We start from the raw sequence: 112266 nt of genomic DNA, 5'->3' as shown, positions 1-112266 counted from the left end.
GCAGCTGGAAGCGCTCCCTTGCACCCGCTCTTGGACTCCTGGGGCTGCTGGGGATCCTGGGCCTGATCCTGCAGAACCTCCCGACCCTGGTCGGCAACAGTGTGCCGCTGGCGATCGCCGTCGTCGTGCTGATTTTGGCCTGCTTTGGCGCCGGAGCAGTGGTGGCATCCAAGCGGCCGAAGGCCGCAGCCGGCGCCGCACCGACGTCGTAATTTCTTACCCCGCGTGACGCGGGGCATTTCCCTCCGCGGCGCCTCCGGGTGTCCAATGGAGGGGTACCCATCCAGAGCGGCCGAGAGACCTGGCTTGTTGACGCCGCAGCAACCCCCTCGATTCGAGGAAGGTGCTACCGCCAGGACCGATGGAGAAGCTCGATCTCTCGTTGGTTCCTCTAGGGCCACTGCATGCCCGCCGGGGATCGGCGCGGGCTCTTCTCATCAGTAAAGGAGCCTGACATGACCGTAAAAGACCCGCAGCGCCACGTCCGCCTCAACGCGTTCGACATGAACTGCGTTGTCCACCAGTCCCCGGGGCTGTGGCGTCATCCGCAGGACCAGGCGGACCGCTACAACGATCTGGAGTACTGGACGCACCTGGCCCAGGTGCTGGAGAAGGGCAAGTTCGACAGCCTTTTCATCGCCGACGTGCTGGGCACCTACGACGTGTTCGGCAGCACGAACGAAATCCCGCTGTCCGCCGGCGCGCAGGTGCCGGTGAACGACCCGATCCTGCTGGTGTCCGCGATGGCCGCCGTGACCAAGAACCTGGGCTTCGGGATCACCGCCGGCACGGCCTATGAGCACCCGTACCCGTTCGCCCGCCGGCTGGCCACGCTGGACCACCTCACCAAGGGCCGCGTGGGCTGGAACGTGGTGACCGGCTACCTGCCCTCCGCCGCTCGGAACATGGGCCAGGAAGACCAGCTGGAACACGACGAGCGTTACAACCACGCGGACGAATACCTCGAGGTGGTCTACAAGCTGCTGGAGGGCTCGTGGGAGGACGACGCCGTGGTCAAGGACCGCGAATCCGGCGTGTACACCGACCCGAGCAAGGTGCACGAAATCCGGCACGAGGGCCAACACTTCAAGGTCCCCGGCATCGCCATCACCGAGCCCAGCCCGCAGCGCACCCCGGTGATCTTCCAGGCCGGCGCCTCGGCCCGCGGCATGCGCTTCGCCGCCGAGAACGCCGAGGCCGTCTTCGTGAGCTCCCCGACCAAGGAGATCCTCACGTCCACCGTGGCCAAGATCCGCGACGCCGCCGAGGCTGCCGGCCGGGGCCGCTACGACATCCGGATCTACGCCATGCAGACGGTCATCACGGCAGCCACTACCGAGGAGGCGCAGGCCAAGTACCGGGACTACGCCTCCTACACGGACATCAACGGCTCGCTGGCGCTGCTCTCCGGCTGGACCGGCATCGACATGTCCCAGTTCGACCTGGACGACGTGATCGGCGAAGACGTGAAGTCCAACGCCATCCAGTCCTCGGTGGAGAACTTCAAGAAGGCCTCCGGCGACGCGGACAAGCCGTGGACCATCCGCCAGATGGCGCAGTGGATCGGCGTCGGCGGCTTCGGCCCGGTCACCGTCGGCTCCGGCGCCGAGGTGGCGGACAAGCTGATCGAATGGGTGGACGACACCGACGTGGACGGCTTCAACCTGGCCTACGCCATCACCCCCGGCACGTTCGAGGACGTCGTGGAGTTCGTGGTGCCCCAGCTGCAGGCCCGCGGTTCCTACCCCACGGACTACGAGCCGGGCACGCTGCGCAACAAGCTCTTTGGCCGCGGCGACAAGCTGCCGGAGAACCACAAGGCTGCCGGCTTCCGGCTGCACAACTCCTTGGTCCGCTGACCTCGGCCGGTTGCTGATAGCCGCTGAACCGCGGTCACCAGCTGAACCACGACGGCGGTGCGCCGCCCCTTATCGGGGGCAGCGCACCGCCGTCGGGCTTTCAGCCTTACATCTTCGCGTAGCGCGCCCGGGCACCCAGATAGAGCCCGTAGCAAATCAGGCCGACGGCCACCACCGCCAAGGCGGCAGGCCCGAGCGGCTGCTCGCGCAGCGCCTTGAGCGCACCATCCAGGCCCTTCACGTCCTGCGGGTCGTTCTGCACGGCGGCGACCGCCAACAGCAGCCCGAGCACAAACAAGGCCAGTCCCTTGCCGACAAAGCCGACGATGCCCACCCAGGTCACGGCGGTGCGGACTCCGCCGGCGGGCAGCGGTTTGAGGTCGGCGAAGAAGTTCCGGAACAAGCCCTTGATCACGTAGTAAATTCCGGCTCCGATGATCACCGCGCCGATCAGGAAGAGCACCACGGCGCCGCCCGGCCACTGCATCAGCTTGGTACTGGCATCCTGCGATTTCTCGCTGCTGTTGCTGCCGGAGCCCAGGGCAAAGCTGCCGAAGGTCACCGCTATGGCGCCGTACACGATGGCCAGGCCCACGGCCTTGGCACGGTAGCCCCACTTTTTCTTCTGCTCCAGGTTGCGGCCGCCGAATACCGCGTCGCTGACCTGCCACAGGGCCAGGGCCGCGGCACCCAGCATGCCCGCCCAGAGCAGGAACAGCCCGCCCGGGTTCTGCGCCAGACTGGAGGCTGCTCCCGACTGGTCCGCCTCGCCGCCTCCGCCGAAGGCCAGTCGCAGCGCGATCGCGCCGATCAGCACGTGCAGCAGCCCGCTGGCCGCATACCCGGTGCGTGCCACCCACTCAAAAGTCTTGGAGTCGGCGGCCTCCTCGGTCTTGTCCACAGCCTTGCCGGCCGCCCGCTTGGCCTCCCTGCCGGTGTCTGCCATGGCTCTCCTCTCATTGGGCCGGCCGCGCCCGGCACCTCGTGGCGCCCCCTGAGGAGCTGGTGCCGGCGCGCAAGCACCGCCGTTGTTCCCCGTGAAACATCCGTGAAACCATCCTGCCACCGAAGCCGCCGCCGCGCACCGGGGCGTGGCCAGGCTGACCGTCGCTCCAGCCCGCGCGGATCCTCGGCCTGGCCTGCGCAGCCCGTGACCGGTTGGGCAGGTAGCAGTAGGCTCGTGCCTATGGACGCCACCGCGCTGCGTGAATTCTGCCTCTCCCTGCCCGGGACGTTCGAGGACTTCCCGTTCGGCCCGGAGGCATCGGTGTTCAAAGTCCGTGCGCCCGGGCGGACCGCGAAAATGTTCGCGTTGTCGGACCTGCAGTCGCCGCGGTTGAGCATCAGTCTCAAGTGCGAACCGGTGCTCGCCCAACAGTTGCGCACGGCGCATCCGGAGATCACCGGGGCCTACCACATGAACAAAACGCACTGGAACGGGGTGCGCTGCGACGGCGCGCTGCCCGATGACATGCTGCGCGACATGATCGAGGACTCGTACGATCTGGTGGTGGCGTCGCTGCCGCGCCGGGACCGCGAGTCGCTGGGCTGGATGGGCCTGGCCCGCGGCGACGACGTGCGGCAGGGCTGAGCGGTGCTGGCCAAGGATCTCAGCGGTGCCGAGCTGACGTACGACGACGAGGGGCTCACCCGCGTGCGCCGCACGCCGCCGGGATATCGGACCACCGCCGTGCGCACGGCGGTTGGCGTCGGGGAGGACGCGTTCCGCCGACTGGCCGAGGGCCTGATGGGCTGGGAACTGCACCGGCTGGCTGGCCTGCGCGTAGATGCGTCTACGCCCGCGGCCGCGGCAGGCGTGGACGTGGTACCCGGATTCGGGGTCGGACCGCTGCGGCTGTCGGCGCCCTGCCGCGTGGTGTGGACGGAGCGTAGCCCAACCCGGACGGGGTTTGGCTACGGCACGCTGCCGGGACATCCGGAGTCAGGAGAAGAGGGCTTTGTGGCGTTGCTGGAGGAGAACGGGCTGGTGGTCTTCGACCTGTTTGCGTTCAGCCGGCACTCCAACTGGTTTTACCGGGTAGGCGGCCCGGTGGCGGAAGCCGCCCAGCGGCTGGTCACGCGGCGGTATGTTGCCGCCGCCAAAGCGCTGGCCGGCGGCCTGGCCGGATGATCGCATGACAGGATTGAAGGACACCTAGAGAAAGGCTGAATCCGCGTGATTTTCATTGTGGTCAAGTTCAAGGTCAAGAACGAGCACGCCGATAACTTCCCGGAGCTGGTCCGCGAGTTTACCGAAGCCACCCGCGCCGAGCCCGGCAATCTGTGGTTCGACTGGTCCCGCAGCGTGGAGGACCCGAACGAGTATGTCCTGGTGGAAGCCTTCAAGGATGACGCCGCCGAAGCGCACGTGAAGAGCGAGCACTTCAAGAAGGCCATGCAGGAGCAGCCGCAGTACCTGCAGGAGACTCCGCGCATCATCAGCCGCCAGATCGAGGGCGAGGGCTGGGACGAGATGGGCGAAATGAGCGTCGCCTAGCAGTTTTCAGCTGGTGGGGCAGGCAGCGCCTGCCCCACCAGCGTTTAAACAGGCCGCCCCAGCGACGCGTACCGCGGTAGGGTATGGCCCATGAACGACGGCGAGGTGCTGGCTGGCGGTGTCGCCAACGCCGGGTCGATCATCAGAATTGGCGATGAGGTTCGCCGCCCCGCCTCGGCCCAGACGGAACTGGTTTTTAGCCTGCTTGAACATGTCAGGTCCAAGGGCTTCACTGGAGTTCCGGAGCCCTTGGGACGTGATGCACAAGGCAGGGAGCGGCTGCGCTTCATTCCGGGAGAGGTGGCCATTCCACCGTTTCCTCGGTGGTCGCTTTCCCCCGGCCTGCTGGCGTCGGTCGCACGCCTGTTGCGCGCATTCCATGACGCCGTTGCCGACTTCGTTCCACCTGCGAACGCCAGATGGAACACCGAGCTGGCACATCCCGCGGGCGGGCAGATCATCGGGCACAACGATGCGTGTGTGGAGAACGTCATTGTGCGCGGGGGACGAGCAGCCGCGCTGATCGACTTTGAATTCGCCGCCCCGACCCACCCGCTGCACGATCTCGCGGTCCTGGCGCGGCACTGGGTCCCCCTTGAAACCCCAGAGGACGCGGCGCGCGACGGCCGCTCGGGCCTTGACGTTGCCGCCCGGTTTCGGATCGTGGCGGACGTCTACGGGATTCCCTTCGGCGCGAAGCGCGAAGAGTTCTTGGATCACGTCGTCGCGGGTATCCACCGTTCCGGTCCCTTCGTTCTGGCTCGCATCGCGCGCGGAGAGCAAGCCTTCATCGACATGTGGGAACGCAGCGGTGGACATGATCGGATTGCACGGCGCATAGCCTGGATCGACTCGATCCGATCCGAGCTGTCCATGGCGCTCAACACCGCCTAGAACCTGCCGTCGGCTGCCCGGCCCGGTCCACATCCGCCGCCGTTAGTTAGCTGGCGGCGGTCCGCTCCGTGGAGCCGCGCACAATCAGAGAGCTCTCCAAAGTGAGCTGGGGCTGCTCAAGGTCGCGGCCTTCGATCAGGCCGCGCAGCTGTTCTCCGGCCTTGAGGCCCAGGCGGGTGGCGGGAAGGTGGACGCTGGTGAGGCCGGGGTTACTGGTGGCGGAGTAGGGCAGGTCGTCAAAGCCGGCGACGGCGAGTTCGTCCGGAATCCGCAGGCCGGCAACGCGCGCTTGCTGCAGCACGCCGTACGCATGGGTGTCGGTGGCGCAGACGACGGCGGTGACACCCGCTTGCTGCCACTGGGGCCAAGCGGCGGCAAACGCGTCGGCTGACGCGCCGACGTCGATCGTGGTGCTGATCAGGTGGGCCGGGTCCACGGTCATTCCGCGCCCGGCCGCCTCCGCCAGGAAGGTTGTTCGGCGGATGGTGAAGGTGGCTGTGCCGGTAACGCTGTCCAGGTAGGCCACTCGCTGGTGGCCGGAGGCGGCCAGATGCGCCGCGAGTTCGCGGGCGCCGTGGGCCACGTCGAGGTTGACGGACGGCGCATAAGCCTCCAGCCCGGGCGCGTCGAGCAGCACCATGGGGCCGGTGGTGGAGAGGTCCTCGAGGAACGCGGCATCGGGGGCATCCACCAGCAGACCTGCCGGGCGCAGGGCGAGGAGTCGGCGGATGTCATCGGCGCGGGGAAACTCGCCAGCCTCGGTGACGGAGAGCAGCAGCTGGAAGTCCGCGCCGAGGGACTCTCGGACGCCGGCAACGACCTTGGCGAAGAACGGGTTGGAAATGTCCGGCGCCACCAGAACCACAATGGAGCTGACTCCCTTGGCCAGCGAACTGCCCACGCTGTCCACCACGTATCCGAGTTCGGCGATGGCCTGGCTGACTCGGGAGATGTTGTCCGCGGACACCCGCCCGCGCGTCTTGCCGTTGGCCACCAGGGAAACCGTCGCCGTGGAGACGCCGGCGTGTGCCGCCACCATCGCCGCGGTCACCCGCCCACCGGTGTGCGGCGGGCGCTGGGGAGGGCGGGCGGAATCCATGAGCCCATGATAAGCACCTTCAGGGACCACAAGGCATCAAGCGCTTGACTCACGTTCACGTCAAGCGTTTGACGTGAATCGGGGAGGGGTGTCACACTTCCTGTGACTGAATCCCGCTGCGGCGGACCCCCAATGACGTGGAGAGAAAACATGGACGCCACTTCCGCGACGCCTGGACCGAAGAAGATCATCCTGGACTGCGATCCAGGGCACGACGACGCCGTGGCGCTGCTCCTGGCCCACGGCAACCCGGACATCGAGCTGCTCGCCGTCACCACCGTTGTCGGCAACCAGACCCTGGCAAAGGTCACCAAGAACGCTCTGGCCGTAGGGACCATCGCAGGCATCACCGGTGTCCCGTTCGCCGCCGGCTGCGACCGCCCGCTCGTGCGCACCATCGAAACCGCGCCGGACATCCACGGCGAGTCCGGCATGGACGGCCCCGCGCAGCCGGAGTCCACCATTGAACTGGACCCGCGCCACGCCGTTGATCTCATCATCGACACGATCATGGCGCACGAACCCGGCACCGTGACCCTGGTCCCGACCGGCGGCCTGACCAACATCGCGATGGCCGCCCGCAAGGAGCCGCGCATCGTCGAGCGGGTCAAGGAAGTCGTGCTGATGGGCGGCGGCTACCACGTGGGCAACTGGTCCGCCGTGGCCGAATTCAACATCATGATCGACCCCGAGGCCGCCCACATCGTCTTCAACGAGAAGTGGCCCGTGGTCATGGTGGGACTGGACCTCACACACCAGGCGCTGGCCACCCCCGAAGTTGTCGAGCAGATCGAGGCCGTCGGCACCGGTCCGGCCCGCTTTGTCCGCGAACTGATGGACTTCTTCGCCCAAACCTACAAGGACGCACAGGGCTTCGACTACCCGCCGGTCCACGATCCGTGCGCCGTCGCCTACGTCATCGACCCCACCGTCATGACAACCCGCAAGGTCCCGGTCGACATCGAATTGCAGGGCAAGCTGACCCTCGGCATGACCGTCGCTGACTTCCGCATGCCCGCACCGGACGACTGCCACACCTCTGTGGCCGTGGATCTTGACCGCACCAAGTTTTGGAACCTGGTTACCGATGCGCTGGTCCGGATCGGCGAGGTAGACCTTGGAACCGCCGCCACCACCAAAACGACGGCGGCACCCACCTCCGCGGCGCCCGGCACCACTGGGGTGGCAGCGAAATGAGCGCCGTTCTCCACGAAGCCAAGGCGACCCGCAGCGGCACCACCGCCCTGATGGTCGCCCTGCTGACGGCCTGCGTGGCCTTCCAGCTCAATGCCTCCATGCTCAGCCCTGCTCTGGTCACCATGGGGGAGGAACTGCAGACCGACCAGGCCGCGATCGGCCTGTCCCAGACCTGGTTCTTCACCACAGCCGCGCTGTTCTCCCTGTTCCTGCCCCGGCTGAGCGATATTGTCGGCCGCAAGCGGATCCTCGTCGGGATGATGCTGCTGACGGCCGCCGGCTCCGTGATCGCCGCGCTTGCCCCGGACGTTACGTGGCTCTTCGTGGGCCGGATCATCCAGGGCGCCAGCGGCCCCACCGTGCCGCTGTGCCTGATCATGCTGCGCACCGCCGTGCCCAACCTGCGCACCTACGGCACGCTAATGGGCGTCATCCTCGCGGTCAACGGCGGCGTGGCCGGCGTCGATTCCTTCCTCGGCGGTTACATGGCCGAGCACTACGGCTTCCGCAGCATCTTCTGGTTCATGGTGGTCCTCGGCGTGATCGCCGCGGTCCTCGTCGCTCTCCTGACGCCCGAGAGCAAACCGCAGGCCGGGACGCGGATGGACTGGACCGGCGTCGTCTATATTGTTGTCGCAGTCGGTGCCCTGCTCACCGCGCTGAACGAGGCGGCCAAGCTGGTCGGCGGGTTCTCCAGGGGGACCCTGGTCCTCTCGCTGGTGCTGATCGCCGTGGCCGCCGCCGCGTTCGCCGCCTTCTGGGCCACAGAAAAGCGCGCGAAGCAGCCGATGGTCGAGATTGTCCATCTGCGCCAGCGCTCCACGTGGGCGCCGCTGCTGACCACGGTCCTGACCATGACCGGAATCTTCGCCGTCATCAATGGGATTGTCCCCGCCTACGTACAGGCCGCCGCACCCGGCTTCGGCATCGGCGCCACCGAAACGGCGCTGCTCATCCTGACCCCCTACGCGCTGCTGGGCTGGGTCTTCGGCCCGATCAGCGGACGGCTCGCCCCGGTACTGGGCTACACCAATGTGCTGCGCATCGGCATGATCGGCAGCATCGTCTCCTTGGTCATCATTGTGCTGTTCGGCCTGAACAGCCTGCCGCTGATGGTCGCCGGCACTGCGCTGCTCGGCATCACGTACGCCGGCACCGCGAACATCATGCTCAACGGGCTCGGCGTGGTGCTCTCGCCCCCGGGCAACCCCGGTTTCCTACCGGGAATGAACGCCGGAGCCTTCAACCTCGGCGCCGGGCTGAGCTTCCTGGTGCTGCCGGCGGTGCTCGTGGGCACCTCGGCGCTGGGCGACCGCGCCTCTTACCTTACGGTGGTGGTGGTCGGCCTGGTCATCACGGTCGCGGCCTTCGCCGCCTCGCTGCTGATCCCCAAGCCCGTCGATGCCGAGGTGGAAAAGTGAATCCGCAGGCCGGACGCATCGTCGTCGTTGGTTCGCTGAACGCGGACCTGACCATCTACACCGAGCGGCTGCCCAACCCCGGCGAAACCCTTCACGGCGAAGGCTTCGCCGTGAACCCGGGCGGCAAGAGCGCCAACCAGGCCGTGGCCGCTGGCCGGCTGGGCGGCAACGTCGCCCTGATCGGCGCCGTGGGCGAGGACTCCAACGGGGACATGCTGCTGGCCTCCGTTGCAGGGGCCGGCGTGGACGTTTCCCGCGTGCGCCGCGCCGCCGACGTCGAGACCGGCGTCGCCGTCATTACCGTTGACGCAGCGGGGGAGAACAGCATCGTCATTTCCCCTGGCGCTAACGGCACCGTAGTTCCGGATGACGTAGTCGCAGCCAGGGACGTGTTCGATGGCGCCGCCGTGGTTTGCCTCTGCCTCGAGGTCGGCCTGGACGCCGTGGAGGCGGCAGCAAGATTGGGGCACGACGCCGGAGCAACAGTGCTGCTCAACCTCTCGCCTTACGCGCCCGTGCTGCAAAGCCTGGCCGAACTCATTGACGTCCTGCTGGTCAACGCGCACGAGGCTTCGCAGTTCCTCGGCGGCGCCGAAATGCCCGGCGCCAATGCCGACGTTGCCGACTGGGAGCAGGTGCGCTTGAAGTTTGCGGCTCAGGGGCTGGACCGCGCCGTGGTCACCCTGGGCGTCAACGGCTCCATCGTGCTGGATTCGCATGCCGAGGAGGGGCGTCGAATCACCCGGATCGCCCCCACCAAGGTTGACGCCGTGGACACCACCGGCGCCGGCGACGCCTTCACCGGGGCCCTCGCGGCAGGGCTTGCCGCAGGGGAGGCCCTGGCCGAGGCGGCGGCGTTCGCTTCGGTCGCTGCTGCTCTAGCTGCCACGAAGAGGGGAACCCAGGCCGCCTATCCGCGACTGGCAGACGTGGATCGTCTGCGGCCTGGCGCCTGACGTCCAGAGGCCGAACGCGACGTACAAACGAACGGCGCGGTGCACCGGAAGGTGCGCCGCGCCGTCGTCGTTGGTGAGATCTTCTCATCCTGCCGGGTCTCCATGCGGCCGCAAGCGGCCTTAGTCGACCACCGGGACGCGGGGCGGCCTAGCCTTACCCGACTACCGGGACGCGGGGCGGCCTAGCCTTACCCGACTACCGGGACGCAGGGCGGCCTAGCCTTACCCGACTGCCGGGACGCAGCCTCAGGTCAGGAACTTGTCTGCGGTCAGCGGCAGATCACGGACGCGGATGCCGGTGGCGTTGTAGGCCGCATTGGCCACTGCCGCGGCCGCCCCGACGATGCCGATCTCGCCGATCCCGCGTGCCCCCAGCGGGCCGGCGTGCTCGTCGACTTCCTCCAGCCAGAACGCTTCCAGCTGTCGGATGTCCGCATGGGACGGCACGTGGTACTCGGCGAAGTCGTGATTCACGATCATCCCGAACCGCTCGTCCATCACGCTCTGCTCGTGCAGCGCCATGCCGATGCCCATGGTCATGCCTCCCAAAAACTGGGACCGGGCGGTGCGCGGGTTGATGATCCGGCCGGCGGAATAGACCCCCAGCATCCGCGACACCCGGATCTCGCCGCTGTCCGCGTGCACCTGGACCTCGGCGAACTGGGCGCCGAAGGAATGCAGCGCGTAGTTTTTGCCGGCCGGGTTCCTCTCGCCGTCGCCCTCCGAGGTGTCCTCGGCGGAGGGGAACCCGCCGTGTTCCTTGCGGAACATTTGGGCCGCGCCGATGATCGCCGAGCCCCAGCTGGCCGTCCCGGTGGAGCCGCCCGCAACGGTGGCCACCGGCAGGTCAGTGTCGCCGATCTGCAGCCGGACCTGTTCCGGGCCGCATTCCAGCGCCTCCGCGGCAATCTGGGTCAGTGCCGTCCAGGCACCGGTGCCCAGGTCCACGGCGCCGATCTGCACCTCGTAGAAGCCTTCCCCCGTGAAGCGGATCCGTGCGGTGTTCGCCGGCTGCCGCCGCGCCGGATAGGTGGAGGCAGCCACGCCGATCCCGGTCCGCCAGCCGTCCACCAGCACCGTTCCCGGTTGCGCATTGCGCCGCTCCCAGCCGAACCGGCGGGCACCCTCGCGCAGGCAGGCCAACAGGTGCCTGCTGGCGAACGGCTTGCCGGTTTCCGGATCGATGGCCGGTTCGTTCCGCACACGCAGCTCGATCGGGTCGATCCCGCATGCCTCGGCGAGTTCGTCCATGGCCACTTCCAAGCCGAACGAGCCCGGGCACTCGCCCGGCGCCCGCATCCAGGACGGCACCGGGACATCCAGGGACGCCAGCCGGTGGGTGGTGCGGCGGTGGTCGGCCGAGTACATCATCCGCGATATCCCCGCGGTCTGCTCGGCGAATTCCTTGATCGCCGACGTCTGCTCCACCACGTCGTGCGTCAGCACGGAAATCCGCCCGTCCGGACTGGCGCCCAGCTGCAGCCGCTGGATGGTCGGCGTGCGGTAGCCGGCCAGGAAGAACATCTGTTGCCGGGTCAGCGCGTACTTCACCGGCCGGCCGCCGGTGACCTTCGCGGCCAGCGCGGTCAGCACCACGTGCGCATGCGGCAGCCCCTTGGAGCCGAAGCCACCGCCCACATGCGGCGCAACCACACGGATCTGCTCCACCTCCACGTCGAAGAGCGGCGCCAGCGTCTTGCGCGCGTTGTGCACCGCCTGCGTCGAGTCGAACACCAGCAGCCGGTCGCCTTCCCACTGCGCCACGGTGGTGTGCGGTTCCATCGGATTGTTGTGCTCGGCCGGGGTTGTGTAGGTGCGGTCAACAACGACGGCGGCGCTCGCCAAGGCGGCGTCCGGGTCTCCCGCCTGGGTGTCGGTCTCGAGCCCGGCGTTAATCTGCTCCGGTTTGTAGAGGTCCTCGTGGTCCGCACGCAGCGCCGCGTGGTGCGGTTCTTGGTGGTACTGCACGCGGACCCGGGCTGCTGCTTCGCGGGCGGCCTCGGGCGAATCGGCCACCACGGCCGCAACGAACTGCCCGCGGAAGCCTACTTCGTCCGACTGCAGCACGGCCAGTTCCTTGTCCGCGGCGTTGGCCAGCCGCGGAGCGTTCAGATGTGTGAGTACCGCGACCACGCCGTCCATCGTTTCGGCCGCGGCCGTGTCGATGGCGGTGATCCGGCCGCGGGCAATCGTGGATTGGACGGGGTACAGGTAGGTGGGGTTCTCCGCCGGGTGCTCGTAGGCGTACGGGGCTAGGCCGAGGACCTTGGCCCGGCCGTCGACCCGCTCCAGATCCAGTCCGGTGGCTGCGGGCTGCACGCTCATGGCCGGTCCTCTCCGCCGGAAGCCGGAGCCCCCACCCCGCCGCCGCTCTGGTCCTCTCCGCACAGTTCCCGCAGCACGGACACCACGGTGTTGCGGACCATCGTCACCTTGAACGCGTTGTCCGGCAGCGGGACCGCATGCTGCAGTTCCGCGTCGATGGCCCGCCGGAACTTTTCCTCGGTGGCCGGCTGCCCACGCAGCGCCTCCTCGGCGAACGTGGCGCGCCAAGGCTTGTGCGCCACGCCGCCCAAGGCAAGCCGCACTTCAGCGATTTTCGGAGGGGAAGCCGGACCATCGCCGTCGTCGGTTTCAGTGGGCTCTTCGAGCCGCAGCACGGCAGCCACGGACACCAGGGCGAAGGCGTAGGACGCCCGGTCGCGCACCTTCCGGTAGGCCGATCGTGTCCCCTCCGGCAGCGGAGGCAGCACCACCGCGGTGATCAGCTCACCGTGTTCCAGCACCGTGTCGCGCTGCGGCTGATCGTGGGGGAGCCGGTGGAAGGAGTGCAGGCCCACGCTGCGGTCGCCGGACGGCCCCAGGATCTCCACCCGGGCATTCAGCGCCGCCATCGCCACCGCCATGTCCGAGGGATGCACGGCCACACAGTCCATCGAGGCGCCGAGGATGGCGTGGTAGCGGGTGTAGCCCTCCAGCGCGGAGCAGCCGGAGCCGGGGGTGCGCTTGTTGCACGGAGTAGTGACGTCCTGGAAGTAGACGCAGCGGGTGCGCTGGAGCAGGTTGCCGCCGGTGGTGGCCGCGTTGCGCAGCTGCCCGGAGGCGCCGGAGAGCAGCGCCTGCGAGAGCACCGGGTAGCGCTGGCGGACCAAGGGGTGGGCGGCGAGGTCGCTGTTCGGGACGGTCGAGCCCAGGCGCAGGCCGCCGTCGTCGGTGCCTTCGATCTTGTCCAGCGGCAGGTGCGAAATGTCCACCAGTTGCTCGGGCGCGGCGATGCCCAGCTTCATGTGGTCCACCAGGTTGGTGCCGCCGGCCAGGAAGGCGGCGGCTGGATTGCCGGCGACGGCGGCGACCGCCTCCGGCGGGCTGGCGGCGCGGGCGTAGTCGAAGGGCTTCATCCGGGCTGCCCCGTTTCGCCGGAGGGACGGTTCATTCCGGACTGGCTCTCTCCACCAGCGATCTGGCCGGTTCCGGACCCGGCGGGCTGGTTCATTCCGTTCGCGGGCTGTGAAATGGCCGAGTCGGTCGCAGGACGGCCGGTGTGTCCACTGACCTGATCGCCCTCAAGGGCCTGGCGGATGGCGGCCACGATGTTCACGTAAGCCCCGCAGCGGCACAGGTTCCCGCTCATCCGCTCGCGGATCTCGTCGTCGGGCAGTTCAGGGGATTGCGTGGCCCTGGAACCGCTCGTTGTCCCTTCCGGGCTGCCACCCGCGGTCCCGGGTGGGGATCCATCGGCGCGGTTGCCGGTGACGTAGCTGGGGTCGCCGCGGGCGGCTTCGTCCAGCATGCCGACGGCGGAGCAGATCTGCCCCGGGGTGCAGTAGCCGCACTGGAAGCCGTCCTGGTCCAGGAACGCCTGCTGAACCGGATGCAACTCGCCCTCGGAGGCCAGACCAGCGGCCGTGACAATGCTGGCCCCGTCCTGGGCCACTGCGAAGACCAAGCAAGAGTTGATCCGCCGGCCGTTGAGCAGCACCGTGCAGGCACCGCATTGGCCGTGATCGCAGCCCTTCTTCGGCGAGTAGATGCCCAGCCGGTCGCGCAGCGTGTCGAGCAGCGTGGTGCGCGTGTCCAAGATGACGGTGGTGGCGCGGCCGTCCACCTGCAGCGAGATTTCGGCGTCCATCGGTTACCTCCGGCGTCCGAGTCCTCCATCAGGATCCTGCTGTCCACCAATATCGACTCTTCAGCAGACGGGGTTTCCAACTCCGAGAAGGCCGCCTGTTGAATGGTCGTTGGGGAAGCAGGCTTTGCTTTGCTCGCAACTTATAAGAGTCCATCCCGGGCCACAACCCCTCGCAGCTCCGTCGGTGGCACCTGTGGGCCAAACAGGGATGTTGCCGGGTAGTGTCCATCTCACCGGCCTAGCCCCCCAACGACTGTACTGATATGGCCCATTTGTACGCGGCCACTGGGCCTTATCGGTACAGTCGTTTGGCTGTGGAAAACCCGTTGAGTCCTGTCCCGATGGGCCATGATGAAATATGCCCGGTCCATCCCAACTGCCGCGCGGCATGACCGCATCGTCTTTCCTCAAGGGTGTCGCTTTGGCGGCGGGCATGAGCCCGAAACAACTGCGCGGGGCCAGATTCAGTACTCCTAGCCGCGGCATCCGCATCCCGCGGCGGGAGGACCTGACCTTGGCCGCCCGGGTCAGGGCAGCTTCGTGGATCACCGAAAAGGCAGCGATCTCGCACAGCACCGCAGCGAGGCTGTGGGGCTTTCCCCTGCCGGCATGGATGGAGGAGGGCGAATCGGTCCACGTGACTCGTCCGGCCGGTGCGGGGGCCATTCGGCGCAAGGGGATCACAGGGCACCGGGCGGAACTGCGTTCGGCCGAAGTGGTCGTTGAGCGGGGAGTCAGAGTCACCTCGCGAGTCAAGACCTGGTTGGACCTCGCCGCTGAGCTCCCGGTCGACGAACTGGTGGTGATTGGAGACTATCTGGTTCGGGCTCCCCGGCCTCGGCTGGAGTCGCGTAGGAAGGCGTACGCCGACATCGGCGACTTGCGGATGATCATCCTGGAGCACAAAGGCAAACGCGGGATCGCGCGGGCAAGTGAGGCGGTTGAACTGATACGGGTTGGCGCGGATTCGGCACCGGAAACCCGGTTGCGTTTGGCGCTTCTGCGAGCCGGACTGCCCGAACCCGAACTGAACCTGCCATTGATCGATGACTGATATGGGGTCGCCTGGCACGAGCCAGACATGCAGTACCGCCTGGACAAGATCGCCATTGAGTACGAGGGCGCCCACCACAGGTCGGCCGAACAACTGGAACGGGACATCGTGCGCGGCGAGAACACGGCAGCAGCGGGATGGTTGGAACGCCGCATCAGCAGGGCTGACATGCGCGACGGCGCCATCGGAGCTGTCACCAAGATTCGCAAGGTTTTGCTGGAGCGGGGATGGCGGCCCAGCTAAACCCAGTGGCCCATCCAAGAAACGACTGTACCGATGGGGCCCACCTTCCGCGGGGAAAGGGGCCACATCGGTACAGTCGATGCGGAGAGCGCTGTGGCTACTCGGTGGAAGCAGCTCGGGAATCTACGCGAAGTACTTCGGCAGTGTTGCTTCGTGAGCTTCCTTCAGTTCGGCCAGCGGCACGGAGAATTCGCTCTGGAAGTCCAATGCGCCGTTCTCGGTATCCACCACGCCGATGCGCATGAACGGGAAGCCCCGCGCGCCGCACATGTCCTTGAAGCGCACTTCTTCGCTGCGGGCCACCGACACGACGGCGCGTGCCTGGGACTCGCTGAACAGCAGCGTGAACAGGTCCACCCCGTCGCGCTCGCAGACCTCGCCCAGGCCGATCCGGGCACCGACGCCGAAGCGCAGGGCCATCTCGGACAGCGCGGCGGCCAGTCCGCCTTCGGAGATGTCATGCGCCGCGTCGATCATGCCGTCGCGGGAGGCATTGATCAGCAGCTCGCCCAACAGCTTCTCCGCGGCCAGGTCCACTGCCGGGGGCTTGCCGCCCAGGTGTCCGCGCAGGTTGGCCCATTCGGAGCCGTCCAGCTCGTCGCGGGTGGTGCCCATCAGGTAAATCGCCTGACCGTCCTCGCGCCAGCCCGACGGCGTGCGGCGTGCGACGTCGTCGAACCTGCCGAGCATGGCCACGACCGGAGTCGGGTGGATCGGGGTGGAGCCGGTCTGGTTGTAGAGCGAGACGTTGCCGCCGGTGACCGGGACGCCCAGTTCCATGCAGCCGTCGGAGAGGCCGCGGATGGCTTCGGCCAGCTGCCACATGACATCCGAGTCTTCGGGGGAGCCGAAGTTCAGGCAGTCGGACACGGCCATCGGCACCGCACCCGTGGTGGCCACGTTCCGGTAGGACTCCGCCAAGGCCAGCTGCGCGCCCCGATACGGATCCAGGTAGGTGTAGCGGCCGTTCGCGTCGGTGGCCAGTGCCACGCCGAGGCCGGTCTGCTCGTCCACCCGGACCACGCCGGCGTCGTCGGGCATGGCCAGTGCGGTGTTGCCGCCCACATAGCGGTCGTACTGGTTGGTCACCCAGTCCTTCGAGCACATGTTCGGCGAGGCCATCAGTTCCAGCACCGCCGCCTTCAGGTCCTCGGCGCTGGCCGGGAGGTCGGCGCCGGCCGCGGAGGCGCGGAAGCTGGCTGCCTGGAGCTTGTCCTGCCATTCCGGACGCGCGTAGGGGCGGTTGTAGACCGGACCCTCGTGCGCGACGGTGCGCGGGTCGACGTCGACAATGGTTTCGCCGTCCCACTTGATGACCAGGCGGCCGGTGTCGGTCACCTCGCCGAGCCAGGAGTATTCCACGGCCCACTTGGCCATAACCGCCTCAAAGGCTTCGACGTTCTCCGGCGAGACCACGGCCATCATGCGTTCCTGCGACTCGGACATCAGGATTTCGCCCGGGGTCAGGGTCGGGTCGCGCAGCAGCACCGAGGTCAGCTCAACGTCCATGCCGCCGTCGCCGTTGGAGGCCAGTTCCGAGGTGGCGCAGGAAATGCCGGCCGCACCTAGGTCCTGGATGCCCTCGACCAGGGAGCCCTTGAACAGTTCCAGGCAGCACTCGATCAGCACCTTCTCCGCGAACGGGTCGCCGACCTGGACTGCGGGACGCTTGGAGGGCTTGGTGTCGTCGAAGGACTCCGAGGACAGGATGGAGGCGCCGCCGATGCCGTCGCCACCGGTGCGTGCGCCGAACAGCACCACCTTGTTGCCCTTGCCGGAGGCGTTGGCCAGCCGGATGTCCTCGTGGCGCATGATGCCCACGGCCAGTGCGTTCACCAGCGGGTTGCCCTGATAGACCGAGTCGAAGACCACCTCGCCGCCGATGTTCGGCAGGCCCAGGGAGTTGCCGTAGCCGCCGATGCCGGCGACCGCGCCGTGGACCACACGGGCGGTGTCCGGGTGGTCGATCGCGCCGAAGCGCAGCGGGTCCATCACAGCCACGGGGCGGGCGCCCATGGAAATGATGTCGCGCACAATCCCGCCGATACCGGTCGCGGCGCCCTGGTAGGGCTCCACCATGGTCGGGGAGTTGTGCGATTCGATCTTGAAGGTCACGGCCCAGCCGTCACCCAGGTCGGTCACGCCGGCGTTCTCGCCGATGCCCACCAGCATGTGCTTCTTCATGTCCTCGGTGACCTTGTCGCCGAACTGGCGAAGGTGGACCTTCGAAGACTTGTAGGAGCAGTGCTCGGACCACATCACCGAGTACATGGCCAGCTCGGCGGCGGTCGGACGGCGGCCCAGCACCTTGACCACCTCGTCGAACTCGTTGCGCTTCAGGCCCAGCTCGGCCCAAGGCATCTCCGTGTCAGGGGTCTGCGCGGCGTGCTCCACGGTATCGATGTTGAACTGGCGTCCCTCGACGCGCTCGACCGCGTCGGCCGCCTGGCCGAAGCTCTGGACGTGTTCATTGCGGACCTCGGCCGGAGTCTCCAGCCGGGTGGCGGCGCTGGTCGGATTCATTTCGGTCATTACTTGGCACCTGCAACAATCTTCGTCAAAACTGAGGTGAAAATGCCCAGGCCGTCGGTGCCGCCGCGCAGTGCGACGTCGCCGAAAGCGGAGGAATCGGGGCCGAAGCCGGCTTCTACGGCGTGCTCGGGGTGCGGCATCAGGCCCACCACGTTTCCGGCAGCATTGCTGATGCCGGCAATATCGCGCCGCGAGCCGTTCGGGTTCACGTCCACGTAGCGGAACACCACGCGGTTCTCCGCTTCCAGTTCGTCCAGTGTCTTCTCGTCCGCGACGTACTGGCCGTCCTGGTTCTTCAGCGGGACCACAATCTCGGCGCCGGCTTCATACTGGCTGGTCCAGGCGGTGGCGTTGTTCTCCACCCGCAGCCGCTGGTCGCGGCAGAGGAAGTGCAGGTGGTTGTTCTTGATCATCGAGCCCGGCAGCAGGTGCGCCTCGGTCAGTACCTGGAAGCCGTTGCAGATGCCCAGCACGGGCAGCGGATAGTGCTTCGCCTTCGCGCCCTCGCTGATCTGGTCCATCAGCGGCGCGAAGCGGGAGATGGCGCCGGCCCGCAGGTAGTCGCCGTAGGAGAAGCCGCCGGGGACGATCACGCCGTCCACGCCCTGCAGGTCGTGGTCGCCGTGCCACAGGCTGACCGCCGTGCCGCCGGCAATCCGGACCGCGCGGGCCGCATCGCGGTCGTCCAACGTGCCGGGGAAAGTGACGACGCCGATGCGCGCACCGGAGAGGCCGGCGTCGGGCGCTGGGGAGAAGTCGCCGATCAGGGGAGTCTCGGTCATTATTCGCCGGCCCCGATGGTCGCCTCGGTGATGACCTCCACCCGCGTGACGTCTTCGATCACCGGGTTGGAGAGCAGCGTGGTGGCGGCATGGCGGGCTTGGTCCAGGATGTCCTGGGTGACCTCGCCGTCGACCACTAGTTCGAAGCGCTTGCCCTGGCGGACCTCGCTGAACCCGGTCTGGCCCAGGCGGTTCAATGCGCCGAGAATGGCTTTGCCCTGCGGATCAAGGATTTCGGGCTTGGGCATGACATCAACAACGATCCGGGGCATCCGGTCACTCCTGTGCTTGGATTGTGCTCTTCAAACGAAGCGAGGCGCGCGGAATCCAGTGCAGTATCAGTCCAACAATCGGTGCCGTCTCACGCTGACCAGCGCTCCGCGAGCTTGCGGGATCCATTCTACCGGCATCCGGAGGCGCGGATTTTACGGGACAACGACGGCGAAAGCGGCCACCACCGTGCCGTTGTTCCGCCGGACTCGTAGCATGAATGTCATGAAGGACAAGCCGCAGTCCATGCTGTTGCCCATCCTGGCCGCCGTCGTGCTGGCCGGTCTCGGGCGGATGGTGATCCAGAAGATCCGGGACGACCGGCGGGCGGCGGGCGCCGCGCGTGAGGACCTCGGTAAAAAGGTGAGCGAAGTCATGCGCGGCCGCCATTGACCGGCACCTTAGGTCGAGTCGGCAACCCCAGGGGCCTAGTCGACCACCCAGATGTCCAGCCGGACCTGGGCGGGGAGTCTGGTGCCGCTGCCCACGAGGATCCGGGACGACAGCCAGCTCCACTCCGGTCCGCCGGCCAGCGCCCGCGGTGAGCAGCGGAAGTAGATGCGCTCCGGCGGAACCGGCTCATTGCGCACCAGGGCGGCGATGTCTTCGGGCGAACCGGTGCGGATGCCGAAGTTGTTGATGTAAATGCGTTCGCCGGAGTCGGTCTCGATGGCGTATTTTGCTTCGAGCTCGGTCATGGTGGATGACCGCAGCAGCTGGAAGTCGGCGCCGCCAGCCAGCACCCGGCCGTTGAGCTGAGGGCCGGAAACGGTGCCGCCGGTGATCGGGATGATGCGCCGTGTGCCCTCGGCGGTTTCGCCGACTTCGATCGGCTCGGCCACTTCTACGGCAATGCTGGCCAGGAACGTCAAGCCCGGGGCGGAGGGTGCTGCCGGCGGGACCTCGGCAGCAGGGGCTGAGGGTGCTTGAGGCCGGACATCGGCTGCCGCGGCGACTGAAGCGGCGGCAGCTCCGGACGGTTGCGTGATCATGACCCGAGACTACCCGCCCACTATTCAGCACCCGCCATTTTCAGCGCTGAGAGGGGCGACTGCTGGATAGTGCATGCAGGTGAATGGACGGGCTGCTGCGGGATAGTGCATGCAGGTGAATGGGACGGGCTGCTGCGGGATAGCGGATCGCCCGTGGATTAGGCCTCCCCGGCTCGGCTGCCGAGCAGGGCTTGCATGCTGTTCCACTCCGAGATCTGGCAGCCGTCGGTCAAGGCGAATTGCTTGTCAACCTCGCGGCCGCTGATCGTGCCGGTGACCCGGGCCTGTTGCGGGCCGCCGTATTGCTGGGTGCAAATGCGGTTGCGGTCGGGCAGTTCGAAGAAGACCTTCTCTCCGTGCTTGGTTAGTGCAGCGCACGCAGCGTCGGCGTCGCGGACGGTGGACCCGTCGGCGGGCTGGTTGTCTTTGCAGACCAACTTCCGCTCGACCCGGGCATCGCTGCCGGCGGAGGTCAGCACGACGGTCAGATCGGCATCCATGGCTGTTCCTTCCTGGGTGTTCGGCGGGGTGGGCTCTGAGGGGGCGGGCTCCGAGGTGCCGGGGGCACCGGGGGAACCTGTCCCGGGGGAGGCTGGAGCCGTGATCCCGGGCGAGGGGGCCGGCTCGTTGCCCGGGCCGCAGGCCGCGAGCGACGGCACGGCGAGCAGGCCGAGGATGAGCGCCGCGGTCCGAAGCCCTCTGGCCCGACGCGGGGCCGAACGTCTTGCTGTGACCGCCATGATCAATCCTCCGCTCTGATGTTCCGAGTGCAGCCGGCCCCATCAAGGTGCTTCTCAAAGCTAACGTCTGCCACGTCGAGGTGGTGCCCGACGCCCACATCTGCCCCGCCGACGAGCAGGTCCAGCGCCTCCAGCAGTCGGCGGCGCAGCACCTGTGCCTCGGCGGCAAAGGCCCGCTGGGCGGCCACATACTGCGCCCGGCCTTCGGTGGTCTCGATCCGCACCGGCTCGTAGCCCCATCCGGACAGGTCGTACGGGGAGGCCTTCATGTCCAGTTCGCGGATCCGCCAGGACAACTCGAAGCAGTCCATCACCAGCTCGCTGGGCAGTGCGGGGGACAGCTTGTACGCCCACTTGTACAGGTCCATGTTGGCGTGCAGGCAGCCGGGCTGTTCCAGCTGCCGCTGGTTCTCGCGGGTGGGCCGCAGCGTGTTCAGCGGAACGGCCTGCGGCGTATAGAAGCGGAAGGCGTCGAAGTGCGAGCAGTTGATCCGGCTGCCCTCCACCACCTGGTCCGTTCCCTCTGCGCCGAGCCGCAGCGCCAGATAGTCATGCCGGACGCCGTTGAGCCGCGACTTGTACGCCATGGCCCACTCGTGCAACCCGAAGCAGCCGAACCGTGCCGGCCGCGCCGCGGCACCGGCCAGGATCTCCCGCGAGAACGCCACCGCGGTTCCCCGCGCCGCAAGGAATGCCTCCGCGTCGACGGTGACGGCACCGCCGTCGTGCTCCAAACCTGCCGAGCGGCCCTCGGCGGCAGTCAGCTCGCGGTAGAACTTCCAGCCCCGGCGCTTGCCGGCTTCGGTGCCGGCCAACACCACGCCCGCTCCCGGGTGCCAGCGCAGCAGCTGGCCCGGCTTCAGGCTGTAGTAGGTGAACAGGAAGTCTTCCACGGGGTGCTTAAGCCCGGCGGAGCGGCGCTGCAGGTACGGTTCGGTGAAACGCCCGGCCCGCTCGGCGTGGGCGCGGGCGCGCGGCAGCCACAGCTCCGGTCCAAGAACCTGGGGCCGGTCAAGGAGGACCTGCTGCGCCATGGCTCCATTGTCCCAGCAGCGGCGGCACTTTGGCACGGGCAAAAGGGCGGCCGCTTATAGCACTGCCGGCCGAAGCCGGAAAGCCCCGGCAGGACTATCGGCCAAGGCGCACCCAAAAAAGGTGAAACAGTTCTTTCAGATCAATCGTTGCGGTATTTTGGTTGCACAGGTGCACCAATGTGGCTGTCGTCACAGTTGGGGGAGGGGGCCGGCTTCGCACGCCGGTACGTCCAATATCCTGCGCGGCCGTTCACTGCGCGGGGTACGGCATTCGGTTGCGCCTGGGGTCGGACCAAAGCGGTCGGGCTCACCGGATGAAAGGCTATACCTCTCATGACCAAGCAAAGCAGCAGCTTTGTGCACAGGCAGGGAATGCGATCTGCCGCAGCACTCGCACTGGGGATACCGTTAATTCTCTCCGGGCTGGCCGGCCCGGCGGCGGCCGCACCCGCCAGTCTCCCGACCACCATCACGTCTAACCCGGATGGACAGCAGGCCATCTATGAGGACGGCCGCTACATTGTGATGCTGGATTCCGCTCCGCTGGCGACCTACGAAGGCGGTGTGGCCGGCATTGGGGCCACCAAGCCCGCCAAAGGCGAGAAGCTGAACGACGGCTCCGCCCATGCCAAGAAGTACCGCGCGCACCTGACCAACAAGCAGGGCGACGTCGCTGCCTCCGAGGGCGTGAAAATCCAGAAGAGCTTCACGACGGCGGTGAACGGCTTCGTGGCCGAGCTGACCGGACTGCAGGCGGCGGAGCTGGCCAAGAAGCCTGGCGTCGTGGCGGTGGCTCCGGACGAGCAGCACCACCCCGACTACTCCAGCACCGGCTACCTGGACCTGCCCGGCCGCGACGGCGTCTGGGCCGAGCAGTACGGCGGCGCGAAGAACGCCGGCAAGGGCACAGTGGTCGGCGTGATCGACACAGGCTACTACCCGGAGAGCGATTTCCTGGCCGGCGAAGAGGTCAAGCCCCTGCGCGGCAAGGCCAAAGTCGGCGAACCGTACCTGACCGCCGATGGCAAGATCGCCATGCTCAAAGCAGACGGCAGCACGTTCCTGGGCGAATGCCAGCCGGGCCAGGAGGGCTCCGGCTTCGACGGCACCGAATGCAACTCCAAGGTGCTCAGCGCCCGCTACTACGCGGACGACTTCCTGCGTACGGTGCCGGCACAGAACCGGAACCCGAAGGAGTCCATCTCCCCGCTGGACATCGCCAGCCACGGCACCCACACCGCCAGCACCGCCGCCGGCAACAGCGGCGTGACGCAGACGGTGGCCGGCCGCGACTTCGGCACCGGCAACGGCGTGGCCCCGGCCGCCAAGGTGTCCGTCTACAAGATCTGCTGGGAGGACAACGACGAGGCCACCGGCGGCTGCTACAGCTCCGCCTCGGTGGACGCGATCGAGCAGGCCATCCTGGACGGCGTCGACGTGCTCAACTACTCCATCTCCGGCAACAACAACTCGGTGCTGGACCCGGTGTCCGTGGCGTTCCTGAGCGCCGCCGAGGTGGGCATCTTCGTTTCCGCCTCCGCCGGCAACGCCGGCCCGGGCCCCACCACCGTCAACCACAGCGCGCCGTGGGTGACCACAGTAGCCGCCAGCACGTTCTCCAACGAACTGCAGGGCACGGTGGAACTCTCCGACGGCACCAAGTACCGCGGCACATCCATCATGAACCGCGAGGTTCCGCAGACCACCCTGGTCCTGTCCGCCGAGGCCGGCGCGGCAGGCGCCACCGCCGACGAGGCGAAGCTCTGCTACCCGGGCAAGCTCGATCAGGCCAAGGTTGAAGGCAAGATCGTGGTCTGCGACCGCGGCGTGAACCCCCGCGCGGACAAGTCCGTGGCGGTGAAGCAGGCCGGCGGCGTCGGCATGGTGTTGGTCAACGTGGTGCCCGGATCGCTCGATCTGGACCTGCACGCCGTGCCCACCGTCCACATCGCCGACCCGTCCATCAAGGACAAGGTGGCCGCGGATCCGACGCTGACCGCTGCGCTGCGCAACAAGGACACCACCGGCCTGGCCCAGAGCCCGGTCCCGCAGATCGCCGCGTTCTCCTCCCGTGGTCCGTCTACAGCGGTCGATTCGAACCTGCTCAAGCCGGACGTAGCCGCCCCGGGCGTTAACGTCCTGGCCGGAGTCTCCCCCGTCCTCGGCGGCGAAACCAACGGCTTCATGTCGGGCACCTCGATGGCCGCCCCGCACGTGGCCGGCCTCGGCGCGCTGCTGCTGGCCGAAAACCCGCGGTGGTCCCCGGCCACGGTGAAGTCGGCGATGATGACCACCGCCGGCGAACTGGTCAACGAGGACGGCTCGGTGAACGAAGATCGCTTCGCCACCGGCGCCGGCCACGTGGACACCGCACGGATGGGCGACCCGGGCCTTGCCTACGACGCCAACGTCGAGGACTGGCTGGGCTTCATCCAGGGCACCGGCCTGGACCTGGGGCTGAAGAAAAAGGACGTCATCCAGTCCAAGGACCTGAACGTTCCGTCCTTCGCGCTCGGGAAGCTGGCCGGCAAGGTCACCGTGGAGCGGACGCTCACCGCATTGGAACCCGGTTCCTACACGGTGGACGTGGACCTGCCCGGTGTGGCCGTCAAGGTCTCGCCCCGGAAGCTGAACTTCACGAAGCCCGGCCAGGAACGCAAGTTCAAGGTCACCTTCCAGAACGTGAACGCACCGCTGGATGAGTTCGCCATGGGCGAGCTGGTCTGGACGGAAGAGGGCAAGCGCGGCAACGGGAAGGGCAGCGGCCGGAGCCAGCACACGGTTGCTTCACCCATCGCCGTCCGGCCGGTCACTGCCGTGGCCCCGGCCAGCGTGGCCTTTACTTCCGACGCCGGCAACGGCACCGGCTCGTTCAAGGTCACCTCGGGCACCAACTCGCCCATCGATCTGGCGGTCGAGGGCCTGGCTAAGGCCAAGGCCGCCGACGTGGAGAAGGCCCCCGGCCAGCCGGCCGTGATCGGTTCCAACGGCAGCACCGGCTTTGCCCCGCAGGAGGTGCCGGAAGGCGCCACCTTGGCGCAGTTCGCCATCAACGCGGCGGATGCTGGAGCGGACTGGGACCTGCACGTGCTCACGCCCGCCGGCACGGTGATCTCTGCCGCCACGGCGTCGGCCAGCGAGTCACTGGTGATCAACAATCCGACGCCGGGCACCTACTATGCCATCGCGCACCTGTTCTCCAGCCCGGACGCCAAGGCCAGCAAGGGAACCATCAACACGGTGGCGCTCAGCGGTGATTCCGGAAACCTCACCGTCAGCCCGGACCCGCTGAACCTGCGCAACGGCAAGACCAGTACGGTGAAGGCAGCCTGGTCCGGCCTGGAGGCCGGCAACTGGGTGGGTCTGGTGCGGTTCAGCGAGGGCATCTCCACGCCGGTGACCGTCAACGTCTCCGGCGACGGCACCGCGGCACAGGAAGTGGCGGCTGAAGGCAGCGCGGTGGTTGTCGAAGGCGGCGCCTCCCCGCAGCCGGGGCAGCGCTCCGGACTGTAGCTAGTTGGTCCCGGGCAACGGGACCTGTAGGAAGGAAGAAGGCGGCCGGTGGATTGAACCACCGGCCGCCTTCGCCGTCCGCACGCGGACCCAACCAGACCTAGCCAGAGCCAGCCAGGCGTTCTGGCGCCTCCGGTCCTCAGCCCGCGTTCTGGTCTCCGGCCTCCCGCGCCGCCGAGATCAGGGCATGCATCGCGGCGTTCAGTTCCCGCAGCTGCTCGCGTTCCAGACCCAGTCGCGCGAGCATGGTTCCCGGCACGGCCAGCGCCTGCTCGCGCAGCGCAACGCCGGCATCCGTCAGGCCAACGGCCAGCGCCCGCTCGTTGCCTTCCATCCGCTCCCGGGTCACCAGACCGGCATGCTCCAGCCGCTTGAGCATGGGGGAGAGCGTAGCCGGTTCCTGCTGCAGCGCCTCGGACAGATCCTTGACCATCCGTGGACTCTGCTCCCACAGCGCCAGCATCACCAGGTACTGCGGGTGGGTGATGCCCAGCTTCTCCAGCACGGGCTTGTAGGAAGCCACCACGCTCCGCGAGGCCAACGACAGCGCGAAACACAGCTGGTGCTCCAGCAGCAGGTCTTCCGTTGTTCCCGCTGTCACGGTCATCACCCCGGTCAGTTAGTGCACTAATTGTTCGTCCCCTATTATGGATACGAACGCCCGCGGAGTCCACCGGGCACCGGAAGAAGGATCACGCACATGACCGAGAAGAAGTCCCGCGTCAACGCGTTCATGCGGGCGACCGGAAAGTTCCGCTGGGTCTTCGGCCCGGCCCAGAAGAGCGGCGTCGACCATCCCATGACCGAGGAAAACAAGGCCCTGCTCAAGCAGCGCGAGGCCGAGGCATCTCAGTGGGAAACGGTCACCCGGGCCGACGGCAGCACCTACATCGTGCCGAAGAAGCGGTCCTAGGGGGCCCGACCGCCCAACGCGCGCCCGGGCAGGCCGTTCTTCTCTCCGGCCCCCGTAGTGCCTCACGTCAATATGCTCGCGAAACGTTCTCTGCGTGCCTCACCTAATCTGCTCACGAAACGCGGTTCCTGAAGGCGAGTGTTTTGGTTTTGGCTGCCTTGATGAGTTCTTGCTGGAGTCTAACGATGTTCCGCGTCAGCCCGGCAGGATTGGTGTTCCTGCGCAGGTCTTCGATCTGTGCGATCTTCTGCGCGGAGAGGACGCCGCTGTCGATGACGCGTTGGAAGGGTGTCTTCGGGGCATCGTAAGTGCGCGTGCTCCGCCCGGATCTGGTGGTGCGCCAGCCGTTGGCCTTCTTGGTCGGCAGGAACAGGTTCTTGCGCAGGTTCACGTAGCCCCAGAGCTCGTTGAGCAGGCTCAGTTCCGCCGGGGTGTCGTAGCGGTAGCGGAAGGCGCTCTTGCGGACGATGTCGCCGTTCTTCTGCTCGACGTGGGCGTTGTCGTTGGACTCATGCGGGCGGGACCGGGTCATGAACAAGGTCCGTTCGGCAGCCCAGCCGACCAGGGCGTGGTTGATGAACTCGCCGCCGTTGTCGCAGTCCAGTCCGGCCATTGGGTACGGCAACCGCTTCGCGACGGTGGTCATGGCCTGAACGACCCATTTATGCGCCCGGTTCTTGATCGCGATGTTCTCGGTCCAGCCGGTGAACACATCGGTCGCGGTCAGGGTGTAGGCGAACTCGCCTTCCAGCGAATGCCCGCAGTGGGCCACCAGATCGATTTCCAGGAAACCGGGGCGCTGTTCCATCTCGTCCAGAGCCTGGCGCACAGGTATCTCCGAACGCAGGAGCGGACCGGGCCTGGTTGATGAAACAGCGTCGGGATACCGGGCGTCCTTGGCCGGCTTCAGCAACCGGTCGATGGTCGCCGCGCTCATGGCCACCAGCTGTCCACGCACATGATCGTTCAGGCGGTCTTCGACCGGTTTCAGCTCGCCGAAACGTTCCAAGGACTCGAGCATGTCAGCCATGATCGGCGCCAGGTATTTGCCGCACGGCTCGCCGGAGAGCGTCCAGACCAGCTGCAGGACTTTCAGGGTGTCGTAGCCGTAGGTCCGCGGTCTGGGCTTCCGCTTCACCGCCGAAGCAGGTCCTTTCCGTTTCCCGGCCGCTTTCAGCTGGCGCCTGGCGTTGGCGCGGGACCAGCCCATCGTCGCGGCGAGCTCGTCAAGGATCCGTCCCTTCTCCTTTTTCGACGCCCGGTCATACTCCCGGGCCTTCTGCTTCGTGATCTCCCGCTTCGTCGCCATCGACAATCCCTGACCCATCCGCCATGGTCCCAGCCGCCCGCCGCTCGGCCCCAGACTTTCGCGAGCATTTCCCAAATGAGGCACGCGCCCCGTTTCGCGAGCACATTAGATGAGTCTCGTCGGCCCCCGTAGTGCCTCACGTCAATATGCTCGCGAAACGTTCTCTGCGTGCCTCACCTAATCTGCTCACGAAACGCGGTTCCTGAAGGCGAGTGTTTTGGTTTTGGCTGCCTTGATGAGTTCTTGCTGGAGTCTAACGATGTTCCGCGTCAGCCCGGCAGGATTGGTGTTCCTGCGCAGGTCTTCGATCTGTGCGATCTTCTGCGCGGAGAGGACGCCGCTGTCGATGACGCGTTGGAAGGGTGTCTTCGGGGCATCGTAAGTGCGCGTGCTCCGCCCGGATCTGGTGGTGCGCCAGCCGTTGGCCTTCTTGGTCGGCAGGAACAGGTTCTTGCGCAGGTTCACGTAGCCCCAGAGCTCGTTGAGCAGGCTCAGTTCCGCCGGGGTGTCGTAGCGGTAGCGGAAGGCGCTCTTGCGGACGATGTCGCCGTTCTTCTGCTCGACGTGGGCGTTGTCGTTGGACTCATGCGGGCGGGACCGGGTCATGAACAAGGTCCGTTCGGCAGCCCAGCCGACCAGGGCGTGGTTGATGAACTCGCCGCCGTTGTCGCAGTCCAGTCCGGCCATTGGGTACGGCAACCGCTTCGCGACGGTGGTCATGGCCTGAACGACCCATTTATGCGCCCGGTTCTTGATCGCGATGTTCTCGGTCCAGCCGGTGAACACATCGGTCGCGGTCAGGGTGTAGGCGAACTCGCCTTCCAGCGAATGCCCGCAGTGGGCCACCAGATCGATTTCCAGGAAACCGGGGCGCTGTTCCATCTCGTCCAGAGCCTGGCGCACAGGTATCTCCGAACGCAGGAGCGGACCGGGCCTGGTTGATGAAACAGCGTCGGGATACCGGGCGTCCTTGGCCGGCTTCAGCAACCGGTCGATGGTCGCCGCGCTCATGGCCACCAGCTGTCCACGCACATGATCGTTCAGGCGGTCTTCGACCGGTTTCAGCTCGCCGAAACGTTCCAAGGACTCGAGCATGTCAGCCATGATCGGCGCCAGGTATTTGCCGCACGGCTCGCCGGAGAGCGTCCAGACCAGCTGCAGGACTTTCAGGGTGTCGTAGCCGTAGGTCCGCGGTCTGGGCTTCCGCTTCACCGCCGAAGCAGGTCCTTTCCGTTTCCCGGCCGCTTTCAGCTGGCGCCTGGCGTTGGCGCGGGACCAGCCCATCGTCGCGGCGAGCTCGTCAAGGATCCGTCCCTTCTCCTTTTTCGACGCCCGGTCATACTCCCGGGCCTTCTGCTTCGTGATCTCCCGCTTCGTCGCCATCGACAATCCCTGACCCATCCGCCATGGTCCCAGCCGCCCGCCGCTCGGCCCCAGACTTTCGCGAGCATTTCCCAAATGAGGCACGCGCCCCGTTTCGCGAGCACATTAGATGAGTCTCGTCGGCCCCTGTTATTCCGTACCGCCCCTCGTTACACTGATGCCACGGATTCTTCTGAGCAAGAGGTGAGTCAGATGGCTGGGAATTCGCGTTTCATGAACCGATTCATGCGTGCCACGGAGAAGGCGGCAAAGGTGTGGGGCCCGGCGGACCGGATCGATGCGGATTCCCCGGTGGTCCACCGGCACGACGCCTCCGAGAAGGCGTCGGAGGAACAATTGTCGCAAATCGAAGTGGAGCGGGAAGCCGGTCACAGCTACGCGTACCGCAGGCCGCACAAGGACTGACGCCGGACTCGGTGCCGCCCGTGCGCGGCACCCCCACACCAATCGAGAAACCAACAGGCGCCCTTCCCAAGGCTGGGAACGGCGCCTGTTGATCAGTTGCTCCGGGTGTCAGGTGAGCCCGGCGGTTAGCTGGCGGGAGGCCGCAGGTCAGCGGCCGGTGCCGCCGTACACGGTGGCTTCTTCATCGGTGTCCAAACCGAACGCGGCGTGCACCGCGCGGACGGCGGTATCCAGCAGATCGGCGTGCGTGACAATCGAGATGCGGATCTCGGAGGTGGAGATCATGTCCACGTTCACGCCGGCCTTGTGCAGCGCTTCGAAGAACTTGTAGGAGACGCCCGGGTTGGAGCGCATGCCGGCGCCAATCAGTGAAAGCTTGCCGACGTTCTCGTTGTAGAGGATGCCCTCGAAGCCCACCACGTCCTGGGCCGCATTGAGCGCGTCCAGGGCCTCTTTGCCTTCCACCATGGGCAGCGTGAAGGAGATGTCCGTCTTACCGGTGCCGCGGGTGGAGATGTTCTGCACGATCATGTCGATGTTCGAGTGCGCGCCGGCGACGATGCCGAAGATTTCCGCGGCCTTGCCGGGGATATCCGGCACGCCCAGGATGGTGACCTTGGCTTCGGAGCGGTCGTGGGCAACGCCGGAGATGATGGGCTGTTCCAAGGGTTCTCCCTCTTGAATCTTGATCTTGTCGTCGGGGCTGGGCAGCACCCAGGTTCCTTCGTTAGTGCTGAAGGATGAGCGCACATGCAGCTTCACACCGAAGCGGCGGGCGTACTCGACGCAGCGCAGGTGCAGGATCTTGGAGCCGGAGGCAGCCATCTCCAGCATCTCTTCGCTGGAGATGGTGTCGATCTTCTTGGCACTGTGCACTACCCGCGGATCAGCGGTATAGATGCCGTCCACGTCCGTGTAGATCTCGCAGACATCGGCGCCCAGGGCAGCCGCCAGCGCCACCGCGGTGGTGTCGGAGCCGCCGCGCCCCAGCGTGGTGATGTCGTTGCTCTCCTGGCTGATGCCCTGGAAGCCGGCCACAATGGCAATGTCGCCTCGTTCAATGGTAGTCAGCACCCGGTGCGGCGAGACGTCAATGATCCGCGCCTTGCCGTGGATGGCATCGGTGACCATGCCGGCCTGGCTGCCGGTGAAGGACTGCGCCCTGGAGCCGAATTCTTGGATCGCCATGGCCAGCAGGGACATGGAGATGCGTTCGCCGGCGGAGAGCAGCATGTCCATTTCACGGGCGCTGCGGTCCGAGGAGATTTGGTTGGCCAGGTCAAGCAGTTCGTCGGTGGTATCCCCCATGGCGGACACGACGACAACCACTTGGTTGCCGGCGGCCTGGGTATCGACCACGCGTTGGGCCACGCGCTTGATCCCCTCGGCGTCCGAGACTGAGGAACCGCCAAACTTCTGCACTATCAGGCTCATGTGGGCTCTAAACAACTCCTGGGTTGGGGCCCGGATCGTGCCACGCGAGGCGGCGACCGGACTCATGGAATGCTGCCGCGGGCCCTGGCTGCGGACACGGCGCGGCAAGGGCAATTCTAACGCCGCATCAGCTATGGCGGAGAATGCGGCCAATCAGTGTGACTGGCCATGGTCATAACGACGCCGGTGCCTCACCGAAGTGCCGCACATCACCGGCGCCGCTGTCTCGCCACAGTGCCGCACATCACCGGCGCCGCTGTCTCGCCACCATCGGCTGCGCAGATACGGCCCATTTCAGCTCTCAAAAGGGGCAGTATCTGCGCAGTCGATCAGGGAACGTCGTTCCGACTGGGCGGCTTAGCGGGTGCCGGTCTGGTCTTCCCCGTTGCCGAGCACGGCCTGCAGGAACGACTGCGTCCGTTCGTGCTGCGGGTTGGTGAACATGACCTCGGGCGTGGCCTCTTCAACCACCTTGCCGCCGTCGAACATCATCACGCGGTTGGACACGTCGCGGGCGAACTGCATCTCGTGGGTGACGATGAGCATGGTGATGTCCGTGGTGTCGGCGATGTGCCGCAGGATCCCCAGCACTTCGCCCACAATCTCCGGGTCCAGCGCGGAGGTGACTTCGTCCAGCAGCAGGATCTCGGGATCCATGGCCAGCGCGCGGGCAATCGCCACACGCTGCTGCTGGCCGCCGGAGAGCTCCAGCGGGTGGGCGTCGGCCTTATCCGGCAGACCCACGCTCTCCAGCAGCTCCATAGCGCGGGCGGTGGCCTGCTCCTTGGACTGGCCCAGCACGTGCACGGGCGCTTCAATGATGTTCTCCAGCACGCTCATGTTGGGGAACAGATTGAACTGCTGGAACACCATGCCGATCCGCTTGCGGATCTGCTTCTGCGCCTTTTCGCCGAGCTCAACCCGCTTGCCGTTGCGCACCTCGTGGGTGAGCGGCTCACCGTCGACGTAGATGTAGCCACCGCTAAGCTCCTCCAGTGTCATCACCAGGCGCAGGATGGTGGTCTTGCCGGAGCCGCTGGGGCCGATCAGCGTGACGCGGTCCCCCTTGGCGACCTCGAAGTTGAGGTCCTTCAGGACCACATTGTCGCCGAACCGCTTCTCCACATTCTCGAACTTGATGGCGGGAACGCTGGCGGCGGGGCCGGGGACGGGCGCGGTTTCGGGATCAGTAATTGTAGGCAAGGCGCTTTTCCAATCTGGAGATGAGCAGGGAGGTCGGGTAGCTGGCCAGCAGGAAGATCACGCCGGCCAGGGTAATGGCCTCCATATATCTGAAGTGGTTGCCGCCGAAGGTCAGGCCCGCGCGGACCATTTCCACCACGCCGATGGACAGCAGGAACGGCGTGTCCTTGAACATCGAGATGGCGTAGTTGCCCAGCGCCGGAACGGTGGCACGCAGCGCCTGCGGAATGACCACGGCAATCCAGGTCCGGGACTTGGACATGGACAGCGCCTTGGTGGCCTCCCACTGGCCCTTCGGCACGGACTCGATGCCGGCCCGGTAAACCTCCGCCATGTAGGTGGAGTAGTGGATGCCGAAGACCGCAATGCCGATGACGATCGCATCAACGCTCAGGAACGTCCAGTAGGCGAACAGCAGCTGCACCACGATCGGCGTCATGCGGATGAAGTCGACGATGAAGTTGATGACCACCGCAACCGGCTTGGGTACCGACATCCGCAGGATCGAGATGACCAGCCCCAGCACGGCCGCAATCGCGGTACTGACAACCGTTACCAGCAGCGTCACTTGAAGAAAGGCCAGCAAGAGCTCCGGGAGGACAGCCCAAGCGGCGTCCCAATCCCATAATTCGTTCATCAGCCCTTACCTCCTTGCGCCGCAACGGGGGTGTCCGGCGTCTTCAAGCTCAGGGTTTCGCGCAGCGATTCACCGCGGCCCAACTTGTGCTTGGCCTGGACCTCAAGGCCGTTCATCATCAACGTCAGGACGTAGGCCAGCACAAAGTAGATGACCAGGCTGACGCCGTAGGCGAAGAAGGTGTCGGTGTCCTTGCGCAACTGCTCGGTGTGGTAGGTCAGATCTGCCAGCGTTATGAAGCTGACGATCGCCGTGCCCTTGAGCATGTGGATCAGGTAATTGGTCAACGACGGGATCATCAGCGCCCAGGCCTGCGGGAAGATGATCCGGCGCATCCGCTGTGCCTTGGACAGGCTGAGCGCCGTTGTCGCCTCCCACTGACCGGTAGGCACGGAGTTGATGGAACCGCGCACCACTTCAGCGCAGTAGGCGCCGTAGTTCAGCCCCAGTCCCAGGATGCCGCAGACCAGGGCCGGAAGATCCACGCCTAGCTGCGGCAGCACAAAGAAGAAGAAGAACAGCTGCACCACCAGCGAAGTGCCGCGGAAGAACTCGATGAAGACCCGGCAGAGGCCGCGCAAGAACACGTTGTTCAGGCGGGCACCCAGTCCCAGGACCACCGCAATGACGATCGCCAGCAGGGCGCCGCCGAGGGTCAGGAGGAGCGTGATGCCCAAGCCTTCCCAGATCCTCGGCGCCGCCTCAGCCAGCGCTGCAAAATTTTCCTCCATGGGGATGGACTAGCCCGCTGCTCCGGAGCAGAGCTGCTCGGTGGTCAGGTCCTTCGGCGGCAGGTTCTCCTCGGTGAAGCCGAAATCACCCAGTACGTCCACGTAGGTTTCCGGGCTCTCGGTGATCTTGCCCAACTCCTGGTTGTAGGCCTCGATCAGTTTGGTGTCGCCCTTGCGGAACACGGTGCCGCCGGCGCCGATCTGCTCCTGGCCGTCGATGGTGGCGACGAACGCGTCGGTTACCTCAACTCCGGCCTTCGGATTGTTATCGGCAAGCCAGTTCAGCGAGATCGCGGTCATCGCGAATGCATCGGCGCGGCCGGCTGCCACGGTGTCCATGCCGTCCTGGGCGTTGCCCACCGACTGCACGTTGTCGATGCCGAGCTTATCGGCGTAACCGGCTTCGATGCCGCCGGAGAGCACGGCCAGCTTGACGTCATCGGCCTTCGCTACAGAATCCATGTCGGTCAGGCCCTTGGGGTTGCCCTCCTTGACCATCAGTGCGGTGGTGTACATGATTTCCGGATCGCTGAAGGCGGCCTGTTCGCAGCGCTCGGGCAGGATGGACATGCCTGCGCTGACCAGATCGAACCGCCCCGCTTTCAGCCCGGGAATCAGGGCGTCCCAGTCCACCAGCTTCGCTTCGACGTTCTCCACGCCCAGGTTCTTGAAAATTTCCTTGTGCATGGCGATGGTGCCGCCGGTGGGCTCCCCGCCTTCCTGGAAGGAGTAGGGGGCTTCGCCGGCAATGCCGACTGTCACGGTGCCTTCATCCTGGATCTTCGCCAACGTGTTTCCTGTTGCGGCAGCTTCGCCGCCCTCGGCAGAGTCGATTTGGCCGTCGCCGCATCCCGCCAGCAGCAGCATGCCCAGGATGCTGGCGCCCGCCAAAGCGGTCCGTGACTTCGTCAGTCGCGCGTTCATCAATTCCTCTTTCGGTCGTGTAATGGGGCGAACCACCCAGCCCGCGCCTATGCAGCGCAACCCAGCCGACCCGACCCGAATTCGGTAGTGACTGTTGACAACGGTAATGAACTTCTGGTCAACATACAATTAGAGAGTCAGAGTGTATGTTTGTCGACAATCCGACATAACCCAGTGTTTACAAGGGCTGCAGGGGCCTCGGCCGCTGCGGTTACAATTTGGCTACGGAACGGGCTGCAGAGGCCGAACCGAACGTTCACGCGGCGAACGCCTGTGTTCGAAGTGCCGGAAGAAAAAAGGATCCAGATGCCGCACAACTCCGCACCGGCCGGCGCGCCGGCTTTCCTGCGAGTGCACCGTCCGTCCACGGTGGACCTGATCGCCACCGAGCTGCGGAACGCCATCTACTCCGGCGGTCTTCCCGTCGGTTCCCCCTTGCGCGAGGTGGAGATCTCCCGCCAGCTCGGCGTCAGCCGCAGCCCGCTGCGCGAGGCCGCGCAACGTTTGGTCCAGGAAGGCCTGCTGACCGCCATCCCGGGGCAGGGCCTGCGGGTCGCGACCGTTTCCGAGGACCGCCTTCCCGACCTGTTTGAAGCGCGCATTGCCGTGGAGACGCACGCTGCCCGGATCCTCATTCGACACAACGACGCCGGTGCCCTCGCCAAGGTGACGGCGGCCTTCGACCACTTAACCGAGGCGGTCAAGGGAACGGACGCCCGGACTATCGGCGACGCCGACCTGGACTTCCACTTCGCCTTGGTGGAGGCCGCCGGCAACACCCGGCTGACCCGGTACATGTCCACGTTGGTGGTGGAAACCCGGTTGGCGAGTTTCAGCAGCAAGCAGGGCTATGTGGTCCGCCGGGACGTGACGCCCTCCCACCAGGCCATAATGGCGGCGTTGAAATCCGGCAACGCAGAGGCTGCGGCGGCCGCCATCGCCGAGCACCTCACCGAGGCCACGGCCCGGATGACCGGCGAGCTGGCCGAGCGAGGCATCGAAGTGGAGACCGTCGCGGGAGCGCCCGAGCCCGGCGCCGTCTACGAACTCGGCCCCATCGACCACACCCCGAACCCGGCCGACTGATATGTAGGTTTGGCTGTCAAGAGTCGTAGGTGAGCGGCTCCCGGGTGTTCGGTTCCGGGGCCGCTCACTTTTGTGCCCAATACGGTTGATCGACGGCAGCGGGGCGAGTCATTTTCGACTGGCATGGTCAGACTGATATTCGCGGGTTGGGTACCGCATGACGATTATTCGGCCGGAGCGTTCGGGTGTCTAAAATCGAGCGTCGGAGCGTGTCAGGCGCCTGCTCATAGTCGCGTCTCCGGTTGGCTCCGCGTGCTTGCCACGTCGCTGCCGCGGTCGGCCGGTGGGCACGTTGTTGGGGGGGGTCAGGCCGCGTTCATGGGTTCTCCTAGTTGGAGCGGGACTGCCAGCGACCAGCACCAGCCTGCGAGTTCGCGGGCAATCGCGGTGTTGGCTTTGACGGACTTCTTCTTCCGGGCATCGAAATGCTCCCATTTGCGGTGCAGCCGGTGGTTCCCTTCCAGCGCGCGGATCCGGGTTGCCGGGTCGACCAGATCCAGTTGGTGCAGCATCCTGAGGCCGGGGCGGGAGAACGGTCGGCGGTGATGCCAGGCGGCTTCGATCAGGAGTTTACGGGCATAGGTGCTGCCGGCTTTAGTGATCGGGCCCTGACTTCGGGACTGGCCGGAAGACTGTTCGCTGGGAACAAGGCCCAGGTAGGAGCCGATGGAGGATCCGGTGAAACGGGTCCAGTCACCGATCTCGACCGCGAGGCCGAACGCGGTGGTTACCTGGATGCCGCGAAGACACATCAACGCGTTGATGACGGGGGCATACCTGCAGCGTGACGCCGTGGCCATGAGCTGCTTATCGATGCGTTTGAGATGAACGGCGAGCAGTTCGGCCTGTTCCAGGTCGGCGTCGTAGGTGAACTGATCAACGGGGTCGGTAAAGCGCTGTCGGTGCAGCCAGGCATGATGCTCCAGGGTCCACTTGGTGTCTTTGGGGTAGCGGATGCCATGGCGGAGCAGGAAGGCGTTGACGTGTTGGCGGGCGTGGGCAAGGTCCTTGGCCGCTGCCGCACGCAGTCGGGAGAGATCGCGGAGAGCTTCGGTCTCGGCATCGGGTATGCGGACTTCGGTGACACTGCCGACGGCCAGCATCTCGGCCAAAACGCGTGCATCCCGGCGATCGGTTTTCACATGGTCGCCCGGGGCTCGCAGAAGCTTGGACGATGCCGCGACCACGCAATCGATGCCTGCTTCTTGCAGGAACCGAGCCAGGACATAGCCGGTCGGCCCTGATTCGTACACTGCCTTGACTGGCGGTTTAAAACGCCGCACCCATTGAAGGACCACCGCCGGGTCAGGCGGCAGCGTCTTCCGGACGAGTTCCCCGGTTTCCGGGTTGAGGGCGCAGCCAACGACGTCGACGGCGTGAACGTCAAGACCGATGAAAGTATGCTCGAACATAGCCGGGACCTCCCAAGCTTCACATGCGGCACTACCATTGCACCCCCGGCAGCCCCTCGGGCAAAGGGGATAGCCGATGGCAACCCGCGGACCTGTGACAAGGAAGGCCCCGGTTCCAGCGAACGGACATACCTGCTGTCCGTCCGGATACAGGACATCACCGACCGCCGGGCAGCAGGCCGCGGGGGCGCCGCCTGCTGCTGTACTGGACGGACGCTGCCAAGCCGGCGCTACGCGGCCGACCGGCGATAATGGCCATCCGGGCCGACAGCGAGCCAATCACCCGTCCCGTTCATATTGTCTAAAGACCCGGTGGTCGACCAAAGGCGCGATCCCCGGTGGTCGACCAAAGGCGCTTGCGCCTGCGTGGAGACCGGGTATCCCTCGGTGGTCGACCAAAGGCGCTTGCGCCTGCGTGGAGGCCTGGCAGTGACCGGGCATCCCCTCGGTGGTCGACCAAAGGCGCTTGCGCCTGCGTGGAGACCAATCGGCCGTGGCCAGGCCTTGCTACATTCACCACATGGTGAATCTGCGCGGCAAGCTCGAACTGTCTGGAGTGACACTTCGCTACACGGACATCCCCGGCATTGAACCCGCGGTTGTTTTCCTTCATGGCGCCGGCGCCGACCACGTCATGTTCGAGGCGCAGGCAGCCGCGCTCGCTGAGCGTGGACAGCGGGTGGTCTTGCTTGACCTGCGCGGGCAGGGGCAGTCTCAACCCAATACGATGCGGCTGACCGCGGAGCTGTTGGTTCAGGACGTGGAAGCGCTCATCGCCGAGCTGGGACTTGAGCTCCCCGTACTGGCGGGCCACTCGCTCGGCGGCAATATCGCGCAGGAACTGGTCCGGAGGAGTCCCGGCAAGTATGCGGGTCTGATCGTGCTGGACTCCACCTGGAACGCCGGGCCGCTCACGTCCAGCGAACGGTTCCTGCTGCGGCTGGCGGGCCCCGCGCTCGCGCTTGTTCCGGCTCGGTCTCTGCCGAAGGTCATGGCGAAGGCATCAGCCGTGACCGACGCCGGGAGAGCCGATGCGGTACGCGCGTTCGCGCAGGTCACCAAACGCGGGTTCATCGACGTGTGGCGGGCAACCGTGCAGTTCGTCGCCCCCGATGCCGGATACCGTACGCCTATTCCCTTGCTCTTAATACGCGGCGCGGAGGACAAGACCGGCAATATCGCCACGGCGATGCCAGCGTGGGCAGCAGCCGAGAACGTGGCCGAGCACGTCATCCAAGAAGCCGGACATCTCGTGACCCAGGATGCACCGACCGCCGTCACGGAGGCCATCATCAAGTTCTTGGCCGGCGAGACTCGTTGAGCCCCGGCGCCGAACCAGATCAGTGCCGAGGACCCGTGGCATTAGGTCAGGATGCGGCGGCCTTCGAACGCGCGGCCTAGGGTGACTTCGTCCGCGTACTCCAAGTCCCCGCCCACGGGCAGTCCGGAGGCCAGTCGGCTCACGGGGATGCCAATGGCCTTGAGCATGCGCGCCAAATAGGTGGCGGTGGCTTCGCCTTCCAGGTTGGGGTCGGTGGCGATAATGATTTCTTCGATCTGCTTGTCCGAGAGCCGGTTCAGCAGTTCCTTGATGCGAAGCTGCTCCGGGCCGACGCCGCCGATCGGGTTAATCGCGCCGCCGAGCACGTGGTAGCGGCCCCTGAAGGAACGGGTCCGCTCGATGGCGATGACGTCCTTGGACTCTTCCACCACACAGATGGCCGTCGGATCCCGGCGCGGGTCGCGGCAGATGTTGCAGGTGTCCTGTTCGGAGACATTCCCGCAGATGGAGCAGAACTTCACCCGCTCCTTGACGTTGGTCACCGCATCAACGAGCCGCTTCATGTCGGCCGGATCGGCGTCCAAAATATGGAACGCGATGCGCTGGGCCGACTTCGGGCCGATTCCAGGCAAGCGGCCGAGCTCGTCGATCAGCTCCTGGACAGCACCTTCGTACACTGAACCTTCATTCTCCGCGTGCGGTCAGGAACCGTCGTGGCTTCGTTCTTCAATCAGGCGTCCGCCGAGCAACCGTTCGATGGCTGCGCGGCCTACCAGTCCGGAGTCTTCGATCGACTCGTCGTCGTCGCTGGGGATGTCCTCGACGTATTTCAAGTTTAGGTCACGGCCGGACGGGGACGGTGTTGCCGGGGTTGCCGTTGCCTGCGTGGCCTTCGCCTGGTCCAGCAGCTGCTGGTAGCGGCTGCGCTTCTGGCCGGGCACCTGCCGGTCCGGCGTTGTCTCCCATTCCTCGGCGGGCGGTTCGTCGTTGGCGTAGGGGACGTCGTCGTAGGGCGAGGCCGGGGCCGACGGTGTCGGGTCGCTCCGGCCTGGAATCTGTGCACCCGGGGACTGCACGTTGGGCTGGCCGGCTCCGTTGGGAGAGGGGGCTTCAGTTCCCGTTGCGGCATGATCCGCGGCCGGCTTCACGGCGATTGCACCGGGGGCCCCGGCGGCAGCAGCGGAGGACGCCGAAGACATCCGCTCGGCCAGCTGGGCAAACACCGGCTTCTCCCCGGGCAGGGCTGCGGGACGCTGGCCGTTGCCGGAAGCGCTGCTCGGTGAATCGGCCGACGGCGCAGAGGCCGCAGTGGTCCCGGACATGCCGCTGGGTGCTGACGCCCCCGATGCCGCGGAGAAGCCGGAGGCTGCGGACATGCCGGTGGCCGCGGTCGCGGCCGGTGGCCCGGACATGCCGCCGGGGGCCGAGTGGCCGGAAGCCGCCGAAGCAGCGGATGCGGCGGATGGTGCGGATCCAGTCGAGGAAGCGGACATCGGCGACGGAGCCGTCATCCCCGATCCTGCGGATGGACTTGAGACGCCGGACGGTGCCGAGAAGCCGGAGGTTGCCGAGACTACCGACGGTGCCGAAACAGCAGACATACTCGATGCGGCCGAGGACCTGGAAGGCGCCGAATCGGGGGTGGGCGCGAGGCCGGCCGGTGGAACTGGCGGCGCGGAGGCCGGTGCAGGATTCGGCGGAGTGCTGTGCGCCATGGGCTCCGGGACGGGCGCGGGCGCGTTTACAGTGGCGGTGTTGGCGGACCACCCACCGTCTGCCGGCTGCTGCCGGCTAGTTGGTACTTTTGGGCCGGACTCACCCGCTGTCACCGAAGCGTCTTCGACGGTCAGGATCCGCAGGTCCATGCCGAGCACCTGCTGGATGGCCTGCCGCAGGTTCTCCGCGTGGTCGCCGTTGCCGAAGTTAGTCGCGGAACCTTGGTTCTTGAAACCGAGGGTTAGCGCTGTGCCGTCGAGACTCAGCGGAGAGGCATTGGCGCTGACATTCATCCACGTCACCTTGCGGATGCCGCTGAGGGTGCTCAGGATCTCCGGCCAGGCACGGCGGATCATCTCAATCTGGCCGGATGCCTGCGGGGCACTTTGGTCCTGCCGCGGAGCGGATGTCTGCGGAGCAACTTGGTCCTGCCGCGAAGGCTGTGCTGCGGCCGGTTCCGGACGTGACGGCTGCTGCTGGGCGGCCGACGGTGCTGCGGCTGGCTCCGGACGGGACGGCTGCTGCTGGGCGGCCGGTGCTTCCTGGGCCGGACGCTGTGGTGCGGGCTGTTGAGCCGGGGAGTGTCCCTGGGCTTGCGGCTGCCGCTGGCCGGGCGCTTCGGCGGTACGGGGAGCCCCAGATTGCTGGGCCGCCGGTGCGGCTGCTGCGTTCACGGGCGCCTGAGCGCGCGCCGGGGTGGCGGGCTTCTCCGGTGCGGGGGCCGGTTCCGGCATGGCACCCCAGGAGCCGCCCCAGTCGGCCGACGTCTCAGTCGCCGTACTTGCGGCAGATTCTTGTGCTCGGCCGGCGTTAGCCGCTCCCCTTACGCCGGCGTCCTGCTGGCCGGCGTCCCGCGGGTTTCCGAAAACGGACGACGGAACGGTGGGGCCGGGCTCTGCAGGCGCCGTAGGGCCGGCCACCGCGGGGCCGGCGGGCGCGCCTGAGCCAGCGGGTGTGGCGGCTGCCGGGGCTTCAGCTGCCGGAGCAGCAGACGCAGCGGCACTGGATACACCAGCGGCGTCTGAAATCGCGGTCCCGGAGGTTCCCGAAGCCACCGGTGCCGTACCCGCGGAAGTGGCGGGAGCCCCGCCGTCGTGCTGTTGGGCAGGCTGAGCAGCGGGCCGGGCATTGGCTGCGGCCGTAGCGGCCTGCTGGTCCTCGCGCGGCCAATCGGCGGTGCTCACCCGCGGGGGAGTGATGCGCTCGGCATCCTGGCGCGGCGATTCGGCCGAAGTTTGGGTTTGCTCCTTGTTGGCGTTGGCTCCGCGGAGCGCCGCGCGGGCAGCCGCCGGCCCGGAGAGCTGGGGTTCAGCGGCAGCATGGGCAACGGGCGCCTGTCCGTTGTCGATGGGCGCGGACACCGGGGCTCCGCCGTAGCTGAGCCGGCGCTCGATCCGGTCCACCCGGGCCGCCACACCCTGTTCGCCCTGGTCGGCGGAAGGCAGCAGGATCCGCGCGCAGAGCAGTTCCAGATGCAGGCGAGGCGAGGTGGCGCCGGTCATCTCGGTCAGTGCCTGGTTGGTGATGTCCGCGGCGCGGGATAGTTCGGCGGCGCCCAGCTGGTTGGCCTGGGTCTGCATCCGGGCGATCTGGTCCTCCGGGACGCCGCGCAGGATGGCGTGGGCGCTCTCCGGCATGGCCCGCACAATGATCAGGTCGCGGAAGCGCTCCAGCAGGTCCTCGACGAAGCGGCGTGGGTCGTGGCCGGTCTGCACCACGCGGTCCACCGCGTTGAACACCGTGGACGCGTCCGCCGCGGCAAAGGCGTCGACCACGTCGTCCAGCAGCGAAGCATGGGTGTAGCCGAGCAGGGAGACGGCCAGTTCGTAGTCTAGGCCGCTGGGACCGGCGCCGGCCATCAGCTGGTCCAGCACCGACAGCGAGTCGCGGACGGAACCGCCGCCGGCCCGGATCACCAGCGAGAGGACCCCCGGGGCCACCGGCACGTTCTCCTGCCGGCAGAGGAGCTCCAGGTACTGCATCAGCGGTTCCGGCGGGACCAGTCGGAACGGGTAGTGGTGGGTGCGCGAGCGGATGGTGCCGATGACCTTGTCCGGCTCCGTGGTGGCGAAGATGAACTTGATGTGCTCCGGCGGCTCTTCCACGATCTTCAGCAGCGCGTTGAAACCTGCGGACGTGACCATGTGGGCCTCGTCGATGATGAAGATCTTGTAGCGGTCGCGCACCGGGGCGAAGGTGGCTCGTTCACGCAGGTCGCGGGCGTCGTCCACACCGCCGTGAGACGCGGCGTCGATCTCGATGACGTCCAGGCTGCCGGGACCTCCACGGCCCAGTTCAACGCAGGAATCGCACGTGCCGCACGGAGTGGGGGTGGGGCCTTCGGCGCAGTTCAGGCAGCGGGCCAGAATGCGGGCGGAGGTGGTTTTGCCGCAGCCGCGCGGGCCCGAGAACAGGTAGGCGTGGTTGACGCGGTTCTTCTGCAGCGCCGCCATCAGCGGATCGGTGACGTGTTCCTGCCCGATAACGTCCGCGAATGTGTCCGGGCGGTAGCGACGGTAAAGGGCTGTACTCACGATGAAACCCTATCGGTTGAAACTGGGCCCTTGCACGCCGGGGCGCTGGGGCTGGGGATAGGTAGCAGGCGGGGGTTAAGTAAAGACCCCTCATGCACCTGACAGAGCCCGCTTACCCTTGCTACCTTCCGGTCCTGGGGGAGTTCACAGGATGACACCGCATGAGGGGCCGACGAATAGTCTACCCGACTCCGGACGGCGTCCCGAAATCCCCGGCAGCGCTGCCGCCAGACTCCCACCAGCGCAGCACTCGGGCGCACCGGAGGGTGGCCCAGCGGCTGATGTCCTCGGGCGTCCAGCGGAACCACATCCGGCCCGGATGCGGCCGGTAGCCGCCCCAGTTGCCCGGGCTGCGCTGGTGGGAGGCGATCACCTTGATGGCGATCGACATCCGGTCATCCTGGGGGCAGTTCTCGGCTCGGAAGTACTCCAGCCCGCGCAGGATATCGAAGTGCCACTGCGGCGGGAACCGGAACTGGGCCAGCGTCGGATGGGCGACGCTGCCGGTGCGGTGCGAGCGGTAGAGCGAATGCATCAGCAGGAATTCGCGGCCACGGGTTTCGGCTGCAGCTACCGGAAGCGGGCCGCCGCTGTGCCGGTACGCTGCCAGCGCCTCCAGCGTGCTGATGGTGGTGTGGAAGGAAGCATGCTTGCCCATCGAGGTGTGCGGCTCGCAGTTCCAGCCGCCGTCGTCGAGTTCCTCGGCAAGCAGCCAGGTCACGGCGTCGTCGATCCGGGAATCGCCGTCGAGCCGCTGGCCCAGCTCGCAGCCGACCAGCACGGTCATCGCAGTGACGCAGTTCTCGGCCCGCTTCGGATGGCGCTCAAAGCTGAGCCCGCCGTCGAAGTACTCAGCCCCGTCCAGCAACCGCAGGCACCCGGAAACTGCCTGCGGGTGCCCGGGCGGCAGCCCGAGCCAGTGCAGCAGCAGCAAGGTGAACATGGTGGACGTCCACTTGGGGTTGTAGAGCCCGCCGCCCCAACTGCCGTCCGGATCCTGCGCCTGGAGCAGCAGCGCTCCCCAACCGTTGCCCGCGATTTGGGCCTGCGCTTTGGCCACTTCAAAGTCCGGTGCATCGCAGAGATCGCGCAAGGTTTGGAACCGGATGGACGGGTCGCCGGCCAGCAGCCAGTCCACAATGCGCGCCGATGGAACGCTGCCTTCTGCGGGCTCCGGATTGGTGGCCACGGCGCATCATTCCCCTCGGATGAAGGCTTCCCCTGAGCCCTGCACCTCTTCTATGACGACATCTTGCCACTGCCGGATTCAGGCTTCCAGAGCCTACGGTCCGATCCGACCGGCCGACGTGGAATTCGCTCCGGAGGGGCCCCGCTCTGCCTGTTTCGCGCCCGGAGATTGTGCCCGAGCCCGTCCGTGCCAAGCCTCAAGATGGCCGTTTCCACACCTGCGGATGCCGTCCAGAGCTAGATGGCCCGCGCCCGCTGCGCATCTGCTCGATTCGGCAGATCGGCCGGGTTTCGGGTACTCTGGTATCTGCTCTTGTGAGCAAAACATCTGGAGGATTCGCCTAGCGGCCTATGGCGCACGCCTGGAACGCGTGTTGGGTTCACGCCCTCGGGGGTTCAAATCCCCCATCCTCCGCCAAAAACAGCGGCCCCGATCTGCACTGCAGACCGGGGCCGCTGTTTTTCACTAACGACGACGACGGTGCTTGGCGCCGCCTAAGTGGTCTGTGTCGCCCGAGGTCCGCCTAGGCCCGACTACGTCCGCGCGGGACCGCTTGGGTTCGCCGAGATTTCGGCGTGGCTGTCCATGTTCAGCAATAACTGTCCACGTCTTGGAGATCCAAACGGCCCTGACCTGCGGGTTTATCTCAGTCGTCACCAAAACATGGACAGACGCAGCCCGGTACTGCTGCCCGACCGGGCCGTGGAGCCGAGTCTTCGCCGCTCCGCGAGCCGTCGCCGCTCCGACCGGTAGTCGCCCGGCGCGGCGGCCCAAGACGTGGGCAGTTGCGCCAGGCGTATCGGGCACGTCCACCCCGGAACTGTCAGGCCTGCTGGCGGAGCCGGGCGATCCGGCGGCGGGCAGCGGCTTCGCTGGGGCCGGTCTTGCTCAGGCCCAACCGGACGACCCCGAGCACCAGCCAGGTGGCCGGCTTGATCAGGAGCCGCAGCGGCAGCGGAGTGATCGGCCGCAGCCCCAGCAGGCGGCGGTGATCCTCGGGCAGGGTCTCGACGGCGGCGGCGAACAGGACGCTGTAGCCCAGCCGTTGGGAGCGGGGCAGCGGCGGATGGCGGACGAACTCTACTGTTTCCTGCATGGCAGCCGAGGCGGTGAGTTCCGGCCGGTAGCTGTCCAGTTGGCGGCGCAGTTCGGCGAAGGTCCGGGGCGGATCGGTGACCTGCATCAGCTCGCCGGCTTTGGCCCATTCGGCCACATATTGATCGGGCCCGCCGGGCAGCCGGCCCCCGTAAGCCAAGTGGGAGGTGACGAAGGCGTCGGTGAAGGTCAGGTGCACCCAGCGGAGCAGATGCGGATCGTTGGCGTAGTACGACTGCTGCTCGCCGGCCGAGTCGGTGTAGGTGCCGCGGACACGTTCGTGCAACTGCAGCACCAAGTCACAGGCTGACTTGGCCGCGGCGGTGTCACCGTAGGTCACGGTGAAGATCCAGCGGATGGTGTTGGCCAGCCGGGCCAGCGGGGCGGCGCGATAGGCGGAGAAGTCATCAACGCCGGCCAGCGCCCCAGGGTGCAGCGTCTGGGTGAGCAGGGAGCGGATGCCCGCCACCAGGGTGGTCATCGAGCGGTGGACCGTCCAGACCGCGGAATCCGGCGCCAAGTAGCCCGCGTCGTCGCCGTTTTCCAGCTCGAGTTCCCATTGCGGGACGGTGTCGCTCTGTCCGGCAAACGTGCCGCGCAGCTCATCGCGCCAGCGGATCAGGATGTTGCCCACACAGCCATTATGGGGGCGCCGGCGGTGGTTGTGCACGGGAGAAGCGGGTCTCCGCGCGTTCGCTGGCGCTCACTCGGTCGACCACCGGCGCTTGGCTCACTTGGTCGACCACCGGGGCTGACCTGATCGACCGCCGGGGCTTGGCTGACCTGGTCGACCACCCGGGGCCGGGCGTTGCTACTTCTTGGCGAGGAGCTCCGGGTAGTACTTCTCGGTCACGTCCGGGTGGGCGCGCAGTCGGCCCTTGAGCATGTTGGCGCCGAAGCTGGAGAGCATCGGGTTGGTCGGGTCGTCGGTGCGTCCGCGGGACTCGGCCTTGAGCTCGTCCGGCAGCGGAACCGGATCGATCACGGCGTCCAACCGCGGCGACCAGAAGAACGGCACCGAGTAGCGGTCCACGCCGGGCGGCGGAGCCTGCACGCGGTGGATGGTGGCGGTGATGTAGCCGTCGGTAGCGACCTCCAGCATCTCGCCCAAGTTTACCACCAGGGCGCCCTCGATCGGCTCCACCGGGAGCCATTCCTCGGACTCCGGCGGCCGGACCTCCAAACCGCCGATCATGTCCTGCAGCAGCAGGGTGACGAAACCGTAGTCGGCGTGGATGCCCACGCCCTGGTCGCCGGCTTCTTCCACGACGCCGCCCACGTAGTGCACCAGCTTGCCCATCCAGTGCGGGGTGTCGGCGAACGGCTCGTCAAAGTAGTTCTCCGGCAGGCCCAGTCCGACGCCGATGGCGGCCAGCAAGTCGTGGCCCACCGATGACATGAGTTCGGCCCACGCCATCGCCCTCTCGCGCAGGTCCGGCTGCACGGCGTCCGGCCACTGGTTCGGGCCGCGCAGCAGCCAGTACTTCTGGTCGTCCGAGTAGTCGGTGACCGGCTCGCTCTCCGGCGAGTAGTCCAGCTGCTCGCGGGCGTCGGCCCGGCCCTGGGTCCGCTCGGTGCCCATCCGGGTGTAGCCGCGGAAGTGCGGGGAATTCCGGTTGTCCAGCTTGAGCCGCTCGTCCAGCGGCAGTTCGAAGAAGCGCTTGATCGCGTCGAAGAGCTCGGCCACTTGGCCGTCGGCCGCGCCGTAGCCAACAATCTGGAAGAAACCGACGCGGTGCGCGGCGTCGCGCAGTTGGTCGATGAAGTCCGGATTGAAGCTGCCGTCCGCCAGCCGGGCGGTGCTCATGTCGAGGACAGGAATGGTTCCCTGAAAAGCGTTCATGCTGGCAGGCTAGCACCGGCTCCGCTGTCAATTGTTACGGACGTTACGATTTGCTGCGGCTGCAAAGTTTTCCTTGACGTGCGGGGAAATCCGGCGAGCAATGCGCCCCGCCGCCCGGCCTGGGCACCGCATGCTCCCCGCGCTCTGGGCGCCCCGAGCCTGGCGCGTCCCTTGCCTACAGCGTCTGCGCGATCGCGGCCCAGGTCCGCAGGAACGCCGCGCCGGCTTCCTCGTGGACGGCCTTCGGGAAGCCCAGGTGTGCCGCGGTCAGCACCGGGTACGGCTTCTCCGGCACTCCCTCCGCCGGCCGCACATCCACGTGCAGCACGGCATGCCCGTGGTGGTGCAGCAGGTCGGACATGGCATAGTCGGTGCGCGAATCGCCCATGGTCCGCCACGCGTGCGGCACCACGCCGTCGGCGGCCAGCATCTCCAGCGCCCGCTGCGCGCCTAGGTCCTTGCCCAGCTGCACCGATTCGATGTCCGTGGCGATGATGTTCGGATCCACCCGGTAGTCAATCCGGTCGTCGCTGTCCGGCAGGTGCTGATCCAGCCGGGTGGCACCCATGTTGAACCGGCGCATCAAAGCCAGGACCTCGGCGTCGAACTTTTCCTGCACCCGGCGGTACTCCCGGTTCTCCGTGCCCACCACCTGCTCCACGGACACCATGGCCTTCTTGGTCTCATCGAAAAACATGAGGCTGGAGTAGCCCGAGCTGACCAGCTTGCGCACTTCGGCGGCGAACTCCTGCGGCGGGGCCAGCGTGTGGTCCACATGGATGGTGCCGGGGCCGTCCGCGGTGAAGCTGAACCAGACGGCGCCCTTCTCGCAGACCGCGTAGCAGCGCACTCCCGCCGGCATCCCGGCAGCCAGCATCGGCTCCATCACCTGCTCGCGGATGAAATGGTCCGAGCGCCCGGTGTTGAACACGATCGGCCAGCCGCGCTTGGCCATCACCAGCAACGAGTGGATGATCTCGGGCGGCACCGTGCGGGTCACCGGCGAGGAGACCGGCCCGTCGACGTCCAGCAACAGCCCGATGGGTGGCTGCTCGGGGCGAACGGGGGCACCGGCGGTGAGGGTCATGATCCCAGTATGGTCGCCCACCGGGACGGTTTGAACCCCTCCAGTTTTTCCCAAGCTGGCGGGGCAAGGATGTGTCTCTAACATCCATGGGGGAATGGAAGCGGTACCGCAATGACAACGCTAATTGGGGATAGCGCGGTCGCATCGGAACCGGAGGGCAGCGCGAGCCTGCCGTCCGGTCTCTCGCGCCGTGTTTTTGGACTACTTGTTGGAACCGGAGTCGCCGGCGTCGCGGGGGGTGCCGGTTTACTCACGGCCAGCCAGCAACGGGCGGGCGGCTTGGGTCCGGGAGGCGTGGAAACGTCCTTCGGGAGCGTGCGGCTGGTGTCCGCGGAGCGCCAGCATCGGTTGGCGTACGACGGCGGTGTTCCCGCCTCGGGCGCGGGGACCTCCGCTGCGGCGGGGCCGGCAGCGGGGTCCGCAGCGGCCGGCGCATCACCGGGTGACTCCGGGCACGCTGGCCACGGCGCCATCGTGGCGACGGCGCCGCAGCCGGCCAACATGACCTGGGGCGACCACCTGCTGGTGGAACTGGAAGTGCAGAACGCTTCGGACGGCAACGTGCTGTTTGCGCCCGGACAGCTGCGGCTGAAGATCGGCGACGGCGGGCCGACGGTGACCAACCGGGACTCGGGGGAGGCCGTGGCGCTGGCACCCTGGAGTACCGAACGCTTCTTGATCAGCTTCTTGGTGCCGGCGGACGCACAGAGCTTCTCGGCGGAGTTCACCGATCCGTGGCTGCACTCAGCGCCGCTGAAACTGCAGGTGCCCCGGGTGGCGCTCAGACCCGGCTGGCTGGACGAAGGCGGCCATCATGACTGAACAAGTTTCGGAGCCGGACCACGGCGCCACGGGTAGGGCCGCCAGCGTGGGGCGCTGGAACTTCCTCAAATACGGGGCCGCCGCCGGGCTCGGCGCGCTGGCCCTGGGTGGACTGGGCGGTGCGGCACCGGCTCAGGCAACAGCGGCTGGGCCGAGGCGCCCCGCTCAGTCCGCCGCCACCGGAACCCGGCCCTCCGCCGTCGTGCCCCTCCCGGGCGTGCTGGACCTGTACATCAACGAGGGCTACCTGAAGATGGTGGACGACTCGCTGGTCTACCATCGCGGTTTCGGCGACCGGCCCACCGAGCTGCGCGACGCCTCGCCCAGCCTGGCCGTGGTGCCCAAGGTGTTCACCGCGGACGGCCGGCTGGTGGAATCGCGGACTTATCCGCTGGGTGCCGCGCTGCCTCCTCGCGGCACCCCGCTGCCGTACGGCCCGGATCCCGCGAACCCCGGGCAGTACTTCATCCGGCGCAACCACTGGGCCAGCTACTTCCCGGCGCGGACCATCATCGCCGAGGTCGGCTCGACGCTGCGCTTCCGGGTGCACAACCGGCTGGCCATGGACCATGAGTTTGTCCTGCACGACGTCGGACCAAACCATGCGGACGCCGGGACCGGTCCGATTGCGCCGGGGGAGAGCGCCCTGCTGGAGCTGCCCTGCCCGCCGGCCGGCACGTACATCTACACGGATCCGACCAACGCTCCCGTGGAGCGGACGCTCGGGCTGTTCGGCGCGCTGGTGGTGATGGACCCGGTGCACCAGTGGGACATCACGCCCGGCAAGGCCAGTTTCGAGCGGCAGTGGGTGTGGATCTGCCACGCGGTGGAGTCGAACTGGGCGGCGATCGAGGCCGCCGGCGGCACCGTTGACCCGCTGCAGACCAAGGCGGTGCCGCGGTACTTCACGCTCAACGGACGCAGCGGCTACGAGTCGTTGGCGATGACCCGGAACGAGGCGCTGAATCTGGCCAGCGAAGAAGAAACGCTGGTCTCCGGGTATCCGCGGCAGCTGGACGTGCGCCAGTTCGGCGAAGGCACCACCGCCGGCACCCTGCGCGGCGGCCAGCTGGTCCGGCTGATCAACTCCGGGATCGTCTACCACCAGATCCACTTCCACGGGAACCACCTCTGGACCGTGCGGCGGAACAACTACCACTGGCCGCGGCACGACGGGTACGTGGACAAGGAAGGCCACGTGGTGCTTCAGCAGTGGGAGGACGTGGTGGAGCTGGAGCCGATGGACCGGAAGGACTGCATCATCCCGGTCAAGCGGCCGCCGGATTCCCTTGAACAGGTCTGGAACGCCCGGACCACCGACTGGGAGTACCCGATGCACTGCCACGCCGAACCGTCGCAAACCGCGGCCGGCGGCATGTATCCGGGCGGCCTGGTGGCGCACTGGAACCTGAAGGCACCGATTCCCGGGGAGGGAGCATGAGCAACGTGACCGTGCCGCTGCGGCGGGACCCGGACGATCGGAAATCCACCAAGCAGGCCAAACGCGAGGCGGAGAAGGCCCGCAAGCGCAAGGCGGAGCAAGCCCGCAAGCGCGCGGAGAAGGAGCGCAAGCGGCTGGAAGCCGAGCGGAAGCGTGACGCGGCGGCACGCAAGCGCGAGGAGGACCGGAAGAAGCGGGAGGCGGAGGCGCGCAAGAAGAAGGACGACGACGAGCGGAAGCGCCGCGGCAAGCCGACAACTGCTCCCACACCGAAACCGACGCCGACGTCCACGCCGAAGCCGACGGCAACGCCGAAACCGACACCGAAACCGACGGCCTCGCCCAGTACCGTGCCCACAGCGGGCCCCACGCACGAGCCGACGAAGCAGCCCACGGAGGCACCGACGTCGTCCCCCACTGCGGAACCAACCGCGGGACCAACGCCCGAACCGACGCAACAGCCCACCCAGCAGCCGACGCCGAGCCCCCGGCCCACCAACGACGACGAGATCCCGCGGCACAGGTTCCGCAGCCAGGTGGACTTCAGCTCCGACCAGCTGGACCTGGACCGCCCGGTTACGGAGTTCCGGCAGACGCCGCACTCGTCCGTCTACCTGGAGGTCTTCAACCGGGACCTGCGGTTCGACGACGGCGCGGAGTTCGAAATGTGGAGCTTCGATTCGCCGCAGTCCGGACGCGGCTTCCCCGGTCCGTTGATCCGGCCGCTGGAAGGGGAAATCTTCCACGCCACCGTGCATCCGTCGATGGGGCCGCACACCATCCACTGGCACGGGCTGGAGCCTGACCCGCGCAACGACGGCGTGGGGCACACCTCGTTCGAGATCGGCGGCACCTACACGTACCAGTGGGCGCCGGAGCCCGGCCGGCCGGGAGACCCCAACTTCGGCGCGGCCGGCACCTACTTCTACCACTGCCACGTCAACACCACGCTGCACGCGCAGATGGGCATGTTCGGCCCGGTGATCGTGGATCCGGTGGTCCACCCCGACTATCCGGTGACGCCGGGCGCGCGGCGGGCATTTGTCGACGGGCCGGAGTACGACATCGACACCGAGTCCATCTTGATCCCGTACTCGCTGGATCCGCGCTGGCACGAACTGCACCACGCGGCCGGGCTCTCCGGCGAAGACGTGGGGCTGAACCGGTTCGAGCCCAAGCACTTTTACCTGATGGGCGGCGAGCTGATCCGCCGCCGCTCCGGCGATAACCGGGTGTGGAGCCTGTCGGCGCTGCGGGCCAACGTGGCCGGAGGCGGCAAGAAACCCACGCTGCTGCGCATCCTGAACGCCAACTACCTTCCCAACCACATGCACTTTACGACGGCGGACGGCGAACCTGTGCGGATGGCGGAGCTGATCGCCCATGACGGCCGGCCGTTCCGGGACACATCCGTACCGGGTGCGCCGTCGCCTACCTGCCGGGACGCGGGCTACCCGCTGCTGACCGCTGTGCTGGCCTTCGGAGCCGCCGAGCGGTACGACGTGATTCTGCATCCGCCGGAGCCGGGGGAGTACCGGCTCCGGGTCGAATGGGAGGACTGGATCACCGGCGAGATCCTTGGCGTCCGCGAGGTGCCGATCACCGCGGCCTGAAGACGTGGGCCGCGACCGGCATGGCAGTGGCGCTCGCCGGCAGGGCGCTCACCTGGCCGTGCCAAGCGGTGGTGGAGGGAATGTTGCCTGAGATGTTGTGTTCAATCGCCCCCCGACATCAGCAGCCGCCGACCGTAACCATTTGGCCACGGTCGGCGGCTCTCAGCGGTTTGCGTTTCATTCAGCGCCGGAGTTCCTTAGGCTGGGTCCGTGATCTTCAAAGCCGTCGGCGACCATCGTCCCTATCCCGAACATGGCCACGTCAGCCCCAAGGATTGGGCCGGTGTGCCGCCCCGGCAGGTGCGCCTCGACGAACTGATCACCACCAAGTCCACGCTGGACCTGGATGCCCTGCTGGCCGAGGACTCCACGTTCTTCGGCGACCTCTTCCCGCATGTGGTGCAGTGGAAGGGCAACCTGTATCTGGAAGACGGACTGCATCGCGCGGTCCGCACGGCGCTCCACCAGAGGGCCGTCCTGCACGCCAGGGTTTTGGTGGTCGATGACTGATACCAGCATCCCGCAGCCACCCAAACGCCAGCCCAAGCAGCCCTTGGACTGGCAGGGCCAACGCGTCATCACCGAAGACGATCTGGATGTTGCCTTCGAAGACGACGGCAATGTGGAGAAGCCGCACATCTACCACCGCCGGATCCTGCACGGGGTGGTGCTGGTGCTGCTGGTGGGGCTGGTCATTGCCGCGGTACTGACCGCCACTGCCGTGGCCCGCGGAGACCTGAAGATTCCCGGCTGGGGCCCGCCGCCGCCGCCCGTGCCCATCACCTGCCCGGCCGGCACCTACGACTATCCGGACAACGGTTCCTTCCGGCTCAATGTCTACAACGGCACGCAGCTGGAGGGGCTGGGCAGCAAGGTGGCCTCCCAACTGGCCGATCGCGGCTACGACATCGGCTCCGTGGGCAACAAGACCCTGAGCTTCTACGGCATGAGCGCCGTCGTTGTTTCCGGCAAGGCCGGCGAGGCCAACGCCTTCAACCTGCAGCGCAACATCCCGGACACCGAGTACGTGGCCGACGACCGCGCCGACGCCAGCGTGGACGTGGTGGTGGGCGCCGGCTACAAAGAACTGGTTCCCGTCAACAGGGTGGATCAAACGCCGGGCCTGCTCAGCTGTCCGCGGCTCTCGCCCGCCCCCACCGAACCGACCGGATAGCGACCGGAACCCCTGAGGACTTAGGCGCGGACGGCCCGGCCGCCCTTCCGGCCATGCGCAAAGAAGTACAGCAGCGTGGCCAGCACCATGACCACGGCCAGCATCAGGTACATGCCCGGGTAGTCGAGCACCGGAATGAGGGCGCCGAGGACGATCGGGCCCAGTCCGCCGCCGATGTCCAGCATCAGGAAGAACGTCGAGGTGGCAGTGCCGATCCGAATGGTCGGCGAGACCTTGACCGCGATCGCCTGCGCGCCGGACATCACGGTGCCGAAGCCGATGCCGCTGAAAATCGCGGAGCCGATGATGGTCAGGATGGTGGGCTCGGGGATCAGCAGCAGCAGGCCCAGCACGAAGGAGATCAGCGTCGGGTACATGACGCTGTTGTCGCCGCGGCGGTCCTGGATCCGGCCGGCGAAGAGCCTGGAGACCAGCACGGCGCCCGCGTAAACCAGGAAGAACACGCTGGCCGCGCCGGTGGATCCCCGGGTTTCCGCGTAGGAGGTCAGGAAGGTCAGGATGCCGGAGTAGGAGGCTCCCGCCAGCAGAATGACACAGGAAATCGGCAGCGCGGCCGTCTCGAAGATGTCGCTCATGCTCATCCGGAACTTGCCGGGGCGCTTCGCGGCCGGCAGCTCAGGCACCCGCAGGAACAGGGCCACCACCAAGGCGGCCACGGAGGCGGCGGCGCTGAAGAAGAACATCGCGTCGTAGTTGCCCAGCCCCGCCAGCAGCACACCCACAAACGGGCCCACCGCCGTCGAAAGCGTGGTGGACAAGCCGAAGTAACCGGTCCCCTCCCCACGCCGGGTGTGCGGAATCAGGGTCTGCGCGGACGCCGCCACGGCGGTGGTTCCGGCACCAAAGGCCATGCCGTGCACAATGCGGAGCACCAGCAGCCAGGCCAGTGAATCGGTGGGGATGTAGAGCAGCGAGGCGGCCACGAACATGGCCATGGTCACTAGGATCAGCTTCCGGCGGCCGACCAGATCCAGCAGTCGTCCGGCGAAGATTCGGGCGATGACCGAACCGAGCACGAACGCGCTGGAGGCGAAGCCGGCGGCCGTGTCGGAGGCCTGGAAGCGGTCCACCGCGTAGAGCGCCATGGTGGTCATCAGCATGTAGAAGACCATGGAGATGAACAGGTTGACGACGATCGCCAGAATGAAGTTCTTCGTCCAGAGTCTCGCCGGTTGCTGATCCATCCCGCTATCAGTCCTCTCCAAAATCGGGCCGGACACCGGCCGTTGCCATTGCGTGCGCCTGCACTCATGCGGAATCGCGTCGCAGTGATGCAGTCAGGGTGCTCTTCGCCGCCGTCGCTCAAGGGGCAGCGGACGCCACATTCAAGGGGAAGCGGACCACCGCGGGACAGCCGGACTGCGGGACAGGCAGGGCAAGCGGTCACCGGGTACAAAAGGGTCCGTGGCAAAATCCTCATCCACGAGGACTGCCAAGCCTTCTTACTCTACCGCCGGTTCTCACACCGCCGGAGCGGGAGGCATTATGAGCTTCGGCACCCGGGCTCGGCACCCACACTCGGCGCCCGGACACGGCACCCGCAGGCGGGACGTGCGTCCAGCCACCCTTCAACAACCTGTCGCACCGGGAGTAGCATGTCGGCCAGACGCCGCCCCGGACCGGCGGCGGTCGAAGGACCCGGCGCCGCCGGCGGACCCGGCGGCCGGCAGCAGACCGAGGAGAACACTATGGGCGAGGAAACCGCAGCAGCGCCGTCAGCTGACCTGATGGTGGACCTGATCATTTCCCTGGACGGGTATGCCTCGGCCGATGGCTGGCCCGGCTGGTGGGGTTTGGAGGGGCCGGAATACCTGGCCTGGCTCGATCAGGAGGGGCAGAAGGACTACACCATCCTGATGGGCGCGAACACGTATCGGCTGATGTCCGGCATGTCGGCGGAAGCTGCGGCCGCGGACTCTGGCTTCTCCACCGAGGAAGAGGCCAGCCTGACTGGTCTGGCCGCCGTGCCGAAGGTGGTGTTTTCCTCAACTCTTCAGGAACCGCTGGCCTGGCCGAACTCGGAGCTTGTCAGCGGGGACGCCATCGAGGCCGTGCAGGAGATGAAACGGACCAGGACAGGGACCCTGAGCACGCTCGGCAGCCTCAGCCTGAGCCGGTCGCTGCTGACCGCGGGCCTGGTGGACCGGTTCCGACTGGTCGTCTTCCCTGTGATCACGGGCAAAACGGGGTCCGAGCGGATCTACGACGGTTACCCCGACGTCGCGCTCGAAATGGTGGACAGCAGGACCTTCGACGGCCGGCTCCAGCTGCTCGAGTACGTCCCCACCCTGCTCGACGGGCCGCCGTCCCGCGGACCGAAGTGAGTTAACAGCAAACCGGCAGGACGCTCGAAAACGTCCTGCCGGTGCGGAATCGCCTGCCGGCGCTGCTCAGTTAGTTCAGTTGCAGCCGTCCGGGCCGCACACCGCGCCGTCGGCGCTGGCCGACTGCGGCAGCACGGTGAGCGGGCTGCGTTCGTTCCACGCCTGCCGGATGGCCTGCGCAAACGCCTCGGCCGGCTGCGCGCCGGAGATCCCGTACTTGCGGTCCAGCACAAAGAACGGCACGCCGTTCACTCCCAGTGCACGGGCCTCGGCAATGTCGGCGCGGACCTCCGCGGCAAAGCGGTCGCCCGCCAGCGTCTCGCGGATTTCTTCTTCGGGCATCCCCAGTGCGACGCCGGTGCTCACCAGATACTCCGTGTCGCCGATGTCCTTGCCCTGCTCGAAGTGGCCGGACAGCAGGGCGTCCTTCGCCTGGTCCATCAGGCCGTGTTCCTTGGCCAGGTGCAGGAAGCGGTGCGCGGTGAAGCTGTTGGCCACCACCACTTTGTCGAAGTCGTAGTCCAGCCCCTCGCCCGCGGCCTGCGCGGTCACGTGACCGAACATCTGCTTGACCTGGTCCTGCGGCATGCCCTTGATCCGGGACAGGTACTCGGTCTCGGTGCCGTCGTAGTGGTCAGGCAGGGTGGGATCCAGCTGGTAGCTGCGCCACTCGACGTCGATCTGGTCCTTGTGTTCGAAGCCCTCCAAGGCCGTCTCGAAGCGGCGCTTGCCGATGAAGCACCAGGGGCACGCGATGTCTGACCAGATCTCAATCTTCATGGACACGTCAACATCTCTTCCGGTGTTGATATTCCTGCGTCGCAGGCTGGCCCGCGCTGGCAGCCTGCGTCCTTGTCCCGCTCTTGGCCTCGGACGTACAATATTCAGTACGTCAGGAGGTCATCATGCGCACCATGTCTTACTCAGAGTCCAGGGCCAAATACGCCGAAACATTGAATTCGGTGGTTGACGACCGTGAAGAAGTGGTCATCACCCGCGCCGGACATGAGCCGGTGGTCATGGTGGCTTTGGAGGACTACGAGTCGCTCAAAGAATCTGCCTACCTGCTGCGCAACCCGGCAAATGCCCGCCGTTTGTTGGCCTCAATTGAGCGGCTGGAAAGCGGGCATGGGGTTGAGCACGAACTAGCCGAATGAAACTCGTGTGGGACGAGGACGCTTGGGCTGACTACGAGTGGTGGCAGCTTCAGGACCGCAAGACGCTGAAGCGGATCAACAACCTCATTCGTGACATCGCCCGCAACGGGAACGAAGGCATCGGCAAACCGGAGCCCCTCAAGCATGGCTTTCACGGCTACTGGCTGCGGCGAATCAGCGCGGAGCACCGCTTGGTCTATCGTCTCGAGGCTGACGAGATCAGGATTGCGTCCTGCAGGTATCACTACGACTGACTGGCGGCTGGCGGGCTCGGTAGCGTTCAGTTACCGGTTCTCAGCCGGTGCGGACACTGACTCCGAGGCATCGTCGGCCGTCGTCTCCGAAGCCGCGGCACCGCCGTCGTCCTTCCCGGTCTCGTCGGCCAGGTCAGCGCGGCGCCGCCCGGCACCCTTGACGCCGAAGCGGTAGGCCAGGAACAGCAGCCCGATCCACGCGCAGCCCACGATTAGCGCCACCCGGGTGTCCGGCATGATGCCCAGCAGCACCACGATGAACGCCATGAACCCCAGCGCCAGGTAGGACGCGACAGGCCAGAACGGCACCGGGAATTCCGACGTCGGCAGCCCCTTCCGCGCGATCTCCCGCTTCATCGCGATGTGCGAGAGCAGGATCATCAGCCACACCCAGACGGTGGCGAAGGTGGCGATCGAGGCGACGATCAAGAACAGGGACTCCGGCAGGAGCGCATTAAGCACGACGCCGGCCAGCAGCACCGCGGCCATCGTCGCCACGGTCATCCACGGCACTCCGTGACGGGAAATCTTCGCGAAGGCCTTGGGTGCGTGGCCCTGCTCGGCCAGCCCATACATCATCCGCCCGGCGCCGAACGTGTCCGAGTTGATGGCGGAGATGGCGGCGGTGATCACCACGGCGTTGAGGATGTGCGCGGCGGCGGGGATGCCCAGCATGTCGAAGATCTGCACGAACGGGCTGGTGGAACCGTCGATCCGGTCCCACGGCGAGATCATCATCAGCACGGCCAGCGTGCAGACGTAGAAGAGCAGGATCCGCAGCGGCACGGTGTTGATCGCGCCCGGAATCGCCTTCTTGGGGTTCTCCGCCTCGCCGGCCGTGATGCCGATGGTCTCGATCCCGCCGAAGGCGAACATCACAATCGAGAAGGAGGCCAGCAGCCCCCAGAACCCGTTGGCGAAGAATCCGCCGGACCCCAGCATGGTTTCCAGTCCCGGGTTGGCCCCGGCCGGCAGGCCGAAGCCGAAGATGATGATCGCTGCGCCGCCCAGGATCATGGCGATGATCGCCACCACCTTGACCAGCGAGAGCCAGAACTCGGTCTCGCCGAAGACCTTGACCTTGACCAGATTGATGGCGGCAATGAAGAAGACGACGGCGAGGATCCAAATCCAGCGCGGCACGTCGGGGAACCAGAAGCCCATGTAGATGCCGAACGCGGTGACGTCGGCGATCGCCACGATGGCCATCTCGAACGCGAACGTCCAGCCGGTGATGAAGCCGGCGAACGGCCCCAGGTAGCGGCTGGCATACTGGCCGAACGATCCGGAGACCGGGTGCCGCACCGCCATCTCGCCCAGTGCCCGCATCACCAGGAACACGGCCGCACCGCCGATCGCGTAGGCCAGCAGCACGGCCGGTCCGGCGGCCTGGATGGCTGCCGCCGAACCGTAGAACAGCCCGGTGCCGATGGCGGAGCCAAGGGCCATGAAGCGGATGTGGCGGACGGTCAGGCCCCGCGCGAGCGCGGAAGCGAATTGCGGCATGGGAAAAACAACCTTGCTGAAGGGGAAGAGGCCGGCGCTGAAAAAGCGGCCAATCAATTCTACAACCGCCCGTCCACTGCAAATCACGACGGCGGTGCCTGCCTCCGGTCCCCGGCCACACCGGACCCACTGCCGGCGCAGGGACTCGACGAGGGGTGGATGCTGCCCTAGAGTGCGGGACGCTCTCTTTCATTCAGGGCGGCGGGCAGGTTGTGGTCCACGCCCCAGCTGGCGAGCAGCCGGAGCCGTTCAGCGGAGGGGCTGCCGGGTTCTGCCGTGTAGACCATCAGGACCAGGCCCGGCTCCGCCGTGATGGCGAGTTCTTCATAGGCGAGGGTGAGCTCGCCGACCACAGGATGGTTGAAGCGTTTGGTGCCGGTACCGTGGGTGCGCACGTCGTGGGCGCCCCAGAGCCGGCGGAAAGTATCACTTTGGGTGGAGAGCTCGCCGACCAGGTCCTGGAGCGCGCGGTCATGCGGATCGCGGCCCGCTTCCGTGCGCATGATGCCGACGCACATCCCGGCGAACAGTTCCCAGTCGGGGTAGAAGGACTTGGCGGCCGGGTCGAGGAACTGGAACCGCGCGAGATTGGGTGTGCGTCCGCCGTCGCCGATCAGCGGGGAATAGAACGCGCGGCCCAGCGCATTGGTCGCAAGCAGGTTCTGATAGGGGTCGCGGACGAAGGCAACACCGTCGGTAATCGCCTCTAGGGCCCACTGCAGGCTCGGCCGGGCCGCCTGCTGCGCCGTGGCCCGCCGCCGAGGGCGTCCGGAAGCGGGAATGCCGTCTGCTGTCCGTGCGAGGTCGAAGAGGTGGGCGCGTTCGGTGTCGTCGAGCTGGAGCGCCCCGGCCACCGCCTCAAGGACGGACGACGAGGCCCCGGCGATCGCTCCGCGTTCCAGCTTGGAGTAGTACTCCACGCTGACGCCGGCGAGGACGGCCACCTCGGTGCGTCGGAGCCCGGGCACGCGCCGATTCACTCCGCCGGGCAGTCCTGCCTGTTCCGGTGTGATCTTCGCTCGGCGGGACATCAAGAAATCCCGCACCTCCGCCCGATTGTCCATGCATTCAGGGTAGGTGAACGCGCCCCCGCGAAGGGTGCCCTGTCGGTACACCTTTCGACAGGGACTCCCGCGGGCGCGTTGGGCGCGATTCACTGGTGAGGTACCAACGAAAGGAGCACTCCTCATGCGTGGAGTTGTGATGTATGCCCCGGGCGATGTCCGGGTCGAAGACCGTGAGAAGCCCACCATCCTCGAGCCAACCGACGCCATCATCCGGGCGGCGGCAGTCTGTGTCTGCGGTTCGGATCTATGGCCGTACCGCGGTATCGAGAAACTTGCGGGTCCAACGCCGATGGGTCACGAATACGTCGGCGTGGTTGACGAAGTGGGTGCGGATGTTCGCAACGTGGAGGTCGGCGACTTCGTGGTCGGTTCATTCGTTGCGTCCGACAACACCTGCGAGATCTGCCAAGCGGGCTACCAGTCCCGTTGCGTGCACAACGTGATGATGGGTTCCGTCGGAACCCAGGCCGAGCTCATCCGGGTCCCCCTGGCCGACGGCACCCTGGTCCCTACGCCCGGAATGCCGGATGCCGATCTCATTCCCTCGCTGCTGGCGGCCTCGGATGTGCTGGGCACCGGCTGGTTCGCAGCCGTGGCAGCCGAGGCGGGACCCGGAAAGACCGTGGCCGTCGTCGGGGATGGAGCCGTCGGATTGTCGGCGATCCTGGCTGCCAAGCAGCTGGGCGCCGAGCGCGTGATCGCCATGTCCCGCCACGCAGACCGGCAGGCGCTGGCACGCGAATTCGGTGCCACCGACCTCGTCGAAGAGCGAGGCGACGCGGGGATTGCGAAGATCAAGGAGCTCACCAACGGACTCGGCGCCCACTCCGTCGTCGAGGCCGTCGGCACGCAGGAGTCGATGGAGCAGGCGATCGGTTCCACACGTCCCGGCGGACACATCGGCTACGTGGGTGTCACGCACGATGTGAAGCTGGACGGCCTCGACCTGTTCTTCTCCGGTGTGCACCTCCACGGAGGGCCTGCCCCGGTGCGCCGGTTCCTTCCCGAACTCATCCAGCTCATCTGGGACCGCAAGATCGAGCCCGGCAAGGTGTTCGACCTGACGCTCCCGCTGGAAGACGCCGCCAAGGCGTACCGCGCGATGGACGAACGGAGCGCCACCAAGGTGCTGCTCACCGTTTAGTTCGAGGCGCACGCAGCGGCAGTCCTGAACATCCAGAGCTCGGCCCGGATGGTCCTTGAAGACGACGAAAGGAACGTGCATGAGCACGCAATTGCAACCCAAGACCCCGACCGTCAAAGGTCCGGCCGACTGGTTCACCGGAGACGTGTACTTCAACTCGTACTATGCCGGTGAAGCGCCCTCCAGGACCCGGCTCAACCTGGTCCGGTTCACTCCCGGTGCGCACACCGCTTGGCACAAGCACGCCGTCGGGCAGACCCTCCACGTGACCGAAGGCATCGGCTATGTCCAGTCACGGGGCGAAGAACTCATCGAAATCCGCCCCGGGGACACCGTCTATACCCCGGCAGGAGAATGGCACTGGCACGGCGCAACCGCCGACAACTTCATGTGCCACCTGGCCCTCTGGGAAGCTCCGGAATCCGGCAGCGACGAACCGGAAACCACGTGGGGCGACAAGCTCGCCGAGGGCGAGTACCCGGCCGCGTAGTAAGAACCATGAGTCCACGGCGCGGAAGCCGTTCATCGACCGGCTGTCGTCACGTCATCCCCAAGCGCCCGACGGCGGTACCCGCGTGCCGCCGTCGGGCTTTTCTGCAAAACCTCTTGACCGCGTCCCGAGCGAGGGCTAACCTACAACCAAATGGTTGTAGATCAAGTCAGTGACCTTGAGTTGGACCGCCTGTTCCAGGCGCTCGCCGACGCCACCCGCCGCGACATTGTGGCGAGAGTGCTCACCGGGGAGTTCTCTGTGTCGGGGCTGGCAGCTGGGTATGAGATGAGTTTCGCCGCGGTGCAGAAACACGTCGCGGTATTGGAACGGGCTTCCCTGGTGGTTAAAGAGAAGCACGGTAGGGAGCAGATGGTGCGGCCTCATCCTGAAGGAGTGCGAAGAGCGCGTCGACTGCTCGATGAATACGAGATGCTCTGGCGGCAACGGGTTGACCGAATCCAGGACATTCTCGCCGACGGATAGGAAGGCACCATCATGCCGGTTATCGACACCAAACAGGACCTTGACGGTCTCAAATTCACCCTCGTTGCGGAGTTCGACGCACCCGTCGAGCGCGTGTGGCAGATCTGGGAAGATCCACGCCAACTCGAGCGCTGGTGGGGGCCGCCCGAGTGGCCCGCCACCTTCAGCAAGCACGAGTTCACTCCCGGCGGCAAGGCCAGCTACTACATGACCGGGCCGGACGGCGAGACGGCCGGCGGTTGGTGGAAGTTCACCACCATCGAGGCCCCGAACAAGCTGGTGTTTGAGGACGGGTTTGCCGACGACGACGGAGAGCCGGTCGCGGACATGGGCACTACGTACGCCACGGTGACGCTGGAATCCGTTGGCGGGCGCACCCGGATGACCACCGAATCCAGGTTTGAATCCGCGGAGCAGCTGGAAAAGATGTTCGAGATGGGCATGGTCGAGGGCATGCAAAGCGCAATGGGGCAGATCGACGCCATCCTGGCCGAGACCGCGTCCGTCTGAGCATGGCAACCTTCGAGCGGAAGGAGCACCCTACCGTGTCACTCGTACCGGCCGATCGGCCAGTGATTCTTGCGCTGCCGACGGCGGACCGCCGGGCCTCGTTCGACTTCTACACGGCACTTGGCCTGAGCGTATTCGGCGAACCCGCCGACGACGGCATCCCCGAACCGCTGCAGTTCGATATGAACTCCGGCCTGCGGCTGATGTTCGTGCCGCACGGCGGCTTCGGCTGGGTTACCAATAACCGGCCCACCGCCACCGGCGGGCAGACCGAATGCCTGCTGGGCCTGCCGGTCGCCTCGCCGGAGGACGTGGACAACACCATCGCCACGGCCAGGCAGGCCGGCGGCAAGATCGTCATGGAGCCCGCCCAGCAACCCTGGGGCTACTCCGCGGTCTTCGCCGACCCTGACGACCACCTTTGGCAGGTCACCGCCGGGTAGCAAGGACAGTCTCGTCCGCCTCCCATCCGGCCCCTTCCGCGTCAGCGGCGGGGGCTGGTTGCGTGGTGGTGAACCGACGGCGGTACTCGGTGGGCGTGGTGCCCAGCTGGCGGGCGAAAACGCGGCGGAGGGTCTCGTCGCTGCCGAATCCGCTTCGCTGCGCCGCCGCTGTGATGCTGCAGCCGTCTAGCAGCAGCTGCTGCGCACGATCCAGCCGGACCCTTTCCACCCAACGGGCCGGCGTGGTGTTCAGTTCGGCTTGGAACAGCCGCGTCAGGTGACGGGGGCTTACCGCAGCTGCCGCCGCCATGGCAGGAAGGCTGTACTCGGCCGTCGGATCAGCCAGGACGGAGGCCGTTAGGTTCTTCAGCACGCTGGTGCGGGACGGGGGTGCCGGGAGCGCGGAGAACTGCGACTGCCCGCCGGGGCGCTGCATGAAGACCACCAGTTCACGGGCAATCCTGCGGGCCGCTGCCTGCCCGTGATCGTCCTCCACCAGCGACAGGGCCATATCGATGCCAGCGCTGATGCCGGCTGAGGTGATGTACCGGCCGTCGTGGACGTGGATGACGTCCGGCTCCACTTGCACCTTGGGGTAGCGGAGGGCGAGGGTCTCGGCATGCCGCCAGTGGGTGGTGGCCCTGCGGCCGTCAAGCAAACCCAGTTCGGCGAGCACGAAGGCGCCGGTGCAGACGGAGGCGACCCGCCCCGCGCCCTCGGCGAGCAGGGCAACAGAGGTGAGCAGTCCGTCGTCGAGCGGGTGCTGCGCGAGCGGGTCCCCGCCGGCAACCACCACCGTTCCGAGTGGCCCCGCGTCGGCCGCCGCCGTGGTGCCGGACAGGGTAAGTCCGGAGGAGGTGGTGACCGTGCCGCCGGACGGGGAGATCAGGACGGGTTCATACGGGTGACCGGCCAGCACCGCCTGATGCAGCACCTCGCCGGGACCGGTCACGTCGAGCATGGTCACACCGTCGAAAACGATCACACCGATCCGGTGCGTCAGCGTCATGGCCGAATCTGTGGTTTTTGTGGCTGAAGAGACATGGCACCAGCGTACGTGACCGGGCGAGGATGGAAGGGATAGGACCAAGAGAGAAAGGGTTACACCATGGCTGAATCCATTGCTGGCGTGCAGATTCCGGACAGCGCCCTCGCGCGGGAGGCCACCGAGCTGGTGCGCGAGGCGGCATCCCCGCTGTTGTTCGACCACTCACGGCGCGTGTTCGTCTTCGGCGCTCTGCGCGGACGCGAACAGGGCGTGGAATTCGACCCCGAGTTGCTCTACGTCGGAGCCATGTTCCACGACCTGGGCCTGACCGAGCGCTTCCGCCGCACCGACCAGCGCTTCGAGATCGACGGCGCCGACGAGGCACGCCGCTTCCTGAAGGCCCATGGCATCACCGGGGAGCCCGCCGAGCGGGTCTGGAACGCCATCGCCCTGCACACCACCCCCGAGATTCCGCTCCATATGGCGCCAGAGGTCGCCTTGGTCACCCGCGGCGTCGAACTGGACGTGCTGGGCATCGGCTACGACTCCGTCACCGACGAACAGCGCGCCGCCGTGACCGCCGCGCACCCGAGACCTGACTTCAAAAACCAAATCCTCGCCGCCTTCACCGAAGGCATCAAGGACCGCCCGGAAACCACTTTCGGCAACGTGAAGGCTGACGTTCTGGCCCACTTCGTGCCTGGATTCCAGCGCGGGGACTTCGTCGAGGTCATCGAGAACAACGACTGGTCGGAGTAGGCACTGGGGCGGAAGCCGGTCGGTCGCGCCGCCCGCGGTGCCGGCCACCGGACAGTGCCCGGCAGGCGCCCCGGCCGCCGCCAACAGACTACGATTCAGACATGAACGACCGGATCACCCTGCGCTTCCTGGCCTCACCGACCGATGTCTCGGAGGACGGGACCACGGTGCAGGCCGGCCGGGTGCTGGAGTGGATCGACAAGGCCGGCTACGCCTGCGCCACCGGGTACAGCGGGAGCTACTGCGTCACCGCGTACGTGGGCAACGTCCACTTCACCCGGCCGATCCGCAACGGCGACCTGATTGAAATTGACGCGCGGATTGTCCATACCGGCCGCTCCAGCATGCAGGTGGTGGTCACGGTCGACGCGGCCGACGTCCGCGAACGCGAGTTCCGGCCCGCGATGGACTGCATCCTGGTGTTCGTGGCGATGGGCGAGGACCGCCGCCCGAAACCGATCCCGCAGTGGTCGCCGTCGGACGATGAATCGGCGCGGCTGGCCGAGGGCGCTGCCGGCCGGATCGCCGCGCGGGCGGAGATCCGGGATGCCATGCGCTCGCAGGCTTATACGGATGCGGGCACCACGCCGAAGGAGCATTTCAGGTTCCTGGCCGCGCCCTCGGACGTGAACTGGGGCGGGAACGCGCACGGCGGCATCGTGATGCGCTGGATCGACGAAGTGGCCCGGGCCTGCGCCATGTCCTGGTGCGGCCGGGACGCGGTGGCCGTGTACTCGGGCGGCATCCACTTCCTGAACCCCGTTCACATCGGCGACCTGGTGGAGGCGGAGGCCCGGCTCATCCACACCGGCCCGCACAGCATGCACATTGCCGTCCATGTCCGCGCCCGCGACCCGCGCGGCGGGGAGTGGCGGCCCACCACCCAGTGCATGACCATCTTCGTCACCCGCACGGACGCCGGCCATGCCGCCGAAGTTCCCCAGCTGATGCTGCGCGACGACGAGGACCGGCGGCTGGATGCCCACGCCCTCGACCTGATGCGACGCCGGGCCGAACTGCCGCCGCTGCAGTTCGCCGTCGAGCGGACGTACTAGGCATCGCCCAGCCGCCACCGCAGCACATGATGGCGGTGGCGGGCCGCGTGTCTTCCGCCGGTCACGGGCTCCAGCGCACGGGGCCGTCCGCGCAGAACGCAGTAGTCACGGCTTCGCCGCCCAGGCAGGCCGCGTCGACCAGATCGCGGTTTCCGACCGGTTCGGACAGCTCCACGACCACGGGCACAGTGTTGTTTCCTTGGCAGTCGTAGGCATCGCCGGTCAGCGGCTCGACGTCCGTCCGGATGACGATCCGGCCTCTCTCGAACTGAACGTCGGGCTCAAGCACGGTCCCTGTCTCCCCGCCGGCGCATTCAAGCCGGGTCACGCCCAGCCGCAGCTCCGTTGAGTCCGGTCCCACCTCCGCCGCGTCGAGCAGCTCCCAAATGCCGGTGGACCCTTCCGAAGCGGACCCATCAGGTGCGGACGCTCCTGATGTAGGGGGCCCTTCTGAGCCGGTCGGGGCGCCGCAACCGCTGACCACGACGGCGGCGGTGCAGCCGAGTGCCGCGGCCACCAGCCGCGCTGGCGTGAACAGGGCCGCAACCTGGCGTGATGTCGGCACCCCGGACCTCCGCTCTGGCGACTGCACTGCGACGCCGCTCGTGCCCTTGATCCCGGTTGCCGGAGGCCACGGCCGCATCCTTCTCCGCACAATATCCCTGGGCGAGGATATTCAGAAGCCATCCCCGGAGCGGGAACCTGGCGCGTCGCGGTGTCCCGCGAATTACCTCCGAACCGGCCTTCTTCGCCGGTGGGTAGGCTACAGCCATGGCCATCATTTACGACGCGGTGCTGAACCCCTCCAAACAGGATCTCCTGAAGGCTTGGCTGCCGGAGCAGCCGTGGTTCCAGGAACTCGGGGCTGACGCCGCCGAACTGGAGCACCTCGGCGCGTTCCGCTTCGACGACCCGGCGGGCGAGGTCGGGATGGAAACGCATCTGCTCTCGGCCGCCGGGCAGGTACTGCACGTCCCGCTGACCTACCGCGGCGCCCCGCTGCCCGGGGCGGAGGAATTCCTTGCCGGGACCATGGAGCATTCGGTGCTCGGCGACCGGTGGATCTACGACGCCTGCGCCGACCCGGTCTACGCCACCGCGCTTGCCACCGCCATTGTGCAAGGCGGCTCCGGCGCCGAGCAGTTCCTGGACGTGGACGGAAAGCTCGAACCACTGACCGGAGCCATCCCGGTGCGCGGCAGCGGCGGCGCCGGCGGAATCGTCCCGGACATTACGACGGCGGTGCCCACCACCTCCGACAGCGTCACCACCATCGATGCCGGCCCGCTGACACTCACCGTCTACCGCATTCCGGACCCAAGCGAGCACCCCGGCGCCAAACTGATCTGCACCATGCCCGGCCAGCCCCCGCTGATCCTTGCGTCGGCCCGGTAGAGGCAACTGCGCCGCCGCCGTCGTCTGTCACTGCCACGATGGTTCGTGTGCTCTGCTCAGCACCCTTCTCGATTTGACCCGCGGGAGCCGTGGCAGATAAGTTTTCGTGGCGTAGGTCACCGCCCGCCCCCTTCCGGGCAAGCGGCAAAGACCTGAAATCGCTGTGGCCGGACGCCGAAGATGCCTGTTCCGGCCGGTTCGACGGGAAACTCCCGCAGCGGCGCAGTCTCACTCCCTAAGGAAGACATGAGCACCACCAGTACCGAACCTCATCTGCGGCGGGCTCTGTCCAGCCGCCATATTCAGCTGATTGCCATCGGCGGGGCCATCGGCACCGGCCTCTTCATGGGCTCCGGCAAGACCATCTCGGTGGCCGGGCCGTCGGTCATCTTCGTCTACATGATCATCGGCTTCATGCTGTTCTTCGTCATGCGGGCCATGGGCGAGCTGCTGCTGAGCAACACCGAATACAAAAACTTCAGCGACTTCGCCGGCGACATCCTCGGCCCGTGGGCGGCCTTCTTCACCGGCTGGACCTACTGGTTCTGCTGGGTGGTCACCGGCATTGCGGACGTGGTGGCGATTGCGCACTACGTGGCCTTCTGGTGGCCGGACCTGCCGCTGTGGGTGCCGGCGCTGGCTTGCATCATCCTGCTGCTGGCGCTGAACCTGCCCACCGTGCGGGCCTTCGGCGAGACCGAGTTCTGGTTCGCGCTGATCAAGATTGTGGCCATCGTCGCGCTGATCGTGGTGGGCCTGGTCATGATCATCACCGGTTTCGAGCACGACGGCGCCCGCGCCTCCTTCTCGAATCTCTGGGAGCACGGCGGCATGTTCCCCACCGGCTTCATGGGCTTCGTGGCCGGCTTCCAGATCGCAGTGTTCGCCTTCGTGGGCATCGAGCTGGTGGGTACCACCGCCGCCGAGACGAAGGACCCGGAGAAGAACCTGCCCCGCGCGGTGAACTCCATCCCGATTCGCATCCTGATCTTCTACGTAGGCGCGCTGATCGTGCTGATGGCCGTGGAACCGTGGACGGCGTTCAGCGCCGATGCCTCGCCGTTTGTGGGCATGTTCGCCCTCGCTGGTCTGGTGGGTGCGGCCGGCGTCGTGAACTTCGTGGTGCTGACCTCGGCAACCTCGTCGGCGAACTCCGGGATCTATTCCACCTCGCGCATGATCTACGGCCTGTCCCAGGAGGGCGATGCCCCGAAGCGGTTCGGCAAGCTGTCCGGCCGCGGCGTGCCGCGCAACGCCCTGCTGTTCTCCTGCATGTTCCTGCTGGCCGGTGTGGTGCTCCTCTACGCCGAGGGCAGCGTGTCCGAAGCCTTCACCCTGGTCACCACCATCTCCGCGCTGTGCTTCATGTTCGTCTGGACCATCATCCTGCTCAGCTACGTGGTCTACCGCCGCCGCCGGCCGCAGCTGCACGCGGACAGCAAGTTCAAGATGCCCGGCGGAACGTACATGCCCTACGTGGTCATGGCCTTCTTCGCCTTCATCCTCTGGGCGCTGACCACCCAGACGGACACGCTGACCGCCTTGCTGTTCACCCCGCTCTGGTTCATTGGGCTCGGCATCGGCTACCTGGTGCTGCGCCGCAACCCAGAGCACGCCCGGATCCGCGCCGCCCACGACGCCAAGGTCGCCGAGGAGAAGGCGGACCGCGACGGCCGCGAGCGGGAAACGGTCTCTGCCCCGTAGCGCCGGGTTTCCTTCGGCACCGCCGTCGTCCCAACAGAACAACGACGGCGGTGCCCGCCGACCGCTGTGAAGCCGCCTTGCCCACCACCAGGCAAGGCGGCTTCTGCGTACGATGACGGCTGTGTCCTGCAACTGGCTCGCCGCGGGCACTATTCGGGGTGCTGGCGGCGGCACCTCTTCCCAGCGGAGGAAAGACCGGCAAGAATGTTGGCGGCGAGCAGCCGCAGACCTTCTGTCCGAAAGGCACACCATGGCACTGGACCTGAACCCCTACCTGCAGTTCAGCGGCAACGCCGCGGAGGCGATGGACTTCTACCACTCCGTCTTCGGCGGCGAGCTGAACAAGATGACCTACGCCGAGGGAATGAGCGACGACAACCCCGAGACCGCGGCGAACATCATGCACTCGTCGGTGTTCGTGGACCGCGGCTTCCTGTTGATGGCCTCGGACGTGCCGGCCGATATGTCCGCGGCCGACAACGGTTACATATGCCTCAGCTCCAGCGGAGAGGACCCCGCCGAGGACGCCAAGCTGCGCAGCTATTGGGAAGGCCTGAGCGACGGCGCGACCGTCAATCAGCCGCTGGAGCAGGCGCCGTGGGGCGACTACTTCGGGCAGCTCACCGACCGGTTCGGCGTGAACTGGATGGTCAACATCACCGCTCAACAGAACTCCGACGGAGACCAGTAGCCGTCAACCGGCAGAACGAGGAACACATGGCCATCACGGATTTCGAACGCTACCCGCTCACCTTCGGGCCCAGCCCGGTCCACCACCTGCCGCGGCTCAGCAAGCACCTCGGCGGCGCTCAGCTCTGGGCCAAGCGGGAGGACGTGAACTCTGGCCTGGCCTTCGGCGGCAACAAGACCCGCAAGCTCGAGTACATCGTCCCGGACATCCTCGCCGAGGGCGCCGACACCATCGTGTCCATCGGCGGCTTCCAGTCCAACCACACCCGGCAGGTGGCGGCCGTTGCCGCGAAGCTCGGGTTGAAGGCGCTCCTGGTACAGGAGAACTGGGTGGACTGGCCGGATCCACTCAACGACCGGATCGGCAACATCCTGCTCTCCCGCCTGATGGGCGCCGACGTTCGGCTGGATCCGTCCGGCTTCGACATCGGCATCCGCGACTCCTGGCAGAACGCCATCGCCGAGGTCGAAGCAGCCGGCGGCAAGCCTTACCCCATCCCGGCCGGCGCCTCGGAGCACAAGCTCGGCGGGCTGGGTTTCGCCAACTGGGCCTACGAAGTACAGCAGCAGGAGCAAGAACTCGGCGTCTTCTTCGACACCATCGTGGTCTGCACCGTCACCGGCTCCACCCACGCCGGCATGATCGCTGGCTTCGCCGCACTGGAGGACGCCGGCGGCCGCCCGCGCCGCGTGATCGGCATCGATGCCTCCGCCACCCTGGCCAAGACCCGCGAGCAGGTCGGCCGCATCGCCCGCAACACCGCCAAGCTGATCGGCCTGGAGCGGGACCTACGCGACGACGAGATCACCGTGCTGGAAGGCTGGGCCGGCGACCGCTACGGCATCCCGGTCGACTCCACCCTGGACGCTATGCGGCTCAGCGCCTCGCTCGAAGCGATGATCACCGACCCGGTCTACGAGGGCAAGTCCATGGCGGGCATGATCGACCTGGTCAGCAGCAAGCAGATCCCCGCCGGCAGCAACGTGCTCTACGCCCACCTCGGCGGCCAGCCCGCCCTCAACGCCTACAGCGCCCTGTTCAGGAGCTAGCAAACAACGACGGCGGTGCTCGGCACCGGTGCCAAGCGTTGTCCCAGGTGCCAGCTACCCGCTTTTGTTGTGGGGACAGAGGGTGGTCAACCGTGGGAGGGCACCTACGGGAGAAGGTCGAGCATTTTGGGTCGCGCCTTCATGGCATGAATGACGAGTTCGTTGCCACTGTCGAACACGAGCACGACCGTCTCCAGCAGGCGACCCTGCGTGTCGAATCCGAGCCGGAGCTGGCGCGCAGGGCTCTCTTCGTCGAGCTCCTCGATCCAGAGTGCCCACGTCGCAGCTTGCATTGCATCCACAGGGGGGATGCCGTGCTTGAGTGCGGAATCGTGGACCTTCACGTAGCGTACGCGGCCAGAGCTTCACGGATGACCTCGGAACGCGTCTTCCCTTCACGCGCCGCCCGGTCATCGATAGCGGCGAGCTCTTCTGATGTAAGACGAAGAGCGACGACCTGCGAGGGCTTCGCGCCACGCCCTGGCCGCCCGCGGCCGCGTTTCTTCAATGCGTCGACGTCGTACCCAGCTTCGGCCTCGGCTGCCCATTCCGCGATTTGCTCCTCGGAGACCGGCGCCCCGTTGATCGTCTCGCCTGTACTCATAGCGATATCGTAATACGTAATTGGCCCCGCATCAATGCCATCGGTGATGTTCCCGGAACTGTTCGGTGCCTAAATGCCGTTAGCACACAACATCCGGCAATGTCTCTGGCTCCCACACGAGTGCTCCGTCGAGCCGGACCATCAAGAGAGCAAGCGCCGCCCAGCTCACTCTCGTCCACACTCTCGCCGTTCTAGTCACGGCAGTCGCCCGGGCCGGGGCCGGACTGCTGCACCCGCCTCTTCAGGCTGGAGGGGGACCGAACTGAGCAGAAGGGCCGGGCCGCGATGGAGAATGCCATCGGACAGCGGCTGGCAGCGCAGGCCTCCGCGTCCGCGCATGGCGGCGTGGGCGCCGGGAGCGAGCATCCGGTCCATCCAGACGCAAGGGTGGGCGTGCCGACCGCCCCGGAAGCGCACTTGCTCACCGCCGGATTCCACCGCGAACTCCTCGCCAATCAGCGGAGCCAGCTGGGCTCCCCGCAACACCACGTTGCGCCGCGCCAAAAGCGGGTCGAACGGAGGGACGTCCAGCTCTTCCGCGATGGATTCCAACGACTCGATGGCCATGAACGTCATCGCCGCGTCCATGTGGGCCGCCTTGCCGAAGAACCTGTCGCCCACAATGCCTTTGCCCGCTACTACTTTCACCCGGTCGCGATCGGCGGTGGGCACCTCCGCCGCGCCATCCTTGGCCCGGCCAAAGTAGGCATGAGCCGGTGACACCAAAAGGTGCAGGATCTGAATCGGGTAGATGTAGGTCATCACTTGGCCAGGTCCACGATCCACTCGGGCGTCTGCTGCCCGATCTTCCGGTCTGTCACCACCCGGAGTCTGGCCGCCTCGAGTCTGACGCGCTCCTGCTGTGAGGTCTCAGTTGTTCTGGGGGACGGCGGCGGGGCCTCCACGTCCTCAAGAACCGTGACCTTCTGGGCCAGACCGTCGTTCGAGGCGACCTGCAGAATCCGCGCCTCTTCTTCGCCGGCCAGGGTGCTCTCGGCGAGAAGGGCTAACACTCCGAGCCCGATCACCCTCCGATCCATGCTGGAAGATGTAGAGGCATCAAGCGCCCACTCGGCCCGCTCCCACCACTGGGAACGGCGATTAGCCTCAGCCTGCGTCTGCATGCTGCGCCAACCGATGAAAGCAGCGATGAGTGCGGCCACAAGGATCGCCAGCGGACCCAGCGAGGCTAGAACATCCCACCCGTCCGGGGCGTCGTTGCGGACCACAACCTCGACCGGATCGGGAACCGTCTGCGCAACCATGCCCCCAATCTAGGGCACCCGCCCGTCAATAGTGCCGAACGCCGTGCAGTACACAGGCTTAGACCGACGATTACTACACCATGAGGCCGAAGCAGGAGATTAGACTCATGCCGGAAAGCTGGGATGATCGGGCCATGAGCAAGAACCCACTAATGATTACCTCGGATTTGGCACGTGCGGCGCGTGCCCTGACGCAGGTTTCCGCCAAGGTCATCGCCCGGTCCGCCGGCTTGGACAAACAGCAGGTGAGGGACTTTGAGAAGGGCAACGCACCGTTGACGCCGGAGCAGAATGAGCAGCTGCGCCGGGCCCTGGGACAGTTCGGCGTCGTCTTCATTGAGGACGACGACCACGGCGGCTACGGCGTCCGCCGCAAGTTCAACGCCACCAAGGTCAGGCGCCTAGAGACCTGGGAAGGCGAAGGCGGCCCGGCCTACGAGGACGACATCTAGCCGGGCCACATCCGGTCAGCCTCCCTGCGCTGTCAGCGAGAGCCGCAGTCTCTGACCGCGGCTCTCGCTGACGCTGACGGGTGGCGTGCCCGCTGTCAGAACCGGTCGCGCACGTGCCGCTCCCGACCATAGAGCGCGACGACGATCAGGATGATGACTCCGTAGATGATCCGGCTCTGAGCCTCAGCCAAGCCGTTGCTCACAATGATCGTCGATAATCCCGTGAGGATTAAGGCGCCCAGCACGGTCCTGGTGAAGCTGCCGCGGATGGAGCCGAAGGTAGTCCCGCCCACCAGAACGGCGGCCAACCCGGAAAACAGGTACGGTTCACCGATCGATTGCGCCCAGCCGGAACTAAAACTCGCGATGAACATGCCGGCTATTCCGGCAAGTGCACCCGAGGCAGCGAACACTAGTGTCCACACCGCGGTGGTGTTGACGCGGGTGAGCTTCGCTGCGCGGACGTTGATCCCGGTCGCATAGAGGCTGCGGCCGGCGGGCGTGCGGTTCAGCACCAGCCACAACAGCACTGCGGCAACCGCCACGATCAGGATGATGGGCGGAAGCGGAAGGCCGAACGTCGTGCTCGTGACCCCGGCAAGACCGCGCAGGAAGTCGGGCGGTGCGGAAGCGTAGTTTCCGTTGGTCAGAAACAGTGTTCCTCCGGTGAGGACGGCTCCCATGCCCAGGGTCATCATCAGCGGCTCCACCTTCAGACGGTGGCAGAGGAAGCCGATGGCTGCGCCGGCGCCGCCGCACACGGCGAACGTCAGGAGAAACGCCACCGGGACGGGCCAGCCCTGTCCGCCGGCCAGGTTTGCTGAGACGAACGCGCCGACGATCACATAGCCGGGAATCGCCAGATCGAGTCCGCCCAGGATCACGACCAGAGTCTGGCCCATCGCGGCGAGCGACAGCAGCGACGCGATGATGAGGAGTGCGGAGGCAGACCGCAGGTTTGCGATGCCGGGAACTGTGATCAGGAGCCACACCACGACGACGCCGAGCACCAGCACTTGAAGGATCGGCTGTTGCAGTACCAGTGTGCGGGTGCGGGACCAGAGCCCCTCCCGGGATGGGACAGGAGCGAGGGCAGCGGCTGAAGGCTGGGCGGTCATGCGGTTCTCCGTGAAATTCGAGGGCTGAGCAGCGTCGCTCCGAGCACAACACCGACGATCAGCAGCAGGCCGTAGGTGAATTCGATGAGGTTAGGTTGCACCCCGGCGGACGTGAGCAGTTGCTGGAGCAGGTAGATGGCGAGTGCTCCGAAAAAGGTTCCGAGCAAGCCGCCGCGGCCGCCGCCGAGGCTCGTTCCTCCGAGGACGGCGGCGGCCAGGCCGAGAAGTGCGTATGTGGTGGCGAGGGAGGAACCGGAAGCCTGCAGCAGAGCCGACAGGGCGATCCCGGCGATGCCGGCGAACAATCCGCCCAGCGTGTAGGCGAGCACTCGCATCGCCGTCACATTTACGCCGGATCCGTAGGCTGAAGAGTCGCTCTCGCCGGTCGCCAGAAGGTTTCTGACGAAGACGGTCCGCTTCAGCAGGAACCACACAAGCGCCGCGGCGCCCAGCGTGATGACTGCACCGGGTATGACACCGATGGAGCCGGCCAGCGGCCGAGTCCAGTTGTCCGGCGCCACGATGGGGCTCTTGGCGATCGTCAGCGAGGCGCCGATCAGCAGGAAGAGCACGCCGGTCGTGGCCACGACCGGATGCAGGCGCACAATCGCCACGAGCACGCCGTTGATGGCACCGACTGCCATCGCGAGGGCCAGCAAGAGGGGGATGGCCAGCGGCCAGTCACCCAGCCCGGCGGGGATCAGTACGGCTACGAACACGCAGTTGATCAGGGTGGCCAGGGGGCCGACGGAGATATCAATGCCGCCGGAGAGGATGGCCGGTGTGGAGGCGAAGCCGACCAGGACGAACGGTGCCAGCGTTGCCAGCGTCGAGCCGAGGCGCGCCGGGGAGGCGAAGCTCGGAGAAACAACGAGGTTGATGATCAGCAGGATCGCGCATAACAGCATCGCGAATCCGAAGGGCCATCGTTGAAACATGCCTAGCACCCGGTTCATGCGACACCTGCGACTTTCTGCCCGAAGTAGGCTGCAACAATGGCTTCGTTGCCGATTTCGGCTCGCCCGATTTCGGCAAACACGCTCTGGTTCCGGAAAACAAGCACGCGGTCGACGAGTTCGACGTGCTCTTCAACTTCGCTGGAGAGAATGACCACACTCATTCCCTCTGCGCAGAGCTGTTGCAGCGCAGCGTAGATCTCGCGTTTGGTCGTGATATCCACACCCCGTGTGGGGTCGTTCAGCAAGAGCACCGTGGGATCGGTGGCCAGCCAACGAGCCAGCAGCACCTTTTGCTGGTTCCCGCCCGACAACGTCGAGATGGCGTCGTTGGCACTGCCGAGTTTGATGCTGAGGCCCTTGGCGGCCCTCGCGAACCGTTCGGCCATGCGCTGCGCGCTCAGTAGCGGCCCCCGGCGGTCCTTCGACATGGTGGGGAGCGCGAAGTTCTCTTGAATTGACATGGATTCGAACAGGGATTCTCCGCGGCGCTCGCGCGGCAAGTACGCGATGCCCCCGCCGGAGTTGCGGCGTCGTCCAGCGTCAGCTGGAATCTGGGTTACAACGCCGTTACCCTCGCTGAGTCCAGCCAGCCGGCGAAGGAACTCGTCCTGGCCGTGTCCTTCAAGGCCCGCGAGCCCGACGAGCTCGCCTCGACGCAGTTCAAAGTTGATCGGCTCGGATCCGGGGGAGAGCCGGAGGTCTTCCGCGCGGAGGACTGTCGGCCCGAGTTCGCGCTCCTGGGTCTGATGCTCAGCGACGTTCGAAGTACCCGTCATATCCGAAATCAGTTGGGCAATGGACATGGTGCCGCGGTCCACGGTGGAGATGGTCCGGCCGGAGCGGAGCACTGTGACACGGTCCGAGATCTCCTCGACCTCGTCCATGCGATGCGAGATGAAGAGGATGGCACAGCCCTCAGACTTAAGCCGCCGCATTTCCGCGAACAGACGATCACGCGTTTGCACATCGAGTGCTGCTGTCGACTCATCGAGAACGAGAACACGCGGGTCGCGAACCAGCGCGCGTGCAATGCAAATGGCCTGCCGGTCTGAAAGGGAGAGGGCGCCGGCAGGAGAATCCAGCCGGATGCCGTCGACCAGGCGGCCCAGCACTTCTGCGGCCGTCGCGCGCTGTTCGGCGTTGCTGCGGCGGCGCCGGAACATGCCGTCCGTTCCGAGCCAAATGTTCTCAAGAACTGACTGGCTGCCGGCAGTGAGTACCTCCTGGAAGACCGTCGCGATCCCGGCGGCATTGGCCTGCCGGGGGGAGCGGAAGGTGAGCGCATCGCCGTCGAGGGTTAAGCCACCGTCATCCGGGCGGTGCACGCCGCCGATGATCTTGACCAGCGTGCTCTTGCCCGAGCCGTTCTCTCCGAGGAGGGTGTGAACCTCGCCCGGTTTGACGTGCAGGTGGCCGTCGGCGAGAGCGATGGTCGCTCCAAAGCGTTTGCGCAGCGCTGACAGATGAAGACCTGTCGACCCATCTTCCATATCACTCCTCCTTGAGTACGCCGTGTGACGCATGCCACGAATAATACTAGACGAAACGTATCGCATCGGTCTACTGTTCTCTCACAGGCGCATACGGCGCTGACTCAAGGAGGAGTGCATAGATGAAGAAGCGCACGAATGTAGGGCGCCCTGCCCTGATCGGGACCGCAGTTGTCACGCTGGCGGCCCTCGGACTCGCGGGATGCTCGGCGGCTGCAGCACCAGAAGCCGATTCGGTGGCTCAGCCGGCCGCTTCGGCGGCCGCGGGCCAGTGTGGCTCTGTGCCGGACCTCGGAGCCAACGATCCGGACGGGCTGCTCAAGGAGTTCAGCCCAGAGACTGCGGCGGCCTACAACGCCTACCCGCTGCCGGTCAAAAAGTCCGCCTGGGCTGACTGGAAGTCGGAGAAGGACGGCGGCTACACGGCAGCGATTGTTGGCATGCCGCCGGCCAGTGCATTCGTCAACGTCATGCTGGACACGGTCCGGAAGGAGCTGGCCGCTGCCGACGTCGAAATCGTCGCCGACCTTGCGCCGGACGACCCCACCAACGTGCCGCTCCAGCTGCAGCAGTTCAGCCAGGCCGTGGCGCTCAAGCCGGACGTCATCTTCTTCATTCCGTTGGCCGGTGAACCGTCGGTCGACGCGGTCAAGGCGGCGGGCGAAGCGGGCATTCCCGTGATCGCCATGCAGTCCGTCGTGGATTCGGAGTACGCGGTATCGGTGGCGGGCAACAGCGTGCTGCAGGCGATGAAAGCCGGCGCGAGCACTTTGAGCGCCATTGGCGGGGCAGGCAATGTTCTGCGTGTCACCGGCATCCCGGGAATCTCAACCGAACTGTATGCCGAGGACGGCTTCCAGAATGTGCTTGAGCTGTGCCCCGACGTCTCCATCGCCGGCGAGGTGACAGGCTTCTTCGAAGCGACCACAGCGCAGACTGCCACCTTGCAGTACCTCGCGACAAATCCGGCTGGAGTCGATGCGGTGCTGCAGTCGGGCACTATGGGCCTCGGAGTGCTCAACGCCTTCGAAGAATCGGGACTCGAAGTGCCGCCCCTTGCGGACCTGGGCGCAACCCAAGGGTTCGCAAGCTGGGCCGCACAGAACGCCGACTACCCGTATGTTGGTTCCACGACTCCCACGGTGAGGCAGTCGCAAGTTTCTGTCGACATCGCTCTTCGCATCCTCAAGGGCGAAGGGCCGAAGATCAACCAGTTTGTCAACGACCCCTTCATTGTGGACCGTTCGAATCTTGAGGAGCTGGTGGATCCGGCGTGGAAAACCACCGACTCCACAGACCTGGTCGGCGACCCGCAGACGTTCTTCCCGGACGAGGTTCTCAAGGAGTACTTCAACAACCCGAGCAGCTGACGCCGCTCCGGGGACGTATAGCTAAGATGGCAGCCAAGCCTCCAAGTGCAACGTCGCCTTAGTTCCATACGCGGGACGACGGTACGTACACGGGCGGTTGCTCATCTTGATCGGCGTGCACCAATTGGTGCACGCCGATCAGTAGTCAGAGGAGACAGATGAAAATGGGTTGGTTGCGCAGCGATGGGAAAGCTCAGCTCGTAATGTCGGTTGGGCTGGATTGATGGCGCCCGTGCTGGACACCCGATCGGTATCACCCGCCGATCGCCGGGATTACTGGTCGGAGGGGATCGCCCAGCACTTCTTCCCGATGCGCGTAGAGGCAGTCGGGGCCACGTCGTTCGAGGCCCGATTGGCTGGTGGCGACATGGGCCCGGTCGCGGTCCGCTCTATCCAAGGCCTCCCGCACCGGGTGGCACGTACACAGCAAATGATCGCGGCCGCCGATCCGGAATGCATCCTGCTGTACCTGCTGACTAAAGGATCGATTTTTATTGAGCAGGACGGCCGGAGTTGTGTCCTTCGGCCGGGAGCGATCGCCTGGCAGGACACGTCGCGGCCGTCGACTTTCGAGGGCCGCGACGGATTCGAAGTACTGGTGTTCAGCGTTCCTAAGTGGTTCATCGGATCGCGGGCCGATGGCATCGCCCGTCGTACCGCAACACGGATCGGCGGAGGGGAGGGACGGCTCACTCCCCTCGCTGCGCCCTTTCTTGCGAGTCTCGCCCGGACCGTAATCGAGGGCGAGGGATTGCCGAGCCGCGAAGCCGAGGGCGCCGCGGAAATGATACTGCCGCTCCTTCGCAGCCATGATGACGAGGAGGGCGCGCTCGAATCAACGCCGCGCTCCGAGATGCTCCTCGCACGCATGCAGCGGTATGTCATGGAGCACCTTCGGGATCCTGAACTCGGCCCGGAGCAGATTGCACGGGCCCACTACGTGTCGACTCGCTACGTGCACAAGCTCTTTGCGGCGTCAGGCGCTGGCGTGTCGGCCTGGATCCGCGAACAGCGGCTCGAAGGCGCCGCAGGAGAGTTGCGAAAGTCGCCGGAAACATCCATTGCGGCTGTTGCGGCGAGGTGGGGCTATCTAAATCCTGCCAGCTTCAGCCGAGCGTTCCGAGAGAAGCACGGTTGCGCTCCCAGGGACCTCCGGTAACTCAGCACTCCAGCGGGAAGCCCTCGCCCCAAGGTAGGACGAGGGCCTTCCCTGACGGCGCGCGATCAGGCCTTCGGGTAGCCTGCCTGCCGGAGGCGGCTGCCCCAGATCCCCGACTTGCCGGGAGCGATGATCCCGTTCGGGTCCAGCGTGTCCTTGATCGTCTCGTTGAAGCGACGCTGTGCGTGATCGTTGAAGCCGAACTGATCGGCGGCGAGATCCATGAAGGACAGGTGCGCGCGGTATTCGCCGTAACCGCGCCTGCCGGCCTCGGCCACCATCCGCTTCGCCACCGCGTACGCCTTGTCGACCTGCTCCGGGTTCTTCGTGTCGAACGGAATCACGTTGATGAACGTGGTTGCCCGCGCGTTGATCGGCAGCATGCCGCCGAGGAAGTCCAGCCCGGCCTCGGCACACATTTCAGACATCAGCTTCTGGGCGGCCTGCGCGTGGTGGGACGTCAGCGGGATCACCGGCGAGAAGTCGACATGGCCGCCTTCCTCGCCACCGGACCAGCCGGCCATCTTGTACAGATCCTGGCTCGGCACGCCGATCTGCACCCGCTCGTGCGGATTCGGCAGGGTCTCCCATACATCGGCGCCGTGCTTCTCGCCGGAGATGTCAACGCCCGGGATCTGCAGGAAACGGGCCTGGAGCTTTGCGAAGTTGTGGTCCACGACCGCCTCGTCGCCGTACAGTGCAAACCGCATCATCCAACGGCCAACGCCGAGCTCCTTGGCGATCCGCTCGATGACTTCCTCGGGCATCGGACCGTCGCCGTCGTACCATTCGGCGCGGGTCGAGAGCATCGAGGCGATGCACAGCGTATTCGACAGCTGCGGGCGCATGTCGATGGTGCCGGCAAGCATGAGCTCGCGCAGCGCGTCGACGACGGCGGGAAGCTGCGAGTCGTCCCACAGGCGCAGCCAGAGCGGCATGTAGATTTCCGGCTTCGGCATGAGCCAGTAGCCCATCTTCGTGACGATGCCGTAGTTCGACTGCATGAACATCTCGGTAGAGGTGGGGCCAAGGCCGCGCTTGTACAGCGGCCAGGTGGGGTTATTGTCCATCGCGCCCGACCCGGTGCGCAGCAGGTCACCGTCGGGGAGCACTACCTCGAACCCGCAATGCGAGGCCTGGTCGATCGAGTAGGGCATGTAGGTGAGCCCGTGCTCAAGGGTGTTGGAGACGACGCCTCCCCAGCCGATGTCGACGATGGAGGCGACGAGGTCGTGGCCGCCGGCCTTAATCGCGTCATGCAGGTCGTACCAGCTCACGCCAGGCTCGACCATCGCGTAGCCGAGTTCCTCGTTGATCTCCACGCCGGTCATCTCCCGGAAGGAGACCATCACGGAGCCTCGCACCTGCGGGGCGGCACCGCCGTAGCCGTTGTTCTTGCCGCGGCCGATGGGCCACAACGGAACCTTGTATTCATTGGCGATCCGCACCACGGCCTGGACGTCCTCGACGCTCGTCGGGCTGACGACGGCGGACGGGACGTTGGTGGCGGTGCCCGGAACCTGGAAGGGATCCTGGAAGTCCTCCAGCGACGCGGCGTCGGTGGCGACCTTGTCCGCGCCGATCGCCGCGGCAAACTCGGTGAGCGCCTTTTCGAGTTCGGCCTCAGAGACTCCCGGCGGGGTCGGTAGCGTCGACGTTTCGGTGGTGCTGCTCATCGTCATCATCTCCTTTGATGCAGTGAATATAGGTGGTGCGTGCTGTCCATGGTGCGCCACCTCACATCTGCGTAGGGGTTCCGCGGTGCCATGGTGCAGTCCGTGCACAGAAGTGTGCACGGACTGCACCATGCAACCGATCGGGTACCGGCCCGTACCCGTGCGTGGTTGCGTGGAATTAGTTGCTACGACGAGGTGAACGGAGAAGATCCATGGCTGCTGGCCGCTTGGACGGAAAAGTTGTCCTGCTGACGGGTATCGGAGGCGGAATGGGCCGTGTGACAGCGCGGTTGTTCGCAGCTGAGGGCGCGATCGTGGTCGGCTGCGACCTCGACCCGGTCAGTGCAGCGGAGACGGTCCGCCTGGTCGAGGCCGAAGGCGGATCGGTCGAGTCAAGCGCTCCGGTGGATCTGAGCGACCGGGCCGACATCGACCGTTGGATTGCCGACACAGTGGCACGCCATGGCCGGATCGACGTTCTCTACAACAACGCCAGCCTGCCGCGATTCGCGCCGTTTGCCCAGATGAGCGCTGACGACTACCGGTTCACCCTCCAGAACGAGCTGGACCTGGTGTGGCATGCCTGCCAGGCAGCGTGGCCGCACCTGGAGGCATCACGCGGCGCGATCGTTAACATCGGCTCGGGGGCCGGAACCCAGGGCGCGCGAGCGCTGCCACAGGCCGCCCATGCCGCCGCCAAGGGGGCGGTCATCGCCCTCACGCGACAGTTGGCGGCAGAAGGAGTCGCGGCCGGCATCCGCGTCAACTGCTTGAGCCCGGGAGTCATGGCGACGCCGCCTGTGCTCGCCATGTTCGACGAGTTCGGCGAGAATGCGCCTGTCGCTCCGATCATTGAGCGCACCATCGATGGCAAGCCGGGAGACCCGCTCGCGGTCGCCTATGCGGGCCTGTATCTCGCCTCCGACGAGGCGAAGTGGGTCACTGGGATCAACCTTGTGGTCGATGGCGGAGCCAGCGCCATCATGTAGGCCAGCGAAGACTCCCACAGAACCACGACGACGGCGGTGCTCGCATAGGCGAGCGCCGCCGTCGACGTATTAACCTTCAGTGGATGGGTGCATTCAGGTTTCCCAGCAAGGGAGCCTGAATGCACCCATCCCAACTGTCAGTTCTTGGAAGCCTTCGATTTGGAGCTCGCCAATTTATCCGCGATGCCCATGAGGGTCGGTGATCCGGTGGCGGCAATCAGCGCGGCCTCCACCGGGCGCTTGAGCTTGACCGAGACGGGTTCCTTCACTCCTCCGAGCACCGCTTCGCGCCCCATGGCAGGGTTCTTGTGGCAGCGGACAGGTACGTTGAAGATCAAACGGCGCAGGCACGAGTTGTCATGGTCGCACCACACGATCTCATCGAGCCTGCCCTGGAGCACCTTGTTGGGGAACTCGGGATCGGCCAGCAGTTGCCGGGCGAGCATGATGCCGTCACCGTGGCCGTTGGCGATCGCGTCGGCGCTCTGCTGCGGATCGTAGGTGCTGCTCAGCAGCAACGGGGTGTTCGGCAGCGCGGCACGGAACGCCTGGGGCTCAGCATGCTCCAGCATGGACCCCGACGACGAGGGAAGGTTGTTGTCCATCGACTCGTAGTTCCCGTCGGTGAGTGCGATGTACCCCAGACCCTCTTTCGCAATGATCGCCGCGGTCTCCGCAAACTCCTCGGGACCCTGCCCGTCCGGCAGGTGGTCGTTCACGCTCATCCGGAGACCCACGGGGTAGTCAGTGCCCACCTCGGCCCGGATCGCGCGGACGGTGTCGGTCAGGATGCGGGCGCGGTTCTCGGCGCTGCCGCCGTATTCGTCGATTCGCCAGTTGGTCCGCGGCGAGAGGAAGGAGGAGTAGAGGTAGCGCATGTGGGCACCGAGCTCGATGCCGTCGAAGCCGGCGGCCTTCGCACGCCGGACGGCGGCGACCGTCTGGTCCTGGACCTTCAGGATGTCTTCCTTGGTGATCTCCAGCGGAGTCGGGTTCGTGCGCCCGCCGGGGATGTAGAACCCGTGCGGGAGGCGGGGAGCGCCCATGTGGACGGGTTTCGGGCTCGCCGCCAGAGTGGGCCGTCCTTCAGCCGGAACGCCCATGGCCCCGAAGCTCGGAAAGATCTGGGCAAAGATCGGCACATCGTGCGCGTGTACGGCATCGACCATGCGCTTGAGCCCCGGGATGAAGTCGTCCCGGTCGAATCGCATCAGCGGCTGGAACGGCGCCTCTTGGTTCCCTCGCTCGGTGGCGACGCCGCCGCCAATGATCAGCAGCCCCGCGCCGCCGCGGGCACGAGTGGTGAGGAAGGCGATGGTTTGGTCGCTCGGGTGACCGTCCTTCGTGGGCTGGAGCACGGCCATCGGGCTCAGCACGAAGCGGTTCTTGATCGTCAGGCCGTCGATCTTCCAGGGGCTGGAGAGCACCTCGGCGACGGTAGTGGCTTCTGGGGACATTCGTTTTCTCCTTGGTAGATCATGACCGCGGCCCGTGGGAAGCTCCCTACAAGCAGCGATGGCAAGGCCTCGGGATCCGCTCACGGCGCCGTAAAGCCGCCTGGATCTCGTGAAAGTTCTCGATTCTAAACGTATCGTATTGAATACGATAATGCGGCTTGCTGCTGTGATCAAGGCCACCAGGCCGCAGGCGGCGGCCCCTAGGTTCCATGGTCCGCGTGGATGGCCGGCTGTCCTTGTCTAGGGCTTGAGTGGCCATGTTTTGGCTCCTGAAACTGCATTTACAGGGGTTTGTTGCCCCAGCGCACCGATCTATGGTGTACGTTTCGTATTGGAAGTCTCAAGCTCGAAGGTGGATGCATGGCGGTCAGAAGCGAACAAAGTCATAAGGCGATTCTTGAAGCCACCATGGCGCTGCTTGACGAGTCAGGGCCGGACGCGCTCACTGTTCAGAAGCTCTCCATTGAGCGCATCGCGCGAGAAGCCGGCGTGAGCAAGACGACGATCTACCGCTGGTGGCCGAGCAAAGCGGCCGTTGTCATCGATACTTTTCTGGAGAACCATGTCGCGCGCACTCCGGTTCGTGAAGATGTGCCTGCAATCGACGCCCTGCGGGAGCATCTCTCCTCGCTTGCAGTGATTTATGCAGGTCCGGAGGGGCGGCTCATTTCCCAACTTGTCGCGGAAGCGCAGTATGACTCGGCGACAATGGAGGAGTTCAAGAACCGGTTCTGGCTTCCCCGTACACGCGCCGTGACGGCGATAGTGCGAAGGGCAATGGAAGAAGGGGCGATCCGTTCGGACCTGGAGCCAATGCTGGTGACGGAGCTGCTCTACTCCCCGGTGTACTTCCGCCTCCTCTTCCAGTCCGGTCCTCTGGACGCGGATGCGGCAAATGCCATCATGCAGTCGGCTCTCGAGGGGCTCGAGAGCCAGCACTAAGTTGCTTTCGGCAGTCGTGGCCGGATGAAGGCCGGGGGAGCAGTCAGTCCGAGTTCTGCAGGGACATCTGCGGCTCCCTCTAAAGGACGCACCCTTTGCATTGCCGGTTCGATACGGTCCGTATAGTATTGGTTTTCAGGGCTCGATGCTTCGCTTTAAGTGGCAACCTGAGGCACGCCGCCCGTCACAAATCCTGTGGACTTCCTGTCCGTTCCGATGAATCATGCGAACCTGCCGAAAGGACACACCTCGTGATCCCCGCCCTAGCTCCCCATGACGCCGTCGTCGTCGCCTACCGCAGAACGCCCATCGGACGTGCCCGCAAGGGATCGTTCGCGGGGGAGCGGCCCGAGGATCTCGCACTGGCTGCCGTTACAGGAGTCCTTGCGGCAACACCGCAACTCGACCCCACCGAGTTGGCCGACGCCTATGTGGGCTGCGCGGTTCCTGAAGGGGCACAGGGCGACAACATCGGCCGGCGGGTCATGATCATGGCGGGGATGGACCACCTCCCGGCGGCCACAGTCAACCGCTTCTGCGCCTCCTCCCTGCAGGCGACGGCGATGGCGGCACAGGCTGTGCGTGCCGGGGACGGCCAGGCCTTCCTCGTCGCCGGCGTGGAGTCCACGTCCTCGACGCCGCCGGTGACGACTTCCCCCTATCCGGGTTTTGCGGCTGCGGGTCGCCGCGCGGACGAACTCTTCGAATCCGGGGCCGAATGGTCAGACCCGCGGAACCGCGGCGAACTGCCGGACATCTACATCGACATGGGCAAAACCGCCGAGTTCGTTGCCCGTTCCACGGGCACCACTCGGCGGGACCAGGATGAATGGGCGCTCGAGTCGCAACTCCGGGCCGCGCGCGCCATCGAGGCCGGATACTTTGCCCGGGAAATCACTCCGGTCACCACTGCGGATGGCAGGAAGGTCACGGCCGACGACGGCCCACGCCCCACAACCACCATGGACGGGCTGTCCGGACTTCAGCCGGTTTTCCACGCCTCGGGCACCGTCACCGCAGGCAACGCCAGCCCGCTCAATGACGGGGCCTCCGCCCTCATCGTGATGAGTGCCGGCCGGGCCAAAGAGTTGGGACTCACCCCGCTGGCCCGCATTCTGGGGACCACGGCCAGCGGGCTTTCCCCGGAGGTCATGGGGCTGGGCCCGGTGGAGGCCTCACAGCGGCTCATGGCCCGACTCGGGTTGTCGATCGACGACATCGACGTCGTGGAATTGAATGAGGCATTCGCCGCCCAGGTCGTGCCTGTTGTCCGCCAGCTCAAGGCGGACCCAGCGAAGGTGAACCCGTTCGGCGGGGCGATCGCGCTCGGCCACCCCTTCGGTGCCACCGGGGCCCGGCTTGTTGGCACGCTCATCAATGGCTTGCAGGCCAAGGACGCCACGCTGGGACTGGCCACGCTCTGCGTCGGCGGCGGCCAAGGCATGGCCATGGCCATCGAACGCCTGTCATGAGCACCACGATGACGATTGACGATCCGGTGCGCTCCATGCTGGAGGCAGACCGGAGCCTGGAGCGGCTGGGCGTCACGGTGGAAGGCGCCAGCGGCGGCCGCTCGGTCGCAGTTCTCGAGGTCGAACCGCAGATGGCCAATGGGCATGGCATTGCCCATGGTGGCTTCGTTTTCAGTGTTGCCGATACTGCCTTCGCCATGGCAGCGAATACGCTGGGCGCCAGCATCGCGACGGCGGACGCAACCATCACCTACCTGTCTCCCGCACACGTTGGCGAGCGGCTGGTTGCCGAGGCCGAGGTTACTTTCAATGAATCGCGGCGGGTCATCGTGGACGTCATCGTCCGCGCCGGAGACCGCACGGTGGCCATCTACCGCGGAACCGGCCGTGCTCTCCGGGCACCTGCCGGCTAGGCCGCGCACCAGCCTCCTGCAGACGGAACCCATCGCTCACGACATCGAGCGATGGGTTCCGTCGTCTCCGGGCAGCAGGATCCACACGCAAAACCGCTCCCCTGGAAGGACCGATTTCTCGGCCACATCCAGGGGAGCGGTCTATAAGCGCTGCCTAGCCCAGTGAGCGTCAGGCAGAGACGCGGCCCCGCACGAACTCTTCATCCGGGGAGTCCGTGACCGGCAGGCCGGAGGCCACCAGCGAGGCCCGGAGCTGCTTCATGAAGCGGTCGGGCAGCTTCGGGGAAGGCGCGCGGAGGGCCCCACCGTTGAAGCCGGCGAGCCACTCCTGGTACTTCCACTGGGTGCGGTTGATCATGTTTGTCCCCGGCGTGGAGGTCGAGGACACGGCGCCGTTGGCCTGACGGGCGGGATGGACCTGCCAGTACAGCTTCATTGCTTCCTCCCACTGGCCGGACTGGGCCAGATCGAAGGCGCGGGGGTAGTAGTCGCTCATCCAGTTCGTGTTGCTCGTGCCCGAGAACTGGAAGTCCAGCACGGACATCAGCGGGATGGTCTCGGCCTCGATCGGGCAGGAGATCAGCACCTCGTCGCGGAAATGGTGGTACATCTCCATGACGCCGGGGATGCCGGGGTAGGCTTGCTCCGCCTTGATCGCGACGATGTTCGGGATGGCATCCAGCACACGCCGAACGAAGGCCACATCCATGCCTGCCGGATGGATCCGCTCGAAGCCCCAGGCCGGAAGCGGGAACAGCATGGTGGCCAGCCCGGTCTCGTCGCAGAAGGCCTTGGTGTAGTCGAACACCTGATCGTGGGACGTCGGCCAGAAGGACGCGGGGTAGGCCAGCAGCGCGCGGTCCACGCCGGCGGCTTCGGCAAGCTTGGCGGCGCGGATGTTCTCTTCCAGGGTGTTGAAGATGGCGTGGAAAAAGATGCCAAAGTCGGGCCCGGCGGCTTCACGCGCCACCGCGGCAATCCGGGCGTATTCCTCCACCGTGACATTCACTTCGGCAACCAGAAGGGTGCCGGCAAAGCCGAGTTCCTTCAGCTTGAGTACGTCGTGGCGGATCGCGTTCTCGTTGATCCCGGAAAAGTCGGGTGTGTAGGACGGGTGGGTGACGGCGATCGTGCCGCGGAACTTCTCTTTCGCCCAGGCGCGGGCCTCGGACCGTGTGTAATCCACCATTGGGTTCTCCTTAATCCTTGTTTATTTACGAGTAGTGACAATGCCGACCGGCAGGACGGTGCCGATGCCCTCGGCGCGGGCTCGGTTGAGGAGCATCTCGGCAACGACGACGTCCTGCAGGCCCGAGCCTGTCGATTTGTAGATCCGAATGCCCTGCTCCGGGTCGATCTGGGTTGCACCGCTGAGCACAGCGTTGAGCGTGACGACGACGGAATCGACGTCGACGCCGTCGGCGCGGGCGGCGATCATGTCGCCGCTGCCGTTGACCACCTCGTCATAGGTGTCGACGACGACGACGGCGGCCCGGCCAATGAGGTCGGCTGGCAGTTCGCGCTGTGCCGGCGTGGTGGAACCGATGGAGACGATGGCGGTATTCGGGCCCACCCATTCGCTCAGCAGGGTGGGGGATTCGTCCCTCGACCGTGCCGCGCAGAGAATGAGGTCTGCATCCTCCGCTGCCTCCTGGGCAGAGCCCACCGCGACGGCCGCCGCGCCAGAGACGCCGTCGAACTCGCGGGCGAACGCCTCACGATTCGAAGGTGTAGGACTGAACACGCGGATGCCGGCGAACTCGACCAGGTGGGACAGCGCCGTGAGGTGCGACCGCGCTTCGAAGCCCGAACCGATCACGCCGACCCGCAAGGGCCGTTGCGGTACCAGCGTCGAGGCCCCGACGGCGGAGGTCGCCGCCGTGCGCAAGCCGGTGACCCGGTTGCCGTCCACCAGCGCGACCAAGTCCGCCGTGTCCTTATCGAAGAGGGAGATGAGATAGCTGACGCGGAGCCCGTCCGCGAAGGATCCGACGATCGATTTCGCGCCGAACAGCTGGCCGCTTCCCGGCACAGACGGCATGATCCGCATCCACTCGCGTTCGGACTGGGCAAAGATCCTGCCTGGCGTCCGGGCCTCGTCGTCGGCGGCACTGTAGGCGGCGCGAATGGCCCGAATGGCCTCGGGCCAATCTGACAGCTTGGCTACATCGGAATCTGTCAGGAACAGCGGAAGGTTCTGCGGCAATTCGCCATCGGTACTCACGGGCTTTCACTCCTTCGTGTTACGGGGCCCCGCAACGAGCGGGTCGGAGAATGAGATGGGCATTACATCCGATACGAATCGTATCCCATATACTCATCAGCACAACCCCGTCTCAAGGAGGAGCGTTCAGCATATGGGAATCGCAACTGTGAACCCGACCACCGGCTTGACCGAAAAGGAATTCGAGCCCCATTCATCCGAAGAGGTCCAGGCCCGAATCGCCGAGAGCGCCGGGGCAGCAGCTCGCCTCCGCGCCACCACCTACGAGCAGCGGGCGGCCTGGATGCTTGCTGCCGCGGAGATCCTCGCCGACGAGGCGAACAGCCTCGCGGAGCTCATCACCGTCGAGATGGGTAAGCCCATCGCGCAGTCGGTCGCCGAGGTGCAGAAGTCCGCGAAGGCCATGCGCTACTACGCAGAGAATGCGGAAGCGTTCCTCGCCGACAGCCCGCTCCAGGACCCGGCGGCGGTGGGTGCCTCCCAGGCCTGGACCCGCTACGAGCCACTCGGCGCGGTCTTGGCGGTCATGCCGTGGAACTATCCGCTATGGCAGGTGATTAGGTTCGCCGCCCCTGCGCTCATGGCGGGGAACTCCGGGCTGCTGAAGCATGCCTCCAACGTGCCCCAGGCCGCGATCTATCTCGACACGCTGTTCGAGCGGGGAGGCTTCCCGGCCGGTTCCTTCCGGACCCTGCTGATCGGCGGCGGTGAGGTCGCCGACGTGCTGGCTGATCCGCGGGTCAAGGCGGTCACCTTGACCGGCTCGGAGCCCGCAGGGCGTTCCGTAGCTTCGATCGCAGCCGATCACGTGAAGAAAGCCGTGCTGGAACTCGGCGGATCGGATCCGTTCATCGTCATGCCGACCGCAGATATTGCCGAAGCGGCGGCCACTGCAGTGCGGGCCCGGATCAACAACAACGGCCAGTCCTGTATCGCAGGCAAGCGCTTCATCGTCCACACCGACGTCTACGACGCCTTCGCCGCCGAGTTCGCGCAGCGGATGGCCGACCTCGTCGTCGGCGACCCCCTCGATCCGCAGACCGAGGTTGGCCCGCTGGCCACCCGCTCCGGTCGCGACGAACTTGCCGAGCTCGTCGAGGACGCCCGGGACCGCGGGGCCCAGATCCTGGCCGGCGGAACCATTCCGGACAGCAAAGGCTTTTTCTATGCCCCCACCGTTGTGGCCGGGCTGACCGACGACATGCGGCTGGTCCAGGAGGAGGCCTTCGGACCCGTTGCCTCGCTCTACCGCGCGAACGATCGCGAGGAAGCCCTGCGGATCGCCAACCAAACCTCCTTCGGTCTGTCCAGCGCTGTCTGGACGCGGGACGCAGCCGAGGAAGAGTGGTTCCTGCAGAACCTCGAAGCCGGGGCCGTGTTCATCAATGGCATGACCGTTTCCTACCAGGAGCTGCCGTTCGGCGGGATCAAGCGCTCCGGATTCGGGCGGGAACTTGCGGCGGAAGGCATCCGCGAGTTCTGCAACCTGAAGACCGTCTGGAAGGCCTGACACAACGCATCGAGCGGCTCGCCGGAACCCTTGCGAGCACAAAGTGATCGGTGTTACATTATCCGAAACGAAACGTACTGAACCGAAGGATTCCAAATGACCGACGCAGTCAATGTCGACGTGGTGGTGATCGGGGGAGGCCCGGTAGGGGTGACCGCGCTGGCGCTGCTTGGCCGGGCGGGATTGACCGCCGTTGGCCTGGAGCGCGAAACCGAGGCCTGGCCCACCGCCCGTGCAGTGCACTTCGACGGCGAAACCTTCCGCACCCTCCAGTCACTGGGGGTTGCGGAACGGTTCGCGGACGTCACGTTGCCGATGTCCTCGATGCACATCGAGAACGAGGCTGGTGAGGTGCTCATCTCCATTCCCACCGGGCGGTTCGGGAGCCAGGCCTGGCACGACGACCTCACCTTCCACCAGCCCGACGTCGAGCACTTGCTCAGGGATGTTGTCGACAAGCTCCCCGGCGTCGAACTCCGCTGCGGAAGCGCGGCCGCCGGCGTCCGAAACGTCGACGGCGGCGTCGAGGTCACCGTGCGCGACGCCGATGGCCGCGAATCGGTGGTCCGCGCCCGCTGGGCCATCGCGGCCGACGGCGCCCGGTCCGAGGTCCGAAATTCGTTTGGTATCGTCACCGAACGCATCGGTGAGGACGCCCAGTGGCTGGTGGTGGACGGAATCCTCAAGGACAGCCCCGGCCTGGCAACCGACATGATCTTCTTGGGCCACCACACCCGGCCCGCCCTGTGGATCCGACTGCCAGGCGACAGAGTGCGGATGGAATTCATGTTGATGCCGGACGACGACCCCGAGGAAATCGTGACGGCGGAGTCGGTCGAACGGATCAGCCGCGGCGTCCTGCCCGCTGACAAGTTCACCGCCGACCGGCAATCCATCTACACATTCCGGGGCCGCATCGCCGAGCAGTGGCGGGTGGGCAACGTCTTCCTGGCCGGAGACGCTGCGCATCAGGCGCCGCCGCTGTTCGGGCAGGGCCTGTGTGCCGGAATCCGGGACGTGGCCAACCTCGTCTGGAAGCTGGACCTGGTCAAGCGCGGCTCGGCGGATGAGTCGCTGCTCGACACCTACGAGACCGAGCGGAAGCCGCATGCGCGGTTCTGGGTGGAGCAGGCGGCCACTGCTGCGGGCTTCCTTCAGACCACCGACGCCGAGGTGGCGAAACAGCGGGACGAATTCATCCGGACCAATCCTGCCGCCTCGGCCCCGGTGTCCCCGGCCCTGGGCCCGGGTCTCCACGAAGGCGACACCGACAAGCGGGCGGGCTATCTGGGCATCCAGCCGATCCTCGCCGACGGAGTCCGGCTGGACGATATGGTGGGCGCCCACTTCCTGGTGGCGAGCTCCCGCGACCTCTACGAAGCCGTCCCGGCCGAACTGCGCGCCCAGCTCGAGGAGGACGGCGACGTCGTCGTCCTGCTCGATCCGGCCAAGGTCGGCCAGATCCTTGAAACGGCGGGCGCCTCCGCCGTCGTCATGCGGCCGGACCACTACATCCTGGGTCTCGCCGACACGCCCGAAGCGTTCGAGCGTATCGTGCGCAGCATCCCCACCGTCGACCGCGCCGTACCGGCGCCCCTCTAGACCAACACCCGCCAGAAATCGGCACAAGATAGGAGATCACCATGGCCTTCAGCCCGATCACCCACCTGCGGCACTTCGACATCGCCGTACCCGACTACCAAAAGCAGATCGACTTCTATAAGAACCACTGGGGACTCACCGTCATGGAGGACGACGGCGGCGTCACCTACTTCGCCGCCGAGGGCTCGCCCGAGCAGTACTCGGTCCGGGTCCGCAAGTCCGACGAGAAACGGCTCGATCTGGTCTCCTTCGGCGCCGCTGACCGCACCGCCGTCGATCAGCTGGCCTCCGACCTCATTGCGAAGGGCGTGCAGCTGGTCGGTGAGCCCGACGACGTCAAGACGCTCGGCGGCGGCTACGGCTTCCGGTTCTTCGATCTGGAAGGGCGCACCATCGAGGTCTCCGCCGACGTCGCAACCCGCAAGCACCGGAAGGTCGAAGAGCGCGAGGACATCCCGGTCAAGCTCTCGCACGTGGTGCTGAACTCGCCCGAGCCGGAAAAGATGCGGGCCTGGTACGAGCAGCACTTGGGTTTCCGCCTGTCCGACACCCTGAACCACCCGCAGACCGGCGACCTGTTCTACTTCATGCGCTGCAACGCCCAGCACCACAGCATGGCCATCGCCCGCGGTCCGCATGCCTCCCTGCAGCACGCCTCGTTCGAACTGCGCGGAATCGACGAATACATGCGGGGCAGCGGCCGTCTGATGCGCGCCGGGTTCCGGAAGATCTGGGGCCCCGGCCGGCACCGCGCCGGCGACAACACCTTCACCTACTTCATTGACCCGAACGGGAACACGATGGAGTACACCACCGAACTCGACGCGGTCGACGAGGACACTTGGCATCCCAGCATCTTCGACGTCCGCGAGCCGGAGACGTCCGACCAGTGGGGCACCGGAGGCGAGATGGACGAATTCATCACCAAGGAGATGTTCAACGACCCGGACAAGGGCCTGTACGTGGCCCCGCCGGTCTGACGGGAAGCCGCCGTGGCCGGGAATCCAACAACCGAAACGGTCGGTCCGGGCGGCTTCGCGCTCGGCACCTTCGAGCTCGCGGGGGAACCTTTCCCCGGGGTGGTCTTCGGTGACGCCGTCGTAGATCTCCGATCTGTCCTGCCCGCCGTGGGGCAGATCGGGGATCTGTTCGGGGTTTCAATGGCTGACGGGCCAGTGCGATGAGCCTGCGGCAGAGCCATTTCGTGCCGCCCGTTCCGTACCTCATGGCCGCCCACCAAGGGATGTTGGATGGGCTGGATGTTGACACCACGCGTGCAACGTCCAGCGCCTCCCAGTTGGAGGGGCTGATCTCGGGAGAACTGGACCTGGCGGTCACGGCCATCGACAACCTGTTTGAGTGGACGAAGGCCGGCGCCGACCTCCGGCTCGTCGCCCAGGTCGAGAAGACCACGCCCCTCGGGCTCTATGCGCGAGATTCGGCGGAGTCCCTAGCTGATCTGGCGGGGCGCCGATTTGCGGTGGATGCGCTGTCGAACGGTTTCGCCCTGGCCGCCCGCCGTGTGCTCCAGGACGCCGGCGTCGAGGTCCACTACGTCGAGGTGGGCGGAGTTCGGGAGCGTTTCGACGCCCTGGTGGCAGGGGATGCGGACGCAACGCTGCTCGGCCCGCCGATCGACGAGCTCGCGGTCGCGGCCGGCATGCGCTGCCTGGCAGCCGTGAACAGCCTGCTGCCGGACTTTCCCGGCCAGGGGCTGGTGGTCCGGGCCCCGCTTGTCGGTTCTGAAGAGCTGCACGACTACCTGCGTGCCTTGGTCGGCGGCGCGGAGTACTGCCGCTCTCTTTCGGCCGACGACGGCGTGGCCTTCCTTTCGCAATGCGGCTTCTCCACGGCGGCCGCTGCGGCGTGGGAAGCCCGGCCGGACACCCTGGAAGTCAGCTCCTCAGGCCTCGCCGTGCTCACGGACATCCGGCGGAGCCTCGGCATGCTGCCACAGGGTATCGAACTCGCCGCGCTCTGCGATGCTGGCCCGCTTCGCCGGGCCACCGAAACCGTCGAGCGATAAGCGCAGGCACTGCGAAACCTGACCGGACCGCAAAACCTGCGCACAGCAGACCCCCCGCTTCGATCAGAACCATTGTGATCGCGGGCACTACATGCGATACTGTACGTATCGAACAGAAGCACCACATAAAGCACTACCGAGGAGAAGACATGAAGCTAGGGAGAATCGCAGTCGCAACGCCCGACGGCGAACAAATCCGGCTCGTAGCGGCCCGGCCCGAAGAGGGACGCGTCGTCGACCTGGCCCGCGCCTACGCGCTGACCCTGCAGCGGAAGGCGGCCGATCCGGACCGCGCCCGGGCCATCGCCCTGACCATGCTCCCGGGCAGCCTGTCGGCGGGAATCGGCGGCGGCGACGCCTTCCTCGACGCCGCTCACGCTGCGCTGGCGGCGGCAGATGACGCGTCGATCTCCATCGACGAGGTCTCCTGGCGTGCAGCCGTCGATTCACCGGTCATCCGCGACGGCCTGACCTTTGAGCAGCACATCCAGAACTTCCACCGCATCGTGGCCAAGGCGCAGCCTTCGCGTTCCATCTACCAGCGGCCCGGATACTTCAAGGGGACCACCGCCAGGTCCCTGGGGCACGACGAGGTCCTGTCCTACCCGGACTTCACCGAGGCACTCGACTGGGAGCTCGAGATCGGCTACGTGGTCGGCAAGTCCGGCACGGACCTGACCCCGGAGCAGGCGCCCGATCACCTCTTCGGCATCACCATCTTCAACGACTTCAGCGCCCGCGACGTGCAGGGTGTCGAGATGCCCATCGGAATGGGCCCGCAGAAGAGCAAGGACTTCGCCTACGGCATCGGCCCCTGGGTAGTCACGATGGACGAAATCGAATCCATCGAGGGACTCAAGGGACAGGTCCGGGTCAATGGCGAGGTCCTCTCCGACACCAAGGTGGAGGACTTCGTGTACACCCCGGCCGAACTGCTGGCCTACGTCTCCATTTCCGACCGCCTGCAGCCCGGCGACATCATCGGCTCCGGCACCATGGGCTTCGGTGCAGGCGTCGAGATCGGACGCTTCCTGCAGCCGGGTGATGTCATCGAACTCGAACTCGAAGGCGTCGGGACGCTGCGCACCCCCATCTCCACCGAACGCCAAAAGGCCCCGTGGTGGCCCGAGCCCCGTACCTACCCGCACGAGGGATGGCAGGCATGACCACCAGACCTCCCGTCCGCCGGGTAGTCACCGGACACGACGACCAAGGCCGCGCCATCATCCTGTCGGACGGACCGGCGCCGAATCACTGGTCCTCCGACCTGATCCCGGGCTTCGGTGCCACCGTCCCCTGGCTCACCCAGGGGCCCATCGACCACGTCACCGACCAGGACCCGGCCACCGCGGACGCGGATCTGCCCAGCTTCCCCGGCCCGGGCGAGACCATCCTCCGCATCGCCGACTTCCCGCCGGACTCTGTCTATCCGGACGAAGCCGACTCGGTGATCTTCAGTGAAATCGACGGGCACGAAGAGGCCGAAGCCGGCGCGGAACACAGCAACGGCAAGCACTTCTGGTTCCACCGCACCGATTCGCTGGACTACGCGGTGGTCCTGGACGGCGAGATCACGCTGTTGGTTGACGAAGGCGAAACGACCCTCCGGGCCGGTGATATAGCGGTCCAGCGTGCCACCAGCCACGCCTGGTCGAACCGCACCGACCGCACTGCGCGGATGTTGTTCGTGCTGATCGGAACGGAGCCCCTGTCCGCGGCGGAGATCGCGGCCCGGCGCCAGGAGCATGCTCACTCTTTGGAGCGAACGTGATTGTTGATGCCCAAGCCGCCGACGGCGAGGTGATCTGGCGGCCCGGCTCCTCGGCTGGCGCCGAAACGGAAATCGGTCGCTTTGCCGGTTTCCTGCGCGCGCAGGGATTGGAGATCGGCCAGGAGTATGACGAGATCTGGCAATGGTCGGTCGATCATCCGGAGACGTTCTGGGAGCTTTTCGCCCAGTTTGCGGGCGTGGAGTTCGGCGGCTCCCAGGGACCGGTCTGCACACCGGATGCCATGCCGCACACGCGGTGGTTCCCCGGCCGCACCCTGAACTTCGCCCGCCACCTGCTCGAAGGACATGACGGGACGGCGCTGATCGCCGTGGCCGAGGACGGATCCCGGGAAGAGGTCAGCTGGGACGCGCTGCGGCGCGAGGTCGCCTCGCTCGCGAAGCACCTGCGGGACCTGGGCGTCGGCCCCGGTGACCGGGTCGTTGCGGTCCTTCCCAACGTGGCCGAGGCGGTGGCGGGGCTCCTCGCCACTGCCTCGATCGGGGCCATCTGGTCCGTCTGTGCACCGGAATTCGGCGCCGGAGCGATCGTCTCGCGGTTCGCCCAATTGGACCCTAAGGTTGTCATCGTCGCGCCGAGCTACTGGCTCGGCGGCAAGGAGCGCGACCGCCGGGAAGAGTTCCGCGAAATCTTCGCCCAGCTCCCGACGGCGGAGCACATCATCTGGGTGACCCGGCACGGCACCACGCCACCGGTCGAAACACCGGTGCCGGCCGTCAGCTGGGAGCAAGCCGTGGCCTCGCCGGCGGAGCCGGTGTATCACGACGTCGAGTTCAGCCACCCGCTGTGGGTGCTGTTTTCCTCCGGCACCACGGGCATCCCGAAGGGAATCGTGCACGGACACGGCGGCGCGCTGCTCGAGGAGATGAAGATGCTCCTCATCCATTCGGACCTGCGGCCGGGCGACAGGTACTACAACGTCGCCTCGACCAGCTGGGTGCTGTGGAACTCGTTGATCTCCGCACTCGGTGTGGGGGCGACGGCGGTGCTCGTCGACGGGAACCCCACGTTCCCGACGGTCGACCGGGTCTGGCAGGTGACAGCGGCAGAAAACGTCGCGGTCCTCGGCGTCAGTGCAGGTTTCGTGCACGCCTGCGCCAAGACCGACCTGGTGCCGATGAACGACCATGACCTCTCCGCCCTGCGTTCGCTCCAGGTCACCGGCTCGCCGCTGTCCGCGGACGGTTATCGCTGGGTCTACGGCAACGTCGGCGACATCTGGCTGAGCTCGATGAGCGGCGGCACGGACATCGCGTCGGTGTTTGTCGGCGGATCGCCCACGCTGCCCGTTCGGGTGGGCTACATCCAGGCCCCCGCCCTGGGAGTCCGGGTGGAGGCCTGGGACGACGCCGGAAGCCCCACCACCGGGAAGGGCGAGCTCGTCGTCACGCAGCCGATGCCGTCCATGCCCCTGCAGTTCTGGGGCGACGACGGCAGCCGCTACCACGACAGCTATTTCTCGACCTACCCGGGAGTGTGGCGGCACGGCGACTACATCGAGTTCAGCTGGCGCGGGATCCTCATTCACGGCCGGTCCGACTCGACGCTCAACCGCAACGGACTCCGGCTCGGGTCGGCGGATATCTACGCCGCCGTCGAGACTCTTCCGGAGGTCGCGGAAGCGCTGGTGATCGGCGCGGAGCTGGGCACCGAATACTACATGCCGCTCTTCGTCAAACTCTCCGAAGGCGCCGACCCCGCCGCGGCCGAGGCAGCGATCGTGAAGTCCATCCGGGATAGTCTCTCCGCCCGCTACCTGCCCGACGAGATCGTGTTCATGCGGGCAATCCCGCACACCCGCACGGGCAAAAAGCTGGAAGTCCCGGTGAAACGCCTCCTGCAGGGTGCCGTGCTCGACGACGTCGCGGACCTGGGCGCGGTCGACGACCCCGAATTGCTCGAAGAGTACGCCCAGTTCGCGCTCGGACGGCACACCGTCGCGAATTAGCCGGACCTGTAATCCGGCTGGGGGAGGCCCTCCGGGCTCCAGGATGGGCCTTCCCCGAACATTCTTCCAACCGGCCGCTTGGCCATCAGTAAAAGGACATAACCATGCGGTTCTCCATTCGAAATCTCACGTCCGTGGCAACCATTGCCGCCGCCGCCCTCGTCCTCGCCGGCTGCTCCGGTGGGGAGACTTCTGCTTCCGCGGACGGAGCCGGAGCCAGCGAAGTGACGGAACTGAAAGTCGGCGTCACACCGATCGCCAATGCCGCCAACCTCTACATTGCGCTAGAACAGGGCTATTTCACCGAAGAGGGCCTCGAGGTCACGCCCACCATCATTCAGACCGCCTCCACCGCCATTCCGTCGCTGCTCAACGACGAGCTGCAGCTGGCCTTGATGACGTCGGTCCCGACCGTGACCGCGGCGTCGAAGGGGCTGCCGATCAGCGTTGTGTCGGGTAGCGACCGGTACCCCACCGACGGCGCTGCGGATACCACCGCCCTGGTGGTGGCACCCGAGAGCGGAATATCTTCCCTGGCCGACGTCGCCGGCAAGACCGTCGCGCTCGTCGGACTGAAGTCCGCGCCGGATCTGGCCCTGCGGGTGGTCCTTGAAGAAGCAGGAGTAGACCCCTCCGACGTCGAGATGGTCGAGATCGCTTACCCAGACATGGTCTCCGCCCTGAAGTCCAACCGCGTCGATGCCGCCTTCGTCGTCGATCCGTTCCTCTCCGCGGCCAAAGCGGCGGGTCTTGACGTCGTCTCGCAGCCGTTCACCGAAGGCCTCGGTGGAATGAATGCCCTGCTGTGGGTGGGTAGCGATGCGTTCGTGCAAGCGAATCCGGAGACCGCTGGGAAGTTTGCCTCCGCCATCAAAAAGGCGGGGGAGTACGCGAACGAAAACCCGGAGGCGGTGCGTGAGGTGCTCCCGGAATTTACCTCGCTCTCGCCCGAAGCCATCGCCAAGTCCGTCATTCCCAGCTGGGACGGAGAGATCTCGGACGCGGACATCCAGGCCTATGTGGACCTGATGAAGCGTGAAGGGTTTATTGCCGAGGACGCCCCGGGCGTCGAAGACCTGCTCTGGGCGCCCAGTGGCAACTAGCGGTGCCGTGATGGTTCCCGCACGTCGTCTTCTTGCCGGGCGTTGGGGTTCGCCGCTGGCCGCCCAGCTGGCCGTGGTGGCCGTGCTGCTGGTCATCTGGCAGATCACGGCCGGCTTGGGCCAGCTCGGAGCGGTCCCCACGCCGGTTGAAGTAGGCCGGGCGTTGCTCGCGATTTTCGCGAGTGGCGCCGTCTGGGAGCCGCTGGGCACCACCCTGGCCGGGTGGGCGATCAGCCTGCTGCTCGCCGTCGTTGTTGGCATCGTGGTGGGGTTCCCGCTCGGAACCAGCCGGCTGGCATATCGGCTGTCCGTCTTCACGCTGGACTTCCTGCGCACCATTCCCGCCCTGGTGTTGGTGCCCCTCGTCGTCCTGCTCTACGGCTCCGGCCTGGAAAGCACCATTTTGCTGGCCTTTCTTGGAGCCGTCTGGGCGGTCATCATGCAGACAATTTACGGGGCACGCGATGTGGACCCGACGGCCCTGCAGACGTTCATGTCATTCCGAGTCCGCCGCTGGGACACGGTCAGGTTCCTCCTGGTCCCCACCGCGTTGCCCTACATCGCTACCGGGGTCCGACTGGCGGCGGCGATCTGTCTGCTGGTAACCATCAGCGCGCAGGTCGTCATTCCGGCCGGGGGACTGGGCGAACAGATCCTCACCGCCCAACTGGGCGGAGCGGTACCGACCATGTACGCCTACATCTTCCTGTGCGGTGCGCTTGGAGTCGGAGCAAACGCAGCCTTCGGCAAGCTTGAAGCCAAGGCCCTGGCCTGGCATCCCTCTCATCGAAAGGTTGCGGCATGAGCTCACGGCTCGCACGGCTCCTAGTGCCGGCTTTGTTGCCCCTCATCCTCATCCTGGCGTGGTGGTATGCCAGCGCAGGCGGCTCCTCGATCTTCTTCCCTCCGCTGTCGCAGATTCTGGAGAGGTTTCAGGAGCTGTGGCTGTTCGCGCTGGTTCCGGAACACGTCGTGCCGAGTCTTCAGTCGATTCTCTGGGGACTCGGGATCTCGATCGTGCTCGGCGTGGGACTGGGGGTGCTTCTCGGCCTAAACGGTTATGTCGCAACAGCAGTGAACCCGGTCCTGCAGTTCCTCCGTTACCTTCCGGCGGTCGCGCTGCTGCCGCTGGCCATCCAGCTGATCGGCATCGGTCAGGAGATGCGGGTCACCATCATCGTGCTGGGCGCGCTGTGGCCGATTCTGCTCAACACCATTGACGGCGTCCGCGGGATTTCCCCCGGCCTGGTTGACGTCGCACGATCCAACCGCCTGAGGCCCTTCGACTGGATTTTTCGCGTGGTCATCCCGAGCGCGAGTCCGCAAATCTTCGCCGGGATCCGCGCGAGCCTCGCCGTTTCCGTCATCTTGATGTTCGCCAGCGAACTGTTGGGAGCGTCCCGTGGGATCGGCTACTTCATCCTCGAGGCCCAGCGGCAGTTCTCGCTGCCGGAAATGTGGTCGGGAATGATCCTGCTCGGGATCATCGGCTACGCCTTGAACGTCGTCCTGATGGCGATCGAATACTTCGCACTCGCGTGGCACCGAAAGGCACGGATATGACAACAGGAGATCTGGACATGCAAGCCACCAAAACCCCGGTGCTCGAAGCCGTCAACATCAGCAAATCGTATGGCGAGAAGCAGGTGCTGGCCGATGTCTCCTTCTCCGCTGCGGAGGGAGAGTTCGTCTGCATCGTGGGACCATCCGGGACGGGAAAAACCACGCTGCTGAGGACGCTGTCAGCACTTGGCACCGCCAATTCGGGAGAGGTGCGCGTCAACGGAACGGCCATCACCCGTCCACCCGCGGAAGTGTCGGTTGTCTTCCAGGACTACAGCCGCTCGCTGATGCCGTGGATGCGCGTGGGCAAGAACATCGAACTGCCGCTCCGCCGCTACAACCTGTCGCCGGCCGAGCGGGCCACGCGGGTGACCGAGGCGCTCCGCGATGTGGGACTGGAGCACGCCAAGGACCTCTATCCGTGGGAAATGTCCGGGGGCATGCAGCAGCGTGCGGCCATCGCGCGGTCGCTGGCGTACCGCCCGCAGGTCCTGATCATGGACGAGCCGTTTGCCTCCGTGGACGCCCAGACCCGCGCGGACCTTGAGGACCTGATGCTCGACATTCGGGCACGCCTCGGCGTGACAATCGTGCTGGTCACGCACGATATCGAGGAAGCCGTCTATCTGGGCGACAAGGTCATCGTCCTGTCGGGCAGGCCCGCCTCGGTGTCCGCCACCGTCGACGTGCCGCTCGGGCGCACCCGGGACCAAATCAGCACCAAGTCCCGCCCGGATTACCTGGAACTCCGCGCCAAGATCCACGCCATGATTATGCAAAGCCCGAGCTCCGTTTCTGGCTGACGTGGCAAGAGTGCTGCCGTCTTGAGAACGCCGGGTGCAGCTCCAGACATGGAGCCGCACCTGGCGATTCTGGTTATCGGAGGTCTGCTCACCGGACTGCGGTCGGCGGAGCATCCTCGATTGAAGGCAGCTGCTTAATAATGTGCGAAGGGACGGCGTCGCCTTGGCTCTTCTGGAGAAACGCGCTGTGGTCGAAGACGAAGTCTCGCAGCGGTCGAATAAACGCCGGCACATGATGGAAAATCTTGCCGGTGACATAAGCCTGCTGGCTTACCTTCGACGTATGCGGCTTTCGGTGATCTTCAAAGGCTTGTAGTGCTGAGGTGAGCGCGGCGGAGTCGGCCACGGCGACACCGGCCAGGAAACGACCGAGAAAGTAGCCGTCCTCGATGGACATTCCGGCCCCATAGGCAGCGTATGGGGAAGTGGGGTGAGCCGCGTCGCCGACCAGGGTCGTGCGGCCCTTGGACCATTGCTTCATTGGGACGCGGTCGACAATCTCCCATCGATGGGTGTGTTCCGGTGCCGTGCGTTCGATGAAAGACGGCAACGGTTCATCGAAGTGGCCTGCCCGTTCCAAGGCGTAGGCGCGGATGTCGGTCTGGGTGAACGGTGCCTGCGGGGTCCACTTCTCCAATACCCACCATTCGTAGCCATTTCGCCCCTCGTGCCGGATCGGAGTGTACGATCCCTGTACAGTGCGGTCGTGGGCAAACACACCTCTCGTGCCGATTGGCTCATCGGTTAGAAACCATCCGCCCATGAGGTGCAGTCCGTGGTAACGCTTGGGTGAGTCCCCCCACAGTTCCTTCCGAACGGCGGAATCGATGCCGTCGGCACCTATGAGGAGATCAACAGTGACGGGTTCGCGGCCTTCGAAATCCACCTGGACAGAGTCGCCATCGTCGATGAACCCATTGAACTTGTGCGAAAGCTGGAGGACTCCCTCCGGGAGTGCATCCATCATCCGCTTGTACAGACCCCACCTGATGAGTCCGATAAATCCGCCGTTGTATTCATTGGCGACCTCCGCCGGCATCCGAAACTCCGCACGGATGCGGCCGTCGTGGCGGCGTAGCTGGGTGAAAGCCGGCGCGCCCAGATCCCTCGTATCGACACCGAGGGCGCGCAGTGCCTTCTGTGGTGTCGGCCAGAGATTGAGGATGTTGCCGGCGGCCTTGACCTCGGGGTAACGCTCGTACAGGCCCACGTCCCAACCGCGCTGGTGCAAGGCGAGGGCGGTGGCGAGACCGGCCGGTCCTGCGCCGACGACGGCCGCAGTGGGCTTTTTGAGTGGTGTCATGAAAGTCTTCTCCGATTTCAGGATAATTCTGTCGATGGGGAGCCGACGGAATAGCGGTTGGAAGCAACCAAGCCGCGCCCCGCCGGTTGGGGTTCGGTTCTACCGAGCTGGTCCTTATGGCCGTTTCGCACCAGCGTCTCCTCACAGTCCACGTCGAGTCTGACCCGCGAGTTGGGCACCAAGCATCTTCGCTGGCTCCGGTTGGATGTGATACTAAACGACGCGTATCGTATAAGACAAGGGGTGTCGAAAATCACTTTCGTCCTGGAGGCTGCCGAAAGCATGAAACGGGTTGCGCGAACGAGGATGGGAGCCTCAGTCGAACCCTCCGTGGTAGCGCCCCGCCACAACGAATGAAGAACGCCCAGGAAGTATGTTTGTCCCCGTGGGCATACTAATATGCGGTTGATTTTCCGCAGAGAACGGAGGCGAGTGCCAAAGTGAGCGAACGGGACGAATCCCAATCGTCGGAACGCTCTCCGCGGGCCCGGCTGGATCTCAATCTTCTCGAGCCGCTGGGCGTCTTCCTTGAGGAAAGAAGCGTGAGCATGGCCGCGGTCAGGCTGAGAGTGAGCCAGCCAACTGCCTCAAACCTTCTGGCCAAGCTGCGCCGGCATTTCAACGATCCGCTGTTGGTGCGACAGGGGAACGCCTACACGCTGTCTTCGTTGGCGCTGCACCTCAAAGAGGATCTTCCGAGTGCTCTTCAGGCCGTGGAGCGGATTACGACGGCGCAAATGGCCTTCGACCCCCTGAGCAGTTCCCGGGAATTTCATATCCTTGGCACCGATTACGCCACTGCCCGCGTGGGAGCGCCTCTGCTGCGATTGCTGGCCACATCGGCGCCGAACATCCGAATCCGTTTCGACCATGTCCTTGCTGCTCATGTCGACGGGGCACCGGATTCACTTCGGGATGTCGACGGAATGTTTCTCCCACACGGCTATCTCGCCCAGCAACCCCATCTGGATGTCTTGACTGACGAATGGGCCTGCGTTGTTGCCGACGGATCGCCGGAGGAGCCAACACCGCAGCAACTTCTTGAGTCGCCCTGGATCATGACCGTCAGCGGCCGTGGCGCCTTCACCCCCGCTGCCCGACAGTTGCAGATCGCGGGAATCGATCCCGCCGTCACAACCATCACGCCGAACTTTTTCGTTATTCCGGCGCTGCTGGAGGGGTCAAACAAGGTGGCTCTGATGCCGCGCTTGTTGGCGGAGAAGGTCGTGCACATAACCGAGACACTCCGGATTGTTCCGCCGCCCATTCCGCTTTCGCCGATTTCTGAAGCCTTTTGGTGGCATCCCGATAAGGAGCATGAACCGGCTCATCGATGGCTGAGACAGCAAATGTCGCGAGCTTGCGAGCCTCTTTTGGCCTCTGACTAATCAGCCGATGAGCAGCGCGGATCAAGCAGTCGGAACATCTTCAGACGAGTAATGCGGTGGCTGCTGCCGTGGGGATCGATATTGGAAAGCTTGATATCGCTTATCTGAAAATGTCGCTTCCCTAATAGTTGGACCTGGATCAAAGTGGAAGTACCTGGCCAGCACAACCCCTCAAAATCTGCTGTAGAGAGAGTCAACGATGATCCAGCTCCTTTCCCACCTGTCCCACCTCGAGATCTACGCGACCGATCTGGACGAGTCCGTCCGCTACTACGAAGAGCAGGTCGGACTGCGTGTAGTCGACCGCGCCGACGGCAAGGTCTACCTGCGGTGCTGGGGCGACTACTACGCCTACAGCGTCGTTCTGGTCCAGGGCGACGAACCCGGCATGGTTTCCATGGCCTGGCGTACCTCCAGCGAGGAAGCGCTTCAGGAAGCAGCCCGCAGGATCGATGGCACAGCGTACGCCGGCGAATGGAAGGAAGCCGGTGCGGGCCTTGGGCCTTCCTACGTTTTCACAGGTCCCTTTGGACACGTGATGCAGCTCTTCTGGGAGGTTGAACTGTACAAGGGCGCGGGTGAATTCGCTTCCGTTTACCCGGACCGGCCCTCCAAGCGCAACGACCGCGGCATAGCTCCCCGGCAGCTGGACCATGTCACCATCGCCTCTCCCGATATCGAGGGATTCGCAACGTGGTACAACGAGCTGCTCGGGTTCCGCATCATGGCGTACGCGGGTTTCGAAAACCCCAACATCACCTTCTTCGGTGTGTTGACCACCAACGAGAAGTCGCACGACTTGGGAATTCTGCTGGACGCGTCAGACCGCCCGGGCCGCATCCATCACTACGCGTTCTGGGTGGACAACCAGGCCGAGTTGGCGCGCGCGGCCGACCTGCTCATGGAGAGCGGGACACCGATGGAGTTCGGCCCCGGGGTCCACGGGATCGGCGAACAGGACTACCTCTACTTCCGCGAGGCCAGCGGCCTGCGCATTGAAGTCAACACCGGCGGCTACCGCAATTACGTGCCGGACTGGAAGCCCAACCGGTGGACCCCTGAGCTGGGCGCCAACGACTTCTACTGTAATCGGGAGCTCCCGCAGTCAATGCTCGAGGCCTTCCCTCCGGCTAACGCACCGACTGCCACCGAACAGGGGCTCGTCCCAGGCAGCGAAGCCGAACTGATCCAAAAAGCCGCGCTGCAGAAGCCGGCCTTCCAGAATTAGCCGCGTGTGGCCCTCTTTCCGGACCAGGCGGATAGAGGGCCCGCGACAGCTATCAATTCCAGCGGCCCATCTGCGTTGCCTACGCGGGCATACGCGCCGGAGCTGGACAATGAAAGGCACAACTTATGACTGTCCAATTCTCGATCGGCACTTTTCAGGACGGCGGATCAACCTTCCCGGGGCTCGTTATCGATGAAGCCGTGTACAACATCTCCACGGTGCTCCCCGGAGTCGTCAACACGGCCACACTTCTGCAACGCTGGCCACAGAATTTTGATGCCCTCAGCCTGTTCGCCGAAGACCAGCAGCGCCGCGCTGAGGCGGCCGCAATGCCGTTGGCTGGGCTGCAAATCCTGCCGCCGGTCAGCCCCATGGGCCAATTGCTGGCAGCGGGCGCCAACTACCGTCAGCACGTCATCGAGATCACGGTCGCGCACCAGCTCGGTGACCCGGATGCTTCCGAAGACGAGCTTCGGGACCAGGCTGCCCGGGAAGTGGATGAGCGCGCGCGCACTGGTGAACCCTACGTGTGGGTGGGAGCCACATCCGGGGTAAGCGGAGCAAATGACGACGTCGTTCTTCCGCCCCTCGGGGCGGATCATGACTGGGAGCTGGAACTCGGCGTCGTCATCGGCAGCGAGGCATATCAGGTGTCCGAGGACAATGCAATGGGCCACGTAGCCGGATACACGATCTGCAATGACCTGACCACTCGAAGCTTGGTACCCCGAAAAGACATTCCGATGATGGGCACGGACTGGATGCGGTCAAAGAACCATCCGACGTTCTTTCCCACCGGGCCGTATCTGGTCCCGGCCGCGTTCGTCCCGGATCCTCACAACCTGGAGATTTCGCTGGCGCTAAACGGCAAGGTCATGCAGAAGGGTCACACTGGCGACATGATCTTCAATATCCCCAAGCTGATCTCCTACATCTCATCGCTCATTGCGCTGCGTCCCGGTGACATGATCATCACCGGCTCACCGCAAGGAAACGGCTCGCACTGGGGCCGCTTCCTCCGCGACGGTGACGTCATGGAAAGCACCATCACCGGGCTGGGCAGCCAACGCAACGAGGTCCGCGGCCCGCTTCCTCACTGATGGAATCCACATCGCCGGCGGCGGTGGCCCAAGCCAGCGGTGCTCAGACCTCAAAGAGGTTGGGGCGCCGCTGGCTTGCATCCGAAGCGAGAAAGCAACGACGGCGGTGCTCGGCTAGGCGGGGGAGTCCATCGCGCTGTACCTGCTCCCGCACAGACCTGCTGATCTGCGCCCCCGGCTTAGCTGGCTTTGCCTTCCGCGACGCGCACGATGTAGTCAGGAGTCTTCTTGCCGGTCTTCTTGTCCAGCTTCACGATCAGCGCGGCCTTCATCTGGCGCACCTGACGTTCCAGAGCTTCTTCGTTTGCCATGGTCAGCGAAGGGGTTTTCTGGCTCTCGCTTTGGGCTATCCGCCGTTCGCTCGTCTTTGACATCGTCAGCCTCCAAGTCTTCTGCCTCAAGGTTAGCTTTCGCCCCGTGCGCGGGAAAAGTATCGAACTCCAGGACGGAACTGATCATCTCCAAGTCCCTGCTGGTCACCCTCCAGCGTCTATGCCACGTCCACGGTTTGTAAGAAATGCGGGAATCGTCGGTCAGGTGATCGAGCATTTTCGTGCCGATGGCCTGAGTTTTCAGCGAGTCAGATTCAGACTTGCCGAGTGCGAATTGCACGCGTTTCCACCATTCGTCGCTGGCATCAGCGCGTGTCCGTTGCCGTACGGTGGCGATGGCGGCCAGTGCTGCAAGGAAACCAACCAGTGGGAGCAAGAGCGGGGCGTAAGGCAGCAATGTGTCCGCGCCTGGCTGCAGCCAATGCAAGATCGCCTCGACTGCGTCTGAGAACCACCCCATGCAAGGAGCCTATGCGCCGCTACTGACGATATTGGGCGCACAAAGCATGACAACTGAGCGTCGTCACGTCAGGGACTGAACGCATAATGCTGGCCACTATGGCCGCAGTCGGCCGCCGAAATTTGAGAACTACTGCCGGGGACTTTGATGTCTCGGCTCGGGTTAGAGGGACAGCTCAGGCAACATCGCCACGCACGTCCGCCGGCACGGGCCGCGGCGGTCAGAGAGCGAGCCAGTCGAGCGATCATTGCCGGCGCCGGTATTCGCGGGCGGCCGAGAGCCTTGCCCGACGCGGTGGCGTCGACGAGGATGCAGGTGTTCCCCGTGCTGCGAAGAAGGAGCCGACGCGATGACGAAGTATCTGATCTCGTTTCCGAGTGCCGCCATGGCCGTTTCCGAAGAGGACCTGCCGGCCGTTTCGGATTCGTCGCACGCGGTGGTTCAGGAGGCGAAGGACGCCGGTGTGTGGGTGTTCGGCGGCGGCATCGATGGGAGCGTCCCGCCTGTTAGGGTCGACGGCGATGGCACCGTGCGTGAGGGCACTTACCCGCAAACGGCGCAGCTCGAAGGCGGCTACTCGGTGCTGGAGCTGCCCTCGTATGATGCGGCCTTGGAATGGGCCGCGAAGTTCGCGGTCGCTTGCCGGTGCGCCCAGGAGGTGCGGGCCTTCGGATTGGACGCTGCCAGCTAGGATCCGGCGAGGCGGTTGGCCCCGGACGTGCGACGAACAATGCCGGGTGCGGCTCTTGAGGTAGAGCCGCACCCACGAGGAAAGCGTTCCCTCGTTCTAATTGAACTCAAGTCCGAGTAGCGCGTTCTCGGTGACCTCGGGCAGAGCCGGGTGAATCCAGTACTGCTTGGCCGCGAAGTCGCGGACGTCCAAGTCAAAGGCGAGGACGGTGATCATCTGCTGGACCAGGGTGGAGGCTTGCGGGCCCATGTAGTGCGCTCCGAGCAGTTTGCCGGTATCGCGGTCCGCAATCAGTTTGCAGATTCCAGTGGTGTCTTCCATGGCCCAGCCGTAGGCGACATCCCCGTACTTCTGGACCTTGACCGTGAGATTGTGGCCCTGTTCTCGCGCCTGGTCCTCGGTCAGCCCGACAGTGGCGACCTGCGGGTGGGTGAAGGTGGCAGCGGGAACGTGGTCGTGCGGCATCTTTCGCAGGTTGTCCGGGTGGAGCAGGTTGTGGCGCACGGCACGCATCTCCGCGTTGGCCACGTGCTTGAGCATGTAGGGCGAGGAGACATCGCCGAGGGCCCAGACGCCCTGGGCGGTGGTCGAACGGCCGTACTCGTCGACGCGGACACGTCCGTCGTCGGTCATTTCGATCCCGGCAGAGGCCAGGTCCAGTTGGTCTCCATTGGGTAGGCGGCCGGTGGCCACCAGCAGTACCTCTGCGGTGACGGAGGTGCCGTCGTCGAGCCTGACGGTCACGCCCTCGGTTGTCTCCTCGGCGCCGATGGTGGTTCGGCCGGACAGGAGGCGGTATCGCTGGGAGGCGATAGCGTTGAACTGCTCGCCCAGTTCGGTGTCCAGGCTACGCAGCAGCGAAGAGCGAGAGATGATCGTCACCTCGGTGCCGAGGGCCTCGAAGACGTGGGCGAACTCCATGGCGATGTAGCCTCCACCGATGATCACCATGGACTTTGGCTGCTCGGGCAGGCGCATGATGTCCTCGTTGGTGTAGTACCGCACTCCGGAGGCGGCGATGGAGTTGGGAATGAAGGGGCGGGAGCCGGCCGCGATGACGACCTGGTCGCCGGAGATGATCTTCTGCTGCTGGCCTTGGCCGGTGCGCAGCGTGCGTTCACCGTCGAAGACAGCATGCTGGTCGTAGACGTCGATGTTGGGAGTCTGCGGACCGCGGCGGTACTCCTCACCCCCGCCGGCGATCGGGTCGATGCGGTTTTCGAAGATGCGGGTGACCATTCCGGGCCAGTCCACGGAGTTGACCTGGGCATTCACGCCCAGCCGCCCGGCCTGGGCGGTCTCCAACGCGGCGTCGGCTGCATAGACGTACATCTTCGTGGGGATGCAGCCGACATTGAGGCAGGTGCCGCCGAAGGTTCCCTTCTCGATGATTGCGATCGATTTGTCCTCGAACTCGGGCCCGGGAATTGAGTTTCCGGATCCGGTGCCGATGATGATCAGGTCGTAGTGCGCATCGACGGCGATATCGCTGGCAGGGGTATCCATGGCAAGTCCTAACTAGGGGTTCGTTTTAGGGTGGGGGCGCGGCAAGGGGCGGGCCGGACACCGGGAGGCAACCGGCTGGAGAGGCGGGTCGGGTTATTTGGTGGTGGCGATCTTCCACAGCAGGGTGCGCAGTTGCCGGACGTCGTCCTCGCCGAAGCCGGCAAGGGTCTGCTCGACTACCTGATCGCGTGCGGCAAGGGCGCGGTTCAGCACCGCCTGGCCATCGTCGGTGGTGCGTGGAATGCGGATGCGACGGTTCGCAGGATCGGCGTCCCGCACCACGTAGCCCTGCTTTTCGAGCCGGTCGATAATCGACATCAGCGTGGACTTGTCGAGACCGAGTGTGGTGGCGATCTCGATCTGGGTGCGCGGCGTGCCATCTCCGGCCACCGCAAGCACCAGCGTGTCACGCATGTCGTGCAAGCCGTTGTCCCGGCAGGCTGCGTCGAAGTTCCCGGTCAGCACTCCGACCGCACGATGCATCAGCCACGTCAGATCGCTGGTGAAAGGGCTGTCCACCGTCGCACACGGCTTGAGAGACGGTGTGTCGAGATCAACGTTGGGTATCACGCTCCCATGCTATCGACGGACATCAGATAGTCCAATTACGGATGATCTCGCCTCAGACGATCTGGTCGAGAAGGCGCGGCTCGTCAAGGCCGAGGTCGATCTGCAGACCTGGGAAGGTGAAGGCGGAACCGCATACGAGGACGACATTTAGGTCAGAACGCGGCAGCAAGATCGGCTACGCCATGCCCTGAACATGGCGAGCAGAAACACGAAACGCCCTGTATAGCTCACTGTAAGTGGCCCACACGCGGCGTTTCGTATTTCCGGAAAAACCGGCTTGGCCCTCCCAAATCTCGGTTGACTGTGGACCGCGTGGACCCAAAGGGGCCCTCAAAGTTGGTTGGCCCCAGTTCGATAAACAGGAGCTGGGGAGTGCGGGTGATGGCACCGGCACGTGGACCCGGCGGTTGGCCGGGGGCTGGCTATAGAACCCCGGGCAACCGCCGGACAACTAGGCGAATACTGCCAGAGCGCGCTGCCTCGGCTTCGGCGGGGTGAGGCTGAATATGTTGTGTGCTTTCTTGCGGATTGAAGACAGCACTTCAAACGACACCCCCTGCATTCGCTCTCCGATCCGGTGCACTAAGGCTGGAGGGCGGGATCGGAGAAAGGCGAGAGCGCAGAACGTAGGGGAGGATGCCGCCATGACTGATGTAGGTGGCCTCCAACGGGGTATCAACCCGCACCGTGACAGTGAATGAGGTGACGTCGCCGTCGGCGCGGCGTGCTTCGACAAGAGCCGTTTTCGGCCACCCGCCCCCAGTGAACTCAGCAAGTCCGGTAACCGAAATCTCCTCTGTTCCATCCAGTCCGAGAGCTTCGGCGGATTGACCGTCGAAGTACTGCAGGGGCACCACGCCCATGCCAACCAGATTCGAGCGGTGGATCCGCTCGTAGGACTCGGCCAGTACCGCGCGCACGCCGAGCAACTGGGTGCCTTTGGCGGCGTAGTCGCGGGCAGAGCCCGTGCCGTACTCCTTGCCTGCCAGTACAACAAGGGCTGTGCCCTGTTCCGCGTACCGAGTGGCGGCGTCGAAGATGGTGGTCATTTCTCCGCCCGGCAGTATTTTGGTGAACCCACCCTCTGTACCCTCAACGAGGTGGTTGCGCAGCCGAACGTTCGCGAAGGTTCCACGGACCATGACTTCGTGGTTTCCACGCCTGGAACCGTAGGTGTTGAAGTCCCGGCGAGCCACGCCCCGGTCAAGCAGGTACTGTCCGGCCGGGCTATCGGAGTGGATGTGGCCTACCGGGCTGATGTGGTCCGTGGTTATGGAGTCCCCGAGCTTGACCAGAACGCGTGCCCCGGTCAGGTCTTGGATGGGTTCGGGCTCAAGGCCGATGCCCTGGAGAAACGGTGAGCTGCGCAGGTAAGTCGATTCGGTACCGAAGTCGTAGGTGGCACCGGAAGGGACTTGCAGGTCCTGCCACTGCCCGGATCCGGTGAAAAGGGCGCTGTAGCTGTCCAGATACATCTGGCGGGTGACAACCCGCGAAAGCTCACGTTCGACTTCCTCCGGGGTTGGCCAGAGGTCGCGCAAGTGGACTTCGTGTCCGTCGTTGTCCTGTCCGAGCGGATCCTCCTGGATATCAAGGTCCATGGTGCCGGCCAGCGCGTAGGCGATGACCAAGGGAGGGGACGCCAGATAATTCATCCGGACGTCCGGGCTGATCCTGCCCTCGAAGTTCCGGTTTCCCGAGAGGATGGATGTGAGCGTCAGGTTCTTCTCCCGGACGGCGGCGGACATCGGTGGCGGCAAGGGCCCTGAGTTGCCCATACAGGTGGTGCACCCGTAGCCGACGACGTGGAAGCCCAGCTTCTCCAGGGAGGGCAGCAGCCCGGCCTTTTCAAGGTACTGGGTCACCACTTGGGAGCCCGGGGCCATCGAAGTTTTCACCCACGGCGGCACCGTCAGTCCGCGCTCCACGGCGTTCTTCGCCAGCAAGGCCGCGGTCATCATCACGTGCGGGTTGGACGTGTTAGTGCAGCTGGTGATCGCGGCGATGGCCAGCGCGCCGTGGTTCAGATCGTAGTGTGTCCCGTCCAGATCCACCTGAACGGGGCCGCTGGTGGATCTGCCCGCGTGCAAGTCCTTCACATCGGTCCGGAACTGCTCACGTGCCCGGGTCAGCTCGATGCGGTCCTGGGGCCGGTACGGTCCGGCAATGGACGGGACCACCGTGGACAAGTTCAGTCGGAGGTAATCCGAGTAGCGTGCCGGCGTGCCGGCGCCGTCGTTCCACAGCCCCTGTGCTCGGGCATAGGCCTCGATCAGTTCTACCTGCTCGGGGGAGCGGCCGGTTAGCCGGTAATAGTCGATCGTGGCCGCGTCGATGGGGAACATGGCCGCGGTGGAGCCGAACTCCGGAGACATGTTCGCGATGGTCGTGCGATCGGCCACCGGAACCCTGGCCAGTCCAGGTCCGTAAAACTCGACAATCTTGCCGACCACGCCGTGCTTCCGAAGCATTTCCGTTACCGTCAGCACCACGTCTGTCGCCGTAGTGCCGGCCTGCAGTTCCCCAACGATCTCAACGCCAACCACCGGGGGGATGAGCATTGACAGCGGCTGGCCGAGCAGGGCGGCGGTAGCCTCGATACCTCCGACGCCCCAGCCGAGCACACCGAGGCCGTTGACCATGGTGGTGTGGCTGTCCGTTCCGATGCAGGTGTCGGGGTAAGCCAAGACCTCCCCGTCCACCTCGGCAGTCATCACGCCCCGGGTCAGATTCTCGATGTTGATCTGGTGGATGATGCCGGTGCCCGGCGGGATGACGCGGAAGTTGTCGAGGGCGCTTTGGGCCCACCGCAGGAAACGGAACCGCTCCCGGTTGCGCTCGAACTCCAACTGCGCATTGCGCTGGAACGCCGATGGGTTCCCGAAGCTGTCCACGATCACTGAGTGGTCGATGACCAGCTCGCCCGGGATGAGCGGGTTGATCAAGGACGCATCCCCGCCCAAGCGCTGAACCGTCTCCCGGAGGGTGACCAGGTCGTGGACGACCGGCGCCCCGGCCATGTCCTGCATCACCACCCGGGCAGGGCTGAAGGGGATCTCTGCGCCCTCCTGCCGCTCGTCAGGATCTTTCCGCTGCAGCAGGGCCTCGATACTGTCCCCACCGCCGCCATGACGGATGACGTTTTCCAACAGCACCTTGAGGCTGTACGGCAGGGAATCGGCGCCGTCGATGGATCCCACGTCGATGTACCGGACCTCTCGGCCGCCGACGGAGAGGGTGGACGTCATGGTGCTGTCGAGAAAGGAGGTCATGGCTGCCCCTTTCCTGCCTCCTGCCGTTCGGCGGTGTTACCTGCCCGGGGAAGCTCGGTCTGCGCCTCGGCGCCCTGCCCAGCCGCGTTTTGCCGCGAAGGCAACCTGGGCACGATCCCGGCGGCGAGCAGGATGATGACTGCCAGCAGCACGTACAGTGCGATGGGCGTCCACCCGATGTCCAGCAGCCCGCCGACGGCGATCGGCGAGAGGATGCTGCCCACCCGGCCGAAGCCCATGGCCGTGCCTACACCGGTGGAGCGCAGGTCCGCGGAATAGGTCATCGGGGCGATGGTGTAGAGGGCCGCCATGCAGCCGTTGATGAACACTCCCAACAGGAGGCCCATGGCTAGCGCCAGGAACAGCGTTGAGGCGGTGCTCACGAAGGCCACCATCAGCAGGGCGCTGACGACGGCGAAACAGGCCATCACCTTACGGGCATCCCACCGCGCCGCGCATGACCCGTAGAGCACGTTGCCGACAAGGCCGCCGGCCATGACCACCAGACCGCCGAAGATCCCCTGTTCGGCGGTCAACCCCGTTTCCGTCAAGAGCCGGGGGGTCCAGGAGCTGACGAAGTAGAACGAGGCCATGACCATGAAATAGATGGCCCAGAGCATCAGGGTGCCCTTCCGGTTCTCGCGGGAGAGCAGGGTGGCGTAGGCGTTCCGGCGGCGAGTCTGTCCGCCGTCGCGCGCCGCGCTCAAGACGACAGGGCCGTCGACCTTCAGTCGTAGGGCGATTTGCTCGGCACGCTGGAGGGCCTGTTTCCGTCCAGAGCGGAACTTTGCGGCCAGATGGTCGATCGATTCCGGGATGAACAGCGCGACCGCGGCGATGGCCAGAGCCGTCGCAATGCCGCCGACGTTGAAGACCCCTTGCCACCCGAACGTGTTGATCAGCGGTACTGCGGCAAGCCCGCCGAGGGTCGCACCAATCGGAAACCCAGAGGAATAGATGCTCAGCGCCAGGGCGCGGTACTTGGAGTTGGCG

The 112266-nt window shown here is 65.9% G+C and carries 107 protein-coding genes, 1 tRNA gene, 1 other RNA gene and 1 riboswitch (2 of these 110 cut by a window edge); of the genes, 59 read left to right on the top strand and 50 right to left on the bottom strand.

The window, feature by feature from the left end; translation table 11 throughout:
- Both MNQ99_RS18060 and MNQ99_RS18055 read left to right on the top strand, forming a co-directional pair.
- Positions 1–212, top strand: the end of a protein-coding gene (locus MNQ99_RS18060) for an APC family permease (protein WP_241913959.1). The gene continues 1258 nt to the left of window position 1, outside the view; only the last 212 of its 1470 coding nucleotides appear in the window; its start codon lies beyond the left edge, outside the window; the stop codon is at positions 210–212.
- A 64-nt stretch (positions 213–276) separates the two neighbouring features.
- A riboswitch (SAM riboswitch) is annotated at positions 277–368 on the top strand.
- 87 nt (positions 369–455) lie between these two features.
- Complete coding sequence (locus MNQ99_RS18055) at positions 456–1859, top strand: LLM class flavin-dependent oxidoreductase (RefSeq protein WP_241913958.1); 1404 nt, start codon at positions 456–458, stop codon at positions 1857–1859.
- Positions 1860–1965: 106 nt separating this feature from the next.
- Here the strand turns inward: MNQ99_RS18055 and MNQ99_RS18050 are convergent, their stop codons facing one another.
- Positions 1966–2805, bottom strand: coding sequence for a DUF1206 domain-containing protein (locus MNQ99_RS18050; RefSeq protein ID WP_127515424.1), 840 nt, complete (start codon positions 2803–2805; stop codon positions 1966–1968).
- Between the two features lie 240 nt (positions 2806–3045).
- Between MNQ99_RS18050 and MNQ99_RS18045 the strand changes: the two genes are divergently transcribed.
- From MNQ99_RS18045 to MNQ99_RS18030, 4 genes are all read left to right on the top strand, one after another.
- On the top strand, positions 3046–3450 hold the full coding sequence (locus MNQ99_RS18045) for an MmcQ/YjbR family DNA-binding protein (protein WP_127515426.1): 405 nt from the start codon (positions 3046–3048) through the stop codon (positions 3448–3450).
- Between the two features lie 3 nt (positions 3451–3453).
- A complete protein-coding gene (locus MNQ99_RS18040) occupies positions 3454–3990 on the top strand; it encodes a DUF1990 family protein (RefSeq protein WP_241913957.1) in 537 nt (178 codons plus the stop codon).
- 45 nt (positions 3991–4035) lie between these two features.
- The gene (locus MNQ99_RS18035; RefSeq protein ID WP_127515430.1) at positions 4036–4356 is read left to right on the top strand and encodes a putative quinol monooxygenase; all 321 of its coding nucleotides are present in this window, start codon (positions 4036–4038) and stop codon (positions 4354–4356) included.
- A gap of 90 nt (positions 4357–4446) precedes the next feature.
- Positions 4447–5250: a phosphotransferase gene (locus tag MNQ99_RS18030; protein ID WP_241913956.1), complete on the top strand. Its 804-nt coding sequence runs from the start codon at positions 4447–4449 to the stop codon at positions 5248–5250.
- Positions 5251–5296: 46 nt separating this feature from the next.
- Here the strand turns inward: MNQ99_RS18030 and MNQ99_RS18025 are convergent, their stop codons facing one another.
- Positions 5297–6289, bottom strand: a complete 993-nt coding sequence (locus MNQ99_RS18025) for a LacI family DNA-binding transcriptional regulator (protein WP_127515467.1) — start codon at positions 6287–6289, stop codon at positions 5297–5299.
- A 210-nt stretch (positions 6290–6499) separates the two neighbouring features.
- On the opposite strand from MNQ99_RS18025, the gene uriH reads away from it, so the two are divergent.
- The 3 genes from uriH to MNQ99_RS18010 are packed head-to-tail and all read left to right on the top strand — an operon-like array spanning position 6500 to position 9923.
- On the top strand, positions 6500–7546 hold the full coding sequence (uriH, locus tag MNQ99_RS18020) for a uridine-preferring nucleoside hydrolase UriH (RefSeq protein ID WP_241913955.1): 1047 nt from the start codon (positions 6500–6502) through the stop codon (positions 7544–7546).
- A complete protein-coding gene (uriT, locus tag MNQ99_RS18015; protein ID WP_241913954.1) occupies positions 7543–8967 on the top strand; it encodes a uridine transporter UriT in 1425 nt (474 codons plus the stop codon). Before uriH ends, uriT begins: the two co-directional genes overlap by 4 nt.
- Positions 8964–9923, top strand: a complete 960-nt coding sequence (locus MNQ99_RS18010; protein ID WP_241913953.1) for a ribokinase — start codon at positions 8964–8966, stop codon at positions 9921–9923. Before uriT ends, MNQ99_RS18010 begins: the two co-directional genes overlap by 4 nt.
- Positions 9924–10169: 246 nt before the next feature.
- Here MNQ99_RS18010 and MNQ99_RS18005 read toward each other — a convergent pair whose 3' ends face one another.
- The 3 genes from MNQ99_RS18005 to MNQ99_RS17995 are packed head-to-tail and all read right to left on the bottom strand — an operon-like array spanning position 10170 to position 14052.
- Positions 10170–12248 carry a xanthine dehydrogenase family protein molybdopterin-binding subunit gene (locus MNQ99_RS18005; RefSeq protein WP_241913952.1) on the bottom strand — a complete coding sequence of 693 codons (2079 nt, stop codon included), beginning with the start codon at positions 12246–12248 and terminating at the stop codon, positions 10170–10172.
- Positions 12245–13321, bottom strand: coding sequence for an FAD binding domain-containing protein (locus MNQ99_RS18000; RefSeq protein WP_241913951.1), 1077 nt, complete (start codon positions 13319–13321; stop codon positions 12245–12247). Before MNQ99_RS18000 ends, MNQ99_RS18005 begins: the two co-directional genes overlap by 4 nt.
- A complete protein-coding gene (locus MNQ99_RS17995) occupies positions 13318–14052 on the bottom strand; it encodes a (2Fe-2S)-binding protein (RefSeq protein ID WP_422387474.1) in 735 nt (244 codons plus the stop codon). Before MNQ99_RS17995 ends, MNQ99_RS18000 begins: the two co-directional genes overlap by 4 nt.
- 358 nt (positions 14053–14410) lie before the next feature.
- On the opposite strand from MNQ99_RS17995, the gene MNQ99_RS17990 reads away from it, so the two are divergent.
- Together MNQ99_RS17990 and MNQ99_RS17985 are read left to right on the top strand one after the other, a co-directional pair.
- Positions 14411–15106 carry a hypothetical protein gene (locus tag MNQ99_RS17990; RefSeq protein WP_241913950.1) on the top strand — a complete coding sequence of 232 codons (696 nt, stop codon included), beginning with the start codon at positions 14411–14413 and terminating at the stop codon, positions 15104–15106.
- A 27-nt stretch (positions 15107–15133) separates the two neighbouring features.
- Complete coding sequence (locus tag MNQ99_RS17985; RefSeq protein ID WP_241913949.1) at positions 15134–15349, top strand: Link domain-containing protein; 216 nt, start codon at positions 15134–15136, stop codon at positions 15347–15349.
- Positions 15350–15472: 123 nt separating this feature from the next.
- Here MNQ99_RS17985 and purL read toward each other — a convergent pair whose 3' ends face one another.
- Genes purL through purS form a run of 3 tightly spaced genes read right to left on the bottom strand, consistent with a single transcriptional unit; the run spans position 15473 to position 18935 of the window.
- Positions 15473–17881, bottom strand: a complete 2409-nt coding sequence (gene purL, locus MNQ99_RS17980; protein ID WP_241913948.1) for a phosphoribosylformylglycinamidine synthase subunit PurL — start codon at positions 17879–17881, stop codon at positions 15473–15475.
- Positions 17881–18663 carry a phosphoribosylformylglycinamidine synthase subunit PurQ gene (purQ, locus tag MNQ99_RS17975; RefSeq protein WP_127515448.1) on the bottom strand — a complete coding sequence of 261 codons (783 nt, stop codon included), beginning with the start codon at positions 18661–18663 and terminating at the stop codon, positions 17881–17883. Before purQ ends, purL begins: the two co-directional genes overlap by 1 nt.
- Complete coding sequence (gene purS, locus MNQ99_RS17970) at positions 18663–18935, bottom strand: phosphoribosylformylglycinamidine synthase subunit PurS (RefSeq protein ID WP_127515450.1); 273 nt, start codon at positions 18933–18935, stop codon at positions 18663–18665. The genes purQ and purS overlap by 1 nt, the downstream gene beginning before the upstream one ends.
- Positions 18936–19158: 223 nt before the next feature.
- Here purS and MNQ99_RS17965 point away from each other — a divergent pair, with 223 nt between their 5' ends.
- Positions 19159–19326 (top strand): hypothetical protein, encoded by a 168-nt coding sequence (locus tag MNQ99_RS17965; RefSeq protein ID WP_241913947.1) that lies wholly within the window; start codon positions 19159–19161, stop codon positions 19324–19326.
- Between the two features lie 35 nt (positions 19327–19361).
- Here the strand turns inward: MNQ99_RS17965 and MNQ99_RS17960 are convergent, their stop codons facing one another.
- The 3 genes from MNQ99_RS17960 to MNQ99_RS17950 form a co-directional block, all read right to left on the bottom strand.
- The gene (locus tag MNQ99_RS17960; RefSeq protein WP_241913946.1) at positions 19362–19925 is read right to left on the bottom strand and encodes a DUF3237 domain-containing protein; all 564 of its coding nucleotides are present in this window, start codon (positions 19923–19925) and stop codon (positions 19362–19364) included.
- 158 nt (positions 19926–20083) lie between these two features.
- Positions 20084–20665: an SSI family serine proteinase inhibitor gene (locus MNQ99_RS17955; protein ID WP_241913945.1), complete on the bottom strand. Its 582-nt coding sequence runs from the start codon at positions 20663–20665 to the stop codon at positions 20084–20086.
- Positions 20666–20667: 2 nt separating this feature from the next.
- Complete coding sequence (locus MNQ99_RS17950; RefSeq protein ID WP_241913944.1) at positions 20668–21699, bottom strand: 3-methyladenine DNA glycosylase; 1032 nt, start codon at positions 21697–21699, stop codon at positions 20668–20670.
- Positions 21700–22032: 333 nt separating this feature from the next.
- Between MNQ99_RS17950 and MNQ99_RS17945 the strand changes: the two genes are divergently transcribed.
- Positions 22033–25212, top strand: a complete 3180-nt coding sequence (locus MNQ99_RS17945) for a S8 family serine peptidase (protein WP_241913943.1) — start codon at positions 22033–22035, stop codon at positions 25210–25212.
- A gap of 139 nt (positions 25213–25351) precedes the next feature.
- Here MNQ99_RS17945 and MNQ99_RS17940 read toward each other — a convergent pair whose 3' ends face one another.
- Positions 25352–25819: a MarR family winged helix-turn-helix transcriptional regulator gene (locus MNQ99_RS17940; protein WP_241913942.1), complete on the bottom strand. Its 468-nt coding sequence runs from the start codon at positions 25817–25819 to the stop codon at positions 25352–25354.
- A 93-nt stretch (positions 25820–25912) separates the two neighbouring features.
- On the opposite strand from MNQ99_RS17940, the gene MNQ99_RS17935 reads away from it, so the two are divergent.
- Entirely contained in the window at positions 25913–26125 is a 213-nt protein-coding gene (locus MNQ99_RS17935; RefSeq protein ID WP_127515459.1) for a hypothetical protein, read from the top strand.
- 112 nt (positions 26126–26237) lie between these two features.
- On the opposite strand, the gene MNQ99_RS17930 is transcribed toward MNQ99_RS17935, so the two are convergent.
- Positions 26238–27434, bottom strand: a complete 1197-nt coding sequence (locus MNQ99_RS17930; RefSeq protein ID WP_241913632.1) for an integrase catalytic domain-containing protein — start codon at positions 27432–27434, stop codon at positions 26238–26240.
- A 186-nt stretch (positions 27435–27620) separates the two neighbouring features.
- Positions 27621–28817: an integrase catalytic domain-containing protein gene (locus MNQ99_RS17925; protein ID WP_241913632.1), complete on the bottom strand. Its 1197-nt coding sequence runs from the start codon at positions 28815–28817 to the stop codon at positions 27621–27623.
- Positions 28818–29030: 213 nt separating this feature from the next.
- On the opposite strand from MNQ99_RS17925, the gene MNQ99_RS17920 reads away from it, so the two are divergent.
- The gene (locus MNQ99_RS17920; protein WP_241913941.1) at positions 29031–29222 is read left to right on the top strand and encodes a hypothetical protein; all 192 of its coding nucleotides are present in this window, start codon (positions 29031–29033) and stop codon (positions 29220–29222) included.
- A gap of 147 nt (positions 29223–29369) precedes the next feature.
- Here the strand turns inward: MNQ99_RS17920 and MNQ99_RS17915 are convergent, their stop codons facing one another.
- The 5 genes from MNQ99_RS17915 to ehuB form a co-directional block, all read right to left on the bottom strand.
- Positions 29370–30656, bottom strand: coding sequence for an aspartate kinase (locus MNQ99_RS17915; RefSeq protein WP_241913940.1), 1287 nt, complete (start codon positions 30654–30656; stop codon positions 29370–29372).
- 357 nt (positions 30657–31013) lie between these two features.
- Positions 31014–31859, bottom strand: a complete 846-nt coding sequence (gene ehuA / locus MNQ99_RS17910; protein WP_277883568.1) for an ectoine/hydroxyectoine ABC transporter ATP-binding protein EhuA — start codon at positions 31857–31859, stop codon at positions 31014–31016.
- Positions 31843–32496 carry an ectoine/hydroxyectoine ABC transporter permease subunit EhuD gene (gene ehuD, locus MNQ99_RS17905; RefSeq protein WP_241913939.1) on the bottom strand — a complete coding sequence of 218 codons (654 nt, stop codon included), beginning with the start codon at positions 32494–32496 and terminating at the stop codon, positions 31843–31845. The genes ehuA and ehuD overlap by 17 nt, the downstream gene beginning before the upstream one ends.
- Complete coding sequence (gene ehuC, locus MNQ99_RS17900; protein WP_241913938.1) at positions 32496–33227, bottom strand: ectoine/hydroxyectoine ABC transporter permease subunit EhuC; 732 nt, start codon at positions 33225–33227, stop codon at positions 32496–32498. Before ehuC ends, ehuD begins: the two co-directional genes overlap by 1 nt.
- A gap of 9 nt (positions 33228–33236) precedes the next feature.
- A complete protein-coding gene (gene ehuB, locus MNQ99_RS17895) occupies positions 33237–34151 on the bottom strand; it encodes an ectoine/hydroxyectoine ABC transporter substrate-binding protein EhuB (protein ID WP_241913937.1) in 915 nt (304 codons plus the stop codon).
- A 306-nt stretch (positions 34152–34457) separates the two neighbouring features.
- On the opposite strand from ehuB, the gene MNQ99_RS17890 reads away from it, so the two are divergent.
- Positions 34458–35237, top strand: coding sequence for a GntR family transcriptional regulator (locus tag MNQ99_RS17890; protein ID WP_241913936.1), 780 nt, complete (start codon positions 34458–34460; stop codon positions 35235–35237).
- A gap of 305 nt (positions 35238–35542) precedes the next feature.
- On the opposite strand, the gene MNQ99_RS17885 is transcribed toward MNQ99_RS17890, so the two are convergent.
- Entirely contained in the window at positions 35543–36649 is a 1107-nt protein-coding gene (locus MNQ99_RS17885; RefSeq protein ID WP_241913935.1) for an IS110 family RNA-guided transposase, read from the bottom strand.
- Between the two features lie 520 nt (positions 36650–37169).
- On the opposite strand from MNQ99_RS17885, the gene MNQ99_RS17880 reads away from it, so the two are divergent.
- Complete coding sequence (locus MNQ99_RS17880; RefSeq protein ID WP_241913934.1) at positions 37170–37970, top strand: alpha/beta fold hydrolase; 801 nt, start codon at positions 37170–37172, stop codon at positions 37968–37970.
- Between the two features lie 41 nt (positions 37971–38011).
- Here MNQ99_RS17880 and recR read toward each other — a convergent pair whose 3' ends face one another.
- The 4 genes from recR to MNQ99_RS17860 form a co-directional block, all read right to left on the bottom strand.
- Positions 38012–38608 carry a recombination mediator RecR gene (recR, locus tag MNQ99_RS17875; protein ID WP_127514123.1) on the bottom strand — a complete coding sequence of 199 codons (597 nt, stop codon included), beginning with the start codon at positions 38606–38608 and terminating at the stop codon, positions 38012–38014.
- Between the two features lie 24 nt (positions 38609–38632).
- Positions 38633–42181 carry a DNA polymerase III subunit gamma and tau gene (locus MNQ99_RS17870; protein WP_241913933.1) on the bottom strand — a complete coding sequence of 1183 codons (3549 nt, stop codon included), beginning with the start codon at positions 42179–42181 and terminating at the stop codon, positions 38633–38635.
- Positions 42182–42259: 78 nt separating this feature from the next.
- An RNA gene (gene ffs, locus MNQ99_RS17865) (signal recognition particle sRNA small type) lies at positions 42260–42355 on the bottom strand.
- Between the two features lie 7 nt (positions 42356–42362).
- Positions 42363–43370 (bottom strand): prenyltransferase/squalene oxidase repeat-containing protein, encoded by a 1008-nt coding sequence (locus MNQ99_RS17860; protein WP_241913932.1) that lies wholly within the window; start codon positions 43368–43370, stop codon positions 42363–42365.
- Positions 43371–43699: 329 nt separating this feature from the next.
- Between MNQ99_RS17860 and MNQ99_RS17855 the strand changes: the two genes are divergently transcribed.
- A tRNA-Ser gene (locus tag MNQ99_RS17855) sits at positions 43700–43787 on the top strand.
- Positions 43788–44193: 406 nt separating this feature from the next.
- Here the strand turns inward: MNQ99_RS17855 and MNQ99_RS17850 are convergent.
- The 3 genes from MNQ99_RS17850 to MNQ99_RS17840 all read right to left on the bottom strand — a co-directional run bounded on the left by MNQ99_RS17850 (position 44194) and on the right by MNQ99_RS17840 (position 47395).
- The gene (locus tag MNQ99_RS17850) at positions 44194–45099 is read right to left on the bottom strand and encodes an oxygenase MpaB family protein (RefSeq protein WP_241913931.1); all 906 of its coding nucleotides are present in this window, start codon (positions 45097–45099) and stop codon (positions 44194–44196) included.
- 177 nt (positions 45100–45276) lie between these two features.
- Positions 45277–46308, bottom strand: a complete 1032-nt coding sequence (locus MNQ99_RS17845; protein ID WP_241913930.1) for an isopenicillin N synthase family dioxygenase — start codon at positions 46306–46308, stop codon at positions 45277–45279.
- Positions 46309–46483: 175 nt separating this feature from the next.
- On the bottom strand, positions 46484–47395 hold the full coding sequence (locus MNQ99_RS17840) for a Cof-type HAD-IIB family hydrolase (RefSeq protein WP_241913929.1): 912 nt from the start codon (positions 47393–47395) through the stop codon (positions 46484–46486).
- 294 nt (positions 47396–47689) lie between these two features.
- On the opposite strand from MNQ99_RS17840, the gene MNQ99_RS17835 reads away from it, so the two are divergent.
- The 5 genes from MNQ99_RS17835 (at position 47690) to MNQ99_RS17815 (ending at position 52445) form a co-directional block, all read left to right on the top strand.
- A complete protein-coding gene (locus tag MNQ99_RS17835) occupies positions 47690–48217 on the top strand; it encodes a hypothetical protein (protein WP_241913928.1) in 528 nt (175 codons plus the stop codon).
- A complete protein-coding gene (locus MNQ99_RS17830) occupies positions 48210–49658 on the top strand; it encodes a multicopper oxidase domain-containing protein (RefSeq protein WP_241913927.1) in 1449 nt (482 codons plus the stop codon). Before MNQ99_RS17835 ends, MNQ99_RS17830 begins: the two co-directional genes overlap by 8 nt.
- Entirely contained in the window at positions 49655–51271 is a 1617-nt protein-coding gene (locus tag MNQ99_RS17825; RefSeq protein ID WP_241913926.1) for a multicopper oxidase domain-containing protein, read from the top strand. Before MNQ99_RS17830 ends, MNQ99_RS17825 begins: the two co-directional genes overlap by 4 nt.
- A 210-nt stretch (positions 51272–51481) precedes the next feature.
- Positions 51482–51781 carry a type II toxin-antitoxin system VapB family antitoxin gene (locus MNQ99_RS17820; protein ID WP_127514137.1) on the top strand — a complete coding sequence of 100 codons (300 nt, stop codon included), beginning with the start codon at positions 51482–51484 and terminating at the stop codon, positions 51779–51781.
- Complete coding sequence (locus tag MNQ99_RS17815; protein ID WP_127514139.1) at positions 51774–52445, top strand: LytR C-terminal domain-containing protein; 672 nt, start codon at positions 51774–51776, stop codon at positions 52443–52445. The genes MNQ99_RS17820 and MNQ99_RS17815 overlap by 8 nt, the downstream gene beginning before the upstream one ends.
- A 20-nt stretch (positions 52446–52465) precedes the next feature.
- Here MNQ99_RS17815 and MNQ99_RS17810 read toward each other — a convergent pair whose 3' ends face one another.
- Entirely contained in the window at positions 52466–53650 is a 1185-nt protein-coding gene (locus MNQ99_RS17810; RefSeq protein ID WP_127514141.1) for an MFS transporter, read from the bottom strand.
- A 504-nt stretch (positions 53651–54154) separates the two neighbouring features.
- Between MNQ99_RS17810 and MNQ99_RS17805 the strand changes: the two genes are divergently transcribed.
- Positions 54155–54790 carry a dihydrofolate reductase family protein gene (locus MNQ99_RS17805; RefSeq protein WP_241915419.1) on the top strand — a complete coding sequence of 212 codons (636 nt, stop codon included), beginning with the start codon at positions 54155–54157 and terminating at the stop codon, positions 54788–54790.
- Positions 54791–54865: 75 nt separating this feature from the next.
- Here MNQ99_RS17805 and MNQ99_RS17800 read toward each other — a convergent pair whose 3' ends face one another.
- Positions 54866–55570, bottom strand: coding sequence for a DsbA family oxidoreductase (locus MNQ99_RS17800; protein ID WP_241915418.1), 705 nt, complete (start codon positions 55568–55570; stop codon positions 54866–54868).
- 125 nt (positions 55571–55695) lie between these two features.
- Here MNQ99_RS17800 and MNQ99_RS17795 point away from each other — a divergent pair, with 125 nt between their 5' ends.
- Together MNQ99_RS17795 and MNQ99_RS17790 are read left to right on the top strand one after the other, a co-directional pair.
- A complete protein-coding gene (locus MNQ99_RS17795) occupies positions 55696–55947 on the top strand; it encodes a type II toxin-antitoxin system Phd/YefM family antitoxin (RefSeq protein WP_127514147.1) in 252 nt (83 codons plus the stop codon).
- Positions 55944–56201: a Txe/YoeB family addiction module toxin gene (locus tag MNQ99_RS17790; RefSeq protein WP_241913925.1), complete on the top strand. Its 258-nt coding sequence runs from the start codon at positions 55944–55946 to the stop codon at positions 56199–56201. The genes MNQ99_RS17795 and MNQ99_RS17790 overlap by 4 nt, the downstream gene beginning before the upstream one ends.
- A 30-nt stretch (positions 56202–56231) precedes the next feature.
- Here MNQ99_RS17790 and MNQ99_RS17785 read toward each other — a convergent pair whose 3' ends face one another.
- Entirely contained in the window at positions 56232–57707 is a 1476-nt protein-coding gene (locus MNQ99_RS17785; RefSeq protein ID WP_241913924.1) for an amino acid permease, read from the bottom strand.
- A 167-nt stretch (positions 57708–57874) separates the two neighbouring features.
- Positions 57875–58771 carry a helix-turn-helix transcriptional regulator gene (locus MNQ99_RS17780; RefSeq protein ID WP_241913923.1) on the bottom strand — a complete coding sequence of 299 codons (897 nt, stop codon included), beginning with the start codon at positions 58769–58771 and terminating at the stop codon, positions 57875–57877.
- Positions 58772–58895: 124 nt separating this feature from the next.
- On the opposite strand from MNQ99_RS17780, the gene MNQ99_RS17775 reads away from it, so the two are divergent.
- From MNQ99_RS17775 to MNQ99_RS17755, 5 genes are all read left to right on the top strand, one after another.
- Positions 58896–59918, top strand: coding sequence for a zinc-dependent alcohol dehydrogenase family protein (locus tag MNQ99_RS17775; protein ID WP_241913922.1), 1023 nt, complete (start codon positions 58896–58898; stop codon positions 59916–59918).
- Positions 59919–59997: 79 nt separating this feature from the next.
- The gene (locus MNQ99_RS17770) at positions 59998–60408 is read left to right on the top strand and encodes a (R)-mandelonitrile lyase (RefSeq protein WP_241913921.1); all 411 of its coding nucleotides are present in this window, start codon (positions 59998–60000) and stop codon (positions 60406–60408) included.
- A gap of 153 nt (positions 60409–60561) precedes the next feature.
- Positions 60562–60894, top strand: coding sequence for an ArsR/SmtB family transcription factor (locus MNQ99_RS17765; protein ID WP_241913920.1), 333 nt, complete (start codon positions 60562–60564; stop codon positions 60892–60894).
- Positions 60895–60906: 12 nt separating this feature from the next.
- Positions 60907–61404 (top strand): SRPBCC family protein, encoded by a 498-nt coding sequence (locus tag MNQ99_RS17760; RefSeq protein ID WP_241913919.1) that lies wholly within the window; start codon positions 60907–60909, stop codon positions 61402–61404.
- Positions 61405–61439: 35 nt separating this feature from the next.
- Entirely contained in the window at positions 61440–61847 is a 408-nt protein-coding gene (locus MNQ99_RS17755) for a VOC family protein (protein WP_241913918.1), read from the top strand.
- Here the strand turns inward: MNQ99_RS17755 and MNQ99_RS17750 are convergent.
- Positions 61834–62856 (bottom strand): GlxA family transcriptional regulator, encoded by a 1023-nt coding sequence (locus MNQ99_RS17750; RefSeq protein ID WP_241913917.1) that lies wholly within the window; start codon positions 62854–62856, stop codon positions 61834–61836. The two genes, MNQ99_RS17755 and MNQ99_RS17750, sit on opposite strands and share 14 nt — an antisense overlap.
- A 99-nt stretch (positions 62857–62955) precedes the next feature.
- On the opposite strand from MNQ99_RS17750, the gene MNQ99_RS17745 reads away from it, so the two are divergent.
- Positions 62956–63594 (top strand): HD domain-containing protein, encoded by a 639-nt coding sequence (locus MNQ99_RS17745; RefSeq protein ID WP_241913916.1) that lies wholly within the window; start codon positions 62956–62958, stop codon positions 63592–63594.
- Between the two features lie 101 nt (positions 63595–63695).
- Positions 63696–64649, top strand: coding sequence for an acyl-CoA thioesterase (locus MNQ99_RS17740; protein WP_241913915.1), 954 nt, complete (start codon positions 63696–63698; stop codon positions 64647–64649).
- Positions 64650–64710: 61 nt separating this feature from the next.
- Here MNQ99_RS17740 and MNQ99_RS17735 read toward each other — a convergent pair whose 3' ends face one another.
- Positions 64711–65214, bottom strand: coding sequence for a hypothetical protein (locus MNQ99_RS17735; RefSeq protein ID WP_241913914.1), 504 nt, complete (start codon positions 65212–65214; stop codon positions 64711–64713).
- Positions 65215–65420: 206 nt separating this feature from the next.
- On the opposite strand from MNQ99_RS17735, the gene MNQ99_RS17730 reads away from it, so the two are divergent.
- From MNQ99_RS17730 to MNQ99_RS17715, 4 genes are all read left to right on the top strand, one after another.
- A complete protein-coding gene (locus MNQ99_RS17730; RefSeq protein ID WP_241913913.1) occupies positions 65421–66044 on the top strand; it encodes a CG0192-related protein in 624 nt (207 codons plus the stop codon).
- Between the two features lie 246 nt (positions 66045–66290).
- Entirely contained in the window at positions 66291–67748 is a 1458-nt protein-coding gene (gene cycA, locus MNQ99_RS17725; RefSeq protein ID WP_241913912.1) for a D-serine/D-alanine/glycine transporter, read from the top strand.
- 250 nt (positions 67749–67998) lie between these two features.
- Positions 67999–68439 (top strand): VOC family protein, encoded by a 441-nt coding sequence (locus MNQ99_RS17720; protein WP_241913911.1) that lies wholly within the window; start codon positions 67999–68001, stop codon positions 68437–68439.
- A gap of 26 nt (positions 68440–68465) precedes the next feature.
- On the top strand, positions 68466–69488 hold the full coding sequence (locus MNQ99_RS17715; RefSeq protein ID WP_241913910.1) for a 1-aminocyclopropane-1-carboxylate deaminase: 1023 nt from the start codon (positions 68466–68468) through the stop codon (positions 69486–69488).
- 104 nt (positions 69489–69592) lie between these two features.
- Here MNQ99_RS17715 and MNQ99_RS17710 read toward each other — a convergent pair whose 3' ends face one another.
- From MNQ99_RS17710 to MNQ99_RS17695, 4 genes are all read right to left on the bottom strand, one after another.
- Complete coding sequence (locus MNQ99_RS17710; RefSeq protein ID WP_241913909.1) at positions 69593–69832, bottom strand: toxin; 240 nt, start codon at positions 69830–69832, stop codon at positions 69593–69595.
- Positions 69829–70092 carry a ribbon-helix-helix domain-containing protein gene (locus MNQ99_RS17705; protein WP_127514201.1) on the bottom strand — a complete coding sequence of 88 codons (264 nt, stop codon included), beginning with the start codon at positions 70090–70092 and terminating at the stop codon, positions 69829–69831. Before MNQ99_RS17705 ends, MNQ99_RS17710 begins: the two co-directional genes overlap by 4 nt.
- A gap of 195 nt (positions 70093–70287) precedes the next feature.
- Positions 70288–70854 carry an MOSC domain-containing protein gene (locus MNQ99_RS17700; protein WP_241915417.1) on the bottom strand — a complete coding sequence of 189 codons (567 nt, stop codon included), beginning with the start codon at positions 70852–70854 and terminating at the stop codon, positions 70288–70290.
- A complete protein-coding gene (locus MNQ99_RS17695) occupies positions 70854–71357 on the bottom strand; it encodes a hypothetical protein (RefSeq protein WP_127514203.1) in 504 nt (167 codons plus the stop codon). The genes MNQ99_RS17700 and MNQ99_RS17695 overlap by 1 nt, the downstream gene beginning before the upstream one ends.
- Before the next feature lie 134 nt (positions 71358–71491).
- On the opposite strand from MNQ99_RS17695, the gene MNQ99_RS17690 reads away from it, so the two are divergent.
- On the top strand, positions 71492–71809 hold the full coding sequence (locus MNQ99_RS17690) for a helix-turn-helix domain-containing protein (RefSeq protein ID WP_241913908.1): 318 nt from the start codon (positions 71492–71494) through the stop codon (positions 71807–71809).
- A gap of 95 nt (positions 71810–71904) precedes the next feature.
- On the opposite strand, the gene MNQ99_RS17685 is transcribed toward MNQ99_RS17690, so the two are convergent.
- The 3 genes from MNQ99_RS17685 to MNQ99_RS17675 all read right to left on the bottom strand — a co-directional run bounded on the left by MNQ99_RS17685 (position 71905) and on the right by MNQ99_RS17675 (position 75376).
- Positions 71905–72819 carry an ABC transporter permease gene (locus tag MNQ99_RS17685; protein ID WP_241913907.1) on the bottom strand — a complete coding sequence of 305 codons (915 nt, stop codon included), beginning with the start codon at positions 72817–72819 and terminating at the stop codon, positions 71905–71907.
- A 104-nt stretch (positions 72820–72923) separates the two neighbouring features.
- Positions 72924–73865 carry an ABC transporter permease gene (locus MNQ99_RS17680; RefSeq protein WP_164745486.1) on the bottom strand — a complete coding sequence of 314 codons (942 nt, stop codon included), beginning with the start codon at positions 73863–73865 and terminating at the stop codon, positions 72924–72926.
- Positions 73866–73879: 14 nt separating this feature from the next.
- Entirely contained in the window at positions 73880–75376 is a 1497-nt protein-coding gene (locus MNQ99_RS17675; protein ID WP_241913906.1) for a sugar ABC transporter ATP-binding protein, read from the bottom strand.
- A gap of 122 nt (positions 75377–75498) precedes the next feature.
- On the opposite strand from MNQ99_RS17675, the gene MNQ99_RS17670 reads away from it, so the two are divergent.
- Positions 75499–76746, top strand: coding sequence for a substrate-binding domain-containing protein (locus MNQ99_RS17670; protein ID WP_241913905.1), 1248 nt, complete (start codon positions 75499–75501; stop codon positions 76744–76746).
- A gap of 223 nt (positions 76747–76969) precedes the next feature.
- Positions 76970–77905 (top strand): helix-turn-helix domain-containing protein, encoded by a 936-nt coding sequence (locus MNQ99_RS17665; protein WP_241913904.1) that lies wholly within the window; start codon positions 76970–76972, stop codon positions 77903–77905.
- A 65-nt stretch (positions 77906–77970) separates the two neighbouring features.
- Here the strand turns inward: MNQ99_RS17665 and MNQ99_RS17660 are convergent, their stop codons facing one another.
- On the bottom strand, positions 77971–79581 hold the full coding sequence (locus MNQ99_RS17660; RefSeq protein WP_241913903.1) for an FAD-binding oxidoreductase: 1611 nt from the start codon (positions 79579–79581) through the stop codon (positions 77971–77973).
- A 212-nt stretch (positions 79582–79793) separates the two neighbouring features.
- On the opposite strand from MNQ99_RS17660, the gene MNQ99_RS17655 reads away from it, so the two are divergent.
- The gene (locus MNQ99_RS17655; protein ID WP_241913902.1) at positions 79794–80570 is read left to right on the top strand and encodes an SDR family NAD(P)-dependent oxidoreductase; all 777 of its coding nucleotides are present in this window, start codon (positions 79794–79796) and stop codon (positions 80568–80570) included.
- A gap of 137 nt (positions 80571–80707) precedes the next feature.
- Here MNQ99_RS17655 and MNQ99_RS17650 read toward each other — a convergent pair whose 3' ends face one another.
- Positions 80708–82027: an NADH:flavin oxidoreductase gene (locus tag MNQ99_RS17650; protein ID WP_241913901.1), complete on the bottom strand. Its 1320-nt coding sequence runs from the start codon at positions 82025–82027 to the stop codon at positions 80708–80710.
- 360 nt (positions 82028–82387) lie between these two features.
- Between MNQ99_RS17650 and MNQ99_RS17645 the strand changes: the two genes are divergently transcribed.
- From MNQ99_RS17645 to MNQ99_RS17635, 3 genes are all read left to right on the top strand, one after another.
- Positions 82388–82969, top strand: a complete 582-nt coding sequence (locus MNQ99_RS17645) for a TetR/AcrR family transcriptional regulator (RefSeq protein ID WP_127514227.1) — start codon at positions 82388–82390, stop codon at positions 82967–82969.
- Between the two features lie 251 nt (positions 82970–83220).
- Positions 83221–84441: an acetyl-CoA C-acyltransferase gene (locus tag MNQ99_RS17640; protein ID WP_241913900.1), complete on the top strand. Its 1221-nt coding sequence runs from the start codon at positions 83221–83223 to the stop codon at positions 84439–84441.
- Complete coding sequence (locus tag MNQ99_RS17635) at positions 84438–84854, top strand: PaaI family thioesterase (protein WP_241913899.1); 417 nt, start codon at positions 84438–84440, stop codon at positions 84852–84854. The genes MNQ99_RS17640 and MNQ99_RS17635 overlap by 4 nt, the downstream gene beginning before the upstream one ends.
- A gap of 169 nt (positions 84855–85023) precedes the next feature.
- On the opposite strand, the gene MNQ99_RS17630 is transcribed toward MNQ99_RS17635, so the two are convergent.
- Positions 85024–86043: a dihydrodipicolinate synthase family protein gene (locus MNQ99_RS17630; protein ID WP_127514232.1), complete on the bottom strand. Its 1020-nt coding sequence runs from the start codon at positions 86041–86043 to the stop codon at positions 85024–85026.
- A gap of 21 nt (positions 86044–86064) precedes the next feature.
- Positions 86065–87078: an ornithine cyclodeaminase family protein gene (locus tag MNQ99_RS17625; RefSeq protein ID WP_241913898.1), complete on the bottom strand. Its 1014-nt coding sequence runs from the start codon at positions 87076–87078 to the stop codon at positions 86065–86067.
- A 133-nt stretch (positions 87079–87211) separates the two neighbouring features.
- Here MNQ99_RS17625 and MNQ99_RS17620 point away from each other — a divergent pair, with 133 nt between their 5' ends.
- The 11 genes from MNQ99_RS17620 (at position 87212) to MNQ99_RS17570 (ending at position 99423) form a co-directional block, all read left to right on the top strand.
- A complete protein-coding gene (locus MNQ99_RS17620; RefSeq protein ID WP_241913897.1) occupies positions 87212–88588 on the top strand; it encodes an NADP-dependent succinic semialdehyde dehydrogenase in 1377 nt (458 codons plus the stop codon).
- Positions 88589–88684: 96 nt separating this feature from the next.
- Entirely contained in the window at positions 88685–90190 is a 1506-nt protein-coding gene (locus MNQ99_RS17615) for a bifunctional 3-(3-hydroxy-phenyl)propionate/3-hydroxycinnamic acid hydroxylase (protein ID WP_241913896.1), read from the top strand.
- A 41-nt stretch (positions 90191–90231) separates the two neighbouring features.
- The gene (locus MNQ99_RS17610) at positions 90232–91170 is read left to right on the top strand and encodes a VOC family protein (RefSeq protein ID WP_241913895.1); all 939 of its coding nucleotides are present in this window, start codon (positions 90232–90234) and stop codon (positions 91168–91170) included.
- A gap of 224 nt (positions 91171–91394) precedes the next feature.
- Positions 91395–92216, top strand: a complete 822-nt coding sequence (locus tag MNQ99_RS17605) for an ABC transporter substrate-binding protein (RefSeq protein ID WP_241913894.1) — start codon at positions 91395–91397, stop codon at positions 92214–92216.
- Positions 92217–92365: 149 nt separating this feature from the next.
- Positions 92366–93382, top strand: coding sequence for a fumarylacetoacetate hydrolase family protein (locus MNQ99_RS17600; protein ID WP_127514244.1), 1017 nt, complete (start codon positions 92366–92368; stop codon positions 93380–93382).
- Entirely contained in the window at positions 93379–93987 is a 609-nt protein-coding gene (locus MNQ99_RS17595) for a cupin domain-containing protein (RefSeq protein WP_241913893.1), read from the top strand. The genes MNQ99_RS17600 and MNQ99_RS17595 overlap by 4 nt, the downstream gene beginning before the upstream one ends.
- The gene (locus tag MNQ99_RS17590) at positions 93984–95954 is read left to right on the top strand and encodes an acetoacetate--CoA ligase (RefSeq protein WP_241913892.1); all 1971 of its coding nucleotides are present in this window, start codon (positions 93984–93986) and stop codon (positions 95952–95954) included. The genes MNQ99_RS17595 and MNQ99_RS17590 overlap by 4 nt, the downstream gene beginning before the upstream one ends.
- Before the next feature lie 134 nt (positions 95955–96088).
- Positions 96089–97057 carry an ABC transporter substrate-binding protein gene (locus tag MNQ99_RS17585; RefSeq protein ID WP_164745490.1) on the top strand — a complete coding sequence of 323 codons (969 nt, stop codon included), beginning with the start codon at positions 96089–96091 and terminating at the stop codon, positions 97055–97057.
- 10 nt (positions 97058–97067) lie between these two features.
- Positions 97068–97862, top strand: a complete 795-nt coding sequence (locus MNQ99_RS17580) for an ABC transporter permease (protein WP_127514250.1) — start codon at positions 97068–97070, stop codon at positions 97860–97862.
- A complete protein-coding gene (locus MNQ99_RS17575; protein WP_127514252.1) occupies positions 97859–98620 on the top strand; it encodes an ABC transporter permease in 762 nt (253 codons plus the stop codon). The genes MNQ99_RS17580 and MNQ99_RS17575 overlap by 4 nt, the downstream gene beginning before the upstream one ends.
- Positions 98617–99423: an ABC transporter ATP-binding protein gene (locus MNQ99_RS17570; RefSeq protein WP_241913891.1), complete on the top strand. Its 807-nt coding sequence runs from the start codon at positions 98617–98619 to the stop codon at positions 99421–99423. The genes MNQ99_RS17575 and MNQ99_RS17570 overlap by 4 nt, the downstream gene beginning before the upstream one ends.
- A gap of 88 nt (positions 99424–99511) precedes the next feature.
- On the opposite strand, the gene MNQ99_RS17565 is transcribed toward MNQ99_RS17570, so the two are convergent.
- Positions 99512–100726: an FAD-dependent oxidoreductase gene (locus tag MNQ99_RS17565; protein WP_241913890.1), complete on the bottom strand. Its 1215-nt coding sequence runs from the start codon at positions 100724–100726 to the stop codon at positions 99512–99514.
- A 440-nt stretch (positions 100727–101166) separates the two neighbouring features.
- Between MNQ99_RS17565 and MNQ99_RS17560 the strand changes: the two genes are divergently transcribed.
- From MNQ99_RS17560 to MNQ99_RS17550, 3 genes are all read left to right on the top strand, one after another.
- Positions 101167–102114, top strand: coding sequence for a LysR family transcriptional regulator (locus tag MNQ99_RS17560; protein WP_241913889.1), 948 nt, complete (start codon positions 101167–101169; stop codon positions 102112–102114).
- A 199-nt stretch (positions 102115–102313) separates the two neighbouring features.
- Positions 102314–103342: a VOC family protein gene (locus MNQ99_RS17555; protein WP_241913888.1), complete on the top strand. Its 1029-nt coding sequence runs from the start codon at positions 102314–102316 to the stop codon at positions 103340–103342.
- Between the two features lie 125 nt (positions 103343–103467).
- The gene (locus tag MNQ99_RS17550) at positions 103468–104442 is read left to right on the top strand and encodes a fumarylacetoacetate hydrolase family protein (protein ID WP_241913887.1); all 975 of its coding nucleotides are present in this window, start codon (positions 103468–103470) and stop codon (positions 104440–104442) included.
- Positions 104443–104621: 179 nt separating this feature from the next.
- Here the strand turns inward: MNQ99_RS17550 and MNQ99_RS17545 are convergent, their stop codons facing one another.
- Positions 104622–104816 carry a hypothetical protein gene (locus MNQ99_RS17545; RefSeq protein ID WP_241913886.1) on the bottom strand — a complete coding sequence of 65 codons (195 nt, stop codon included), beginning with the start codon at positions 104814–104816 and terminating at the stop codon, positions 104622–104624.
- 767 nt (positions 104817–105583) lie between these two features.
- Here MNQ99_RS17545 and MNQ99_RS17540 point away from each other — a divergent pair.
- Positions 105584–105925, top strand: coding sequence for a YciI family protein (locus MNQ99_RS17540; protein ID WP_241913885.1), 342 nt, complete (start codon positions 105584–105586; stop codon positions 105923–105925).
- A 96-nt stretch (positions 105926–106021) separates the two neighbouring features.
- Here the strand turns inward: MNQ99_RS17540 and mtr are convergent, their stop codons facing one another.
- From mtr to MNQ99_RS17520, 4 genes are all read right to left on the bottom strand, one after another.
- The gene (gene mtr / locus MNQ99_RS17535) at positions 106022–107431 is read right to left on the bottom strand and encodes a mycothione reductase (RefSeq protein WP_241913884.1); all 1410 of its coding nucleotides are present in this window, start codon (positions 107429–107431) and stop codon (positions 106022–106024) included.
- 93 nt (positions 107432–107524) lie between these two features.
- Positions 107525–108001 carry a MarR family winged helix-turn-helix transcriptional regulator gene (locus MNQ99_RS17530; RefSeq protein ID WP_241913883.1) on the bottom strand — a complete coding sequence of 159 codons (477 nt, stop codon included), beginning with the start codon at positions 107999–108001 and terminating at the stop codon, positions 107525–107527.
- 542 nt (positions 108002–108543) lie between these two features.
- Entirely contained in the window at positions 108544–111273 is a 2730-nt protein-coding gene (gene acnA / locus MNQ99_RS17525; RefSeq protein WP_241913882.1) for an aconitate hydratase AcnA, read from the bottom strand.
- Positions 111270–112266 carry the 3' portion of an MFS transporter gene (locus MNQ99_RS17520; RefSeq protein WP_241913881.1) on the bottom strand. Its footprint extends 410 nt past the window's final position, so 997 of the gene's 1407 nt are visible here — the last part of the coding sequence; its start codon lies off the right edge, out of view; the stop codon is at positions 111270–111272. The genes acnA and MNQ99_RS17520 overlap by 4 nt, the downstream gene beginning before the upstream one ends.

Origin of the sequence: Arthrobacter sulfonylureivorans (assembly GCF_022637435.1) — a bacterium.
In the GTDB taxonomy this organism is placed as follows: Bacteria; Actinomycetota; Actinomycetes; order Actinomycetales; family Micrococcaceae; genus Crystallibacter; species Crystallibacter sulfonylureivorans.
This window is presented reverse-complemented; position numbering and strand designations above follow the sequence as displayed.

Excerpts from the sequence above, each read along its gene's own strand:
- MNQ99_RS18055 (WP_241913958.1), top strand. The coding sequence starts at position 456 with ATGACCGTAAAAGACCCGCAGCGCCACGTCCGCCTCAACGCGTTCGAC.
- MNQ99_RS18050 (WP_127515424.1), bottom strand. The coding sequence starts at position 2,805 with ATGGCAGACACCGGCAGGGAGGCCAAGCGGGCGGCCGGCAAGGCTGTG.
- MNQ99_RS18045 (WP_127515426.1), top strand. The coding sequence starts at position 3,046 with ATGGACGCCACCGCGCTGCGTGAATTCTGCCTCTCCCTGCCCGGGACG.
- MNQ99_RS18030 (WP_241913956.1), top strand. The coding sequence starts at position 4,447 with ATGAACGACGGCGAGGTGCTGGCTGGCGGTGTCGCCAACGCCGGGTCG.
- MNQ99_RS18025 (WP_127515467.1), bottom strand. The coding sequence starts at position 6,289 with ATGGTGGCGGCACACGCCGGCGTCTCCACGGCGACGGTTTCCCTGGTG.
- uriH (WP_241913955.1), top strand. The coding sequence starts at position 6,500 with ATGGACGCCACTTCCGCGACGCCTGGACCGAAGAAGATCATCCTGGAC.
- uriT (WP_241913954.1), top strand. The coding sequence starts at position 7,543 with ATGAGCGCCGTTCTCCACGAAGCCAAGGCGACCCGCAGCGGCACCACC.
- MNQ99_RS18005 (WP_241913952.1), bottom strand. The coding sequence starts at position 12,248 with ATGAGCGTGCAGCCCGCAGCCACCGGACTGGATCTGGAGCGGGTCGAC.
- MNQ99_RS18000 (WP_241913951.1), bottom strand. The coding sequence starts at position 13,321 with ATGAAGCCCTTCGACTACGCCCGCGCCGCCAGCCCGCCGGAGGCGGTC.
- MNQ99_RS17995 (WP_422387474.1), bottom strand. The coding sequence starts at position 14,052 with ATGGACGCCGAAATCTCGCTGCAGGTGGACGGCCGCGCCACCACCGTC.
- MNQ99_RS17990 (WP_241913950.1), top strand. The coding sequence starts at position 14,411 with ATGCCCGGTCCATCCCAACTGCCGCGCGGCATGACCGCATCGTCTTTC.
- MNQ99_RS17985 (WP_241913949.1), top strand. The coding sequence starts at position 15,134 with ATGCAGTACCGCCTGGACAAGATCGCCATTGAGTACGAGGGCGCCCAC.
- purL (WP_241913948.1), bottom strand. The coding sequence starts at position 17,881 with ATGACCGAAATGAATCCGACCAGCGCCGCCACCCGGCTGGAGACTCCG.
- purQ (WP_127515448.1), bottom strand. The coding sequence starts at position 18,663 with ATGACCGAGACTCCCCTGATCGGCGACTTCTCCCCAGCGCCCGACGCC.
- purS (WP_127515450.1), bottom strand. The coding sequence starts at position 18,935 with ATGCCCCGGATCGTTGTTGATGTCATGCCCAAGCCCGAAATCCTTGAT.
- MNQ99_RS17965 (WP_241913947.1), top strand. The coding sequence starts at position 19,159 with ATGAAGGACAAGCCGCAGTCCATGCTGTTGCCCATCCTGGCCGCCGTC.
- MNQ99_RS17960 (WP_241913946.1), bottom strand. The coding sequence starts at position 19,925 with ATGATCACGCAACCGTCCGGAGCTGCCGCCGCTTCAGTCGCCGCGGCA.
- MNQ99_RS17955 (WP_241913945.1), bottom strand. The coding sequence starts at position 20,665 with ATGGCGGTCACAGCAAGACGTTCGGCCCCGCGTCGGGCCAGAGGGCTT.
- MNQ99_RS17950 (WP_241913944.1), bottom strand. The coding sequence starts at position 21,699 with ATGGCGCAGCAGGTCCTCCTTGACCGGCCCCAGGTTCTTGGACCGGAG.
- MNQ99_RS17945 (WP_241913943.1), top strand. The coding sequence starts at position 22,033 with ATGACCAAGCAAAGCAGCAGCTTTGTGCACAGGCAGGGAATGCGATCT.
- MNQ99_RS17940 (WP_241913942.1), bottom strand. The coding sequence starts at position 25,819 with ATGACCGTGACAGCGGGAACAACGGAAGACCTGCTGCTGGAGCACCAG.
- MNQ99_RS17935 (WP_127515459.1), top strand. The coding sequence starts at position 25,913 with ATGACCGAGAAGAAGTCCCGCGTCAACGCGTTCATGCGGGCGACCGGA.
- MNQ99_RS17930 (WP_241913632.1), bottom strand. The coding sequence starts at position 27,434 with ATGGCGACGAAGCGGGAGATCACGAAGCAGAAGGCCCGGGAGTATGAC.
- MNQ99_RS17925 (WP_241913632.1), bottom strand. The coding sequence starts at position 28,817 with ATGGCGACGAAGCGGGAGATCACGAAGCAGAAGGCCCGGGAGTATGAC.
- MNQ99_RS17920 (WP_241913941.1), top strand. The coding sequence starts at position 29,031 with ATGAACCGATTCATGCGTGCCACGGAGAAGGCGGCAAAGGTGTGGGGC.
- MNQ99_RS17915 (WP_241913940.1), bottom strand. The coding sequence starts at position 30,656 with ATGAGCCTGATAGTGCAGAAGTTTGGCGGTTCCTCAGTCTCGGACGCC.
- ehuD (WP_241913939.1), bottom strand. The coding sequence starts at position 32,496 with ATGAACGAATTATGGGATTGGGACGCCGCTTGGGCTGTCCTCCCGGAG.
- ehuC (WP_241913938.1), bottom strand. The coding sequence starts at position 33,227 with ATGGAGGAAAATTTTGCAGCGCTGGCTGAGGCGGCGCCGAGGATCTGG.
- ehuB (WP_241913937.1), bottom strand. The coding sequence starts at position 34,151 with ATGAACGCGCGACTGACGAAGTCACGGACCGCTTTGGCGGGCGCCAGC.
- MNQ99_RS17890 (WP_241913936.1), top strand. The coding sequence starts at position 34,458 with ATGCCGCACAACTCCGCACCGGCCGGCGCGCCGGCTTTCCTGCGAGTG.
- MNQ99_RS17885 (WP_241913935.1), bottom strand. The coding sequence starts at position 36,649 with ATGTTCGAGCATACTTTCATCGGTCTTGACGTTCACGCCGTCGACGTC.
- MNQ99_RS17880 (WP_241913934.1), top strand. The coding sequence starts at position 37,170 with ATGGTGAATCTGCGCGGCAAGCTCGAACTGTCTGGAGTGACACTTCGC.
- MNQ99_RS17845 (WP_241913930.1), bottom strand. The coding sequence starts at position 46,308 with ATGAACGCTTTTCAGGGAACCATTCCTGTCCTCGACATGAGCACCGCC.
- MNQ99_RS17840 (WP_241913929.1), bottom strand. The coding sequence starts at position 47,395 with ATGACCCTCACCGCCGGTGCCCCCGTTCGCCCCGAGCAGCCACCCATC.
- MNQ99_RS17830 (WP_241913927.1), top strand. The coding sequence starts at position 48,210 with ATGACTGAACAAGTTTCGGAGCCGGACCACGGCGCCACGGGTAGGGCC.
- MNQ99_RS17825 (WP_241913926.1), top strand. The coding sequence starts at position 49,655 with ATGAGCAACGTGACCGTGCCGCTGCGGCGGGACCCGGACGATCGGAAA.
- MNQ99_RS17815 (WP_127514139.1), top strand. The coding sequence starts at position 51,774 with ATGACTGATACCAGCATCCCGCAGCCACCCAAACGCCAGCCCAAGCAG.
- MNQ99_RS17810 (WP_127514141.1), bottom strand. The coding sequence starts at position 53,650 with ATGGATCAGCAACCGGCGAGACTCTGGACGAAGAACTTCATTCTGGCG.
- MNQ99_RS17805 (WP_241915419.1), top strand. The coding sequence starts at position 54,155 with ATGGGCGAGGAAACCGCAGCAGCGCCGTCAGCTGACCTGATGGTGGAC.
- MNQ99_RS17800 (WP_241915418.1), bottom strand. The coding sequence starts at position 55,570 with ATGAAGATTGAGATCTGGTCAGACATCGCGTGCCCCTGGTGCTTCATC.
- MNQ99_RS17795 (WP_127514147.1), top strand. The coding sequence starts at position 55,696 with ATGCGCACCATGTCTTACTCAGAGTCCAGGGCCAAATACGCCGAAACA.
- MNQ99_RS17790 (WP_241913925.1), top strand. The coding sequence starts at position 55,944 with ATGAAACTCGTGTGGGACGAGGACGCTTGGGCTGACTACGAGTGGTGG.
- MNQ99_RS17785 (WP_241913924.1), bottom strand. The coding sequence starts at position 57,707 with ATGCCGCAATTCGCTTCCGCGCTCGCGCGGGGCCTGACCGTCCGCCAC.
- MNQ99_RS17780 (WP_241913923.1), bottom strand. The coding sequence starts at position 58,771 with ATGGACAATCGGGCGGAGGTGCGGGATTTCTTGATGTCCCGCCGAGCG.
- MNQ99_RS17775 (WP_241913922.1), top strand. The coding sequence starts at position 58,896 with ATGCGTGGAGTTGTGATGTATGCCCCGGGCGATGTCCGGGTCGAAGAC.
- MNQ99_RS17770 (WP_241913921.1), top strand. The coding sequence starts at position 59,998 with ATGAGCACGCAATTGCAACCCAAGACCCCGACCGTCAAAGGTCCGGCC.
- MNQ99_RS17765 (WP_241913920.1), top strand. The coding sequence starts at position 60,562 with ATGGTTGTAGATCAAGTCAGTGACCTTGAGTTGGACCGCCTGTTCCAG.
- MNQ99_RS17760 (WP_241913919.1), top strand. The coding sequence starts at position 60,907 with ATGCCGGTTATCGACACCAAACAGGACCTTGACGGTCTCAAATTCACC.
- MNQ99_RS17750 (WP_241913917.1), bottom strand. The coding sequence starts at position 62,856 with ATGACGCTGACGCACCGGATCGGTGTGATCGTTTTCGACGGTGTGACC.
- MNQ99_RS17745 (WP_241913916.1), top strand. The coding sequence starts at position 62,956 with ATGGCTGAATCCATTGCTGGCGTGCAGATTCCGGACAGCGCCCTCGCG.
- MNQ99_RS17740 (WP_241913915.1), top strand. The coding sequence starts at position 63,696 with ATGAACGACCGGATCACCCTGCGCTTCCTGGCCTCACCGACCGATGTC.
- MNQ99_RS17730 (WP_241913913.1), top strand. The coding sequence starts at position 65,421 with ATGGCCATCATTTACGACGCGGTGCTGAACCCCTCCAAACAGGATCTC.
- cycA (WP_241913912.1), top strand. The coding sequence starts at position 66,291 with ATGAGCACCACCAGTACCGAACCTCATCTGCGGCGGGCTCTGTCCAGC.
- MNQ99_RS17720 (WP_241913911.1), top strand. The coding sequence starts at position 67,999 with ATGGCACTGGACCTGAACCCCTACCTGCAGTTCAGCGGCAACGCCGCG.
- MNQ99_RS17715 (WP_241913910.1), top strand. The coding sequence starts at position 68,466 with ATGGCCATCACGGATTTCGAACGCTACCCGCTCACCTTCGGGCCCAGC.
- MNQ99_RS17705 (WP_127514201.1), bottom strand. The coding sequence starts at position 70,092 with ATGAGTACAGGCGAGACGATCAACGGGGCGCCGGTCTCCGAGGAGCAA.
- MNQ99_RS17700 (WP_241915417.1), bottom strand. The coding sequence starts at position 70,854 with ATGACCTACATCTACCCGATTCAGATCCTGCACCTTTTGGTGTCACCG.
- MNQ99_RS17695 (WP_127514203.1), bottom strand. The coding sequence starts at position 71,357 with ATGGTTGCGCAGACGGTTCCCGATCCGGTCGAGGTTGTGGTCCGCAAC.
- MNQ99_RS17690 (WP_241913908.1), top strand. The coding sequence starts at position 71,492 with ATGAGCAAGAACCCACTAATGATTACCTCGGATTTGGCACGTGCGGCG.
- MNQ99_RS17680 (WP_164745486.1), bottom strand. The coding sequence starts at position 73,865 with ATGTTTCAACGATGGCCCTTCGGATTCGCGATGCTGTTATGCGCGATC.
- MNQ99_RS17675 (WP_241913906.1), bottom strand. The coding sequence starts at position 75,376 with ATGGAAGATGGGTCGACAGGTCTTCATCTGTCAGCGCTGCGCAAACGC.
- MNQ99_RS17670 (WP_241913905.1), top strand. The coding sequence starts at position 75,499 with ATGAAGAAGCGCACGAATGTAGGGCGCCCTGCCCTGATCGGGACCGCA.
- MNQ99_RS17665 (WP_241913904.1), top strand. The coding sequence starts at position 76,970 with ATGGCGCCCGTGCTGGACACCCGATCGGTATCACCCGCCGATCGCCGG.
- MNQ99_RS17660 (WP_241913903.1), bottom strand. The coding sequence starts at position 79,581 with ATGAGCAGCACCACCGAAACGTCGACGCTACCGACCCCGCCGGGAGTC.
- MNQ99_RS17655 (WP_241913902.1), top strand. The coding sequence starts at position 79,794 with ATGGCTGCTGGCCGCTTGGACGGAAAAGTTGTCCTGCTGACGGGTATC.
- MNQ99_RS17650 (WP_241913901.1), bottom strand. The coding sequence starts at position 82,027 with ATGTCCCCAGAAGCCACTACCGTCGCCGAGGTGCTCTCCAGCCCCTGG.
- MNQ99_RS17645 (WP_127514227.1), top strand. The coding sequence starts at position 82,388 with ATGGCGGTCAGAAGCGAACAAAGTCATAAGGCGATTCTTGAAGCCACC.
- MNQ99_RS17635 (WP_241913899.1), top strand. The coding sequence starts at position 84,438 with ATGAGCACCACGATGACGATTGACGATCCGGTGCGCTCCATGCTGGAG.
- MNQ99_RS17630 (WP_127514232.1), bottom strand. The coding sequence starts at position 86,043 with ATGGTGGATTACACACGGTCCGAGGCCCGCGCCTGGGCGAAAGAGAAG.
- MNQ99_RS17620 (WP_241913897.1), top strand. The coding sequence starts at position 87,212 with ATGGGAATCGCAACTGTGAACCCGACCACCGGCTTGACCGAAAAGGAA.
- MNQ99_RS17615 (WP_241913896.1), top strand. The coding sequence starts at position 88,685 with ATGACCGACGCAGTCAATGTCGACGTGGTGGTGATCGGGGGAGGCCCG.
- MNQ99_RS17610 (WP_241913895.1), top strand. The coding sequence starts at position 90,232 with ATGGCCTTCAGCCCGATCACCCACCTGCGGCACTTCGACATCGCCGTA.
- MNQ99_RS17600 (WP_127514244.1), top strand. The coding sequence starts at position 92,366 with ATGAAGCTAGGGAGAATCGCAGTCGCAACGCCCGACGGCGAACAAATC.
- MNQ99_RS17595 (WP_241913893.1), top strand. The coding sequence starts at position 93,379 with ATGACCACCAGACCTCCCGTCCGCCGGGTAGTCACCGGACACGACGAC.
- MNQ99_RS17580 (WP_127514250.1), top strand. The coding sequence starts at position 97,068 with ATGGTTCCCGCACGTCGTCTTCTTGCCGGGCGTTGGGGTTCGCCGCTG.
- MNQ99_RS17575 (WP_127514252.1), top strand. The coding sequence starts at position 97,859 with ATGAGCTCACGGCTCGCACGGCTCCTAGTGCCGGCTTTGTTGCCCCTC.
- MNQ99_RS17570 (WP_241913891.1), top strand. The coding sequence starts at position 98,617 with ATGACAACAGGAGATCTGGACATGCAAGCCACCAAAACCCCGGTGCTC.
- MNQ99_RS17565 (WP_241913890.1), bottom strand. The coding sequence starts at position 100,726 with ATGACACCACTCAAAAAGCCCACTGCGGCCGTCGTCGGCGCAGGACCG.
- MNQ99_RS17555 (WP_241913888.1), top strand. The coding sequence starts at position 102,314 with ATGATCCAGCTCCTTTCCCACCTGTCCCACCTCGAGATCTACGCGACC.
- MNQ99_RS17550 (WP_241913887.1), top strand. The coding sequence starts at position 103,468 with ATGACTGTCCAATTCTCGATCGGCACTTTTCAGGACGGCGGATCAACC.
- MNQ99_RS17545 (WP_241913886.1), bottom strand. The coding sequence starts at position 104,816 with ATGTCAAAGACGAGCGAACGGCGGATAGCCCAAAGCGAGAGCCAGAAA.
- MNQ99_RS17540 (WP_241913885.1), top strand. The coding sequence starts at position 105,584 with ATGACGAAGTATCTGATCTCGTTTCCGAGTGCCGCCATGGCCGTTTCC.
- mtr (WP_241913884.1), bottom strand. The coding sequence starts at position 107,431 with ATGGATACCCCTGCCAGCGATATCGCCGTCGATGCGCACTACGACCTG.
- acnA (WP_241913882.1), bottom strand. The coding sequence starts at position 111,273 with ATGACCTCCTTTCTCGACAGCACCATGACGTCCACCCTCTCCGTCGGC.